The 115,343-nt window shown below is 47.1% G+C and carries 99 protein-coding genes, 3 pseudogenes and 1 riboswitch (1 of these 103 running past the window's edge); of the genes and pseudogenes, 7 read left to right on the forward strand and 95 right to left on the reverse strand.

The window, feature by feature from the left end; genetic code table 11:
- Window positions 1–30: 30 nt before the first annotated feature.
- The 23 genes from MHH48_RS19710 to MHH48_RS19820 form a co-directional block, all read right to left on the reverse strand.
- The gene (locus MHH48_RS19710; protein ID WP_076322165.1) at window positions 31–834 is read right to left on the reverse strand and encodes an ABC-2 family transporter protein; all 804 of its coding nucleotides are present in this window, start codon (window positions 832–834) and stop codon (window positions 31–33) included.
- A 12-nt stretch (window positions 835–846) separates the two neighbouring features.
- Complete coding sequence (locus MHH48_RS19715) at window positions 847–1,656, reverse strand: ABC-2 family transporter protein (RefSeq protein ID WP_076321626.1); 810 nt, start codon at window positions 1,654–1,656, stop codon at window positions 847–849.
- On the reverse strand, window positions 1,653–2,636 hold the full coding sequence (locus MHH48_RS19720; RefSeq protein WP_076321627.1) for an ABC transporter ATP-binding protein: 984 nt from the start codon (window positions 2,634–2,636) through the stop codon (window positions 1,653–1,655). The genes MHH48_RS19715 and MHH48_RS19720 overlap by 4 nt, the downstream gene beginning before the upstream one ends.
- A gap of 60 nt (window positions 2,637–2,696) precedes the next feature.
- Entirely contained in the window at window positions 2,697–3,872 is a 1,176-nt protein-coding gene (locus MHH48_RS19725) for a radical SAM protein (protein WP_076321628.1), read from the reverse strand.
- Window positions 3,844–4,950, reverse strand: a complete 1,107-nt coding sequence (locus tag MHH48_RS19730; protein WP_076321629.1) for a hypothetical protein — start codon at window positions 4,948–4,950, stop codon at window positions 3,844–3,846. Before MHH48_RS19730 ends, MHH48_RS19725 begins: the two co-directional genes overlap by 29 nt.
- 22 nt (window positions 4,951–4,972) lie before the next feature.
- A complete protein-coding gene (locus MHH48_RS19735; protein ID WP_076321630.1) occupies window positions 4,973–6,487 on the reverse strand; it encodes a hypothetical protein in 1,515 nt (504 codons plus the stop codon).
- Window positions 6,474–6,749, reverse strand: coding sequence for an acyl carrier protein (locus tag MHH48_RS19740; protein WP_076321631.1), 276 nt, complete (start codon window positions 6,747–6,749; stop codon window positions 6,474–6,476). The genes MHH48_RS19735 and MHH48_RS19740 overlap by 14 nt, the downstream gene beginning before the upstream one ends.
- A gap of 553 nt (window positions 6,750–7,302) precedes the next feature.
- Entirely contained in the window at window positions 7,303–8,562 is a 1,260-nt protein-coding gene (locus MHH48_RS19745; protein ID WP_076321632.1) for an MFS transporter, read from the reverse strand.
- A 166-nt stretch (window positions 8,563–8,728) separates the two neighbouring features.
- The gene (locus MHH48_RS19750; RefSeq protein ID WP_076321633.1) at window positions 8,729–9,946 is read right to left on the reverse strand and encodes an MFS transporter; all 1,218 of its coding nucleotides are present in this window, start codon (window positions 9,944–9,946) and stop codon (window positions 8,729–8,731) included.
- Between the two features lie 141 nt (window positions 9,947–10,087).
- Entirely contained in the window at window positions 10,088–10,672 is a 585-nt protein-coding gene (locus MHH48_RS19755) for a TetR family transcriptional regulator C-terminal domain-containing protein (RefSeq protein WP_076321634.1), read from the reverse strand.
- A 62-nt stretch (window positions 10,673–10,734) separates the two neighbouring features.
- Window positions 10,735–12,051 (reverse strand): CehA/McbA family metallohydrolase, encoded by a 1,317-nt coding sequence (locus MHH48_RS19760; RefSeq protein ID WP_076321635.1) that lies wholly within the window; start codon window positions 12,049–12,051, stop codon window positions 10,735–10,737.
- Window positions 12,052–12,073: 22 nt separating this feature from the next.
- Window positions 12,074–12,940 (reverse strand): carbohydrate ABC transporter permease, encoded by an 867-nt coding sequence (locus tag MHH48_RS19765; RefSeq protein ID WP_009592464.1) that lies wholly within the window; start codon window positions 12,938–12,940, stop codon window positions 12,074–12,076.
- 8 nt (window positions 12,941–12,948) lie between these two features.
- Window positions 12,949–13,821, reverse strand: a complete 873-nt coding sequence (locus MHH48_RS19770; protein ID WP_076321636.1) for an ABC transporter permease subunit — start codon at window positions 13,819–13,821, stop codon at window positions 12,949–12,951.
- Between the two features lie 70 nt (window positions 13,822–13,891).
- Complete coding sequence (locus tag MHH48_RS19775) at window positions 13,892–15,325, reverse strand: extracellular solute-binding protein (protein WP_076321637.1); 1,434 nt, start codon at window positions 15,323–15,325, stop codon at window positions 13,892–13,894.
- 22 nt (window positions 15,326–15,347) lie between these two features.
- Window positions 15,348–16,361, reverse strand: coding sequence for a LacI family DNA-binding transcriptional regulator (locus MHH48_RS19780; protein WP_076321638.1), 1,014 nt, complete (start codon window positions 16,359–16,361; stop codon window positions 15,348–15,350).
- 267 nt (window positions 16,362–16,628) lie between these two features.
- Window positions 16,629–17,039 carry a DUF6157 family protein gene (locus tag MHH48_RS19785; RefSeq protein ID WP_076321639.1) on the reverse strand — a complete coding sequence of 137 codons (411 nt, stop codon included), beginning with the start codon at window positions 17,037–17,039 and terminating at the stop codon, window positions 16,629–16,631.
- Window positions 17,040–18,043: 1,004 nt separating this feature from the next.
- The gene (locus tag MHH48_RS19790) at window positions 18,044–19,810 is read right to left on the reverse strand and encodes a glycoside hydrolase family 2 (protein ID WP_076321640.1); all 1,767 of its coding nucleotides are present in this window, start codon (window positions 19,808–19,810) and stop codon (window positions 18,044–18,046) included.
- A 37-nt stretch (window positions 19,811–19,847) separates the two neighbouring features.
- Window positions 19,848–22,322, reverse strand: a complete 2,475-nt coding sequence (locus MHH48_RS19795; protein WP_256720451.1) for a family 43 glycosylhydrolase — start codon at window positions 22,320–22,322, stop codon at window positions 19,848–19,850.
- Between the two features lie 5 nt (window positions 22,323–22,327).
- On the reverse strand, window positions 22,328–23,164 hold the full coding sequence (locus MHH48_RS19800) for a carbohydrate ABC transporter permease (protein WP_083659598.1): 837 nt from the start codon (window positions 23,162–23,164) through the stop codon (window positions 22,328–22,330).
- A gap of 11 nt (window positions 23,165–23,175) precedes the next feature.
- Window positions 23,176–24,069 carry a sugar ABC transporter permease gene (locus MHH48_RS19805; protein ID WP_076321643.1) on the reverse strand — a complete coding sequence of 298 codons (894 nt, stop codon included), beginning with the start codon at window positions 24,067–24,069 and terminating at the stop codon, window positions 23,176–23,178.
- 97 nt (window positions 24,070–24,166) lie between these two features.
- Window positions 24,167–25,549, reverse strand: coding sequence for a sugar ABC transporter substrate-binding protein (locus MHH48_RS19810; protein ID WP_076321644.1), 1,383 nt, complete (start codon window positions 25,547–25,549; stop codon window positions 24,167–24,169).
- 129 nt (window positions 25,550–25,678) lie between these two features.
- Window positions 25,679–26,755, reverse strand: coding sequence for a GntR family transcriptional regulator (locus tag MHH48_RS19815; RefSeq protein ID WP_076321645.1), 1,077 nt, complete (start codon window positions 26,753–26,755; stop codon window positions 25,679–25,681).
- A 774-nt stretch (window positions 26,756–27,529) separates the two neighbouring features.
- Window positions 27,530–28,585 (reverse strand): LacI family DNA-binding transcriptional regulator, encoded by a 1,056-nt coding sequence (locus MHH48_RS19820; protein WP_076321646.1) that lies wholly within the window; start codon window positions 28,583–28,585, stop codon window positions 27,530–27,532.
- 131 nt (window positions 28,586–28,716) lie between these two features.
- On the opposite strand from MHH48_RS19820, the gene MHH48_RS19825 reads away from it, so the two are divergent.
- Window positions 28,717–30,318, forward strand: coding sequence for a sialidase family protein (locus MHH48_RS19825; RefSeq protein WP_076321647.1), 1,602 nt, complete (start codon window positions 28,717–28,719; stop codon window positions 30,316–30,318).
- A 222-nt stretch (window positions 30,319–30,540) separates the two neighbouring features.
- Here MHH48_RS19825 and MHH48_RS19830 read toward each other — a convergent pair whose 3' ends face one another.
- The 5 genes from MHH48_RS19830 to MHH48_RS19850 all read right to left on the reverse strand — a co-directional run bounded on the left by MHH48_RS19830 (window position 30,541) and on the right by MHH48_RS19850 (window position 35,081).
- Window positions 30,541–31,836 carry a hypothetical protein gene (locus MHH48_RS19830; protein ID WP_076321648.1) on the reverse strand — a complete coding sequence of 432 codons (1,296 nt, stop codon included), beginning with the start codon at window positions 31,834–31,836 and terminating at the stop codon, window positions 30,541–30,543.
- The gene (locus tag MHH48_RS19835; RefSeq protein ID WP_306024385.1) at window positions 31,829–32,377 is read right to left on the reverse strand and encodes an RNA polymerase sigma factor; all 549 of its coding nucleotides are present in this window, start codon (window positions 32,375–32,377) and stop codon (window positions 31,829–31,831) included. The genes MHH48_RS19830 and MHH48_RS19835 overlap by 8 nt, the downstream gene beginning before the upstream one ends.
- 180 nt (window positions 32,378–32,557) lie before the next feature.
- The gene (locus tag MHH48_RS19840) at window positions 32,558–33,292 is read right to left on the reverse strand and encodes a class I SAM-dependent methyltransferase (protein ID WP_076321649.1); all 735 of its coding nucleotides are present in this window, start codon (window positions 33,290–33,292) and stop codon (window positions 32,558–32,560) included.
- A 126-nt stretch (window positions 33,293–33,418) separates the two neighbouring features.
- Window positions 33,419–34,060: a hypothetical protein gene (locus MHH48_RS19845; protein WP_144023426.1), complete on the reverse strand. Its 642-nt coding sequence runs from the start codon at window positions 34,058–34,060 to the stop codon at window positions 33,419–33,421.
- Window positions 34,061–34,094: 34 nt separating this feature from the next.
- Complete coding sequence (locus MHH48_RS19850) at window positions 34,095–35,081, reverse strand: phosphotransferase (protein WP_076321651.1); 987 nt, start codon at window positions 35,079–35,081, stop codon at window positions 34,095–34,097.
- Window positions 35,082–35,390: 309 nt separating this feature from the next.
- On the opposite strand from MHH48_RS19850, the gene MHH48_RS19855 reads away from it, so the two are divergent.
- Together MHH48_RS19855 and MHH48_RS19860 are read left to right on the forward strand one after the other, a co-directional pair.
- Window positions 35,391–35,561, forward strand: coding sequence for a hypothetical protein (locus MHH48_RS19855; protein ID WP_179090603.1), 171 nt, complete (start codon window positions 35,391–35,393; stop codon window positions 35,559–35,561).
- A gap of 11 nt (window positions 35,562–35,572) precedes the next feature.
- Window positions 35,573–35,752, forward strand: a complete 180-nt coding sequence (locus MHH48_RS19860; RefSeq protein WP_076321652.1) for an H-type small acid-soluble spore protein — start codon at window positions 35,573–35,575, stop codon at window positions 35,750–35,752.
- A 106-nt stretch (window positions 35,753–35,858) separates the two neighbouring features.
- Here MHH48_RS19860 and MHH48_RS19865 read toward each other — a convergent pair whose 3' ends face one another.
- The 31 genes and pseudogenes from MHH48_RS19865 to MHH48_RS20015 form a co-directional block, all read right to left on the reverse strand.
- Complete coding sequence (locus MHH48_RS19865) at window positions 35,859–37,265, reverse strand: PQQ-binding-like beta-propeller repeat protein (protein WP_076321653.1); 1,407 nt, start codon at window positions 37,263–37,265, stop codon at window positions 35,859–35,861.
- Between the two features lie 195 nt (window positions 37,266–37,460).
- Window positions 37,461–38,411, reverse strand: a complete 951-nt coding sequence (locus MHH48_RS19870; protein WP_076321654.1) for a hypothetical protein — start codon at window positions 38,409–38,411, stop codon at window positions 37,461–37,463.
- Window positions 38,371–38,964 carry a sigma-70 family RNA polymerase sigma factor gene (locus MHH48_RS19875; protein WP_076321655.1) on the reverse strand — a complete coding sequence of 198 codons (594 nt, stop codon included), beginning with the start codon at window positions 38,962–38,964 and terminating at the stop codon, window positions 38,371–38,373. Before MHH48_RS19875 ends, MHH48_RS19870 begins: the two co-directional genes overlap by 41 nt.
- Before the next feature lie 228 nt (window positions 38,965–39,192).
- Window positions 39,193–39,792, reverse strand: coding sequence for a TetR family transcriptional regulator (locus MHH48_RS19880; RefSeq protein WP_076321656.1), 600 nt, complete (start codon window positions 39,790–39,792; stop codon window positions 39,193–39,195).
- Window positions 39,793–39,984: 192 nt separating this feature from the next.
- Complete coding sequence (locus MHH48_RS19885; RefSeq protein ID WP_179090604.1) at window positions 39,985–40,512, reverse strand: ABC transporter permease subunit; 528 nt, start codon at window positions 40,510–40,512, stop codon at window positions 39,985–39,987.
- Complete coding sequence (locus MHH48_RS19890) at window positions 40,509–40,706, reverse strand: hypothetical protein (RefSeq protein WP_179090605.1); 198 nt, start codon at window positions 40,704–40,706, stop codon at window positions 40,509–40,511. The genes MHH48_RS19885 and MHH48_RS19890 overlap by 4 nt, the downstream gene beginning before the upstream one ends.
- Window positions 40,684–41,619, reverse strand: coding sequence for an ABC transporter ATP-binding protein (locus MHH48_RS19895; protein ID WP_076321658.1), 936 nt, complete (start codon window positions 41,617–41,619; stop codon window positions 40,684–40,686). Before MHH48_RS19895 ends, MHH48_RS19890 begins: the two co-directional genes overlap by 23 nt.
- Before the next feature lie 142 nt (window positions 41,620–41,761).
- The gene (locus MHH48_RS19900) at window positions 41,762–43,324 is read right to left on the reverse strand and encodes an MFS transporter (RefSeq protein WP_076321659.1); all 1,563 of its coding nucleotides are present in this window, start codon (window positions 43,322–43,324) and stop codon (window positions 41,762–41,764) included.
- A 165-nt stretch (window positions 43,325–43,489) separates the two neighbouring features.
- Window positions 43,490–45,766: a glycoside hydrolase family 3 C-terminal domain-containing protein gene (locus MHH48_RS19905; RefSeq protein ID WP_076322167.1), complete on the reverse strand. Its 2,277-nt coding sequence runs from the start codon at window positions 45,764–45,766 to the stop codon at window positions 43,490–43,492.
- 19 nt (window positions 45,767–45,785) lie between these two features.
- Window positions 45,786–47,027 carry a PTS transporter subunit EIIC gene (locus tag MHH48_RS19910; RefSeq protein ID WP_076321660.1) on the reverse strand — a complete coding sequence of 414 codons (1,242 nt, stop codon included), beginning with the start codon at window positions 47,025–47,027 and terminating at the stop codon, window positions 45,786–45,788.
- 201 nt (window positions 47,028–47,228) lie between these two features.
- Entirely contained in the window at window positions 47,229–49,724 is a 2,496-nt protein-coding gene (locus MHH48_RS19915) for a helix-turn-helix domain-containing protein (RefSeq protein WP_076321661.1), read from the reverse strand.
- 377 nt (window positions 49,725–50,101) lie between these two features.
- A complete protein-coding gene (locus MHH48_RS19920) occupies window positions 50,102–51,559 on the reverse strand; it encodes a discoidin domain-containing protein (protein ID WP_256720495.1) in 1,458 nt (485 codons plus the stop codon).
- A gap of 51 nt (window positions 51,560–51,610) precedes the next feature.
- Window positions 51,611–52,798, reverse strand: a pseudogene (locus tag MHH48_RS19925) (glycosyl hydrolase family 8); the annotation flags it as partial.
- Window positions 52,799–52,914: 116 nt separating this feature from the next.
- A complete protein-coding gene (locus tag MHH48_RS19930; protein WP_083659601.1) occupies window positions 52,915–53,244 on the reverse strand; it encodes a discoidin domain-containing protein in 330 nt (109 codons plus the stop codon).
- A gap of 268 nt (window positions 53,245–53,512) precedes the next feature.
- Complete coding sequence (locus MHH48_RS19935; RefSeq protein ID WP_076321663.1) at window positions 53,513–55,102, reverse strand: helix-turn-helix domain-containing protein; 1,590 nt, start codon at window positions 55,100–55,102, stop codon at window positions 53,513–53,515.
- Window positions 55,103–55,124: 22 nt separating this feature from the next.
- On the reverse strand, window positions 55,125–56,876 hold the full coding sequence (locus tag MHH48_RS19940; RefSeq protein WP_256720453.1) for a histidine kinase: 1,752 nt from the start codon (window positions 56,874–56,876) through the stop codon (window positions 55,125–55,127).
- Window positions 56,877–57,034: 158 nt separating this feature from the next.
- Window positions 57,035–58,555: an ABC transporter substrate-binding protein gene (locus MHH48_RS19945; protein ID WP_076321664.1), complete on the reverse strand. Its 1,521-nt coding sequence runs from the start codon at window positions 58,553–58,555 to the stop codon at window positions 57,035–57,037.
- A 104-nt stretch (window positions 58,556–58,659) separates the two neighbouring features.
- On the reverse strand, window positions 58,660–59,562 hold the full coding sequence (locus MHH48_RS19950; protein ID WP_076321665.1) for a carbohydrate ABC transporter permease: 903 nt from the start codon (window positions 59,560–59,562) through the stop codon (window positions 58,660–58,662).
- Between the two features lie 19 nt (window positions 59,563–59,581).
- Window positions 59,582–60,508: an ABC transporter permease subunit gene (locus tag MHH48_RS19955; protein ID WP_076321666.1), complete on the reverse strand. Its 927-nt coding sequence runs from the start codon at window positions 60,506–60,508 to the stop codon at window positions 59,582–59,584.
- Window positions 60,509–60,858: 350 nt separating this feature from the next.
- Complete coding sequence (gene nagA, locus MHH48_RS19960) at window positions 60,859–62,013, reverse strand: N-acetylglucosamine-6-phosphate deacetylase (RefSeq protein WP_076321667.1); 1,155 nt, start codon at window positions 62,011–62,013, stop codon at window positions 60,859–60,861.
- 2 nt (window positions 62,014–62,015) lie between these two features.
- Complete coding sequence (locus MHH48_RS19965) at window positions 62,016–62,798, reverse strand: DeoR/GlpR family DNA-binding transcription regulator (protein WP_076321668.1); 783 nt, start codon at window positions 62,796–62,798, stop codon at window positions 62,016–62,018.
- A 272-nt stretch (window positions 62,799–63,070) separates the two neighbouring features.
- Complete coding sequence (locus MHH48_RS19970) at window positions 63,071–63,544, reverse strand: heme-binding protein (RefSeq protein ID WP_076321669.1); 474 nt, start codon at window positions 63,542–63,544, stop codon at window positions 63,071–63,073.
- A 205-nt stretch (window positions 63,545–63,749) separates the two neighbouring features.
- Window positions 63,750–64,598: a hypothetical protein gene (locus MHH48_RS19975; protein WP_076321670.1), complete on the reverse strand. Its 849-nt coding sequence runs from the start codon at window positions 64,596–64,598 to the stop codon at window positions 63,750–63,752.
- Between the two features lie 18 nt (window positions 64,599–64,616).
- The gene (locus tag MHH48_RS19980; protein WP_076321671.1) at window positions 64,617–66,200 is read right to left on the reverse strand and encodes a glycosyltransferase; all 1,584 of its coding nucleotides are present in this window, start codon (window positions 66,198–66,200) and stop codon (window positions 64,617–64,619) included.
- Window positions 66,193–67,305, reverse strand: a complete 1,113-nt coding sequence (locus MHH48_RS19985) for a glycosyltransferase family 2 protein (RefSeq protein ID WP_076322169.1) — start codon at window positions 67,303–67,305, stop codon at window positions 66,193–66,195. The genes MHH48_RS19980 and MHH48_RS19985 overlap by 8 nt, the downstream gene beginning before the upstream one ends.
- A gap of 125 nt (window positions 67,306–67,430) precedes the next feature.
- Window positions 67,431–69,572: pseudogene (locus tag MHH48_RS19990) on the reverse strand (collagen-like repeat preface domain-containing protein).
- 952 nt (window positions 69,573–70,524) lie between these two features.
- Window positions 70,525–71,553, reverse strand: a complete 1,029-nt coding sequence (locus MHH48_RS19995) for an alpha/beta hydrolase (protein ID WP_076321673.1) — start codon at window positions 71,551–71,553, stop codon at window positions 70,525–70,527.
- A 214-nt stretch (window positions 71,554–71,767) separates the two neighbouring features.
- Entirely contained in the window at window positions 71,768–72,637 is an 870-nt protein-coding gene (locus tag MHH48_RS20000) for a hypothetical protein (RefSeq protein WP_076321674.1), read from the reverse strand.
- A gap of 355 nt (window positions 72,638–72,992) precedes the next feature.
- The gene (locus MHH48_RS20005; RefSeq protein WP_076321675.1) at window positions 72,993–73,592 is read right to left on the reverse strand and encodes a short chain dehydrogenase; all 600 of its coding nucleotides are present in this window, start codon (window positions 73,590–73,592) and stop codon (window positions 72,993–72,995) included.
- A 285-nt stretch (window positions 73,593–73,877) separates the two neighbouring features.
- Window positions 73,878–76,151, reverse strand: coding sequence for a hypothetical protein (locus MHH48_RS20010; RefSeq protein WP_076321676.1), 2,274 nt, complete (start codon window positions 76,149–76,151; stop codon window positions 73,878–73,880).
- 296 nt (window positions 76,152–76,447) lie between these two features.
- Window positions 76,448–77,821 (reverse strand): extracellular solute-binding protein, encoded by a 1,374-nt coding sequence (locus MHH48_RS20015; RefSeq protein ID WP_076321677.1) that lies wholly within the window; start codon window positions 77,819–77,821, stop codon window positions 76,448–76,450.
- A 245-nt stretch (window positions 77,822–78,066) separates the two neighbouring features.
- Between MHH48_RS20015 and MHH48_RS20020 the strand changes: the two genes are divergently transcribed.
- The gene (locus MHH48_RS20020; protein WP_076321678.1) at window positions 78,067–78,939 is read left to right on the forward strand and encodes an AraC family transcriptional regulator; all 873 of its coding nucleotides are present in this window, start codon (window positions 78,067–78,069) and stop codon (window positions 78,937–78,939) included.
- A 72-nt stretch (window positions 78,940–79,011) separates the two neighbouring features.
- Here MHH48_RS20020 and MHH48_RS20025 read toward each other — a convergent pair.
- The 20 genes and pseudogenes from MHH48_RS20025 to MHH48_RS20120 all read right to left on the reverse strand — a co-directional run.
- Window positions 79,012–79,179: pseudogene (locus MHH48_RS20025) on the reverse strand (MFS transporter); the annotation flags it as partial.
- A 79-nt stretch (window positions 79,180–79,258) separates the two neighbouring features.
- On the reverse strand, window positions 79,259–80,170 hold the full coding sequence (locus MHH48_RS20030; RefSeq protein ID WP_083659602.1) for a HAMP domain-containing sensor histidine kinase: 912 nt from the start codon (window positions 80,168–80,170) through the stop codon (window positions 79,259–79,261).
- Between the two features lie 23 nt (window positions 80,171–80,193).
- Window positions 80,194–80,955: an ABC transporter permease gene (locus MHH48_RS20035; protein WP_076321680.1), complete on the reverse strand. Its 762-nt coding sequence runs from the start codon at window positions 80,953–80,955 to the stop codon at window positions 80,194–80,196.
- A complete protein-coding gene (locus tag MHH48_RS20040) occupies window positions 80,948–81,871 on the reverse strand; it encodes an ABC transporter ATP-binding protein (protein WP_076321681.1) in 924 nt (307 codons plus the stop codon). Before MHH48_RS20040 ends, MHH48_RS20035 begins: the two co-directional genes overlap by 8 nt.
- A gap of 83 nt (window positions 81,872–81,954) precedes the next feature.
- Entirely contained in the window at window positions 81,955–82,647 is a 693-nt protein-coding gene (locus tag MHH48_RS20045; RefSeq protein ID WP_076321682.1) for a response regulator transcription factor, read from the reverse strand.
- Window positions 82,648–82,691: 44 nt separating this feature from the next.
- Complete coding sequence (locus MHH48_RS20050; protein WP_256720454.1) at window positions 82,692–82,958, reverse strand: hypothetical protein; 267 nt, start codon at window positions 82,956–82,958, stop codon at window positions 82,692–82,694.
- A gap of 72 nt (window positions 82,959–83,030) precedes the next feature.
- Window positions 83,031–83,861 carry a GNAT family N-acetyltransferase gene (locus MHH48_RS20055; protein WP_076321683.1) on the reverse strand — a complete coding sequence of 277 codons (831 nt, stop codon included), beginning with the start codon at window positions 83,859–83,861 and terminating at the stop codon, window positions 83,031–83,033.
- 197 nt (window positions 83,862–84,058) lie between these two features.
- Window positions 84,059–88,504, reverse strand: coding sequence for an S-layer homology domain-containing protein (locus tag MHH48_RS20060; protein WP_076321684.1), 4,446 nt, complete (start codon window positions 88,502–88,504; stop codon window positions 84,059–84,061).
- Window positions 88,505–88,660: 156 nt separating this feature from the next.
- Complete coding sequence (locus MHH48_RS20065; protein WP_340386698.1) at window positions 88,661–88,798, reverse strand: LuxR C-terminal-related transcriptional regulator; 138 nt, start codon at window positions 88,796–88,798, stop codon at window positions 88,661–88,663.
- A 111-nt stretch (window positions 88,799–88,909) separates the two neighbouring features.
- Window positions 88,910–91,255, reverse strand: a complete 2,346-nt coding sequence (locus MHH48_RS20070; RefSeq protein WP_256720456.1) for a helix-turn-helix transcriptional regulator — start codon at window positions 91,253–91,255, stop codon at window positions 88,910–88,912.
- A gap of 348 nt (window positions 91,256–91,603) precedes the next feature.
- On the reverse strand, window positions 91,604–92,242 hold the full coding sequence (locus tag MHH48_RS20075; RefSeq protein ID WP_256720497.1) for a L,D-transpeptidase family protein: 639 nt from the start codon (window positions 92,240–92,242) through the stop codon (window positions 91,604–91,606).
- A gap of 205 nt (window positions 92,243–92,447) precedes the next feature.
- Window positions 92,448–92,702: a CUE domain-containing protein gene (locus MHH48_RS20080; protein WP_076321686.1), complete on the reverse strand. Its 255-nt coding sequence runs from the start codon at window positions 92,700–92,702 to the stop codon at window positions 92,448–92,450.
- A gap of 667 nt (window positions 92,703–93,369) precedes the next feature.
- Complete coding sequence (locus MHH48_RS20085) at window positions 93,370–94,023, reverse strand: SprT family zinc-dependent metalloprotease (protein ID WP_076321687.1); 654 nt, start codon at window positions 94,021–94,023, stop codon at window positions 93,370–93,372.
- Window positions 94,024–94,154: 131 nt separating this feature from the next.
- Window positions 94,155–95,648: an arylsulfatase gene (locus tag MHH48_RS20090; RefSeq protein WP_076321688.1), complete on the reverse strand. Its 1,494-nt coding sequence runs from the start codon at window positions 95,646–95,648 to the stop codon at window positions 94,155–94,157.
- Window positions 95,649–95,940: 292 nt separating this feature from the next.
- Window positions 95,941–96,327 (reverse strand): YkvA family protein, encoded by a 387-nt coding sequence (locus MHH48_RS20095; protein WP_076321689.1) that lies wholly within the window; start codon window positions 96,325–96,327, stop codon window positions 95,941–95,943.
- Between the two features lie 276 nt (window positions 96,328–96,603).
- Window positions 96,604–97,398, reverse strand: a complete 795-nt coding sequence (locus MHH48_RS20100; RefSeq protein WP_076321690.1) for a DUF2935 domain-containing protein — start codon at window positions 97,396–97,398, stop codon at window positions 96,604–96,606.
- 157 nt (window positions 97,399–97,555) lie between these two features.
- The gene (hprK, locus tag MHH48_RS20105) at window positions 97,556–98,473 is read right to left on the reverse strand and encodes an HPr(Ser) kinase/phosphatase (RefSeq protein WP_076321691.1); all 918 of its coding nucleotides are present in this window, start codon (window positions 98,471–98,473) and stop codon (window positions 97,556–97,558) included.
- Between the two features lie 228 nt (window positions 98,474–98,701).
- Complete coding sequence (locus MHH48_RS20110; protein ID WP_256720457.1) at window positions 98,702–99,148, reverse strand: nitroreductase family protein; 447 nt, start codon at window positions 99,146–99,148, stop codon at window positions 98,702–98,704.
- Entirely contained in the window at window positions 99,148–99,819 is a 672-nt protein-coding gene (locus MHH48_RS20115) for a nitroreductase family protein (RefSeq protein ID WP_256720458.1), read from the reverse strand. Before MHH48_RS20115 ends, MHH48_RS20110 begins: the two co-directional genes overlap by 1 nt.
- Window positions 99,803–100,276 (reverse strand): MarR family transcriptional regulator, encoded by a 474-nt coding sequence (locus MHH48_RS20120; protein ID WP_076321693.1) that lies wholly within the window; start codon window positions 100,274–100,276, stop codon window positions 99,803–99,805. The genes MHH48_RS20115 and MHH48_RS20120 overlap by 17 nt, the downstream gene beginning before the upstream one ends.
- A 335-nt stretch (window positions 100,277–100,611) precedes the next feature.
- Between MHH48_RS20120 and MHH48_RS20125 the strand changes: the two genes are divergently transcribed.
- Window positions 100,612–100,794 carry a hypothetical protein gene (locus MHH48_RS20125; RefSeq protein WP_340386714.1) on the forward strand — a complete coding sequence of 61 codons (183 nt, stop codon included), beginning with the start codon at window positions 100,612–100,614 and terminating at the stop codon, window positions 100,792–100,794.
- 17 nt (window positions 100,795–100,811) lie between these two features.
- Here the strand turns inward: MHH48_RS20125 and MHH48_RS20130 are convergent, their stop codons facing one another.
- From MHH48_RS20130 to MHH48_RS20150, 5 genes are all read right to left on the reverse strand, one after another.
- On the reverse strand, window positions 100,812–101,975 hold the full coding sequence (locus MHH48_RS20130; RefSeq protein WP_076321694.1) for an MFS transporter: 1,164 nt from the start codon (window positions 101,973–101,975) through the stop codon (window positions 100,812–100,814).
- Between the two features lie 68 nt (window positions 101,976–102,043).
- Window positions 102,044–102,144, reverse strand: a riboswitch (purine riboswitch).
- Between the two features lie 32 nt (window positions 102,145–102,176).
- Window positions 102,177–102,602, reverse strand: coding sequence for a VOC family protein (locus MHH48_RS20135; RefSeq protein WP_076321695.1), 426 nt, complete (start codon window positions 102,600–102,602; stop codon window positions 102,177–102,179).
- Window positions 102,603–102,719: 117 nt separating this feature from the next.
- Window positions 102,720–103,541 carry a DUF6597 domain-containing transcriptional factor gene (locus MHH48_RS20140; protein WP_076321696.1) on the reverse strand — a complete coding sequence of 274 codons (822 nt, stop codon included), beginning with the start codon at window positions 103,539–103,541 and terminating at the stop codon, window positions 102,720–102,722.
- 60 nt (window positions 103,542–103,601) lie between these two features.
- Window positions 103,602–104,042 carry a hypothetical protein gene (locus MHH48_RS20145; RefSeq protein ID WP_076321697.1) on the reverse strand — a complete coding sequence of 147 codons (441 nt, stop codon included), beginning with the start codon at window positions 104,040–104,042 and terminating at the stop codon, window positions 103,602–103,604.
- Window positions 104,042–105,280, reverse strand: a complete 1,239-nt coding sequence (locus MHH48_RS20150) for an aminotransferase class I/II-fold pyridoxal phosphate-dependent enzyme (protein ID WP_076321698.1) — start codon at window positions 105,278–105,280, stop codon at window positions 104,042–104,044. The genes MHH48_RS20145 and MHH48_RS20150 overlap by 1 nt, the downstream gene beginning before the upstream one ends.
- Before the next feature lie 131 nt (window positions 105,281–105,411).
- Here MHH48_RS20150 and MHH48_RS20155 point away from each other — a divergent pair, with 131 nt between their 5' ends.
- Window positions 105,412–106,617, forward strand: coding sequence for an MFS transporter (locus MHH48_RS20155; protein ID WP_076321699.1), 1,206 nt, complete (start codon window positions 105,412–105,414; stop codon window positions 106,615–106,617).
- Between the two features lie 1,300 nt (window positions 106,618–107,917).
- Here the strand turns inward: MHH48_RS20155 and MHH48_RS20160 are convergent.
- From MHH48_RS20160 to MHH48_RS20210, 11 genes are all read right to left on the reverse strand, one after another.
- Window positions 107,918–108,247: a four-helix bundle copper-binding protein gene (locus tag MHH48_RS20160; RefSeq protein WP_076321700.1), complete on the reverse strand. Its 330-nt coding sequence runs from the start codon at window positions 108,245–108,247 to the stop codon at window positions 107,918–107,920.
- A gap of 227 nt (window positions 108,248–108,474) precedes the next feature.
- A complete protein-coding gene (gene catA, locus MHH48_RS20165) occupies window positions 108,475–109,125 on the reverse strand; it encodes a type A chloramphenicol O-acetyltransferase (protein WP_076321701.1) in 651 nt (216 codons plus the stop codon).
- Between the two features lie 229 nt (window positions 109,126–109,354).
- A complete protein-coding gene (locus MHH48_RS20170) occupies window positions 109,355–111,571 on the reverse strand; it encodes a stalk domain-containing protein (RefSeq protein WP_076321702.1) in 2,217 nt (738 codons plus the stop codon).
- A 180-nt stretch (window positions 111,572–111,751) separates the two neighbouring features.
- On the reverse strand, window positions 111,752–111,904 hold the full coding sequence (locus tag MHH48_RS20175; protein WP_306024389.1) for a hypothetical protein: 153 nt from the start codon (window positions 111,902–111,904) through the stop codon (window positions 111,752–111,754).
- 29 nt (window positions 111,905–111,933) lie between these two features.
- Entirely contained in the window at window positions 111,934–112,203 is a 270-nt protein-coding gene (locus tag MHH48_RS20180) for a histidine phosphatase family protein (protein WP_256720460.1), read from the reverse strand.
- A 34-nt stretch (window positions 112,204–112,237) separates the two neighbouring features.
- On the reverse strand, window positions 112,238–112,612 hold the full coding sequence (locus tag MHH48_RS20185) for a VOC family protein (protein ID WP_076321703.1): 375 nt from the start codon (window positions 112,610–112,612) through the stop codon (window positions 112,238–112,240).
- A 21-nt stretch (window positions 112,613–112,633) separates the two neighbouring features.
- Window positions 112,634–112,867, reverse strand: coding sequence for a hypothetical protein (locus tag MHH48_RS20190; protein WP_076321704.1), 234 nt, complete (start codon window positions 112,865–112,867; stop codon window positions 112,634–112,636).
- A 27-nt stretch (window positions 112,868–112,894) separates the two neighbouring features.
- Window positions 112,895–113,086 carry a hypothetical protein gene (locus MHH48_RS20195; protein WP_144023428.1) on the reverse strand — a complete coding sequence of 64 codons (192 nt, stop codon included), beginning with the start codon at window positions 113,084–113,086 and terminating at the stop codon, window positions 112,895–112,897.
- Window positions 113,087–113,091: 5 nt separating this feature from the next.
- The gene (locus tag MHH48_RS20200; RefSeq protein ID WP_076321706.1) at window positions 113,092–113,532 is read right to left on the reverse strand and encodes a hypothetical protein; all 441 of its coding nucleotides are present in this window, start codon (window positions 113,530–113,532) and stop codon (window positions 113,092–113,094) included.
- Between the two features lie 59 nt (window positions 113,533–113,591).
- Window positions 113,592–114,104: a GNAT family N-acetyltransferase gene (locus MHH48_RS20205; RefSeq protein WP_076321707.1), complete on the reverse strand. Its 513-nt coding sequence runs from the start codon at window positions 114,102–114,104 to the stop codon at window positions 113,592–113,594.
- 54 nt (window positions 114,105–114,158) lie between these two features.
- A complete protein-coding gene (locus MHH48_RS20210; RefSeq protein ID WP_076321708.1) occupies window positions 114,159–115,031 on the reverse strand; it encodes an aminoglycoside phosphotransferase family protein in 873 nt (290 codons plus the stop codon).
- 178 nt (window positions 115,032–115,209) lie between these two features.
- Between MHH48_RS20210 and MHH48_RS20215 the strand changes: the two genes are divergently transcribed.
- Window positions 115,210–115,343: the 5' portion of an S-layer homology domain-containing protein gene (locus tag MHH48_RS20215; RefSeq protein WP_076321709.1), read on the forward strand. Its footprint extends 835 nt past the window's final position; the window shows 134 of its 969 coding nt (coding positions 1–134); its start codon is at window positions 115,210–115,212; its stop codon lies beyond the right edge, outside the window.

Here is a 115,343-nt window from a genome sequence, read left to right on the forward strand (position 1 = left end):
TTGGCATTCAGTCCCACCAAACTGCCTGACTTAACTGCTAGCGCTGCTGTATCCTTTTACGGCTTGTTTCCAGAGGAGCCGTACAGCTGCGAAGAGCAGAAGTGAAGCGGCCAGCGCCAGTCCCACATGCAGCCAGTTGAGCTGCTCAAGCAGAAACATCGGTCCGAAATTGGTAATGAGGAATAGAGGAATAACAAAGGTTCCGATCCGCCGGACCCAGGTCGGGTAAATAGCCATAGGGAAATTGTTGGCGTCCCAAATGGAATGGGCGATCTCGGATACGGAGCCCGTCTGGACGAACCAGAATGACAGCAGCGCCGGGATAATCATCAGGCAGTAAGTGATGACAACAGAGACGAGCAGCAGCAGGGCAAACCCCGCGAGCTGCAGGAGCGTCAGTGGAATATCCATGGCATGCCAGCCGATACCGACCATGACGAACCCAACCAGAATATCGGGGATCGGCAGCGCCAAATCGACGTAACGCAAGGAAGCCATGAACTGAAGAGATACCGGCTTCGTCAGCATTAAATCAAGCGAACCGTCCTTAATATATTCTGGAATTTTCATGAAATTTGTAAAAAACAGGCCGACATAAATTCCGGTCACCACCGTATGCATGCCTATAAATAGAAGCAGCCCTTCGGGCGGTATGCCATCTACATGAAGATCGGTGCGGAACACGACGAGCACATATAACAGCTTGGCGAGCAGGTAGACGGATTCGACCAGCAGGCTCATCATAAAATTGCCCCGAAACTCCATTTGAGCGATGAGGCAATTTTTGATGAATAAACCGTACAGCCGCATGTATTTTCTCGCGTTTTTAAACATACGCAACGTCCGTTACCCCCCTACTGCCGAATATTTCTTCATGGAAACGCGCCAAGTCAGACGGGATAACCAGAAGAACAGCAGAATCCACCCACACTGGATTAGCAGCCCTTGGTACATAGCCGACGCTTCCGCTTTGCCGCTGAGAATATTGACCGGAAAATAAATCGTATATGGGAATGGCGTGTACTGAAGTGCCTTCACAACCGACTCCCCGAAAATCTCGAGCGGAAACATGCCTCCGCTCAAAATATTGACGAGCAGACTTGTAATGACAAAAAAATACGAGATCTCATGCAGATAAAAAGCACTCGCACAGATGCAGTAGGCGATCAGGAAATTGAGCAAAAGCGCCCCCGATAGCGTGACCGCGAACAGGATCAGGCGTATAGCCTGGAGCTCGAGCACGCCACCAGCAGATGCGAACCCAATAATCCCAATGAGCAGTAAAGCTGTAATCCCGTAATAGATCGCCTTCTGGCCGAAAAAAGATACCAGCCGATACCCGAAATAGCTGATCGGTTTGATCAAATACTTGTTAAGACCACCGTTTTTGATATCGTCGGCAATCTGGTGCTCGAACTGGGTAGCGATCAGTTTGGACACCAATCCCGCCAAGATCGTATACAATATAATTTGACCGTACGAATACGAGAACAGCGCATCCTGACCGGAATGCCGGTACACCGCCGTCCAGATGAAATACTGGACAAGAATCGGAAAAGTGGCCCCCAGAAGACCAAGAAAGAAGTGAAAACGGTATTCCATCGAATGCTGGACGCCCATTGAAAAAACAGCCCTATACAATTTGCCTCTGTTCATCCGACGGATTCCTTACGGTAGAGCATCGAAATACTCTCCTCGATCGCCACGTCCTCTATTGTCCAGTCCACGATCGGAAACGAATCGAGCACGGCACGCGACACTTCCTTCAAGCGGTACTTAGGCAGCTCCAAAACTGCGTTGTAGTCGTCTGCGCTGACTATTTTTCCGAATTTGGCCAACCGCTGCTCAGCAACGGGTTCGGAGAATTGCAGCCTTATCACTTTGTTCTCGCCAAAAAGATCGTTGATTTTATGAAGATCACCGTCATACAGAATACTGCCTTCATTAATGATGATCGTCCGCTTGCACAGATCCTCCACATCCTTCATGTAGTGGCTCGTCAGCAGAATCGTCGCGCCGAATTGTTCATTGTAGTATTTCAGGAACTCCCTGACCTTCTTCTGGGAAGGGAAATCGAGGCCGATCGTCGGCTCATCGAGATAAAGCAGCTTAGGGCGGTGGATTAGAGCGGCGATGAGCTCCATCTTCATCCGCTCCCCCAGGGACAACCGACGCACCTGCACGTCCAGAAGGTCCTGCACATCGAGCATTTCCGATAACTCGGCAAGACTCCGGCGGTAGAGATCATCGTCTACGTCGTAAATACATTTGTTCAAATAAATCGACTCGCTGGCGGGAAGGTCCCACCAAAGCTGGTTTTTCTGGCCCATCACAATGGAGAATAGCCGCTTGAACTCGTTCTTTCGCTCCCACGGGACATAGCCGAGTACATCGGCCTCCCCGCTCGTGGGATATAGAATGCCCGATAACATCTTGAGCGTCGTAGTCTTGCCCGCCCCGTTGGGCCCGAGAAAACCAACGCACTCGCCGGGACCGATATCGAAGGAAACGGATTTAACCGCTTCCTTCACCAGTGACTTGCGAGCAAACAAATTTTTTAATGAATTTTTGAGTCCTGCTTCTTTCCGGTAATACACAAACGATTTGTGCAGCTCCCGCACACGGATATAGTCCATCTCCGCTCCTCCCAAACGTTTGCCTGATCTGCCTGAATGAACGGCATAAAGTTTAAACGCTTAAACTCCATTGTTATAAAGCAGCACACATTTCGAGCAAATCGGCATCAGACCGCAGGCCAGAACCTCGCGCTGTTTGCGAAGATCTTCGCCGTGGAAAATATCCGCCACGCTGTCTTCGTACAAATTGCCGACACTGAATTCCGGGAAAAATTTGCACGGATTCACTTTGCCGTCAGGCATCACGTCCATCCGGTTCGAGATCGAGAAGCACTTCGTCCGGTTCATGGCCGGCTTCTCGCTTCCCCGGATAAACCCTTCCACCTCTTCGGGCTCCAGCGCGGGCTGATAGCGGATACGTACATTCCATACGCGCGAATTGACGCGTTTCAGCTCTTCGATCAATGTATCAAAATTATCCGGCGAGATATGAAACGTGAAGGAGTGCCAGCTGTTCTTGTGATCGTCCGCAAAGCGGGAAGCAAGGTGAGGGAAATGGGCATCAAAATAGGTATCCATTTTCTCCGCCGTACCGGAAGGGATGTACCAAGGGAAGCAGAAGTACACGGAATCTACACCCATCTCTTCAAAGTATTCCATAAAGCTGTAAAGCTTGCCGACCATCTGGTCATTTACTGTCAGAGCTACAGATACTTTGCCTTTATACAAGCCCTGCTTTTGCAGATCCAGCAGGAGCTGTATGGCGTGGATCACTTTCTTGAATGTACCTTTGCCTCTTATTGCGTCATTCTCTTTCTCGAAGCCTTCCAGGCTGACCAGCATGACCAGATTTTCCGACATTTTCAGAATAGAATCCAGCTTCTGTTCAATGAGAATCGCATTCGTACAAATGGTCGTATACCGGTCTTCTTTGGCCAGCAGCTCCGCCAGTTCATCGAACTTGGAGTAGAACAGCGGCTCCCCGCCCCACAGGAACACGCGCGATTTGCGTTCTCTTGTTTCGGCAAGTAGCTTCTCCACGACAGGAATCTCGATTTCATCGTTCTTTACTTCCTTGGCAAAGCCGTGATGGAAGCCTTCCGGATTCCATTCGAAGCAATGCTTGCAGCGCAGATTGCACCCGTTATTGAGCTTGATCCCAATCTCATAAGGCACAGGGGCCGCATAAGTCGGGTCCTCTTTGAGCTTCCTTCCCGTCTCCGCTAGCGGTACCAGGGTTCTTTTCATATTACGGAACGTCAGTTGGTCAAACGTAACTGCTGTTTTCGGCTGCATAGGTGTTCCTCCCAAAATGGTAGATTTTTGATCGCTGCTCCAGCAAACGTCTGCAAATCTCCTCTAGCATAGGTTTCGAAAAATCCTGAGCTTTCCATTCCGCAAACCGGATACCGAAACCACAGGATTCCCAATAGGCTGAATTATGAAGCTCATGGTCGCCAAACGGTTCCAGCATGACAAAAGGGATTCCGAACGCCAGCGAGTCGTTCAGGGTCGCTCCCCCCGGCTTGCTGATGATTGCAACGCAATTTCGCATGAGGTCCGTGTAAGCAGAGTAATCCCCGAGTGGAAACTCCCGGAGAACGCCGTCTTCACGGACATAACGCACCATCGGCGGAAATGTGTGCCGCCCCTGCACATCCCTGCTCCACGGATCCCAGAAGGCCTCCGTTCCGAAGTAGCGCGTAACCCCGTCGTCCTCCTCCACCTCGGAGGGATCGTAAACGATCACATCAAGGCTGTATCCGAGCTTACGAAGTTCTGAGATCGTTGCGGCATAGGTCCCGATCCCCCAGCCGCCGCCATGGATCAGAATGCGTCCGGTACGCTGCGCGTAAGGCAGAGGCTCCGCTTCGTTCGAAGCAAGGTAACTGTCCGGCGACAGCTTTGAGGGCTCGTAGAACCAGATGTTGTCGTAGCCTAAATATAATTGCTTGTGTACCTTATAAGACGGCGTATCACTCGCATCCAACCGAATCAGCCGGATGTCCAGAGGGATGTCGGCAGCTGCCTTATAACGCTCCAGGATTGGCAGCCAGAAGCCGGTAAAGACGGCAAAGCGGGAGACACCGGCCTGTCTCCAGTCGTCCAGCATTCTCCGGACCGCTTCCTCGTCCAGGGAAGAGTCAACGGGCTTGGCCAGCTTATGGCCCATACGGGCAACGGAGAAATCCGCATGGAATGCTTTTTTGGTAGAGCGTATCTTGTGCCGGACTTCCTCGTGATACAAGTTCTCCAGAACATGAACCTCTGTTCCGATACCTTTGCCTTGCAGGTACGTATGCAGATGCATAGCCGGAATGTATGCACCAAGCGAATTGCCCGACGCCAGCAAGGTGACCGAAGATGAATACATGCGCAGCCTCCGAGTTCCAGATTTAGTTGTACACTTTAACGGATAAGTCGGCGAGCATCTGACGCAGTCTTTTGACCAATTCACTGCGATGTTCGTCGTCACGCCCCAGCACGGCTGCATACATCCGTCCCTTCGGCATCCCCCGTTTGTTCTGTGTTCCTTCGGCGATACGGCGCCGTGTTAGAATCTCGTTCACCATGACGGTATTGGATGATAACGGAACGATCCCGTAATCCCCGGGTGCTGTCAACAGAAGACCGGATTCGCGCAGAGAATGCAGGAGTTTCCCGAATGTGAAGCCTTGCGGAAGACCGAGAGAGAAGAACGTAAGCCAGCCGTTAAGGCCGTATGGTTCCCACCATTTATCGAGATACGCGTTAATCAGTCCCATGGACTTGCGGGCGTTGATCTCCACAATGGATACGACTTCTCCGTCCTCCAGGATCATGGAGTCGAAGCAGACAAAGCCATGGTAGCCGTCCTCGGCCAGAGTCCGGAGCGCTTTCTCTATCACGGTAAAATAGCCAGCGTTCTCCAGCATGTCGTTAAAATCTTCATCGGCTTGGATAGACCCGCTGTAATTTTGCTGGTGATTCATCATCCGCTGAACGGAGATGAACTCCTTCTTACCGTTCTCCTGGATGAACCAGTGAGAACTGAAATCGGTCACTTTCGGCAGCAGGGGCTCTAGCAGAAACTGAACGCGCAATCCGCTTCCCTCCTGCTTATACAGGTGCTCCGCTATCCTTCGCTGCATGGCTTCGCTATCAATGAGCAGATTGCCCTTGCCCGAAACACCGAATGGATCTTTCAGCAAATACGATCCCCGCTTCAAAAACGTAGTTCCAATCGCCTCTATCTCCGCAGCGCTGTTTGCCTCCATCCCGTAGCGCTTCTCGCCGATGCTAGCCAGGAGTCTGCTCGAGTATATCTTGGAGTTGACACGTACAACCGTCTCCATGTCCGGTAAAGGATCAAACGGTCCGGCGGCACGGAGGTAAGTTTCCGTTTCTGCCGTAATAGCGTACGGCGATAGAATGTTGGTAGCGTTGGTGAACAACGCTTCATCCGGTGATTGTGTTTGGTTCAAACCGTTTACGGCATATAAGGAAGAGATCGATCCCGGCAAGAGTGCACCCTCAGAATAACCGGCACCGGCCGTCTGCAGCACCCTGTTTGCCGTTATAGGATCTTGGGCTTGTTCGGCTGCAAGGCTGAACATGCACCGCTTGAAAACGTCTGATCCTGGTAAAGGCTTATGCTCATCGTTCAAATCATAGTGATAACGGGACTGAAAAGAAAAACCCAGCCCGTTCAGGTATTCGTGCAGCGCCGGATCAATTTTGCAACGACTGTAAAGGACATCGTCCGGTCCGCAAAATGGAAATAGCAGCTCGTCCATGCAGAGGACAATCGATTCCCGGTCCTTATCGGGCATAGCGGGCAGCCGGGCCAGATCCGGATCCCTCCAACGTGTTTCGGGATCGAAGGTACCCATCACGATTTTCGGAATCACGCCGGCATCATTGCTTGACATCTTCGTATAGGGGCTGCTCCTGCGATTGGCAGCTTTTCAGAAAAGTGATAAATGAGTCGATCGACTGGAGATGTTCGTAATCGAATTGGTCATAGTCAATAACCACGTTTAACTGATCTTCGACTTTGAGCATAAACTGGATCATTTGCAGAGAATCGAGGCCTATATCGTTGTTTAGATCCGTATCGAGGGACAGGTTTTGGCGGAGTTCCGGTTGGTCTTCTTTGATAGAGCACAAAATGTCTACGATTTTACCGTACATGACTACACTCCTTTAGTGGGTTAATATACGAGGTACAACCGAATCTTTACATTTAGAAATTCCATTCGAACAAAAACTCCTAAAACATATTCCCTCCTTTTACCATAGTTACAATTATTATCTTCCTGGTGTTAAAATCTGTCAACAATAAATATAACAGGATTCGATAGAACGAAAATTGCCGAAAACTACGTCCAGATGGTAATAGAAAATTATAAGAATGGATCAGAGTCTCGATAACCGCGGCTTCATCTACGTAGATATTCTTGTTCACGACAAAAGGAGCTGTAACCTCTAAAGGTCACTAGCTCCTTGTATTCATGACTTGGTAATATGCGTGATGGTTCCTATGCGCACGAAAACCAGCCTGGGACACTTCGTATAAGCTTCCACACTTCATTCGGTATGCCGATTTTCTGTTGATCCTTTTTTCTGCTGATCCTTTAACGAATAGGGCGTTCGGATATTCATCCTCGCTTGTTATAACTGGAAAAACATCCCGTGGCAGACGGATGTACTAGATCTGAAGCCGCTGTGGTCCAGGCTTGAAGCATTAATCCGAAGTGGCTTCTTGTTCTTTTGGCAGTGGCAAACCCGCTTCAACCAATCGCTTGTTCCGAGCGAAGAATACCGTGAGTACGAGCATAAACAGTCCGGTACCGATCAGCAGCCATTCGATTTTGACCACATCAGCAAGCGGTCCGAATATCAACATCCCGATGGGCATCATGGAAGTCGAGATCATCCCGAAGACACCGAATATACGTCCCAGATAATTTTCGTCCACCTTCTCCTGCAGCATGACGGTCGTCGGCGTATTAAATATAGGCATCGCTACTCCGAACACAGCCATGATGGCTAAGTAAATCCAGAATACAGGTACAATGCCGAGCGCAAAAGTAGACGCGGCCATGATGAAGCTGGCTATAGCCATCGTGTACACTTTATTTTTGAACCCGCCCCATGACGCGATGATCCCTCCTCCTGCCATCATGCCGACGGAAAACGCGATTTCGATTGCCGTTAAGCGCCATACATCGTCACCGAAGCTGCGGGTAACCTGCAGCGGAGTCAGAAAGGCAGCAGGTGCCATCAGCACAAAGAAAAATGCGAAGAAGATAAAAAAGGATTTTAAAAAGGCATGCTGTTTTATATACACCAAGCCCTCCTTGAAGTCGTCCAGGTAGCCTGTACTTTGCGTAACAGATGCCTTTTTGTGCAGCGGAATTTTGAGAAAGACAAACAAGGTAAAGATCGCGATCGCAGCCGTAACGACGTCGATAAAAAAAATCATTTCGATCGTTGCCATGGTAAGCAAAGCCGCGCTGACAATAGGCGCTACGAACATGGTGAGTGCTTGCAGGCTGCCGTTAATACCGTTAACTTTCGTTAGCTTCTCTTGCGGCACAATTTGAGGCAATATCGCCCCGACCGCTGGTGTCTGAATGCCTGCCCCGAGTGCACGTACGGCAGAAATGACAAACAGCAGCCAAACCGCTTGGTAGCCAAGCATAAACGTGATGGCCAAAATTAGCGTAACCACCGCGATCATTGCATCCGCAATCATGATGAGCGATTTACGATTGAAGCGGTCCGCCCATACGCCCGCAAACGGCGACAGCAAAAACGTCGGAATGAATCCGCAAATAATATACAGCGTCATCATCATGCCTGACTGCGTAGTCAGCGTGATGTACCACATAATGGCATATTGCACCAAGGCAGAACCAAACAGTGAGAGTGTCTGGCTGCTTAAGAAGAGAATGATATTCCTTTTCCAATGAATTTTCTTATCATCTTCGGTTTCTGACATCATCCCACCCTTTCGTGTATTATCTCACGCGATTTACACTCATTTTAACTTAAAACATCATGTGACATTTCTTCTTAATTGCTCATTATGCGTTATCAGCGATCCATATATCCTACAGAAAATTTCTAAGTTATCCTACAACCGCTTGATGAAAACATGCATCGCTTTATTTGCTGCCGCGCTCCACCCTACGTTCCGTCAAAAAGTAGAGCAAGGCCAAGGCCGGAAAAAGAACGCCAAGCCACATCGCCGCTTTCCAGCCGCCCATAGCGTATGCCCATCCCCCGGCTGCGGAGCCTATGGCCCCGCCGGCAAAAAAGATCGCCATATACAAGCCGTTCAGCCGGCTCCGTACCTCGGCTCCCAAAGAGAAAATCGCGCGTTGTCCCAGCACCAAATTGGCGGACACGCCCATATCCAGCAGGATAGCGGCAAGCACCAGGATCACGATAGAGAGCAGAGAACCGCCAGCAAACACAATCGGCAAAAGTCCCGATAATATCACCAGCACAATCGATATTCCGGTTGCAGGCCGGATCAAGCCATTATCCGCAAAGCGGCCGGCAAGAGGCGCGGCGGCCGCGCCCGATACCCCTGCCAAAGCGAACAACGCAACGCCTGCAGAGGAAAAATGATACAGCGGACTTGTTAATACAAGCGGCACCGTTGTCCAGAACAGACTGAACATCCCGAACAGAAAAGCGTGATACAGCGCCCTGCGACGTAGAATCGGCGTCGTTTTCAGCAGCCGCAGCATGGATGAGATGATGGCCGAATAATGATCGGTCGTTTGCGGCTTCCTTGCCGGCAGTACTTTGATCAAAACCAGAGCCAATACGAAGAGAATGGCGGATGACATCATAAAGATAGCGTGCCAGCCGAAATAATTTTCCACCAAACTCGAAACCGGACGGGCCAGCATGATTCCTAACAGCAGCCCGCTCATGACATTACCGACATTACGTCCTCTCGTCTCCTCCGGAGAGAGATGCGCCGCATAAGGGACCAGGATCTGGGCCGCAACGGACCCCACACCGATAAACAAAGAGGCGGCAAGAAACAGAGCGGCGTTTCGGGCTGCGGCAGCAAAGATTAAGACGATGGCCGTCAGAATCAGCAGCGTAACCACCAGTTTGCGGTTTTCAAGCAGATCTCCCAAAGGAACGATGAACAGCAAGCCGATCCCGTAGCCGATTTGGGTCAGCGTGACGATGACCCCGGCGGCTCCTGAAGATAATCCTATAGATGAGCTTATGGACTCAACCAAAGGCTGCGTATAGTAAAGATTAGCAACGATCAAGCCGCACGCAACAGCAAGAATCAGCATAATCCAGGGCGATGCGGAAATCTCCAATTTTCCCTTTGCATGTTCATTTGCATTCATGAGAAGCACTCCTTTTATAAAAATGTTAGTGTAACAATATCGGAACGTTCGTTCCAATATGGGGGGGGGTAAGTTCCCCTCCATTCTTAGTAAGGGTGGATTCAACTGGAACGATTGTTCCAGTATGATGAAAAAAAAGCTCTACAGCGATTCGATTACGGCGTTCATCATGCCGCGGACCTTATCGCTGTCGCTTTGGATCCTGGCCATCACGTTGATGCTGTGGTTGAGATTAAGCAGCAGGAACGATAACATTTTTATGTCTTTCTCAGGGGAAATTTCGCCCGTTTCCTGGCCCTTTTTTAATTTCTCATAGAACAGCTGCTCCAGCTCCGTAAAGCTTTGGCGAATCGTATTCTGCAAGGGCTCATCCATAGCATCGAGACCCACGGAAGCGTTCGTAATCAGACATCCGTTCGGGTAAGCTTCACCGTGCGTCGCAAACGCGTTGGTGATATGCAGTTCAAAATATTGGCGGATCCCGGTGATCGCAGAAGGGGCATGGTTCATCAGGTCGCGTTTTTTTTGCGACATTTTTTTGTATTGCTGGATGGCCTCAAAGTAAAGCGTCTGTTTATCCTGAAACGTTTCGTACATGCTGGATCTGCTTAATTCCATGGATTGCAATAAATCCGGTATGCTTGCCCCCTCGTACCCTTTCTCCCAAAAAACGATCATCGCTTTGCGAAGCACCTGTTCACGGTCAAATTCTTTGGTTCGTCCCATTCCTACCTCCTCCTTCTCAAGACGAGTATAAACTAATCGGAACGAACATTCCAGTATTTTTTTCAAACCGTAATTTTCCCCGTACCTCCTTTTGAAGCAAAATAGATAGGGTTTGTCACTGCCGCCATCGACATGCCATCCGCCAGTCCGAATTGCCGCCAAACCTCTGCCCGCAAGAAGCTTCTATGCTTAGCGTCAAACGTCACTCTAGCGCCCCCTTCCGAGTCGACAGCAATTTCTTCCTCGAGACCGCGCTCGCTGTACAGGCGAATCAGATCGCCCACCTTTAAATCATCCAGTTGAATGACCACCTCGTGACCGGATTGCTCATATGGCACTTCATCTCCAATCCCGTAATCACCGCATTGAAGGTTGGCAAAAGGGCCGTCAGGAGAATTAGTAATCACGACGCGGCCTTCCTTAATACCGTTCAGGACGCCCTCCACCGTTTTTTCATCGGTCCAGACCCATACGCATGGCATCGCATGCTTCACATAGGAATCCGGTCGATGCACATCGCTTCCGCCTACGGCTACCAGGCGTCTCCCCGCGGCAAGCTGTTCCTGCCACCAAGAAAGCGCGCGTCTGTTGTGCTCTCTCCAAGGCCCGTTCCAAATTTCTACCCCGTCGTAATCCACATCGAAATCCCACTCCCACGGGCAGTTATCACAGTGCGTATGGTTCAGCACAATCTTGGCCCCCCGCTCGCGGGCGACTCGAAACTTCTCGTGAACATCGGATATGCCCGATACGCGAAAATCGTCCATGGGGCTCGTTACGCCAAGGAAATTACTATGACCATAATTCGTCGTAAACTCCGTACCCGGTATCATAAGCAACGAGGTACCGCGCGGATAGGCAAAGTTCTGGCTGCTCGTATTATGGTCGGTCATGGCGATAAAATCGCAGCCCAGGCTTTCCATAATGGCGGCATTTTCATCCAGCGTATAAGAGCCGTCGCTATGAACGCTATGCGTGTGAAGATCTCCCTTCAACCAGCGCCATGTCTTATAGGTAAACTCGATTTCTATCGTGACCAAACAACCCTGATCGGGCACCTTGTAGGCATTATGGAGAATAGCCCATTCTCCTGTGGACAACCTTCCGGGCAGATAACCCGGAGTGGCTGTATTCGGACCGATATTGAATGCCTGACGAGCCCCTCCGCTCCAGCCTCTTACTCTCTCGGCGTCCCGTATCCCTAGATCAATGACAGCTTTGGCGGAGTCGCCGCCTTGAGAATCCACCAGAAAACTTACGTGGATTTCTTCGACATCCGGAGGCATTTGGAACGGAATTTCGATGTACGAGCTTTGTTCCGAATACTCAATGAATCGTTTGAAAACCGATGTGCTGATCTTCCGCTCGAGTTGTGTCATATTGCTTCCTCCTCTTCTCTGCCTATTCTTTATTTGCGCCGACAAACATTCCTTTGACAAAATATTTTTGCACATACGGGTAGATGATGATGAGCGGGAGTAAGGCAATGACAATCCCCGCCATTCGGACATTGGTCGTGATCATGAAATTGCTCGAGGTCGAATCGGTATCGACGATGAGCGATTTCAGCGCGATTTGCAGCGTATATTTGGACGAGTCGTTAATATAGAGCACAGCCGGCGTGAATTGGTTCCAGCGACTGACAAACTCAAACAGCGTGACCGTTGCCAGTCCTGCGCTCGCAAGCGGCAAATACATCGTAAAGAAGATCCGAAGATCCCCCGCTCCATCGATCCGGGCCGATTCCGACATCTCGTAGGGAACGCTCAAAAAGAAATTTCGCATGAGCACGACGCTGAAGCCGGAGACGAAACCCGAAAGTATCAATGAGGACAGCGTGTTAAGGAGTCCTAAATCCTGATTCACGATATACAGCGGGATCATGATCGCCTCGCTTGGAATCATCATCGTCAGCAGGATCGCGGATAACATCCACTTTTTTCCGGGAAGTCCTTTCTGTATCAGGACATAGCCCGCCATGGAACTTAGGAAGACATGACCTAAGGTACCGACAACGGTCACAATGACATTGTTCGTAAAAGGCAAATAAAGCTTCATGCGGTTCCATACGGTGGAGAATCCCTCGAGGCTGAATTCCTTGGGCCAGAGTACGATCCCCGGCTGCATGGAAGCAAAATTGGATGAGAATGCAAGCGCGAGTGTATTGATAAACGGAATAACCATAGTTAAAACGAGCAAAAGGAGGAACAGAACATTGATCGTATCAAACAAACGGCCAGGCAGGCTTATTTTATTCATCGATTTCATATACCGACTCACCCTTCATCGTAGCGGATCACCGCTCTTGTTACATACGTCAGCGTGAATGTTGCCAAAATCACCAGGAAGCCGGCTGCCGTTGCAGGTCCAACGCTAAATTCCAATATCCCTTTTTGATAGGTGTACATCATAATGACGTCAACTTTCTTGGCAATGGCACCATTACTCATCACGAATATTTGATCGAATAAACGCAGGATACCCAGTACATTTAACATGATGACCACTTTCATGGTGGAGCGAAGCATCGGAATGGTGACGTAACGGACTTTCTGCCAACGACTGGAACCGTCCATGCTAGCAGCCTCATACAGCGAGGGATTAATGTTCACGATGGCCGCCAAGTACATAATGCAGGTATACCCCATCTCCTTCCAACCTGAAGTAAGGATCATGACGATGCGGGCATAACGGTCCGAAGACAGGAACCCGACCGACTGACCGCCGAAGAGCTGAATCATCTGGTTCACGATGCCTGTATCCGGAGACAACAGAAGAATCCACATCCCGCCTACGACCACCCAAGAGAATAGATGAGGTAAATAGACAATCATTTGGGTCATTTTTTTGAACCAGGCGGATGCCACTTCATTTAAGGAGAGTGCAAGAATCAGCGGCAAAAAGAAGTTGATGATAAAGCTTCCGGCGCCGATCACGACCGTATTCTGAAAAACTTCCCAAAACACCGGATCCTTCAGTACCCTCAGATAGTTATCGAAACCGATAAAGGGCCGGTCACCGATCAGCCGGTAATCTTGAAAACTGATGGCAAGTCCCCGGGCCAGCGGATAAAAGGAAAAGATGAGGAAATAGGCCAGGATGGGAAGCATCATAAAATATAGGGTTTTGTATTTGAATATGGCTTTCACGGAAATTCACCACCATGATCGAAAAATAAAGAGGGAGCGGCGTTAACACGAGCCCCCTCCTCTTCAAGCTTTAATCGATATACCCGCCGGCTTTAAGTTCTTCCCGCATTTTCTTTACGGCGTCGGCTGCCGGCTTCTCGCCCATGATCGCTTTGAAGGAATGTTCATTGATGATTTTCTCGGCATCCGCCCAATGGGAAGGCGTTAATTCCAAAGAAGCGTATTGATCGACGAGATCCTGCGCATCCTGCACGCCCGGCAGTTTACCGAAAGGCGCTTCAACGTTACGGTTGTACCAGAAAGGAACGCCATGGTCGGAGGCATGCTCTTTACCGGTTTGCGTCAGCGAATACTTACCGTTATCAACCGTGTAATCCACATCCTTGATACCTAAGCTGCCCAGGGTTATCCCTTCCTCGGAGTGCCACCATTCAATGAATTCGAAGGCCGTTTTCGGATGCTCGGCATTAACGGGAATCACCCATACGTCCGGATCGCCCCTGCGCAGCATGTGGTTGCCGTTCGCGTCGGCAGCACCAGGTAAGCCCTTCGCTTCGAATTCCGTATTCGGGTCTTGTTCATGGCGCGTGTTGTTCAGCATGCCTACCCAAGCGTCCCAATACGTAATCATGCCGACGCGGTCGGCAAGGAACAGGTCGCGCATTTTACCGGTGTCATTCGTGGTGAAGTTCGGATCCAGAATGCCTTCCTCAAACAGCTTGTTCAGCCATTCATAAACCGGGATGGCCGCATCCGTGGAATACGGAACGTCCAGCTTTCCGTCAGCGGTTTCCACATATCGTTGTTTCAGGCCTGCGGCGCTGAAGAAGCCCTGCAGTTCGTACATGCCGGCCGTGCTGAGTCCGTACGTGTCTTTTTTGCCGTTGCCGTCCGGATCTTGTTCGGTGAAAGCTTTGAGGACGTTGTAATAATCGTCCAGCGTTTCAGGCTCGGGCAGATTTAATTTGTCCAGCCAGTCCTTGCGAACGATCGGCATCGTTCCTCCTTGGTACTTGGTGAACACGCCGTAGATCTCGCCATCCTTCGTCTTGACTTGTTCCCACTCCTTGGCCGGAATGACATCGGGATCCGAAAGCACCTTGGAGCCGTTCACTTGATCGGTCAACGGTGTAAGAATTCCTTGATCAATGAAAGTGGACATTTTCTCTTTGCTGATCTGCAGCAGATCGAACTTTTCCCCGGAAGCGATGGCTGCCAGCAGCTTCTGGTCATAGTCAGCCGCTGGCTTGTTCATCGTTACCTTGATGCCGGTTAGACGCTCGATTTCCTGCTCGAACTGCGTATTCTCTTCAGGTGTTTTGCCGCCGATGACACCCGTCATGATTTTGAGCGTACGTTCTTCGGCATTCGATGCAGCTTGGGAAGCGGCATTGCCGCCTTCCTGTGTACTACTGCTGCCTGCGTTCGGGGAACAACCCGCAAGCAGCCCGCCGAACAGAGATACAGCCATGATTGCACTCATGATCTTGATTCTTTTTACCAAGCTAACCACTCCTTCATTGTCGTTAAGATAGAAATTTGCAGGATTCCCTCACAACCAGTTGCGCGGGAATGATGATTTGCCTGTGGATACGTTTATCGCTTATTTTCTCGAACAACAGCTTGGCTGCTTCAGCTCCGAGCGTCTCTGCCGACAATTCCACGGATGTCAGCTTTGGATTCATATCCTGAGCCAGAATAGCATCATTGCTGAGAGCGATGACCGATAGCTGTTCGGGCACCTCGATATCCAGCTCCCTGGCAGCCCTCAGCACGCCAAGCGCCACTCGATCCGTATCCGTAATGACTGCTGTATAGTTCATGTTCCCATAGGTGTTCATGATGGACATATATCCGTATTCCGTGCCGTTGGCATGCAGCTTGTGGTCATAGTACACCACATACTCTTCGGGCATCGGCAGGTCGTGTTGGCTATATGCTTCCGCCAAGCCATGTTTTCGATCATAGGACACGGTCATATCGGAGGATGCATTCAGGAAGAGCACGGTTTTATGTCCGCCCCGGAGCAAATAATCTCCGACCTGTTGAGCCACGTTGGTATTGTTGTTATCCACGTAACTGATCGTATCGTCATAAGGGTCCGACCGCCCTACCAGCACTAAAGGAGTGCCCATCATCAGGTACCGTTGAATTCGCAAATCATTTTTTCGCGGGTTGAGCAGAATGACGCCATCGACAGGATCCTGCGAATATAAAGTGGGATCCTCCTGCTCGGGCAAGGTGTCCAGAACTAGGCGGTACCCTTGCTTGGAGCATTCCTTGATGACCCCGTTAATCAGCTGAGTATCGAATGCCGTCATCGTCCCATCAGGCGGGAGAGGTATCTTGAGGCCGATGCTCATCGTCCTCTTGATCGCCAGGCTTCGGGCCAGGTGATTCGGGAAATATCCCAGCTCTTGGGCTACCTCTAGTACCCGTTCCGTCACTTGTTGGCTGATCGGCCTTTTTTTGCTGAACACACTGGACACGGTCCCCTTGGATACTCCAGCCATTCTGGCAACGTCGTCAATGGTAGCCATCTATCGTTGTTCCTTTCTCTAGCAGATTCTGATGGATTGCTGGATCATTAAACCGGTTTAATAACCCTACGTGATTGATTTTAAAAAAGAATAATTGAATAGAATGCAGGTTTATGTTAATTGAAAATTAAATCTTAGGAATGAAATCGTTTCTTTAGGCAAACAAAAAAAGCCGCCTATCAGGCGACTTGGTATGCACGTATATGATAGAGATGCCTTCCCAATTGAGTTCAGTTACCGTTAAAGTTTATCCTTCCGGTACATCCCCTAGGCTTTCTTTGAGCGCATCGCTTTACATTGAGCAATGCTTTTATCGTTCATGAGTTTGAGGTATTCGTCTGACTCTACGGCATAGATCGCGACTTTCCCTTCAGCGTCATGATGAATCCCCCAACCATAGCGCTTGCCTAAGGACGAGGTTCGGAGACAAGGCTGCCCTTTCGAAAAAAACTTCTCGCGTGCGGCTGCTCTTTCCGTTTCCGAGATCTGATTGCGCTCGGCAAACACTTCGAACAACACATCCTCTTGCGTGTATCGGTAAGGGTGGTTCGATAGCATCTCATACTGAATCACCGGTATGGTCTTAGACTCACCTTTAGCCTTCGGAATTATAGCCGCGCTAGCAGGGCAGTCTTCAGAAACTTGAATAAAGGTATTGTAATAATTCATATCTTTCATATTATAAGAATTACCTCCCGTTCATTTTTAGTTCTCTCTCATCCTGCCCTTTCCATATAAACATAATATCCTCATTTTCTTTGCAGAGATAGTGGTTTTCTCAGGACAACAACTTACGTCGTAACATAAAGTTCTCCCGTCTACATTGCATATTGTTCTCCTTACTAGAGATAACTTTTTGGATTGTAATATAATTTATTGTAGCGCCATTATATAAGACACATAGATGCACGACATGTTTCTTGTATCGCTATATATCCTTTCCAATTTATCTACTTTTGGAAATATTAATATAATCTGAATATTTATCGCCAGGTGCGAAAAATATTTAAATTATAGAGAAACCCATATGGGAAACCAATGATACTTTGGGGCATTTTACGAGATAGAAGCTGTTAGACTAACTCCGTGTGGACCGTGATTCCGCTATTTGTAAGCAAAGGTGCTAAATATAAGGTTAAACGGACACAGGTTCCGCTATTGCCTGCATATCACCCTAATAACAGGAAAAAGCCGAGAATAACGGATCCTGTGTCCGCGAAGTCTTGAATTTGGTACATTTATTCGGAAATAGCGGATCTCCTGTCCGCATACATCAGTGCACACCGCATACATCAGACGCACACTGCATACATCAGTACACACGCATACATCTGTTGCACCCTACATACATCAAATGCACACTGCATACTTCAGTGCACACTGCCCATCAATTGACCCGACGTTTGCATTTATTGAATAGGTATTGCCATTACCAGCTCTTTCGTGGAGTTTTTCGAGCTTATCCATTCTGTTCAGGTTGAGTTTCCGTCAAGCAACTCTTCATTATGGGCCTATATCCGGCACGTTGTATTTTCCCGTTATATGAAAAACAAACTCCAAAACGGCTGGAAGAAGCAGCAGGGACCCGTCGATTGACGAGTCCCTGTTCTGTCCATACCTATATCTCACGAGAAAACATAACCTATTCCAGAAAAAAGTATGGTTGTACGTTCTCTATTCGCTTACGCCAAGTTTATGCTTCGAATCGAGTCCATGTTCACTTTCGGTTTACGATCGATCGTCAGCAAGCCGTTCACTTCCTGCTGCACGTCCGTAATTTGTGTATAGCAGAATCCGCTCACGTAGGGTAAGTTTTTAATCGCTTGCGTAATTCCCTCGTATCGCTTCAAAAATTCCTCTTCGTTGCGAACCTGATTGCCGTAACCCCAACCCTCTTCGCTTGTGAAGGCGATGCCGCCATATTCGCTGATGATCACAGGCTGGCCTCGATAGCCATAACCCTGTGCGAATGGATAACGATGCTTGTTATGCGCAAATTCGTTGCCTAACAGCGCGTCTTTGTCCCGATATCGCTCTTCCAGCATAGCGCCTATCTCTTCATAATCGTGGAGTGTGATGATATCCGAAATCGTATGCTCCCAGCCATCGTTCACGATGACCGGCCGCATCTGGTCGAATGCCTTGGTCAAATGATAGATCGATTCGGTAAATTGCTGCTGCTTGCGGTCGGTGGCTATGTCGGTTATCCCCCAGGACTCGTTGAACGGTACCCATGCGATAATGGAAGGATGATTGTAATGCTGCCGGACAACAGCCATCCACTCATTCGTGAATCGCTCCACCGCATCGTCCCCGAATTCGTAGGTCGACGGCATTTCCGACCATACCAGCAGCCCTTTGCGGTCGCACCAATATAAGTAACGGGGATCTTCCAGCTTCTGATGCTTGCGCACGCCGTTAAAGCCGAGGGCAAGCGTTTTGTCGATGTCTTCCAGCAGCGCTTCCTCCGACGGAGGCGTCAGATGCGTATCGTTCCAATAGCCCTGGTCCAGCAGCAATCTCTGATAGATCGGCGTATGATTCAATATAATTTGATCGCCTACGATCCGGATGCTCCGCATGCCGAAATATGAATAGACCGTGTCGATGGGATTACCGTTTTGTTTCAGGATCATCTCGACATCGTATAAATTCGGATGGTTCGGATGCCATGGCTTGATCTTCCATTCCCCTACCGCTTCGTTGACGACGCTTACGTCAACCGTTAAGGTTCCTCGCTCCACACTCGTTTCCGTCGAGCGGATCAGCTTCCCGTCAAACCGGATGATCGTCTGAAGGGTTAATCCATCATAATCATGCCCGGAATTGCCGAGTTCGTAATGGAAGTTCGCTGCCCCGCGCTCAAGCTCAGGAGTTATTTTCACCCGGTTGATATGAATCGGATTCACGTACTCCATCCATACGGTCTGCCATATCCCCGTCGTCTGCACATACCAGCAGCCGAAGTTGTCCTTCATCCATCGCTGCTTGCCGCGCGGTTGGGTACAGCTGTTGCTGTCCACGGCTCGAACGGTAATCCTGTTCTCTCGGCCAAGCTCGACCGCCTCGGTAATATCGAAGGAAAAGGCTGCGTATCCTCCCTCATGCGTACCGATTTTGTTGCCGTTGACCCACAGGGTCGCCGAGTAATCGACCGCTTGAAAATGCAGCAAGACACGTTTGCCTGCTTCCTTAGCAGGTATGGCAACCATCCGCTCATACCATACGCAGGGATGGAACGATTCATCTGCTATACCGCTTGCTTTCGTCTCGAACGCGAAGGGGACCGTAATTTTGCGGTCGGCTTCAAGACGGTCGTACCACTTGCCACCTTCCCCTTCCCATGCATCGTCGAACCGGAAATCCCATTCCCCGTTCAGATTTTCCCAGTTTTCACGTACCAATTGCGGTCTGGGATAGTCTTTAATATATTTGTGCGAGCTAGACATTATGTTCCACTCTCCATCTTCTGTAAGTTTATCGTATCTATTTCGTACCTATGGATTCCACCGTCAAGTCGCCGAGCTCGATCTGCTCCGCATGTACCGATCGCAAGCCTACTCTCCCCTGCATGAATGCCTGGGGATCATCGTATGTCAGGACCGGCTCTTCCCCGTCCTGCACATATACGCGAATCGTGCCTCGGACCGCCTCAATGCGCAAGCTTACCGGCTCGTTTGGTTCCAGCGAAACCTTGACGCTATGCAGCAATTCGGAATCGTAATTATGTTTGTACAGCTCGAGTTTCGTCTCGCTGACCGCAAGAAAATATCCCATCAGCGAATCGCTCACTTGATCCCGGAAATCCGACTCGTTTGTCACTCGGAAGAGCACGCCCGCTTGACCGGACGGATCGTCCCCCAGCTTCAAGGTCGTTCGGATACGATAGTCGGTCCAAAGGGGGCTTCCTCCATATATCTTGGCATCGGAATCGGCAGCGCCGGCAAAACCACCAGTAGTTTCCATCCACTGGCCGTGGACATCCCCGGAGCTTGTTTGTTCCAGAAGATGCTCGAACTTGAACGTTTGCTCGTCGACCAGCTCGAAGTCCATCGTTTTCCATTCCATCGTATAATCGCTGTCCAATTGAACGGCAAGGCTATGTAATCCCTTTTCGAGCTTTAGGGATCCAACCCGAATTTTAACCCAAGGTTCGCTATCGGAGTAATGGCTGTCGTCCACTTTATAGTTTCCGGCTTTCTTATCGTCCACGAGCAGCTTGAAGGATGCCGGCCCCGCTCCGGCCTTGACCGTTAGGTCCAGCGCATACGTGCCGGATTCCGACACGTTCACCGCATAACGCAACCAGTCGCCTTTTTCCGTCAGCGATGCCGAGTAGCTCCCATCCTCTGCCACCTGGATCGCCGTACCGTCAGAACTACGCCATGCGCCTGCTGCCGATGGATGACGGACCGAGAATCCTCTGCCTTCGCCGCTTAAGTAATGCACCGCCTCAATGCTGCCCGGAAGCGGTTTTGCCGTTTCGAAGTCACTGCTGCCGGAAGCGTGATTCGAGAATGCCGTATACGAAAAGCTCGGCTTGCCGGTTTCGTATCGATAACCGATTTTGCCTGATCCAAACGGTTCCGCTGATTGATCGAGCTTCAGAGTGCCGTCCAGGTAAACCCGGAGCCGATCTTCTCCGCGCTCGACGCGAATCGTGTGCAGCTTGGACCAATCCGTGTCTTCGGAAATCCTCGCCGTTGCAAGCACATCGCGTGTTCCACCCTCCATCCTGCCCACGGATATCCGGTTTCGCTCGGGCTCGATTTCGGCGAATCCGTATTGATTCGCTTCCTGATACGCAAACAAAGCCGCGACGCGAGCCTTCGATGGGACCACGTTATATTCGGCCGTATACATTCGATCCGTGCTCTCCTTGCTCACGATTTGTGCCATTCCTCCAGAATTCACTGCTTCCCACCGGCTTTGATTGATGGCGGCTGCATCCAGCCTATCGGCAAAGACCGGCCCTCCCGGAACGTGCTGGTCGTAATTCGTAGGCCCCAGAATCTCCATCTTGTCTCCGTTGAAGACCAGCCTGTCGATGTTCATGCGACGGACAGGCGGGCCTTCCTGAGATCTTCCCGTCAAGTTATGATATACGAGATAATAGGAATCCAGATCGGGTCCGAGTACGGTCGAGCTGTGGCCGAGCCCGTAGAACTCCGGCTTGGTACTAATCACAAGCGGGTTGTTGACCGGAACGGTATACGGACCGAGCGGCGAATCATGGGACACGGCATAGTGAATGCGATAACCTTTGCTGAACACGTGATTGCCGGTATACGTCATGTAATAGGTTCCGTTCCGTTTGATAATCATGGACCCTTCCGTCCAATGTCCCAGATAGGGCCCTGGGATCGTCTGACCCACCCCGAATTCAGCGGGGCCGTCCATGGGAACGCCGACAATGCCTGACGAACCTGCATGCGTGAACAGCCATGAGCCGTCATCGTCGATAAACACCGAGCCGTCGATACTCATCCCGACGTTCTCGGAGATCCGTTCGAACGGGCCTGTCGGCGATTCGCTGCGAAACACATAATGCCCCTTTCCTGCCGGAGACGTATAGAGATAGAACCAGCCGTTCCAGTAAATCACTTCTGGTGCGTAGGCGCCGGTCGATACGGGATCCTCCGTCACCAGACCCGCATACCTCCAATCGACCAGATTGTCCGATATCCAAGCCTTGATGCCCGTCCGGTGATCCTTCGTGCTGACATACAGATAATAGCGGCCGTCATGCCGTAATACATAAGGGTCCCCATTGCCGTAATCCTCCCATTCTTCCTCTAGGGAAGGAAAAGGATTGGCGTACATCTTTTCGTTGTAAATGTCCAAATCGACCGCCTCCGGTTTCGTTCTTGAATCGCATCCCGACAATGCCAATCCGGCCAGTAATCCTAACGTGCCAAGACAACAAACGATCTTCGACAGGCGCGGCATACTTATCGGCACATGCCTCACCCCTTGATTCCGCTGATTGCCATCGACTCGATAAAATATCTTTGACAGAAAAAGAACACGATGATTACCGGCACCATGGCGATGATAGCGGCAGCCATGATCATCGGATAGTCCGACTGGCCGATGTACATGGCCTGCATCGAGGCGATCAGCACTTGAATCGTTTGCTTCTCGGGCGTGTGCAAGTAAATCAGCGGACCAAGAAAATCATTCCAGATGCCCATAAAGCCAAGTGCGGCCTGGGCGGCGAGCGCCGGCTTCATGATCGGCAGCGCAATTTTGAAGAATATGCCCGGAAAGCTGCACCCGTCGATCTTCGCCGCTTCGATCAATTCCGTCGGCATCGCGCTTTGCAAATATTGCCTGATAAAAAAGATGACAACGATATTGCCGAACAGGCCGGGCACGATGAGCGGCAGGAGTGTGTCCACCCAATCCAGCCTGGAAAATCCGATATACTGCGGTATCATAACGACCGAATACGGAATCATCATCGTTCCGAGCAAGCCCATGAACAGCATGCCTTTGTAAGGAAATTCGAATTTACCGAACGCATAGGCAGACATCGCGGATACCAGCATCCCAATCGTTAGGACGATCACCACGATGATCAAGCTGTTCATGAATCCGTGAAGCAAGGGCGACTCCAGCCAGACTTTTGCGTAGTTATCGAACGTAATCGGATCGGGAATCCACTGTGGCGGAATTTCAAATACGTTTCGTCGATCCTTTAATGAAGTCGAGATGGTCCATATGAACGGTGCGATCATAAAGATCGAACCGCAAAGCAACAGCAGCAGCGACCAGAGGTCCGTCATTTTTTCCCGTTTCACAGATTTCCCCCCTAGTCTTGGTAAACCCATCGATTGGAAAGCTTAAATTGAATGAGCGTAACGATAAAGATGAGAATGCCCAGTACCCAGGCCACCGCGCTGGCATAGCCCATATTGAAGTACTCGAACGCGTGCTGGAAAATATAATAGACGACCGTGGCACCGCTGTATTCCGGCCCGCCATCCACCGCAAGCACGTAAATTTGGCTGAATGACTGGAACGCGCCAATGATACCCATGACGATGACGAAAAAATGGATCGGCGTGAGCAGCGGGATCGTAATTCGCGTCAGCTTGTGCCATGCACCAGCGCCATCGATTTCCGCAGCTTCATAATACGTTGAGGAGATCGATTGCAGTCCTGCAAGGTACAGCACCATGTTCCCGCCGATGCCGCTCCACAGCCCAATCAGGATGAGCGAAGGCTTCACCCACTCCGGCTTGCCCAGCCAGTTAGGCCCGGTTATGCCGAAAGTTTCCCACAGGAAGTTGTTGAGCAATCCGTAATCTTGATTCAATATCCACTGCCACAGCAGTGATACCGCGATAATCGGCGATATGACCGGAAGATAATAAATCGTCCGCATGAACGAGATGCCGGCAAATTTGCGGTTCATTAAGATGGCCAACAGCATCGAGAGGATCATGCCGAGTGGAATGCCGATCATCAAATAGATCGTATTGTACAACGATTTGAACACTTTCTCGTCTTTCAACAGATCCTTATAGTTTCCGAGCCCCGACCACTGCGGATCGGTAAGCATATCCCATTTGTGAAAGCTGATATAGATCGAGAACAAGATCGGCACAAGGCCGAACAAAAGAAACCCGAGAACCGGCGGAGCCACGAACAGATACAACCACGCCAGTTCTCTTCTGCGATACCCGCCAAGCTTGGTACCCATACTCCATTCCACCTTCGCCTGTATTCGTTATGACAGGATGTCCGTACGGCGGGAGGCGCCGATATGGATGGCTGACGCCCCCCTGCCTTTTGCGGCATTATTTATTTCCTTTGTCGTACAGCTCCTGCATCTTCGGCTGGATCTGGGCCGTAAAGTCTTTCGCCGACATCTCACCGTTCCATACTTTGCTCGCGTTCTGTTTGAACGCATCGATCCATTGCGTATCCTTCGAGAAAGCCACCACGTCCGGGCGTCCGTAATCTTGGATAATATCAAGGAATACTTGCCGTGTTTGCGGTCCTTTGTCCATTTCCTTAAATTCGCCTTCTGCCATGTCGATCAGGTTAGGAACCGCTTGGCCAAGCTGGTAGTTTTCGCGCTGCCCTTGCTCATCCAGGGACAGGAAGGCCGCCAAGTCGAATGCTTCCTGCGGGTGTTTGGATTTAGCCGAAACGGAAAATCCCATCGAGCCGAGCCAGGTCGCCGTTTGTCCCGTATTCGGGCTTGCCGGCCATGCAGCAATGTCCCAATCGAAAGGCAGCTCCCAGAATGCAGGCTGATCCCACGGGCCCATCGCAAACATTGCCAGCTGGCCGTTAATAAAGCGGGTATATGCATTCATCGCTTGCTCGGCTTCCTGATTCGGACTGACCTTATGTTTCAGGTTCAGGTCAGCGACAAATTGCATCGCCTCATAGAATTCGGGCTCGTTTACCTTTACCGTGCCGGTGGCGTAGTCGATATATTCACCGCCGTTGCCCCATACTGCCGATTCCAAACTGTAAGCGCCTACACCATATTGATCGGGCTTTCCGTCGCCGTTAGCATCGACCGTCAGCTTTTGGGCGGCTTCCAGCATGTCGTCCCAGGTCCATTCCCCTGCCGTTGCAGAAGGGTAAGGTACACCTGCTTCGTCAAACAAATCCTTGTTATAAACAAAAGACCATGGTCCTACGTCCTTGGGCAGTCCGTACATGTCTCCGGCACCGACCTTGCTGCCGTCAAAGCGGTAGCGGTCCATTGCCTGCTTCCATACGTTATCGGGATTAAACAATGAGGTCTGGTCCAGATAGGACTGAATGTTGAGGAGCGTTCCGGCTTCTGCGAAGCGGTAAAACTCGGGACCTCCAACGTAGAATACGTCCGGAACCTTGCCGGAGCTGATCAGCGTCGTCATCTTCTGTGAGTACTCACCTGGCGGCACCGAAGTGTATTTAACGGTGACGTGCGGGTACTTCTCCTCGAAGGAAGCGATCAGCTTTTCGAAAATCTTCTTTTCGTTCGGATTGCCGTGGCCCATAAACTCAATCGTTACAGGTTCTTTTGAGTCCTGCCCGGTGGAAGCTTCATTGCCAGGTGTCGAAGTGTCCGGGTTGCTTGGAGTTGCCCCGTCCTTTGGTCCATTGCCGCCGCTGCAAGCGGTTAAGGCGAACATCAGCAGCAGCATGATCATGCCTGCGAATTTGCTCTTCGATTTCATGCGATTCCCCTCTTCTTTAAAAGATGTGGTGTAAGCGCTTTACGAAATCATGATAACTTATAATAATATAATTTTATATACTATATTTAATATAAAATAGGTGATCTCCTCTATTGTCGACCACCCGCTTTACTCTTTTACCAGCATAACTGGCACCACGATTCTTCTCGCCTCAAAAGCTCCTTCGATCTGCTCGATTAGCAGCTCTACGGTCAACCGGCACATTTCCTCCTCGTTTTGGCGAATATACGGGACATTCGGCAGATCCGGCGGATCGAATGTGATCAGCTCCACTTCGTCCGGCACCTGTCTACCGGATGCAACTGCGGCTTTATAGACATTTCTGCACAGCTCCGTATTGGCCGTGATGATGCCGGTGATATGGGGACTGCCATCTAAAAACGCCCTGATATGTTCTATGGATTGACCTGATGCGATCTCTTCCAGCGGGAGGAGACACCATAAGCTTTTGTCGATTGAATATCCATGCTCCAGAAAAGCCTGCTCAAACCCTTGGGCCCTCTCGTCCGTCACCGTATTCGTAATTTCAGGAGAGATGAACGCGATAGACGAATGGCCTTTGTTAAGTAAATACTCCACGGCTTCCCTAGTGCCATTAACGTTATCCGAGCTTACACTGTATGTCTTGACCTCCTTCAAGAACCGGTCGATCAGAACGAAGGGGAAACGGTCGAGCGAGAGCCTCAGAATCGAATCGTTGTACGTCTCGTTTTCAACCGGAAAAATGATCATGCCGTCCACCCCCTGCTTCAGAAAGGACGAGATGACCTTGGACTCTTCAATCTGGGATTCGCGTGTAATTCTCAGCATCACTTCATAACCTGCGGCAGAGGCGTACTTCTCGATGTTATCTAAAAAGCGCTGGTCCACTTTCGTTTTCATCGTCGGCAGCACTAATCCGATACGCCCGCTCTTGCCCGGACCTGCTGTCCATTCTCCCAACTGATCAAGCGCCGTGGCGTTCTCCGGCCTGCTCATGACGAAGGTGCCCTTGCCTTGGATCCTGACAAGCAAACCTTCCTCCATCAGTCCGACCAGCGCATTTTTGCTTGTAATTTGACTGACGCGGTAACGTTCGGATAATTCTCTCTCCGAAGGGACCCGGTCCCCTTCCCGCAGCTTGCCGATGGCGATCAGCCGCTTGATATCTTCCTGAATTTTTTTGTATAGCGGCAGAGATTTCAATGCCCATCACAACCTTTATGATTTAAATAGTATATTTAGTATATTATTATAATATAACTTGGTGTTTGTAAATGACTAAACACACCTATCGAGAGGATTCCAAAGGAAACAGACTGCTCTTAATGGAGAATTTTCAGACGATATCAACAGCAGGAGCTTTGAGATGCAAAGTTTCTTATCAATTAAGCGGCTGACCCAAAAGGTCTTAGATCTTGCGGAAGGCCCCCTTCTTGCTGTTAGAAGAAACTCCATGTACGAATCATTCCTCCCAACGCTGTTGCCCCACATTTCTTGGAATGGTTCTGAGCAAGGAAGAAACCGTTCTTTGGTAAAATGGAGGTTCAACCCAAACCATTTACGAAAGGAACGGTTTCTTTTGTAAATTCAATATACCATGGGGCAATACTAAGATATCCCTCAACACCATCTGGTTCGCGTTGTCAATGAAGCCATCAACCGTTTGGACGACCGAATCTTTGTGAGTGCCAAACCCGGCGGCGGTCGGGATTCAGGCGATTTCTGCTTCGGGCTTGCATAAAGTGAGCCTGGAGGTTGGGTGGCTTTGGCTTGCCCATAATTTGCTCAAGAAGGCGGCCAATGATCAAAAAAGAAGCCATAGCGGTGTGGGAATAATATCCTGAGCACCGCCATGGCTTTATTTGACACACTTTCTGTTTATGTGAACCGTACGTCAAGCAACTAAATCTACTTTAAGGACGACCCCTTGATGGGTTATTTCATTGTATTCTTAGATCGAACTTCGTGAAGTCCGATTCATTCCGGCCAAATCCAATGGACCTGTACGACTTCACGCCTTGGCTCGTGCGTACCGGACAGCTGTTCCGACAGCAAATCGACGGCACGCCGGCTTACTTCATCCAATTGCTGACGGACGAAAGGAATGCCTTCGATATCCGGATCGTCAAAAGCGGCTAGTTGCGGTTCGTTCCCTGTTCCCGTCCTCATTTCCCGAATGGCATAATGGGTATAGCGGGCCAATTCCGCATTAACGGCAAAGACGGCCGTGATATCGCTCCGATCACGCAGAAAACGAACGACATCTCGTTGTCCGTGACCCTCTGCTATAGTTTCCAAATCCAGCATGCACCACAGTGTCTTGTCTATAGGCAAGCCCTGTTCCATAAAAGCGGCCTCGAAGCCTTTGGCTCTTTCGTCCGTAACCGAATTTGTAATTTCCGGTGACAGGAAGGCTATGCGCCTGTGTCCCACCGCCAGCAAAGTGGATATAGCTTCGCGAACGCCTCCGTAATTGTCAGAGCTAACGCTGTACGCTTTGATCTCTTTCAAGAAACGGTCGACAAGCACCAATGGAACCCGATCGAGCGACAAGCGTAGAATTGCGTTATTGTAGCTTTCCTGCTCGACCGGGAAAATGATAAACCCATCGACGCCTCGTTCTTGGAACTGCTTGATCGCTCGGTATTCTTCCTCTTGCGACTCGCGTGTAATGCGGATCAACAGGTCATACTCCCGCTCCGCACAATAACGTTCCAGACCATCCAGCAGCTGCTGGTCGATCTTGGTTTTCATCGTTGGCAAAATAATCGCGATCGTCTTTTTTGTGCCCGACTTAAGATGTAGCTCTTCCAGAATGACCTGCTCCCGAACGAAGGTGCCCTTTCCCCGATATCGCACTAACAAGCCTTCCTCTACCAAACCGTTGAGCGCGTTTTTGGTTGTAATCTGGCTCACACCGTACCGCTGAGCCAAGTCCTTCTCCGACGCTACCAAGGCGCCTGCCTGCAGCTCCCCGCTCTGAATGCGCTGGCGTATGTCGTTCTGAATTCGTTTATATAACGGATGCTCCATGTCTGACCTCGCTTTTTACGTCAGTCCCCACTGAAAAATAATATATATTTAGTATATCTTAAATGATATTAATTGCGATACAATCCCTTTTAGAAAGCGCTTTCTAATTCGGGTTGGGAGGTTAATTGCATATGATTCGAAACAAAGGCTTCTGGAAGAAACCACTTGCTTTCGTCGTCATGCTTGCGCTTGCTTTAACGGCAATTCCATTGTCACCGGTTCATGCCGCTTCATCAGGCATGGCGTGGGCTTCGCAGCAGATTGCCATCTATACGCCGCCATCGGGAGGCGTATGGTATCCTCGGCTGCTCAAGCTTACGCCGAGCGAGTGGCTCGTATCCTTCGATACCAACGCTGGCGGAGGCAACACGCGCATTGTGGTCTCCCGAACGCAGGACGGCGGCTATACATGGAGCGCTCCGATCACAGCTGTCTCAAGCAGCGCCGGCAATGTGGGGAACGGTCAAATGTTAAGGCTGCCAAGCGGGGAAATTTGGTTAGCCTATCGGCAGGTCGTACAGAACGGCTCGACCTATGACATCCAGCTTAACGTCAAGCGGAGCGTCGACGGTGGTTACACCTGGAGCGATTTGCCTGGCGGATTGGTCGGGAGTTCAACCGCCTCCAGCTTTAAAGGTTTGTGGGAGCCGCATCTAGACATGATCAACGGCACAATCGCGGTGCTTTATGCGGACGACAGTCCGGCTGCGGTCGGAACGACCGGGCTGCAAAATTTGTATATGAAGACCTGGAACGGAAGCGGCTGGGGCAACCGCATCACGGTTAGCGACGGAGTGGCAGCCAGCTCCCGCGACGGTATGCCGGTCATCACGCGAATGAACGACGGGCGGTATATAACCGTATTCGAAGCCTCGGACGTTGCCGGCCACCCTTTTGTCATCAAGTATAAAATATCGCCGGACGGCTTTAATTGGTCGGTTCCCCGCCAAACGATGTACGTGCCCAGCGGCAATGGCAAAAAGGCGGGTGCTCCGTTCGTCGTGAAGCTTGACGACGGCCGTCTTATGGCCGCATTCCAGACCGATGAAAGCAGCGCCAACACGGGGGATCCTTACACCTCGATGTTTACGATGATCAGCTCCGATAACGGCGCGTCATGGCAGTACAAAACCAACGTTTTTCCGGTATCCGATACGAAATCCTCCAACTGGAATGCCCTGATGACCATTGATTCGACCCGTGTCGCAGCCGTCACCAGCGCGACTTATCCGTCAAACGGCATCTATCTGCGCTTCGGGCATGCCGTGACACCGCCGCAAACGAATGTCGTTAACAATCCCGGTTTTGAAACAGCCAATGTAGCGGGCTGGACGACGTACGGCGATGATTACCCGAAACGGATTCTTATTCATGGAGCTAATGACGGCGTTGGGCTTCCCGCTGCCGAAGGCTCTTACTTTGTCGGTCTCGCGGGCACAAGCGGACCTTCGACCGCGTATGTCGGACAGACGATTAACGGTCTCGATAACGGCACGTATACGATGCGCGCCCGCATGCGCAGCAGCGGAGGCCAGAACAGCTGTGTCATGGAAGTGAAGGACTATGGAGGCAGCATGCTTCAAACCGGGTGTCCGGTGACAACAGCGTGGACGTCTGTCACGATATCCAATATTCAAGTGACGAGCGGCAAGGCGACGATCGGATTTTACGTATCCAATTCGTCCTCTTCCCAATGGGCGGATATCGATCAGGTCGAGTTCTTCCGGAACTAGTAGGAGTATAACCGCCGGCTAAACCAATCGTCTAAATGAGGCCTCTCCACGATAGAAGTAGGTTAAAATGCATTAACATTGTTGAAACTACTTTATTCCAAGGCCGTCCAAAAGTCATCATAGATGGCAGTGGACGGCCCCTTTCATTTTAGTCAGCAAAAAGATTACTTCTTGCCTTTGATTATGGTCGTTGTATGCAAGATCATCACTTGATCGCTTTCCTCACATCTCTTCAAACAAGACCTCCGATACAAGAAACGCTGTACCGTCGTATTCATACCGCAACCGGACCGCGACCGGGAATTCGCCAGGCGAAACCTGAATCGGCACCGATGCGTATAAGGTGCCTCCCTCAACGTAATAACTAACTATGTTGCCAAGCGCGGGCTGATCCAGCCAAAAACCGGCGTCTTCCTCCTTATATTCAAATGTGCGAGTTACCCCGTCCAGCATGAATTGAAAAATTCGTTTTCCCGCTTCTGCTGTCGCCTTGTAGCTTAGTTTGGACTTTACCGAAAGCACCGGATCGGCTGACATCACCTCTCTAAAACTTTCTGTTAGAAGTTTCAACTCCGATTCTCTAATGCCAGTACCGTAACCGGTTGTCAAAATGATTGCAAGTACATCCTCCTTGTTATTCTTTGCAGGCAGCAATGCAACGTCTGGATAGTAGGTTTCGTTGCTCACATTCTTCCAATCATGAAAGGTATGTTCCGTGTCGCCATACTGAACGTGGATGGATCGGATCATCCCTTCTTTTTGGATTAGAGTTCCGATCATCTTCAGGCCAATCTCCGTATCCTCTCTTAATATCACGGTATTCCCCTGCTCGTCTCCAACCTTGATTCCATCCAAAGGTGCTCCCGTTTCGTCTATGTCGATTTGCTCAATAAGCGAGATCCTGTGTGAATCGTTACAAATAGTAACGTCTATCGTTTCCTCATACTTCATCGGAATCGAATCACGCAGCAGCAGACGAAGTCGATATACGGTTTGCGCTTCTTCTGCGTTTATCTCCTTCACGTGCACTTCATATACCCAAGGGCTGGACACATCATAGCGGTCAAGCGGCCATTTCACCTCAGGATGCTCCCATATATCCGGCGATGGGCCGCCCCAGATGCCAAGCTCTCGCAGCAAGAGAGCTTCGGTCAGTGTCACGATCGTGCGGTCGTTAGCCTGTTTGATCTCATTTTTCGCAAGGTTCCACCAGTCGAAGTCGCCTCCTGTTCCAAGCAGGATGCTTGAAAACGTTCCTCCCCCCTGTGTGCCTGGACCTGGAGCTACCGGATGGGGAATAGATGGGGTCTGGTTTCCGAACCAGATCCCACCCCCTAACAGAAGCAGAATCGCGGGAATGATGGCTACAGCAGGTCGTCTCCATCCACGGCTGGTTCGTTTCATTTCAACCACCGTAAGTCTTTTTTCCACATCCTCCATCATGTCAGCTTTAAATCGCCGCTCCTTAAAGGGCGGTCCAGCCAGTCTCTTATTCCAATCCGGCTTCCATTCATTCATCGTCGTTCGCTCCTTCCCATCTGGCGGCAACCTTCTTTTTAGCTCTGTAAATTCTAGACTTTACCGTCCCTGGCGAAAGACCGGTAATGCCGGATATTTCCTCTATGGTTAGCTGAAGATGTACACTCAGCACGAGGGGGTCTCGAAATTTACCGGGCAGCTTTAGAACCTCCTGCCACAGCTCATCCGCCTCCTCCCGTTTCAAATACTCCGACTCGGCAGATGGCGAAGACATCGTCCCGTTCAGCCCATCACCCGGCGATCGCCCGCCGATCAGCACCACTCTACGCAAAAACGCTCGTTTCAGATAGGAAAGCGCCGTGTTTCGGGTGATTTTGAGCAGCCAAGTTTTGATGGAAGCCTCCCCGCGAAAGAAGGAAACATTTTGATAAGCTTTAATAAACACATCCTGCGCGATATCATCCGCTGTATGTGAATTTCTGGTGATCACGTAAGCATAATTCCAGACATCCTCACCGTAGGATTCCATTAGCATCCGGATGTCCGAAATATTCAGTTCCGCAGAATGCTGCATCTGCATCTCCCTCAAGCTGTTCGCCCCCCTTACCAAAACAGACTCCATACGGTCGATGAAAGTTCCCGAAATCAAATAATATTATCCGGCAGTTTAATATGTAATGGTCGTCACCTTGTCCGATTCTCCTCATGAACTAAAAAGGACACCTGTTTAGGTGTCCCTCTTTTATTTTGTCCAAGCGGGTCAGACCTGCTTATCTGCGGCGATCAATAAGAAAATGGGGCGTCTGAATGCATCATGCCATTCTGGATCCTGAAGCTGCTCGTGTTCTGGCTTAAGCTCAGACATTTCCCTAAACTGGAATCCTGCTTTCACTAACGCATTCATCTGTGTGGCTATATTCCGATGGTACTTGGTGACTTCATTGTCAAGAAATCTAGTTTGGCGTGCGCCTTCCTCATGATAGTGATCGATAGGCCAAAATAACTTTTCCCCGTCCGAGCCATAATACCAATCTTGTTCGGGAACAGCAGTAAATACGGGGTGTTCAACTGAAAAAACAAACGAACCTCCAACCGTTAGACTCTGATATACCTTTTTACAGATATCCTCGAAATCACGAATGTAATGAAGTGCAAGCGAACTAATCACGACATCGAACTCGTTAGCAGGGTAGTCAAAATCCTCTATTGCGGCCTGCACATATTCTATATTCGTGTCATCGGTCATCAACCTTGCCCTCTCCAGCATGTTCTTTGAGATATCCACTCCGACCACAGACCGAGCATGCTGTTCTCTTGCGTACCTGCAGTGCCACCCGAATCCGCAGCCGAGATCAAGCACCTTTTTGTCCCTAAGTTCCGGAAACATCGATCGAAAGGCACCCCATTCTCCTGCTCCCTCTAATCCTTTGATTGAACGGGGAAGTTGATTGTAATTCTCGAAAAATCCTAGATCATCATACTTGTTTTGCTTCACTACAATCTCCCCTTAACGTTATTTTATAATTCCACCCCATTATATTTGACCTGTTTTCATTCCTCAACGCCAGTCTTGTTTCTGCTTTAATTGTGATCATGGATCGAGCACTGTAACTCAAAGCGTTTATTCCCTATCTTCTTCATCAAGAAGCAAGGTGAACACAAGTGCCCACTCCGTTTTTCTCAACGATTCCGTTGAAAGATCCGCTGTATGTATTTTATTGGTACTTGTAGCATGCATACCAAATACATGCACGGGCTGGTCTATCGTAAACGAACGTGGACGCATATCCTGAATCAAACCGTGTGCTGTCAACTTTTTGTCCCACGGAATAGTAATGGTAGAAAGGCTTGATCCCGAGTGAGAAGTGGTGTTGACTTTAATCTTGCTGAACTCCTTTTGACCCTCTATGGATTCCGTGTCGACGGATATGATTAGTTCTACTTCGTTGCTGCCCTTTTGCTCGTTCGAACTGTAAAACAAATCTCCGATCGACCCTGCCGAATCTACCTTCTGCCCGTTCTTCCAAATATCGATGTCCAAGCTGACGTTAGGTTTATTTCCCTCATACTTTAATTTAAATGCACCCGTCATCGGACCGAGGAATAGCTTAAACTTCGCTGCGTCCCCTTGGAACAAATCCACCGGTGTAAATTCGATCTTGGAAGATGTCGAATCGGTCTCAGGTGAGATCTGTTCCTTAGTTCCTGCAAAGCAACCCGTTAGAATCATGAAGACGATTAATATACACGCTTTTAACCTCAATTTACTACCTCCATTAAAATAAGCTATCATGTTGCTAAAGTTGAATATCACAGCCATCAAAAGGCAAGCCTCTTTCAATCAGCATAACAGCATGGTTGATTGCATTCTGTTGGTTCTCTGTAAGGCAGCTCTCATGCCCATTCCATTCACTAAGCCACCAGAAGAAAGAACAAATATTTCTATACTCCATAAACATGGGGATTGTTTGTTTCCAGTACTCGGTGAGATGGTGTTCCTTCTCGTAACCCATGAGGAATTCACGCAAGAACAGTTGGGCAAACCTGCTTTTTGTGACACGATCTTCTGCATGCACTCCCCACCAAACGGCATGAGTGGCCGCTATTGCAATGTCTAATGAAAACCAGCCATAGATACTATCATCAAAATCAAAAACCGTTATTTCACTGTTGTCGATAAAAAAATTATAAGGATGGAAGTCATGATGTATGAGTCCAAACGAATCGCAACACCTAGGCAGTGAATCAATCGTACTCTCCATAGAGATCAATTTTTCAAGAAGTACATTGAAACTGCCTTGCTCCAGATGAGGATTATTGATGCTTCTTCTGCTCCAGCTGTCTCTCTTCACAAGGATGTCTGATACTTCATATGATTTCGATAGCCTATGCATCCTACCCATGGTTTCTCCCCAATTTCTGAATATCTTTGGGCCCCATAACTGTTCATTGTGCTTATCAAAAAAGCGACCTGCAGCCTCATGAAAAGCAGTTGCTATATACCACTTATCTTCATCGCAGAATATGGCCGTTAACTCATTATTACATGTTTGAATCGGTAATGAAGCACGGACTCCGTTCTTCACCAAGTAATAAACCCAATCTACCTCCGCACTTATCTTCGGTACATATTCGTGTGATTTCTGAGATAACCGCAAGATATAGGACTGATTGTCCTTCAAAAACCGATATACTTCATTGGTTGAGTTACTCAGGAAGACTAACGTTCCTACATGAAATTCGAAAGATTCTGCGGCTTTAAGCAATAGCTTCGAGCTTGCCATTCAGGATGCCTCCATCTTTTTAAGAGTCCTATAGACCTATAATTATAAAAGCCGCTCAAGCGAGCGACTTTGTATTGATTACTGTAATCTCGATCACGATCATGTTTTCATTCGAAGAGTATTCGTTAAGAAGTTTGTACGACTCCTATTTTGGAATTATTAGCCAATCAATATGATACCACTCTTCTTATGATTTCGGAAGATATCCCTTCGCGAATGCACGTGAACAACTGCATAAGTTCGATCCGTTTGGTGCATTGTAGTAATGCAGAGATTACAAAGGTCTTACTAGAAAATGGAGAGATCGTTTTGGCGAAGAGCAAGCAGCATCAAGAAGCGCATGGGATTGGACAAATAGAACAACAGCTGAATGATCAAATGGAAGCTGCCGAAGAAATTCAAGGACCATCGAAGCTGGATCAAGACATACAAAAAGCCTCCCACCGTCAGGCTGATCCATTGAAAGATCTTTCGAAATAAGGAGAACTGTCATGAACAAACAAAGAGCGATTGAAATTTCGGAATCGGCCATTATGAAAAATGTCACTTATCAGGATACCCCTATCTTTATACAGCATGTCAATGAGGATGAAACCGCTCGGGTCTATCCGATCGGAAACTCGGAGCAGGAAATGACCGTCCCTTTATCCAGTCTCACCGAGCATCCATAAGATAGAAACCCTCACCCAACCTTAAACATAAAATCCCATCCAATTTCGTTGGTGGGATTTTTTATTGTTAAAACGAAATATGATTCAAGTAGCACAAGCTATTCCCTTATTTCAGCGTTGCCGGTACCTTTACCCCAAGGAGCTTATCCTCCGCTTGGATTATGATCATACCGTTCGTCTTTAGCGTCGACTCGTGTAAATCTGCACCCGTCGTTACTCTAAAAACCGGCAACTTCGTCAACATATTGATACCGAGTAATGTTCCATTACGCTGTGCCCGATATAAGCCTTTCCCATACACGTCAATCTGCGCAACAGGTGCATCGCCTCTCCAATCGACATGTTGTCCGCTCGCCAGCTTGGTGCCGGCCAGTTCACCCGTCATTCGGTCTTTGAAAATCAACCGTTCCTGAACCAGTCCGATCAACTCCCAGTCGCCCCCATAAGGACGAGGAAAAGTTCGCAGAGGAACCTCACCTTTCTTATAGGTGTCAAAATTGTATTCGGCCACCTTATTGCCCTGATCCATGTATAACTTCCCTTGGTTTATAAATAAGCCGCCTCCGCCGTACTCATATGGCGGCTCCCCCGACATTTTCCAGCTATATTCTCGGCTGCTCTTCTTTACGCCGGTCTTAAGGTTATACACATTTACGATCCATTTGCGGTCCGGCAGCGACTGATAATCAGTCAGCAGTGGAGAATAATAATCAACCGAATACACCAGACCATTTTTGATTTGAAGATCTTCTCCCTGACCAAAATGGTCCCATAACTTCTTGCCCGTCCTCTTATCATAGGCAGTCAATTGGATGGACGTGAGCGCTCCTTGCACAAAGAACGTCCGAAGTATGACTCCATCCGCCTCCTGAAGATAATCAGTGCCATGTCCTTCTCCTGACGGCTCGTTCGTTTTCCACCGTAACTTTCCTGTGGCTGCATCAAACGCGAAGGTACTGCTCCCTTTTATCGCATACAGCGTATCGACAGTTGGAACCAGCACTTCCGTACGAAGCCGAGTATCCATGTAAATGGATGTGTTCGACTGCCATTTCAATTTGCCTGTCTTTGCGTTCAAAGCGTATGGCATCTGATCTCCCGATAGGCCATAAATAACGCCATTATGAAATACAACGTAAGGCTTCAGGTCCTTACCGTAACTCCATAACCGCTTGCCTGTACTCGCATCGATGGCAATCAGCTTTTTCCCGGTGAATGCGAACACCTTCCCATCTTCAGCAATCGCCTGGCGACCTAGATAATTCTCGTCTTCCATATCCAGATAGTTGTCCACCTTCACCGTCCAAGAAGGTTTTACTTCAGGAACTTCGAAGACTGAGGAAGGATACCAGTTGCGTACCGAAACATCGGCAGGTTCTGCATTCACATGCGTAGGTGGTACTGCCAACACGCCATGGACTGTAAGTAAGCCTGCTGCAATACTTGCAATGATAAGCCGACGTAATTGACCTTTGAGATGTTTAATCCATCGTTTCATTTCAATTCTAAGCATGAATAGCCCTCCCATTTGTTATGGCTTCTTGCTTCACGACAAATACAACGCTCAGAGAAGGCATAAAGTTCCAAGCGAACTATAAATAATCTTTAAGTTCCCTTAAGTAATTGCCTACATAAAAACTGTTTATCATCCCAAAACGGGAATCAACCCCAATTCGCATTGGAGAAGATTCCCGTTGATTAAAATTTATTATTTCAAATAGCTTTCGGCAATTTTCATCAAGGTTTCTTTGCTTACTTTATTCATGTCTCCACCTATAGTGTAGACGTATTTTACCTTTTTGTCTGGGCTCTCGTGTACCCATTTCAGCTCGTGCCACTGCGAAGGACCAAATTCTGTATGCAGCATTTCTATTCCCTTCACTTGAACCTTCTCCTGCTTAAATTCAACTTTCTCCTCAATATACATTGTAGGGTCGCTCTTTCCAGTCAGATTAGTGATATTAACCCCGATTTTATCCTCTCCATTTTGATACGTAGCATTGAGAATGAAAAACTGATCTGTCATTTCAACAGGCATCATGGCATATCCCTTATTGGACTCTTCCGCCTGCTTTCTCAGCTTTTCTGCCATTTTCTTATTTTCTTCCGAAGAAGGAGGATTCACTTCCTGAGCATTTTTAAAGATTACGTCCGCCTTTTGGAATGTATAATTTCCATTGACTTTGTCTGCAATCTTAATGGATTTATCCGTAATCTTATCGCGCAATTGAGATAGATCTTGGAAGATAGTCACCTTCGTTCCAAGAATTGTTTCATGATTCGGGTTATTGGCAACCATATAGAACAGCCCAGCTTCCCCGTTCTTTAGCATCTTATCCTTAAGTTCATAAAATGCCTTGTAACGCTCTATCTCATCTTTCGATTCTGTTTTTCCGTAATCTTTCGTCGATTTAGTCTCATATACGACTTCGCCATCCTTGTTGTTCAAAGAATGATATTGAACTGCCGCATAACCCGTGGAGGCCATTAACATCATTCCTACAAACGCAGTCAAAGCAACTTTATATTTCACAAAAAACCTCTCCTTTTCTTTTGGCTGAGCATATAGTGTATTCATTACTTTTCCTGTCAGGTCGACGTCGGGAATGCGCGGGTCATCAAACAGTTTTTTCAAATCCCGTTCCCTGTCCATATTCATACATTCCCACTCCCTTTACTTGAGCATAATACTTTCGAAATTTTGCAGATGTACGTTCGTATTTTTTACGAAGGCTTGCGCTGTTCTTGCCGAGAATCAAACCAATCTCCTGGTAGCTCTTATCCTCGACACAACGTAAGATTAACAAATTACGCTCTTCCGCCGATAATTTCGCCATGGCCTGATGTACGGATTCATCAAAATAGTTGGCTTCAATATGCATATCGACATCATTATTTTCTTTATCATCCTGGTAAAAGAAAGGTAAATATTTCACCAGTTTTCGCTTACGGATGATGTCAATACATTGATGATAGGCTATCTTGTATAACCATGCGCCAAAATCCATCTCATATTGAGTATATTTCCGCAAGCTGCGGAATGTTTTCAAAAATACTTCCTGTGCGTTATCTTCGGCCTCGGCATGATTACCCAGCATATGATAACAGTAGAGAAAAATCGGTTTTTGATAAACCTTCATGATTTTCTCGAATTGTTCTGTCCCCCCATCCAACACATCTGCAATGATCTGACTTATCTCCGCGTCATTCAAGCCCTCTCCCCCCCTTCACTCTATACAACGAACAACTTGACCCATAATGTGACAGCACAATAAATCACTACGTTCAGTGGATTCCGTAAACCATATCCGTAAGGATGTGCTGATTGCTCCACAGACTTGCCCATAATCCCGATCCCATCCTGATAAAACATAGAAAAACCCATAGGAGCACACTCTTTTCAAAGTGTACATCCTACGGGTCACAGTTTTATAATAAATTTATAGCTGCAATCCTTCTTCAAGTTGGGTTAAAGACTCATCCAGCAATTTTGTGAAATCAACATCGGGATGCTCAGCGTAATAAAGCATCGCCGAGATATTAACTCCAATGATGGCGCCGGCTAATGTGCGAATAGCCAAATCATCCTCCTCCCGACCCATTTTTTTCGCAACAATTTTAGCAAGCATTTGCATAGTTTGAGCCAAATTATTTATTGCTGCTGCTCGAAGTTCAGGCACAGTCATGATCAGCTGATGTCGTTCATTCACCGTCTTAAATTCATCATCAGACATCTGAGTCATCGCTAATTTCACTGCATTACGAACAGCTTGAAGTGGGTTAAAATCGGAAGGTTGATCCTCGAAAGCTGAGATTAGAAGGGAATCATAATTATCAGTAATCAATACGTCTTCTTTATTTGCAAAATAACGAAAAAAAGTACTTGGAGAAATTTCCGAAGCCTCTGCAATTTGCTCCACAGTAGTTTCGTGATAGCCAAATTCTTTAAAGAGACGCAATGCATGCATCTGGATTGCGGCCATGGTTTTAGCTTTTTTACGTTCTCGCAACCCAATGGGTTTTTGGTTACTTGATGACATTCTGCTCACTCCCCAAAGGTATTTTGCTCGAACTCGTTTTCGATTCGACTACGTGTACTCTTAAAACAACGAATCTAGACGCCGACCATCTCATGCCTTTAATTCATCGTCAATCCAACAAAGGAACCTAAAAGAATCGAGACTTCAGATCATTTTATCACGCTATTGAAATGGTAAGCAAGTTAACATAACTTACATGTCCCTTTGAACAATACCTGCCCATCCTGCACAACTTCCTGCAGCAAGTAACCCTAGAGCGCCGATCACGGATGCGATAGGCAGCCCATCCCCCCTACTAATGGCTGCCGCATCAAACAAATGAAACAAGTTAGCCTTACCCATCCACATAAAACTATCATTCAGTCCAGCGATTATATGTAATAAAAACATAATGGATACGATTCCAATCCCAATCGACAAAGCTCCGCGTTCAGAGTTCAGCCATGGCGATAAGGCAAATCCAATTCCCATAAATGCTAGTGAGGTCAATAATCCTGCCAACATAACGTCCGTTACTGCCCAAGGTGCATTCAGCATGCCGTTAAATCTACCTATCAACAAGACAATTCCTGTCGATACAACAGCAATGACCATCACTTGACAAATATGTGCGAGCCATTTAGCCCAATAAATAGATGTTCGGCTATACGGAAGCGTAAATAAGAACTCCGATGTATGACGATCTCGCTCTTTGGCTATGGAGCCAATTGCCCAACTCATGGAGAAAAAGCCAAGGAGAAGTAAAAAAACGTAAATGGTTGTCCGGATACCCATTCTTCAAAAGTTGAAAGGCTTTCGGAGTAGTTTAACTGGGAGGCTGCTGCGGGGATGGCTTGGAGAAGTCCTACGACTAATAAGGCAATCCAGAAGCTTCTTTTATTTTGATTAAACTCATAACGCATCATTATATTCATATCGGAGCCCCCCATCTGATTCCGAAACATACTCGCTCATAAATTTTTCCTCAAGCGACGTTCTTCGCACGCTCAAATCCTTAACTGGCATTTTGGACAGCACAGCAAGAATAGAACGAAGTTCCTTATCTTGAATGCGAAACCGGTAAATCCCGTTTTCACATCTGGTATTTCGATCAACTTCATACAGTTCCTGCAGTTGACCGAGCTCATCTATTTCAGAAAAAGAAACCTCGATAAAATGTTCGCCCGCAGCGGAAACTTCTGATAGCGTTGATACTTGTATTAAGCACCCGTCTCGGATAATAGCAACCTGGTTGCATAATTTTTCAACTTCTGTAAGGATGTGAGTCGAGAAGAACACCGTTGTTCCCTTTAATTCATTCCATTCACGGAGGATTTGGAAAAATTGCTGCTGTACGAGTGGATCCAATCCCGAGGTGGGTTCATCTAGAACAAGCAATTCGGGATTATGAATAAGCGCAAGAAGAATGCCGAGTTTCTTTCGATTTCCGAGTGAATAGGACTTAACTTTCTGATTCCCATTCCATTGAAGTCTTTCTGCATAGTCATGAATCGGCGACTTTTTTAAGTTTATTCCGTATACGTTTGCAGTGAAGTTCAGAATTTGATTCCCTGTCATATCTGGATAAAGCCGAACCTCGCCGGGGAGATAACCTATTTTTTTGCGCAGTTGAGGGTCGTCGCCGTTGACACGATGTCCCAATACGAAGATCTCTCCTGATGTAGGAGCAATCAATTGCATAAGCAGTCGTATCGTCGTTGATTTTCCAGCCCCGTTAGGCCCGATAAATCCAAAGATTTCGCCTCGGTCTACCTTTAAATTCAGATCAATCACACCACGCTTGCCGTTATAGGTTTTATTTAGATTTCGAAAAAGAATGGCAGACATAGTACACCGCCTTAATTATTATTTTACTTTACATAATTCTGAGGAAAGATACGTGATATTATCGTTGCATCCCCTCCTCAATTTCGCAAACAAAAGTATAAGCCTCCGCCTTTCGTAGTAGAGCAGAATCGAAACAGACTGCTTATTCCCCAGTCACATTTTGATTAATCTCAGGTGCTCTGTTGGAGCTTGTTTTCTTTTGTATAAAAATGACGGTTAACAGGAGTCCTAGAACCGTCACTCCGCCGCATACCCACAACATCGCCTCCATTCCAGCAACGAACGAAGCATGTACTGAGTTCAATAAAGATGTCGAGTCAATTTTTTGTGCCACGGCTGCTCCAGCGGAAACATTGCGCTGCACGACTTCTGCAACATCTCCCGGCAAATCGATCAAGTCCAGATTATTCCGATAGTTCGTGCTGAGAACGGTCCCTAGTATAGCAACTCCCATCGTCCCCCCCACTTGCCGCAATGACATAATGAATGCCGAACCTACGCCGCTTCGTTCCGCCGATAACGGCGACATCGCAACGTCCATTGCCACGGGCAAAGCCAAGCCAATACCCAAACCGACTACTGTAACCCATATTGAGGCAAAACCGTAACCGCTATCTACACCCGTATTGGCTCCAATCGCTAATCCAGCAGACATTATTAAGAAACCAAGTGCCAACGTAGCCCGAGTGCCAAACTTCGATTGCAGTTTATCGGATATAGGGGCTCCAATCAGAAGACCAAAAACTAAAGGCAATAAACGCAATCCGGAATCTAACGCATCAACCCCCTGAACCGCATGGAAATATTGCGGTGTAACGAATAATACTCCAAACATGGCAAAAGAGATGACTGTTGCCAATATCGAGCCCCATGTAAATTTGGATGAACGAAATAAAAAGGGATCAATAAGCGGATGCTTGACCCGTTTTTCCCAAAACATGAAAAATACTAAACAAAATATCCCGCCAATCATAGTAGTTAATGCTGCAACGTCCCCCCAGCCCTTCTCGCCTACTTCAATTACTCCGTATGTCAAGCCGACCAACCCAAGGCTCGAAGCTAGGATCCCTATCGCATCCACTTTGTGCTTATCTTCGCTGCGCGTTTCAGGCAACAAGATAGAAACGACGATTAAGGCAATGATGACTAGTGGGATATTGATAAGGAAAACGGATCCCCACTCATAGTTATTCAGCAACCAGCCCCCAACAATCGGCCCCAACGGTATGCCGATCGCGTTCGCCATCATCCATACACCTATTGCTTTAGGACGTTCTTCCTCAGAGAACAACACCGGTATAATCGACATTGACAATGGTACCAATAAGGCGGCACCAAGTCCCAAAAAGGCGCGTCCGGTAATCAGCTCCCAGGATGAACTAGCGTAAGCACATCCTGCAGAGGCCACCCCAAACACAAGCAAGCCCATAAGAAGCATCCGCTTTCTTCCCAATCGATCACCTAACAAGCCTGCGGGCAAGAGCATAGCAGCAAATATTAGGTTATACGCATCTGCAAACCACTGCAGATCTCCATTTGTTGCATGCAAATCCGTAGCAAGAACGGGCAGGGCGAGGTTAAGAATTGTCATATCCAGTCCGACTGCAAGGATTCCTACTGCAAGAGCGCCCAGCACCCACCATCTTCGATTCCTTTGATCAATAATGTCAGTTACCACCTTTCGATATTGAATATATATTGACATCCTATATCATTTTATAGTCAATGTCAAAATTTTAATTTAAATGATGGTTTGCAGAGAATGAAAGGAGAAACCTTGTCTCCTCACCTTTTTATGGTTTTTTGAATACTAAAAAAGCTTGGAATCCTTTTTCAGATCCCAAGCTATTATAAGGAATATTATCTTGTCTTACATGTTACCGCGTCGCTGATAGACTCGACTTATAAGCTCTTCAATGATTTCATCCGGTGACCGGTCAACCATCCAGGTTTGGCCATACATTTGCAAAATCTTAATGACTGGACAGTCTTCCCAAAATCCGATGAACTCTTCATTGAGGTAAATCTTCTCTACGACATGCTGATTCATCTCGTTCAGACACTCTTCCAATACGGATTTCGCAGTGGGGTCGTTGATCCAATCGCTAACCAAGCTGAATTTATGAAATGATACTTCTTCCTTGCCAAAATCACAATACAGTCGCTCCGTAATTCTGATATCACGAGAAGAGCAGCCAAGTGCAATTTGGAAATAACCACTCTCCGCTACCCAGCGGTTATATTTGGTGTTGTAATAAGCAAAGTCTCTCTCTTCAAGTTCAAAGACAATCTGCTGTTTCTCCCCAGGAGCCAACTCGATTTTAGAAAATGCCTTCAATTCTTTCTCTGGACGTGTCCATGTGCATTCTTCGTCGTGGACGTAAAGCTGAACGACCTCTTTCCCTGTTCGGTTTCCGATATTCTCCAGCCAGAAAGAGACTGTGATCCCTGTCTCCGTTTGAGCTACCTTCATATCCTTATAGGCAAATGAAGTGTAGGATAAGCCATGACCAAACGGAAACTGTGGAGCGAGTTCCTTCCGATCGTAGTATCGATAGCCGACGAACAGCCCTTCACGATAATACAGCTTGCCGTTTTCACCACGGATCCTCATATGTGAAGGATTGTCAGAAAGTTTAACCGGAAACGTCTCGGACAGTTTACCGGAAGGACTCACCTGTCCAAACAAGATTTCAGCAATTGCTTTACCCATGCCTTGTCCGGACAGCCATGAGTGAATGACAGCGGGAACATGCTGAACCCATGGACGCATTGCCAAGGCTGAACCGCTGCTGGTCACCACAATACATTTAGGTTGTACGGCTGCAATCGCTTGAATGAGCAGAATCTGCTGTTCTGGCAAATCAATGCCCTTCAGATCACGCATCTCGGATTCGGCGTACTCAGGCTGGCCAACGAATATAACTGCCACATCCGATTTTGCCGCCAATGCGACACTTTCCTTGATCATCTCCACATGAATGGAGTCATCTTCAGGGTAGCCCTGAGCATAACTCATCTCAACGGAAGCTCCAGCCAACGCCTTCATTTCTTCAAATGGAATATCAACGCGCGTCGGCGTTACTTTTGCGCTGCCGGCTCCTTGAATTCTAGGTTTTTTGGCGAAACGGCCGATAACTGCAATCGAATGGGTTGACTCCGCATGGATCGGAAGAATGCCATTCTCATTCTTTAGGAGCACAATGCTTTCTGCTGCAGCTTTTCTCGCAAGATTGTGGTACTCCATATCAGATACCGGAGCCGATTCTTCAATACCAGTTACACGTTCTACGAGTTTTAGAATACGGGCAACGCTTTTGTCGAGCTGCTCTTCTGCAAGATTTCCGCTCTCCACGGCTTTGATAATCGCATTCGTGTTATAACCGGCTGGCCCCGGCATTTCGAGATCAAGTCCTGCTTTCAGCCCACGGATCCGATCATTCACAGCTGTCCAGTCTGAGATCACGACGCCCTCGTATCCCCATTCTTCTCTCAAGATATCATTTAATAAATGCTCGTTCTCACTAGTATACGAGCCATTAAGCAAATTATAGGAGCACATGACGGTCCAAGGATCCGATTTTTTAATAATTCGCTCAAAGGCGCTTAAATAAATTTCGCGCAGCGTCCGTTCGTCCACTTCTGAACTCGTCACCATTTTCTCGAATTCCTGATTGTTGCAAGCAAAGTGTTTAAGCGAAGCGCCAACTCCTTTGCTTTGGAGACCATTGATGAAAGCAGCGCCCAGTTCGCCTGTCAGACAGGGATCCTCGGAGTAATATTCGAAATTTCTTCCCCCAAGCGGAGTCCGCTTCATGTTGATTCCTGGGCCGAGCAGCAATTCGACTCCCATCTCTTTGGATTCATTACCGAGTGCCTCCCCAACTTCGTGCAGCAGTTCAGTATTCCACGAAGAACCGATAGCGGAGCCCGTAGGATAACAAGTTGCGGGAACATTCTCTGTCGTGATCCCCATTTCATCGTCACTGTTCGTTTTGCGAATCCCATTCGTTCCGTCATACATATGAACTGGCGGAACGTCGAGTCTCTCGATCCCTTTGGTCATCCACATATTTAATCCCGCGCACAGGGATGCTTTTTCAGTAAGTGTCATTTCCTTTATCAATGCGTTAATAGATGCTTTCATTTGTATCCACCCTTTCATATCAAGCTTCTTCTTGTAACTCCCGCTCTTTCTTCAACTCCTGCGCATCGTACAGTTTGAAAAACGGAAACCATACGGCGAACACAATCAGCAAGACGACGGCGAGCAGAATAAGTCCATTGAATCCGGACATGAGGTAAGTCGATACACCGATCGGCGTATACCATAGCTGAAAGATTTTACTTGGGATTTGCGCAAAACCCATATCAAGAGCTAAGTAGACAATAATGGGCGTAATGAGACCGTTAATCCACATAGGCACCATCAATAGCGGATTGAAGGCAACCGGTGCTCCATACACAACAGGCTCGTTAATATTAAACAGGGAAGGAATTAATGTTGCTTTACCAATGGTTTTCAGCTTTTTGGATCTGGCAAACAGGAACCAGATAACAAGCGGCAATGTTGCACCCATTCCTCCGATTCCAAGCCATCCGGAGAAAAATGTTTCAAATGTATTAATGTTGACAGGATCCAGTCCCTGCGCAACCAATGCGGCATTTTCCTCAATCGCCGGAATCCATATGGCATACCATATTGGCATCAGAACCCACGGGCTAACTCCGAAGGAATATAGTACAACCCCAATAAAGTTAAATAGAATAAACCCGAACAAGCTTTGCCCCATAGCATTAATAGGTTCAAACACGCTCACAATCAGTCCAAAGATGTCAAAGTGGAGCTGATATACTAGAACCCAGCCTATGCCCATGATCACAGCAATCGGTACCAAGAAGTCAAACCATTCCATAATAAACTCTGGCATGGAAGACCCTTTTTTAAAGAAAGAAAACTTAGCGCAGACATTCATGATTACGGCGATGAAGACGCCTACAATGAGTGCCGTAACCATACCCGCAGGACCGAAACGCTCAAGAATGAACTGAACGGTTCCGTCTTCGTTTACGACGGGATTAAGCAGCATGAGGAATAAGGATATGCCGGTCATTCCTGCGAGCAGCTTGATTTTGTGCCTCTCCTTTTTCTCCATAACGGTATACGGCGTCAGAAATGCAATAAACAAACCGAGAAGACCAAAACTGAATGTTGTGATTGGCGTCAAATCCGGCATGCCAGGAATGAAGTCTTGCAAAATTGAGATCAAAGTAATAATAGAACCAATAAAAATCATCGGGATGGCAACCATAATGGCTTCTTGTATTGATGCTATCCAAATGTTATTTGTAATCGCATCCAATCTTGGCGCAAATGATTCCGTCATCCATTTCATAAAACGCTTCATCTGTTGATTCCCCTCCTGTAATTCTGTTGTGCACATAGCTATAGTATAGGTACTTTTGTTAACGCTTACTCGTTGTAAATTGCCTCGCCTATGGGCGTTTTTTGTTCAATTCTTATCCTTAGATCCGGCTAATCGCATCTACTTGGAATCGACAGCAAAAAACACCCCCTCTCATGGAGGAGGTGTTCTTGAAGATTGTGTTTAAAACTGTTTCTCTAATGTGAGCAATAACACACCATGCGGTGGAAGATTGATTTCTTTCTGCCAACCTTGATCCTGTAATATCTCTGTCCGGATGGCCGGGCCGCTTCTTCCGTGAAGATACGCAAGTTCCTCCTCCGTCAAGATTTCGGGTGCTCCCATGCGAACCCACTCATCAAAAACGGAGCCATGATCCCGGTCCATCTGATAGGTTGTGCATTTATAGGTTCCCGGTAGATGAGGAATATTGATTTGAAACACCTTGCTGCCTTTCTCTTCGAACACGCTGTAACGGTTATGATTGGACATCTCCGACCAGTCCCCGCTTGAAAACATATGATCTAAATGGACGTAATGATACAGCAGAAGTTGTATGCTCCCGTCTTTATTCTGAGTACCTACATAACCATCACCCTTAACGATTATCTCTTCACCCAGTTTCTGTAGAAGCTCAAAGGCGTAATAGCTCGGCTTCTTAAGTCCATCCCGATTCATTAAACCAAAGCCTCCATAAAACGGAGAGGATGGAACAAGACTTTCCTCAAACACATCAGTGAAGCACCAAAAAGCCATGGCCTGCACATCTCCCAGTGTATTCATCGCATGATACATCACGAATGGGGCCATAAACATGGTATCGTGCAACAGATGCCGGTCATAGAGGGAAAAGTTCCATTCGGTAATATGTAGCTCCAAATCACGGAAAGCGGCAAGCTCCATTTTTTCCTGCAGTCGATGGATGCTCTCTTTATAAAAAGTTGGAGGCATCATTTTCGTTAACATATTCTGCTCCGCTTTGAGCTGAGGATACTCCGAATAGATATGAAAAGAAAAGAAATCGATCGCTGCATGATGCCTCTTGCAATATTCCATAAACTCCTCGGCCCATGTGTCGTTCCAAAGTGAACCATAACCTAAAGCAGGTCCGCCTGTTTTTAGTTCAGGAAGAACCGACTTGATCACTCGAACGGTAGATTCATAAAAGGAGAAGTATTCCTCTTTGCTTCCTGCCCAGCAAACGCCTGATAAATCCGGTTCGTTCCATACTTCAAAGTACCACTGTTTTACTTCCTCGGCCCCGTAGCGATTTAAGCAATGCCGAACGAACTCACGAACAAGCGCCTCCCATTTTGCCTGATCAGCTGGAGGGGAAATATTCCCTTTCCACCAGAATACCGTTTCGTTGGAACGGCTGAGCAAGGTCGGCATAAAGCCTAGCTCCACAAACGGCCTGATTCCCAGCTCAATAAGAAAGTCATAAAGCTTGTCAACATAAACCCAATTATAGACCGGAGTACCGTCATCCTCTTCGTTGTATACCATCATCTCATCATTAAAGATGCCATGAAAACGTATATATTCAAAAGGAATTCGTGCTTTAAGCTCGGAAAGCTGCCGACGCCAGTCATCGCGCAGCCCTTCAACTGCCCTGCCCGCTGTTGTGGTAACATTCCAGTGTTTTTTGTACCCTGTTGACAACATTCCCGGCTGAATCCGAATTTGCTCCTGATCCGTAACAACCGACGTTAGTGGGTTCGCCCTCTCCTGTTCTTGATCCGACTTCACTTCCAGATATCGATATAACGACCCCATCGCATTGATCGTATCTAACTCATAATAGTCCCCACTAGAGGACTCTTCATATGTAAGCGGTTTTCGATTAGGCTTATCCTGAAGCGAAGCAGCGGCTTCACGATACGAGCTTGGTGTACACCCGTACTTTTCTTTGAAATACTTATTGAATAGCTTTACGTTCGCAAAACCGCAATCCATTGCAATTTCGGTAATGCTCTTTTCACTTCCGGAAAGCTCCGACTGGGCCTTCTCCAATCGGATCAGCGTTAAATACTTTTGGAAAGGAATACCGATTTTATCGGTGAAAAAGTGAGAAAAATAATGCAAACTTAAGTGCTCTTGTTCCGCCATCGTCTGCAATGTTATCTTCTCTTTATAATTTTGATCGATATAGGTAAGAACCCGATTCAACCTTTTATAGTCATAACTCTTGCTACCATCTTCAGCTTCCGGATTGATTCCTTCCGAAAAATATCGCAATAAATGCCCACATAAGGTTTGCAGCCTTCCCATCGTGTAGCTTCGATAGCCTGGAGACTTCTTGTTCATCTCCCACACCATCTTTGCAAGCTCTTGCTTGATTGTGTCAAATCGGAAGCTGATCGGCTCAGCCTCTGTCGTAGAATTACAGGATATAAAAACATTATTATGCAGCCACTCCGGGCCAAATTGAAGCGTTAATAAAATATTGTCGGGGCTATTCTGTTCAAACTTATGGATCGACATGCTGTTCACCACAATGACATCGTCCTGAAGCAGGGTATACTGCTTCTGGTCAAGATGCATGATAACAGAACCTTGGAGAACATAGACAATCTCCACCTCTTTATGCCAGTGAAATGGAACCTGCTTCACACTGTTGACAAACAGCTTAAAAGGCATATCATCTTGATGCTCGATAAATTCATAAAGGTAACGCATATTGGGCCCTCATTTCTTATTAACTGAAAACGATATATCTTTATTGTACATATCGAACGGATGATAAAGTGACTCATAGATTGCAAATATCATCATAAATTATGGAACCTTATCATGATAGCATGTATAGTTTACGACTTTTACATACATTAGAACACAGGCTATCCGGAGCACTAAATGTTATTATACTAGTTTAGTTTCATTGTAAAGAAAGCTGATGCCGATTAGATAAAAACCTAATCGGCATCATGGTGTTCAGTTTCTTGAAAGGATTCGATAATCCTATGGTTCATGACCAACAAAGTGAAAGGCTGCCCAAATGGCAGCCCTTCTGTCTTAATCCAAAATTTCACTTGAACGTGGTTTTAATGTAGTCATTAATCTCCGTTAATGATAAGAACAGGATGAATGGCCGTATCCGAATGTTCCTTGGTCGCATAATCTGCGCCCATATCTTCATCTAGTCCGACGATGCGGAAGCTTACGACTCCATCCGATTGACTGTTCACAAATGAAGTGACATCAAAGCTCACATAGGCACCTTTTTGACTTACCGTCACGGTCCCCAATGCAGACCCGGCTTCTGTCGGCTGGTTAGTTGCGTTGATCGACGTTTCAGACCATGCATCATTGTTGATACCCCTGGCTTCCACTGTATAGGAGCTCGTATTGCTATGAATACTGGTTACATAGATTTTGAGAATAGCAGAGCTTACGGACCCGCTTAATGAGGTAGTATCAAATTTCAAGTATCCTGCTCGATCGTAAGAGGCATTGGAGGCGCGCAGCTTTACAGTCATCGTATTCTGGGAGCCATATTGATCCCCGGCATACGTACCGCCACGAACGAAGCTGTCCTCGATCGCTGTAAGTTTGACAGGGTTCACCGTATCCCCGCTAGTGGTCGCACTGATTTCGTTGCTTGCAGCCGAGACGTTGCCGGCTGCATCTTTCGCTTTAACCGTAAATGTATAGGTCGCGTTGGCGTTTAGCCCGCTAACCGTCGCTGTCGTGTCGGTAACGGTGGCAGCCAACGTGGCGCCCTCATAAACATCGTAACCGGTAACGCCTACGTTGTCCGTTGCAGCACCCCATGAAAGCGTAACGCTGGAGGAGGTCGTGTTGGTTACTGCCAAATTCGTTGGAACCGTTGGTGTCTCCGTATCCGAGCTGCCCATAGAATCTGTTCCGTACACTTCAAACTCATATAAGGAATATCCGTAAGGGGTGCCTCTGGCCGTGCCGTACATTCTCACGTATCTCGCATTTCGGTTCGAAATGGCAATATCATCTATGGCGCCATTCCCGATTGTTGTGGAGAATACATCCGTCCAATTGGTAGGTGTCCCGTTATCGACAGATATTTGAATCTTGTAACTCTTCGCATAGGCTTCTTCCCAATTTAATTGGATTCGGTTGATGTTCTTCACTGCGCCGAGATCGACATAAATCCATTGCGGGTCAACGCCTTCTGCGCTTGCCCATCGCGTTGCCAGGCTGCCGTCAAAAGCTTTAGCAGGCTCAAAGCCCGAGGCTTCGCTTGAGCTTGCAACGGCCGTCTTGTTCAAGGCAAGATTCGGGGACGATGTATCGTTATTTGTTGTGGCTGTCACTGCATTGCTTGCGCCCGATATATTCCCGGCGGCATCTTTGGCTTTGACCGTAAAGGTGTAGGCCGTGTTGGCGCTCAAGCCGCTGATGGTCGCATTCGTTCCTGTAACGGAAGCCGCTGGTGCTGAGCCGTTATAAATCTCATAACCTGTAACCCCTACATTATCCGTAGAAGCATTCCATGAAAGAGAGATACTGGACGAAGTCTTTGCAGTAACCGCCAAATTCGACGGAACCGTTGGTGCTTGCGTATCTGCTGGGTTGCCTCCCCCTCCTGGCTTCCACCAGTTACCTGAAATGAACAGCATGTTTAAGAGGGTGAAGCTGTCGCTGTAATAACCGGATTTATGACTTTTCATCCAGTCCCAGCCGCTATTGATCCAGGCCTGGTTTCCGCTATTCGGGGTTCCTGCCGAAATAAACGGAGCCACAAAAACACCTTCCGCCCCGCTTGCCGATGGAGACACCGTTCCGTTCAATTTATACCCGTCTTTAATATTGTTAGGGTTGCCGCTCGTCTTTCCTTTAATCCAGGAAGCCAGTTTATCGGTGATCGATTTGGCTCTCGTTTCACCATAATGCGCATAATCCATCACAATCCTGAGTGGTACCCGAGCGGCATTATAATTGTATTCGTCCGTTTCCGGGAACTCTTCCAAATAATTTCGTGGAGCGGGCTTTGGAGGATTGTCAACGACAAAATCCGAAATCAACCCCGTGTTCGGCGAATAGGAGGCGCTGAATGAACTATAGACGTTGTACAGGTTATTGATGACATTCAACCACGTTGAATCACCGGTAACCTCGTAAAAGGCTCTTAAATGGCTGAGCATCCAATCCGAAGGTCTCGTGTTCAGTGCGCTTTTGCTATCCCAATCGCCCAGATTTAACCGGTTGTTGGTCGTGACATTGCTTTTCTTGATTCCATCCGTAATCATTTTTTTGGCTTCCGCCAAATAATTGATTGTACCGGATGAACCCCATTGATCATGAGCAAGAATGAGCGAGTAAGCGATGTCCAGATCCCCGTCGGTCGCCGAGTAGAAATCTCCCTGCGCGCTTTTGGAGTCCGCTACGACCCAGCCCATCAGGTTAGGATTTCCCTTGCTTTTATAAGCTCTGGCCGTTTTGAACAGGCCGTCGTAAATGGTTTTGGCATTCGGATCATAACCAGCCATTAACACCGTAATGAGCATGCCGTATCCTTGACCTTCGGAAGAGCCCAACGCCTTATACCCGCCAGGTTCTCCTGTAATTTCGCCTTTCACATAATATCCGCCGGGCAAGGAGGACAAGTTGTTCTTCAAATAGCTGGATTTCCATGAATTATAGTAAGCGATAACGTCTGCATTCAATTGCGACTGCGAGAGATGATTGGGCTTCGTAATTCCAGCAAAACTCGCTTGCTGGGGAAATGGCTTTTGCTCGCCTGCTGCATGGGCTTTTTGTACAAACACCGGTGAGAGAAAAGTCGACATCAAAAGGACGAGGCAAAGTACGTGAATTGACCATTTTTTATACATTCCTATTCCTCCTATTGGATTGGTTTCGGGCATCTTGCCTGTGACCATGGTTACTTCTAAAAGATAATCCCTGCGTCATTGCTGATCATATCGCCGGGATCCGTATCGCTGCTTGAAGCAGCGGAACCGTACACCTCAAACTCGTCCAAAGAGTACCCGTAGGATGTTCCTCTTGCCGTGCCATACATCCTTACATATCTGGCATCCCGTGCTGCGAATGAGATTTCGTCCATCCCTCTGTCACCGGTTGAAGTGGAGTATACCTCCGTCCAATTTACAGGCGCTGCCGTATCCGTCGACACTTGAATTTTGTAGCTTTTCCCATAGGCGTCTTCCCATATGAGTTTGACTTTATTAATGCTTTTTGAACACTCGGTATAAGCAATCCCCCTTTCACGGAGTTATAAAAACCACATTCTGGGATGTATACAAATTATTGTATGGTATCTTAGTTCTAATCCCATTTCTCAAATTCGGAAAGGGACTAAATTAAGGTGTATTGTTGTTTTTTTAAGGTTGTCATGTAATCGGCTATGAGTTTAGCTCAAGTAGGAGGGACACTAGTGTACCCGATTCGGTAAATACACATAGAAGCCTGTATTCCCTCGAGTAGGAAACACAGGCTTTTTTCGTTGAATAGAACCCCCGTTGAGATTATGATTGCTGTCTAAACTCCTGCGGAGAAACTCGATATACTTTTCTGAACATTTTGGAAAAATGGGAGAAGTTATGATAGCCAAAGGTTTTGGCTACTTCGGATATAGGGATGGTCGAGTTCGAGATTAAATCTTTGGCCTGTGCCATCCGGGCATGCAATATGTAATCTGTAATCGATTCGCCTACCTCGCGTTTGAACAGACGGGACAGATAAGCAGGATTGAGATGTACGTAACTGGACAGCTGTTCTCTTGTGATCGGCTCGTGCAAATGCTCCTTTATATAGGATTGTACACGTTGAATCACGGAGCAGTTCGGGTGCAGCTGATCATGGATGACCTGAACGGCTTGAAGCACCGAAGCTTTCAATTGTTCAAGATTACGCGGCTGAGCATACAGATGAATTCCTGCCTGATCCTGAAACAACTCAAACGCAGACAGTCCATTTTTATGAAGAATATAATGGACCATTTGCATAAATTCTTGTCGGAATCCTTCAAGCTCACTAACCGAAAGCTCTGGCTTTCGGCTCAATTCCTCGATACGTCCATGAATCTCTCTCTGTATTTCTTCTTGCTGTCCATGCTCCATAAGTAGGGTCCAGGTCGATATTCGCGGAATCATCGTCTTAATGGAATAGTTGCCTAATGAAGCCAGCCTATACACTTGGTTGGATTTATTCAGGTTGTTGTACTCCATCTCCAGCAGCTGTCTGTACGTATCGGCAATTTCATACATATTGGAACGATTGCCGATATAACAGGAAATATTACAACCAAAGTAGGTATAACAGTCCTGAATGTATTTTTCACAGCGCAAGTTTAATTCATGAGTGGCATCCCCCTCCGCCCCCTCCTCTCCAACAATAAGGACGACATTCACCCCTTGCTTGGTCTGAATGACCTCTCCATTGCCGGCAGGCAGCAGCATTTCAGATGCACCTTTGCGGATGGCGTATTCCATGATCTCTTCATCCTTTGTGCTGAGCTCCCGCAGCCAGGATTCCACGCTCACCAGAACAGGCATGAATACAGCATCTTGCAGTCCGCTAAGCTCATGTTCTTCAAGAACATCCGTAACATTAGCCGGAGTGCAGACGATTCTTCCCGAAAACACATCATTCCAGAACTTATCCGTGATCAGGCTTTTTTTCTTCCGCCACAGCTCATAATATGGTTTGTAATGCTCGCGTATATGACGGAGTTCTCGCTCCTGTTTAATCGAATGCAGCGCTTTGGCTATGGTTGCCTGAAGCACATCAAATTCGATCGGTTTTAACAAATAATCGAAGCCATCCAGCTGAATCGCTCTTTTCATAAAGTCAAAGGCGGAGTGGGCAGTTAGAAAAATGGTCTCTGTATCGGGAGAAATATCATTCACTCGCTCGAGCAGTTCAATCCCTGTCCCTTTGGGCATTTCAATATCACAGATCATAATATCAATCGGCGTGCGTTCAAAAACCTGTAATGCATCGCGCATATTATAAGCCTCATACACTTCAGACACCTGCAGATCCTGCCAATTCACGCCGCTCTTAATTCCCATTACCGCATAGATCTCATCATCTACAATAAGTGCCTTAAACATGCGACTACCCCCATACAGATCATCAATATGAAGTAAACTGCTCTACCGTCCGGAAAGGAAGTACCATTCTTATCCTAGCCCCGGAATCCGGAGCGTTATCAAACTCAAGGCGAGTCATATCCCCAAAGATATGCTTAAGGCGGTACTGTACATTGGTGATTCCTAAATGCTCCCCTGTCTGATTCTCCATGTAACCGCCCGATTGTAATTGCTCCAGCACTTCCTGGGAGAAGCCACTCCCGTTATCAGAGATCACAATCTCCAATTGATCATGCCTGGAAAGGCTGATATGAATGGCAATATGAAAAGGATGATCCATGAAATCAAATCCGTATTTGATTGCATTTTCAATAAAAGGCTGAATTAATAGCGGCGGGATTGCCGCTTGGTCTGCACCATCCGATATTTGTATTTCATAGGTGACTCTCTCTGGAAACCGGACCTGCTGTATTTTAATATAGCTCTCCATATGCTCCATTTCTTCCGCAATCGTCACCGCGATTTGATTCGTCTTCGTTGTAAAACGGAAGTACTTAACGAGGTTCATGCACATGAGCTGGATCACGCTATAATTCTTAATTTCAGCCAAATTGTAAACGATATTGATGGAGTTCAATAAAAAATGGGGATTGATTTGGAGTTGTAAATGCTTAAGTTCGGCTTTATGCGCCTTGATCTGTTCCTCGTAAACGCTGATCTTCAGCTCATGGATCTCGGAGGCCATGCTGTTGAAGGTTTCGTTGATCATGTTGAACTCCTTCGCTTTAGAAGCATGAAGCCGCGTATTCCAGTCCCCCTGCTTGATCCTGCGCATTCCGCGGACAAGATTGTTCATGGGCTTCAGGATAATCTCATTGAGATAGACCAAATAGATAATCAGAATGATTAAAGCCACGATGGATATGATGATAATCCCTCTCCGAAAGTGATACAGATTCTTCAGCATCTGGGACTCGGGTACAAAAGCGCTTAGTATGACGTTGGTGCCCTGAATCTGATTCATGACTACGATATATTTTTGATCGTCCTTCTTCACGATTTGATACACTTCGTTGGATTCAGAAGCAAGAGAGATATTCAGCCGGTTCCTTCCGATCGCTGACGTGTTGGTCAACAATTCACCCTGCTCATTCACAAAGCTGGCAAAGCCATATTCCAGATGAATCAAATCCAGCGGTATCATCAGGTTCTCCAGTTCTACAAATGCCCCGAGGTAAAAATCATCTCCCGTATCCACCAGCCTGATCAATGCGTATTTATGTTGGCTGTACTCAATGGCCTTCCATTCGCGGAAATAGGCGCTGTCCGGTTGAACCTCCTTGACCAGTTGTTCAATAGTCGTTTTGATGGACAACAGCTCATCGTAGGATTGGGCCTTGATCGGTGTAGTAAATAAATCCTGCTTCTGCACGGAGTAGATAAATTGAAGATCGACGCTGTTGTCAAACCGGTGATAACGCGTAAGCGTATTCAAGATTCTGGCCTTGGCAAGATAGTACTCATCGGGATCATTCAGAAGCTGTGAGAGTGCAGCAATGTTCGGATCTTCAACGGCAATATTGTACAAAAAATTCGTCTCCTTGTTCAGGGCTGCCTCGATCTGGTGGGAATAGAGGATCATCGAATTTTTATTCGAGTCCGCCACCTGCTCCCTTATCGTATTGGATGCATAGTAGTTGTTGTAGAGAAGCAAGGTCACAAGAGGTACCGCGATCGTAAAGAAACCGATGATTAGCTTAAAACGAAGCGAGTCTTTAATATTCAACATAGGCATACACTACCCCGGCTCCATGGAAAGGTTTGCAGAATGTGCTTCCGCAGTATAGCAGGTCATCTACACTCTGAGTATAGTCACATACAGGAAAAAAGGGAATCCCTTATAGGACACACAACGATAGTCCCGGTTCGGTATCCCCCTATTCCTTATCTTTGCTACTTCTGAGTTTCTGCCCACGCCGCCAGCTGCTTTTCAACTTCGGCTTTAACTTTGTCAAAACCGGCAGATTTCCGTTTTTCTTTCCACTTGGCTATGATTTTCTCCGGATCCACCGCTCCGGACCTTAACGAAGCTCCAAACTCTTTCTCGACATTCGCAATGGATGCCATCTCCGATTTGACAGGCTCTTGATTAAAGGCAAATCCGAGCGCGATGGAATGCTCCGCCCTTTCATTAAACTTCTTGAACTCTTCCCACTTATTCGGATCCTCGTTTGCCCATAGATAAGAGTTGAACTGATTCCCGAACATCCAGCCTCCCGGATTCGGATAGGTTTGGGTGTCCGCGTTCACACCTTCAGGAAAATCAATCATAATATCAGATTTCTTAACATAGTGAATCCCTTCGATACCCCAATCCAGCATATTGAGTAGCTTCGGATCGCTGTACAGCAGATTAAGGAACATCATGGCTCTTGCAGGATCCTTGGACGTGCGCGAAATTCCCAGCATTGCGCCCTGTGCATCTCCTGTCGTCGTAAACGGCTCCGCCGTTTCGACTTGCACCACCTCAACGCCTGAGCTTAAAGACATCTCCTTGTCTTTCCCTGGCTTCAAGGATTGGGCAACCGCAAAGGCCTTGCCCGCCTTAATCATATTCATGCCTTGATCCGCGTCTGATGTCAGGATATCCTTATCAAACCAACCGTTCTGATTCCACTGAAACATGCGTTTATAAAATTCGATGAACTTCGGATCCTCCAGGGTATCCACCGCTTTCAACTCTTTACTTCCCCGGGGAATCGAGAGATTGGCAACGATGCCATCATAATTGGCGGCTTCCCAGATGTTCGTGAATTTGCTTGAAACGATGGGAGTTACACTAGGTTCATTGTCCTTAATCGTTTGGAACATGGCTTCCAAATCTTCCAGCGTCTTGACGCCATTCGTATCAAACTTGTATTTATCCACCAACTTCTTGTCGAGCAAGAATCCGAAACCTTGGCCGAATTCTTTCTTGGTAGGAAGCGCGTACAGCTTGCCGCCAATTCTGGATCCCTTAATGAATTCCTCACCCAGGATACCCGGAATATCCTTTCCGTGTTGCGCCATCAAATCATCAAGTTCCAGATACTGGCCTTTCGCGGCATCCTTCGGATACGAGAACCAACTGGCCGTGAACATCAGATCAAACGGCTCATTGGAGATTTTCATCAAGTTGGTCTTATCATCCCAAGAAGCCCACTCTAAAGGCTTGAGCTCGATGGTTGCATTTATCTTTTCCGTTAGATATTTGCTCATCTCTTCCTGAACAAGCTGCAAGTCTTTTGGAGCGGTTGCCGGATATACGAGCGTTATTTTATAAGGTTTGAGTGAAGAATTTGAATGTTGTCCTGTTCCATCGGTTTGTTTGCCCCCGGTATCCGAAGTGTTTTCGGTTCCCCCCTTACCGCAGCCTGTTAATGCCAGCATTCCGCAAAGCATGATCATAAGCACCAGATGATGCGCTTTTTTCATATCCCTGAGTTCTCCTCTCAACAATTAGCTTTAATCTAAGGCATGAATTGGAGTGCGAATCGCCTAACCTGCCCCACCTCCTCTAATGAACGATCGCATGGCTGCTAACCTTTTACGGCACCGGTTGTGATCCCACTAATGTAATACTTCTGGAAGAACGGGTAGGCGAACATCAACGGGGCAATGCCGACAATCGCAAGTGCCATTCGGACGGTTTCCCTCGGCATCTTGGCGAGCAGGTCCCCAACCTGAGCCGAGCTGTTCGACTTCATTAGAAGATACTGAATGTTCGTGAGTGTCTTTGTCATCAGATACTGGATGTTATACAGCTCGGGTTTATCGATAAACAGCATACAGTTGTACCAGTCATTCCAGTAGGATAACGTGTTAAACAGTCCAATCGTGGCCATAATCGGCAAAGAAAGCGGAACGACGATTTTAAAGAAAATCTTCAGTTCGCTTGCACCGTCAATCGTCGCGGATTCAACCACGGATTCGGGTATGGTCGAGGCGAAAAAGCTCCGCATGAGCAGCACATTGAAGGCACTTAACAGCAAGTTGGGGATGATCATGGCAAAAATCGTATTTTTCAGATCAAACATATTCACATAAGTGATATACCAAGGTACCATTCCTCCGCCAAACAGCATGGTGAAAAAAATATAAAAGGAAATGGTGCGGCGAAACGGCAGCTCGGGTCTGGATAACGGATAAGCAAAAAGCGCTGTTATCAAAAGGCTTACGACGGTTCCAACCAGCGTGGTCAAGATCGTGACTCCGTAAGCTTTCGCTATTTCCGAAAAATCATTGAATAAAAATTGATAGGCCGCAAAGCTGATTTGACTGGGAAACAATGAATATCCGTTCTGTAGAATGGAATCTTCACTGGATATCGACACCATAAAGACCAGGATGAACGGAATTAACGAGGCGACTGTAAATGCCCAGAAAAACAGGTGAATCGAAGATGCTCCGATCCATTTTTTAGGGCTCCATTCCTTCACCATTTCTATCTCTCCCCCTCTGTTAAAATAAAGCGTCACGTTTATTAATGCGTCTTACTGCCGTATTTGCTACTAGGATGAGCACTAAACAAACGACGGATTGATAGAATCCAGCTGCTGTCGACATGCCGATATCCCCCGATTGAATCATGGCACGATAGACAAAGGTATCGATGGTATTCGTTGTCGGGATCAGAGCGCCTGTATTCATAGGAACCTGATAGAATAATCCGAAATCCGACCGGAGAATGCCGCTGACCGCAAGCAGGGTCATGGTGGTGATGACAGGCAAAATAAGCGGGATGGTGATCCGAGTCATCTGCTTCCACTTGGTTGCACCGTCAATCGTGGCGGCTTCATAATATTCTTTGTCTATTCCGATAATGGAAGCGAAATAGATGATGGATAGATAACCAACGTTCTTCCATGCATTTACGATGACCAGGATGTAAGGCCAATACTTGGGTTCTCCATACCAAGACACCGCCTCCGAACCAAACCAATTGATTAATAACCTGTTCACAAGACCGCTATCCACATTCAAAAAGCTGTAGACCAGATAGGCGACCACGACCATCGAGATGATATGCGGCAGCAGGAATGTGCTTTGATAGAACCGGCTGATCGCTTTATCCTTAATTTCATTAATCAGCAGTGCTACCAGAACAGCTAAAACCAGGTTCAGCACAATAAAAACGAAATTGTAAAGGAAGGTATTGCGGGTAATAATGTACGCATCCTGTGAGTTGAACAAGAATTTAAAGTTATCGAACCCGGCCCACGCACTTCCCCATATGCCATCGACATAATTATAGTTTTTAAATGCTAGAATCACGCCGTACATGGGGACATAGTTGTTGATGAACAAGTAGACGATCCCCGGCAATGTCATTAGCAGCAGCCACTTATACTTCTTCAGCCTCTTCCTTAAATGAGACGAACCCCTCATGTTCCAGCCCCTTCTTGTCACGTCATGTAAACCCTTACATCCTCATTCTATAACCAATGATTCTGGTCAACCACTATCCTTATGACTTTCTGATACCACAATGATGACTTCTTTTCTTCCGACTTCAAAATGGCGATTGTCAGTTTTAACCAGACCCATTATGCAAGGGGCGTAATCGCGGGTTGTTGAACAGCTTGCAGCCATTCCAAAACGCACGAAAAAGCTGTTTAAGTTTTTTAAACGCAAAAAAGGGGGTCCCAAAAGGTCCTTTGACCTGGGACGCCCCCGCTGTCTGTTGTTTGACGCTGCGCGTATGAATAAGAAGCGGTGGAAAATCTTCTACGTCTGCTTCATCGGTACAATTTACCCTCAATCATCGTCCACTGCACTTGATACCTTTCGTCCATCAGGACGAGATCCGCATCGTATCCTACCTCGATTTTTCCTTTGTGAGATAAACCCAGAATACGGGCCGGCGTTGTTGATGCCATGTGCACCGCATCCTCCATTGAAATTTCGTTAGCCACGGTCAGACGTAACGCTTCATTCATAGTCACCGTGCTTGATGCTAAAGTGCCATCCGCAAGCCTTGCAATCCCCTCGGAAACGGTAACGTGATGACCACCAAACATATAATTGCCATCACCTAATCCCATCGCCTGAAGTGCATCTGTAATCAGCACCATGCCTTCAGGCCCTTTGAGACGATGCATTAATCGGACAATGGCTGGATGAAGATGGACTTGATCGACAATCGCTTGCAGGCTTACATGCGGTTCTTCGAACGCGGCTACAATCAGTCCGGGATCTCGATGGTGAATCGGTCTCATGCCGTTAAAACAATGGGTTACATGACTCGCACCGGCTGCGAAAGCCAGCTTCGCTTCCTCGTATGTGGCATCGGAATGGGCTACGGCAATCACAACACCCTGCTCTTTCAGAAAAGTTATGAGCTCCATACCTCCAGGCAATTCTGGTGCGATCGTTACCATTTTAATGAGCGAACCCGCTTCCTGAAAAATCAACTTCATTTCTTCCAGATTCGGGTGGCGAAGATATTTCTCGTTTTGCATCCCTTTACGTCTCGGATTCAAGTAGGGTCCTTCCAAGTGAATGCCAGCGATTCTTGCCCCCTGTTCTCGTCCGATTACAGATTTTACGCTGCGAATCATCTTCAGCAGGTCCTCTATCGTCGAACTCACGGAAGTCGCCAGAAACGAAGTGCATCCGGTTGCAGCACAAGCGCGTGATACTTCTTGAATGCTGTCCTCGGTTCCGTCCATCATGTCATAGCCATTGGCCCCATGAATATGAACATCTATCATCCCCGGTATGAGCCACATTCCTTTGCCATCAATTAGTTCAGCATCAGCTTCGATTGTTTCCAGTTCTTGCGTCGCTTCTATTCGCTTCAACTCCCCATTCGCAATCCAGACCGTTGCAGAAGGAATTATTTGATGAGGCAGGTGGACTTTGACATGTTGAATGATTTTGTTGTTGTTCATTACTACTCAACTCCATCCTGTTGGTTATGTGCCTGACATTCTATTAGCGTAATATTTTTGTTGTCTAATATTTCTTGTATTTCAATGGGAATCGATCGATCGGTTACAATAATATCCACGTGATCAAAGTCCAACTTGAACCTCGATTTCACCGCGAATTTGGTATGATCCGCAACAAGTATGACCTGATCCGAGCGCCGGGCCATTTCTCTCTTCACCCGGACATCTTCTTCATATGGATAATAGAGTCCGTCTGGCTGGATTGCCGTCGCACCGATGAACGCTTTATCGGCACGGATTTCACTGATTTTATCAATGACGGAAGGACCGTATAATAATCGATTTTGGGTATGCAGATAACCGCCAAGCAGGTAGATGCTCAGATCTTCCCGTTTGGAGAGTATCCCTACATTATCGATGGAATGCGTAACCGCTGTTATCTCTCTCGCTTGAATATGCTCCGCAACAAATTGAACGGTCGTAGATACGTCCAAAAATACCGTTTCGTGGTCCCGAATCAGATTAGCGCCATGCTCGCCGATCACGTTCTTGCTCGTCGGCTCATCAATCAGTCGTTCCTGGTAAGAAGTAAGTTCCTTTTGAAGTTCAGGCAAGGCTACCCCTCCGTGCGTTCGAACGACCACGCCTTCTTGAACTAGTCTGACAATATCTCTGCGTGCGGTATCCCGCGACACTTGAAAGAACGAGCATATCTCACCAACACTCATCGTTTTATGCTGTTTTAAGTAATCCAGGATTTTTACTAAACGTTCCTCTTGGAACACATCTTATCCCTCCCTGCTTAAGTATTTACGTTCTTATTATAAGTATATATAAGCAATTATAAATAATCAATAAGTATATGCAAGTTGATTGCTGTTATTGTGAAAACTAAAAAACCACGTTCTTCGTGGTTTTTAAAGTGAATATATTCAGCCCTTCGACATTTTCCATCCCGACTATCGTACCGTGAGGCCATATCACCTCTTAAATAGAAGACAGGCAGGCCGCTTCTTGCATAGAAGCAGCCTGCCCTTACAATCGAATAGGAGAGCCGTTAATAAGTAAATGATTGTTTTACCGTGCCAATCCGTGCGTTTGCATATTGGATATCATTACATCTCATATTTTCAAACACCTGCACTGCGGCATTGGCTACATCGATATCCTGAGCGCTCGTTCCTCCACTTACACCAATGCCGCCCACAACCCTACCTTCGTGAACTAGCGGAATTCCCCCGCCAAGTATAACGACTCTTCCCTGATTCGTCGTGTTAATGCCAAATGTAGCTCCGCCCGGAAGCGCAGATTGAGCTAAATTCGCCGTCGGCATTTGCATCGCTACGCTGGTCCATGCTTTGCCTATGGCAATATCGATGCCTGCTATTCTGGCATTATCCATCCGATGAAAGGCAATGAGGTTCCCCCCTTCATCGACGATCGCTACATCAGAATTAAGACCCATTTGTCGTGCTTGGTGTTCAGCAGTTTCCAATAACTTCTTAGCCGCAGTTAAAGTGAGTTTGTACATGATAGCTCTCCTTTACTTAAAAGAAATACTACATTATATGTCATTTGCCTATAGTGGTGAATTGGATTGTTTTCTCTACAGAGAATTTCATTCCGCACTTTGCCGTCATTCAAAGAATCCAGTCAGCAATCGTTAAAACGAAAAAGCCGGCTGCTTGGCGACTTCTTATGCTTGCATGTTCGTGTCCTCCGACACCCCCTAACAGCTATTGTTGTATAATTTTTTGAAGAAGATTATCGAAGGCAGAAGGATTTCGATGGATATTCGATAATCTCATCAAGCCATATGCTCCATATTGGCGGATTAACCCTTCCTCGTTTAAAGCAAATTCCTTATGTTTATCTGGAAGGGTCATTCGCTGCGCCATCGTGGCATGATACACCCATGATTTCAGATAGCACTTGGGCCTCCAGTTCGTTCGTGTCCCCATATAATAGTAGTAACTCAAGAGCAAGCTATCGTCTTCGTAACCTTGTTTCCCTCGTAAAAATTGGGTATCGTATCCCCCTATTTCGCGTAAGATCCTTGCTTTATGAACTACAGGATGAACGAATCCTTCTACGACTTCATCTCGCTTCAATTCGCCCAATAAAGTAATTAAGTCCGCCTCGGTATCATCAGGAGTCACTACATCAAGGCCGCTTGGTTGTAGTTCACCATACATGGTCACAATGCCAGGGGAGATCATGGGTTCATCGGAATTGGCTAAAAAATCAAGCAGAGGTACATACCAGTTTCGAGGAAATACCATATCAACATGAATTTCTGAGATGTATTCAACATCCCTGTGATGCTTCCAAATGTACTCAAAACAGGTTTGTCTTGCTCGGGCGATGCCTATATTCTCCCCATGGCCAAGAATTACCGCGGATAAGCCGCAAGAAGTTAGCAACGCCCTCAAATTATCATTACTTAGACACCCTTGATTATATAAAACAACAAGATGATCCTCCGATGACCGTAAGCTTTCGAAGCATGCTCTTGCCATGCTTAGATCATCATCACGGAAACATTCGCTTCGGATCATTACAGGCAGGGTATGAATAATTTTCATAAAACCGCCCCTTTTTCCCTATTCGATCCATGGGATCAGATTCGGATTTTCATCCAATATAGATAAATACTGCTCCATCCAACCAAATTTCGCTTCCGGGTCAAGTAACATATATCTTTGGAATTTTTCAATGCGGTATTCGGATTTTGCCCATCCGTAGTGCTTCAAGCGGAGATCGGACAGTTGGTGGGGCAGTTCAAATATGTTTTCTGGGAAACGCCCGCAATGCTGCGGAGTTTCCTTCCAATTGTATACAAAATCATGCCGGTAACGGATCAAGAAAGGGCGGTAAGTGAAGTGTGATCGCCAAAGATGGTCCTCTCTGTAATGGGTTTGATTCCAAAAATCATAGAGCCGAAAGCAAACCACGTCGACTTCCGATTGCTTTAACAGTAGATGGATTTCCTCAGAAAAACGACTCTCAAATATTTCGTCTGCATCGAGATTCAGAATCCAATCGGGTTCGGTTTTTAATGTTTCCTCCCATTGTTGCTTTCGTAAATCGACCTCGTTGTTAAACTTTGAAATGTCATTCCTCACTATCCGAACCGGTATCCCTTGTAGCGTGTCAAGGCAAACATCTACCGTGTTATCTACGCTTGCGTCATCGATGATCACTGCCTCGTCGATATATTTCCGATGTTCTTCTAGTACTTGCCTTAAGTAGCGATTCCCCTCGTTTTTCAAAACCATGGTCAACGTCAATTTTTTTTGTCCTCGGTTTACCGCAGGACCTATTTTTTTACAAACATCATTTGGGAATAAGACCCTGTTCGATGGAGTGATTTCTTCCCCATGCTCTCGTTTGAATTTCTCTACCCCCTCTAGGTCAGATTCGCGATAAATATGATATGCCGGAAAAAAAGTGTCCACATATAACGGAAATCCAATCGCGGCGGCACGAACACAGAAATGACGATCCTCCCCCCAAAAGGAAAGGTTTTTAATGGGCTTGAAATTGACCCCGGCGACCATCGCATGACGGCTAATAAGAGTACAGGCCCCTAATCCCCCTACCTCATATACCCCCGGAACTTTCAATTGAGTAATAAATTGGTCATAACGGACGGCAATTTCCTCCTTACTCAAATCCTCTCCCCGTTGTTGTTCCCATTGTGTATATTCGTCACGAAGCCATACTTGAGGCTGGGGTGCAGAATCCGGCTGCCATGATGTCCAAAAAACCTCCGACACAATATCTCTTCCCGAAGCGACTAGCTGTTCAACTGTTTCGGGATGCAATAGCAAATCCGAATCGACTAAAAACAAAAAGTCATACTGTTCATCAATGGCATGTCGGATCATGGTATTCTTAAATTCTGCTACTTTCCAAATAAGATGCTCGTTCCAAAAATGCGTATTTTCGTCCCGACAATATTCGTCCCCTTGTCCGGATGCCAGTACCGTAACAGGAGCCATAACTTTGGCGAAATCTCGAAGCATATCACTGGCCTGTTTATCTTGGTTGTCGTCAATGAATAAATATCCGAATTCCACATCATCCTGCCTTAAACAATGCAGAGAAACTAAAAACTCTTTTAGTATGGCCGGCTTTTGATGGATGGGGCTTCCGATTAATATGCGCTTTTTGTTCTCATTCATGAAGATCACCGCCGTCGACCTTTATTCCTTCATACATCCCTAAGACAGATTCCAAATACCGTTTATTCTGAGTGACTCTTGGGTCAGTCGGTCGATAGCTACGGGCTATCTCATTATGATTGTAGGCAAGCCTGTATTCGCCAATTCGGTCGTAACATACGCATAGCTGAAGGTGGGGCAACCACGTCGAACATACAGGGTTAATAAATCCCCAGTTATCCCCTGTCTGTTTGCGTTGTGTGGCCAGCTTATACCAGAATATCGCTGTCCGAATATCGCCATGGTTCAAGAAATGATATCCGATACGACAACAAAATTCAGCACGTGGGCTGCTGTATTGTAAGGAATGTAAAGAGGATTCCAATTCTCTTTCCCGATTACCAAGCTCGTGGTAGCAATCCGCTAATTTCCCGCAGGAAGAAATGTTATCTTCGACCCACCCTTTACCTGTGTCCAGAAATTTTTCATAATAACAAATCGCTTGTTCGTACATCCGGTGATCAACGAGTTCATTTGCAAAGTAATATAGGTCCCTCGGTGAAAACTCCTCGTCGCTTAGTAAGCGTGATTCATAAATTCTAAGATTTCTGTCGCTATCATGGTGGAGTCTGTTATGTGTGACGGCAACGTCACTATTCAAAATGTTCCCCCACACTTCAAGGTACTCATGGACTGCACCGATCCATTGGAACTTGTTCTCCCTCTTTACGAGACGATTACGACTAACACTCAAAGTGACATTTCCAAATTCGTCGAATGCCAAATGGTAATCCATTGTAACGAAATCAACGGATGGGTCGAGAATCCCTTTAAGATGAATAAACTTCTTACGATCTTCATCCTTTAAAACGTCGTCCGCGTCCATCCAAAAGATGTAGTCCTTCGTAGCGAGACGAAAGGCATAATTCCGGGCCGCTGCAAAGTCATCCATCCATTCGAAGTCGAAAATCTGGTCCGTATATTGAAGTGCAATTTCTTTAGTCTTGTCAGTTGACCCTGTGTCTACAATCATGATTTCATCAACGATATCCTGAACAGACTTCAAGCAACGATCGATACTATCCTCTTCGTTTTTTACAATCATACAAAGGCTAATGGAAATCAAATCGCTCACCCCATTACAGTTATATTCCGGGGAATATAACCATGTGATCCTAGATTCCCTAATTTGGAAAAACACCTTCAAAAGGTAAAAGCGGCCATCCCTCAAGGATTAGCCACCTCTTTAGCCTAAGGCTGTATTAAAGCTCCTATAAAGGTAATTGCTCCAATAGCGCTTGCTGTACCGACAGTAGTTAGTGCAGCTAACGAATACGTAACATTCCCTGTTCCAGGAGTTAGATCAACGTGGTCAACACTTGTTGCTTCAAATGTGTTATTTCCAACTGCATGTTGATTAATGCTAAATACAATTGTTGCTCCACGGAGAATTTGTAACTGGAGCACTGTAGTACCCGCAGTAGATTGCCAACCGACGATTCCCGTTAACCAAATTCTACTTCCAGCTGGAACTCCTGTTATTGTGATGGTTTTTAATGTTGTCGCGGCGGCAGCTATCGGGATTGCTGAACTTCCCGTCGTATTTGGTGAATTCTCCGACACCTGAAACTGTTGGAAAGACCCCGTCGGGCCAGTCGAGCCAGTCACTCCTGTTGCTCCTGTTGCACCTGTTACTCCAGTGGCTCCGGTTGTTCCAGTTGCCCCAGTCGCACCAGTGACTCCGGTCACTCCTGTTGCACCTGTGGCTCCGGTCGCTCCAGTGGCTCCGGTTGCTCCAGTGGCTCCGGTCGCTCCGGTCACTCCAGTAGCTCCAGTGGTCCCAGTCGCTCCGGTCGCTCCAGTGGCTCCGGTGGCTCCAGTCGCTCCGGTCGCTCCAGTTACTCCTGTTGCTCCAGTCGCTCCAGTCGCTCCAGTCACTCCAGACGCTCCGGTTGCTCCAGTTACTCCAGTAGCTCCAGTTGCACCAATCGCTCCGGTTACTCCAGTCACTCCGGTTGCTCCAGTGACTCCGGTGGCTCCAGTTGCACCGATGGCTCCAGTTGCTCCTGTTTCACCAGTGGCTCCTGTTTCACCAGTAGCTCCGGTTGCTCCAGTCACTCCGGTTGCCCCAGTTGCTCCAGTTGCTCCAGTGGCCCCAGTCTCACCAGCAGCTCCGGTTGCTCCAGTGCCCCCAGTCTCACCAGTAGCTCCGATGGCTCCAGTTGCACCGATGGCTCCGATGGCTCCAGTTGCTCCTGTTTCACCAGTAGCTCCGGTGGCTCCTGTCACTCCAGTTGCTCCGGTTGCTCCAGTCGATCCGGTGGCTCCTGTCACTCCGGTTGCCCCAGTTGCTCCTGTTGTTCCGGTTGCACCCGTCACTCCAGTGGCTCCAGTCACTCCAGTGGCGCCGGTGGCTCCAGTTGCTCCGGTCGCTCCTGTCACACCCGTCACTCCAGTAGCTCCAGTCATTCCAATCGATCCAGTTTCACCGGTTGCCCCAGTTGCTCCAGTCGCTCCGCTTGCTCCGGTTGCACCCGTCACTCCAGTAGCTCCAGTCATTCCAGTCGCTCCAGTTTCACCGGTGGCGCCGGTTGCTCCAGTTTCACCTGTTTCTCCAGTGGCTCCAGTCACTCCGGTCGCACCGGTTGCTCCAGTTTCACCCGTTACTCCAGTTACTCCAGTTGCTCCAGTTGCTCCAGTGCCTCCGCTTGCTCCGGTTGCCCCAGTCACTCCAGTGGCTCCGGTGACTCCAGTTACTCCACTCGCTCCGGTTGCTCCAGTGACCCCAGTTTCTCCAGTCACTCCAGTGGCTCCGGTTGCTCCAATTTCACCAGTTGCTCCAGTTGCACCAGTCACTCCAGTAGCTCCAGTAGTCCCAGTTTCACCAGTTGCTCCAGTCACACCGGTTGCACCGGCTGCTCCAGTTTCTCCAGTAGCTCCAGTAGCTCCAGTTGCACCCGTCACTCCAGTAGCTCCGGTTGCCCCAGTCACTCCAGTGGCTCCGGTGACTCCAGTTACTCCAGTTACTCCAGTTACTCCACTCGCTCCGGTTGCTCCGGTTGCTCCAGTAGTCCCAGTTTCACCAGTTGCTCCAGTCACTCCAGTTGCTCCAGTAGTCCTAGTTTCACCAGTTGCTCCAGTAACTCCAGTCGCTCCGGTTGCCCCGGTTGCCCCAGTTTCACCAGTAGCTCCAGTTGCACCAATAGCTCCAGCTGCATCAGTCGCTCCAGAAAATTCCGGTGGATCCGTTAGCTCCAGTAGCGCCATTGACTCCGGTCGCTCCAGTATCTCTAGCGTATCCAGTTCACCAGTGTATCCAGTTACTTCAGTTGCACCCATTGTTCCGTATGGACCCTTTGTTTTAGAATTTTTAAGTTTTCTGATACATCTCAATACTTGATTAAGGTGAAGTAGGGAGTTTGCAATTTCTTTCTTAGCACGAATTGTTTTTCTTTGTTTCACAAAATTCTTGGCTTCTCGCAATTCTCTCATTGCCGTATTTACTTTTCTTACACACCTTTTTCGTGACCTTTCCCGTATATTTGTTTTTGGCTCCCCCCCCACCTTTCCAAGGATGTTTGGTTTTTTTATAACTATTTAAACACCCGAACACTCCAATCATAATGACTATTGTGGCCTCAATCTCATTTACTGCACGTTCAGTTCTTTCCTGGACTAAAGAGTGTTTTGCCCTCCGCAGTCGCCTTTCTGCAACATTCAACATACGTATTCGATTCCGATAGGTCACTTATCGTTCTCCTTTCGGAAGTTGTTGTTCTTACTTGACCACGATCTTCCGGGTATCACAACAACATTCTACGGATGGGAGACTAATATCAACACGGTATTCGCCTATTTAATGTATTTTCTATTGTGCTGATTCCCAGTCAAGCACTTTCCATGTGCTGTAAACACCCGTTGAAATGGTTTTTCTAACATGAATAAAAGAAAAAAGCACCTCAAAAAGAGATGCTTTTCAAATCACTCAGTCAACTTTCTGCTGAGTAATCATTTCAGCCACTGTTCTGCCATCTGTTATGAAGCGATAATTGACGCTGCGATAACTCAAAAGATGAAAGTATGGATGTATTATCGGCTAAGTCGGGCAATCAGGGGGGCGCTTAAGCAGGAAAAACTATCTTATCGGCTAACGAGTTTTAACGGTTCACTCCCATTTATCACAGGCTGCGTGCAGATTGATTTCGGAGTCCTTTTTGCAACAATGGGTTTGACTCGATACACCGGAACTTACTTATGAGGCTCCCCTTTACTAAAAGAAATATCTCATTATATTGTCATATGCCTATAGTGTGAATTGCCCAATACCAGTAATCCAGAATGAATGCTAAAGAAATGTCTCGCACACCCATTCAAAAAATTTTTCCTTCTCTTCAAATTGCGGATAATGCGCAGATTGATCAAACGCGATAAACTCCTTCTGATCGGCTCCAAGCATATCGAAATATTCTTTTGCTGCATGAGAGGATGTCATATAGTCATAATCGCCCATGATAAAGTAGCACGGTATTTCAAGTTTCGTTACAAGCGTTGGCAACGGATGTTCTATAACCTCCACCAACAAAACCTTTTGAGAAAAAGATATCCCGACGTTATATCGAATGACGTCCATTAAGTTATACTCGCTGATTAATAGCATTCCAAGGCTATTGCCGTCGGGGCTGTCAATAAGTCTGGAAGCTCCGCCATATTGAACGACATAATTTCGGGGAGTGAACATTTCGCCCTTTTTGATTTTATCGGTTAGGCCTTGCAGATATAAGACGTCTTCCGCGTTGCCGGCCTGATGAGCTTGGCTGATTAAGTAGGTCAAACTGTCCATCTCGCTTGTTAAGGTATCCCCCATCTGACCAATCCCGACATAAGCCTCATATTTTTCGGGAGCCTTTTGGGCCGCCTGTGCAGCAATATACGTACCATAAGAATGTCCAATGAGAATTATCTTTTCTTTGCCCAGACGTTCCGAAACGTGATCCGTTAAAGCCAATAAGTCATTTACCAGCAATTCCGATGAAAGATTAGCGTAATCCTCAAAAAAATGATAGGATTTTCCGCTGGCTCTTTGGTCGTAATGAACAACCGTAAACCGGGTTTCCAACAAGTCTTGATATGCCGCGGCATATGGGATTTCCGGGGCTCCAGGTCCTCCGTGGACAAATAAAATAACGGGATTGTTCTTGTCATCGCCGCGTATCATCAGTTCTTGCTTGCTTCCATTGATCTCTACTTGTTCTAAAATGCTAATACTATTTTCGCCTTTGATGGACGATGTCCATGTAGGAAAAATTAGGGCTGTTATGAGTAGCGCTATTAGTGTTATCCCGATAATTCTTAATATTTTTTTCAATTTTCTCATGGTCTTGGGACACCTTTCAGCTTAAAGCTTGAAGTAAATTGCGGAAGATCCAATGTAGATTTCATTACATCTCATTGTACCTTAGGCTCGTTTACTCCAAATCCTTCCTGAGACTGAATTGGACCTAGACCCTAGTCGAAGAAATCAGCGGCATTAGAACATAGCTAATAACAAAAAAAGCCGCTGATCTTGATACAGATCAGCGGCGCAGAAACTACCAGGAGGATAGTTCGGTCCTTTTCCAATTGTTTTGGGCAACGCAAACATATACATATTGGTCGTCCCAAGAGATCTGTCCTTGGCTGCATGCAGCAGTGGAGGAAGCGGGCGTATACTTTTCGCGAAGACGCAGCATATCCCCGTTTACATCGAGCTTGGTGTCGGGTTCATTCGTGCCAATTCCGATATTGCCGTCACTGCGCTGCACGGTGAGCGGGGAATCGAGCACTTTGCCGTCATCTCCATAACGGACGAACTGCAGGTTGGCTCCCGCATTGTCACCCGATTCCTCTAAACTGTCGGCCCGTACGGCCCATCTCGGTGTCGTCTCATTATCCTTGCCGGCTGCACTTAACTGGATATCCCGGTTCGTCCCGCTTTCGCCGGCTACCCGCAAGATACCACTCATGACATTGAAATTGGACGAATGCGTACGGATCTCGCTTACGTCGGTGTCAAACGGAATTTCAAGCCGGGTAAACAACTGGTTGGGGTATTGACCAGTCGGCGACATAGTCGTCTCGAACGAGATATGCTTATGATCCTGCTGCTCCGGATTGTTTGCCTTGTCATGGGAAATGATCGCCGTCTTGTCCTTGCCATTCTCGTCAACCCAGACAATCGCCGGCTTGGCCCTTTCCGCCGTCCATTGCAATCGAATCAGATCGGACTGATGCCCTTCTTCCTCGATCCATTTCTTATCGGTGGATAAATGAAGCCGCTCATTGTGCGGTATGCGTATATCGTCGCCGTTTTGCTCGGATTGTCCAAGTGTCGTTTCCACTTCCTTTTCCTGATCCGTACAACCCATGCCGAGCAAGAAGATGCTCACCATTATAATCATAATCGTCCCTAATAATTTCACAGTGTTTCCCTCCATTTATCGGTATGATTCGATTTCGTTCGTGTTCATGAACAAAAACACTTTGTCTGATCGTATTATATCCAACCCCCAGCGTACACCCATTTCATCAAACTTCCCGAAAAAATGATTCTTTTCGTCTATAAAGTTTTGTCGGAATTCGTCCGAAAGGTGTGCTTCGGTTGGTCATACAAAACAGCCCAAACTTTCATTCTTTTGTAGGCCCAGCAAGAGGGACTTTTGGGTCATTTTGTAGTAACTGGTTCGAGCTTAAAACATGAAGTCCTAGTCTTCCAAGATTATTCGATATCGTTAAAACAAAAAAAACCGCGATTTCCGCGGCTTTCAATATATGTGATTAATAAACTTCATAATTTTGTCCGGTTTGTGCTCCTTCTACGCTTTTTTTGAAAGCAAGGGCTACGCGACTAGCAGGAACTGCTTCAAAGCCCGGAAAAAACTCGCCATATTTTCCAAGTGATTCTTGTAAGACATTAGGGCTAACACTATTTATACGGATTCCCCTAGGCATTTCAATCGAGGCGGATTTAACGAACGCTTTAACACCACCATTGGCCATGGCCGCTGATGCACCTTGAGGAATGGGATCATCCATCATGATGCCCGTTGTTAGAGTAAAGCTTCCGCTGTCATTAATGAAGTCCATTCCCAAAAGGACTAAATTGATTTGCCCTTTAAGTTTACTTTCAATCCCTATTTCGTTTAACTCAGGCGTTAATTCGGTAATAGAAGCAAAATGAGCACCGCCTGTTGCACTAATGACTGCATCCACTTTCCCAACTTGCTCATACATGCTTTTGATGCTATCAACCGATGTAATATCAACCATTACGTCTGTTCCGTTTCTTCCAGCGCGAATGATTTCATGATGTTGTCCTAGTTCTTTGGCGACTGCTTGTCCAATCGTACCGCTTGCCCCAACCATGATTATTTTCATGTTTGCTCTCCTTTCCATCTACAAAAACCCTTGCACCATGTTTGATTTAGGGAATTTCCCTTGGAGATAAGAATCCCATAGCTGATGAATAAATTCAATATTGATTGGGTCCCTGAGAAAATCGCTGAATATCCTTTTGAAAATATCCATTCAGCGCATCTTAAAAACCATGTTTATATTAACACATCATCGGTAAGACATAAAAAGTCGCCTCAATGGGCGACTTTCTATTCGTAGATGTTTTTCCTGCAAAGAATATCTACTTAAACCGATTCTCTGCTAAAATCAAGACCATTCACCAATGACCGCTTGTATGCGCTGCTCCACTTCCGAACGCTTTTCTTCCGTAATACTTCCCGCTTTGGCTTTATTCAGATGCTTGAGCGCATCATTCAGATGCTTCACGGCCTGATCCTTCTTGCCCTGTTTATGCTTTAGCTCTGCTTGTTTCAGAGCATTGCCGATCTGCTGGCTAAGCGGATGGCTGATATCACCCTGCAACTTCCAGGACTGAATATCGTCCATCAGGGAGCCCAGCATATCCGGTGCCGCCGCATCAGACACTTCAATCTTCATCAGCTGCGTATCGTTCGTGTAGTAAATGTTGCCGTCGTGTCCCAAATTCACGTGCTGGGATTCCGCCAGCGTCTGGTAATCCATCGTTTCCGGATTGACCACGGTGACATGACCGGCAAGCGTCAGATACATAAGGCCGTCCTCGCTCCAGCGAATATATACCGGACGCCAATTGCCGTATTTCTCAACACCTTCGTAAATCGTTTTGCTTTTTACAATTTCCTGGGTGTTCGGGTCTACAGCGAATAACGTTCCGTCAAAAGCCGCCCACAGCAGCCCGTCCGGACCAAAACTCGTACCGCTGATGATATGAGGCGTGGGAGAAGCGCCTTCAATGGAAGGTACCCATTCCTTCTCCACTTTGCCGGTCGCGATGTCCCAGATAAACAATTTGGCCGCCGGTTCTGAAGGAGTGATGCCCAGTCCACCAGCGACGGTGGTGGAACCGTAAACCTTACCGTCTTTCACCGCAATGCCGACAATCGACTGATTGTTGATGACGTTCTTGTATTCGGTATAATTGCTGCCGTTGGCCGGATCATAAATGGTTAGGGATCCACCGAGTTTGCCGTAATCCGGAATGGTACCGATAAACAGCTTGCCGTCCGCGGCTCTCATGATGAACGGTCGATCCTGGCCGGTAATTTTGAACAGGCTCTTACGCTGTGTCGGATTTTCCGTATTGTATTCAAAGATATCCGCCCCAGGATAAACGCCCATATACATCTTGCCGTTCATGGGCACCATCCCTTCCGACTGACCCATAGGGAAGTTCTCGAAGGTTCCTGTCTCAATCGAATACGCAGACCCTGTTCCTCCAGGGTATCCGCTAATGAACAGACGTCCATCCGGACCGTTCTCCATCGTCTGGACAGGAATCGGGTTGCCTTTCACCGGATATGGAATCGCCTTGACCTGTTTGGTCGTAAGATTCATGCAGGCTACGCTGCCGCCGAATTGAACGGTTGCAAGAGAAACACCTGGAAGATCCGGATCGTTCGGCACCTCAACCCAGGCCGTATTGCGCAGGAACGTTCCGTACACCACACCGGTGTCAACAGCAGCAAGGGTATTCAAATCCACTTCCATCAGATGGTTATTCTGCACGAAATAGATTTTATTGCTGCCTTCCGGTCCGTAAGAGAGACGAATGCCTTTATTGTTCAAGTGGTATGTCTCGCTCCACTTTTGCAGATCCAGATCATAGAACAAAAGCGCGTTGTTTCCTTTGCTGATGCCGGCAACCAAATATTTGCCCGCGACATCCAGCTGGTTCACCATGCCGATGTCAACCGCTCCGTTGTAGCTCGGAATCTGGATGGTCTCCTTCTCGCCAGACTCCACATTGACCTTCACAATGCTGCCTTCTATCCCGATGCCGACATACAGGTATCCATCATGATACGCAGTGGAACGACTGTAGCTTTGGCCCGTGCCTACAATGCCGTAGTCCTTCATCTCCCCTGTAGCGGGATCGTAGCGGCCCGCTTTCGCATGGGGATAAGAACCGAAGTAGACCCGGCCCTGCTCATCGTGAGACAAGCCATATACGACCTGCTCACCGATGCCGCCCAGAACTTTCAATTGTTTAGTCACCGGAGAGTAGGAGTACAGTGTGCCGTTCCCCCCGATATACACCGTCCCGTCAGGGGTCGTAATATGCGTCCAAGAGCTTTCGGATCCCGTTAACGGGTGCGTGCTCAGCACTTCTTTGGTTTTCAGATCAATGACATGAAAGATAGCCGGCTTGCCGGATACCGTTGTATACATAACCTCGCGCCCGTCCTGAATTCCAAATGCCCCGTCATAAATCGCAACGCTTTGCATCGGAGATCCCAAATCGATAGGATTACTGTAAGTTTTCCCAATGTCCGCCGAGGCACTTGTGGGGAAGAAAACCGCAGTCAGTAACGTGACACAAATCGCGAAACACAGGCGTTGGAGTGCCTTCTTCACGTGAAGCCTGCTGTGGGTTATGTTCATTAATTCATCCTCATTTCTATTATGGAATGTACTGTAAATCAAATAACTGTCCGACCTGTGCAGGTAAACTTGATCGTTTTACCAAGTAAGGATCGCGGCATCCCTCCCCGACTAAGAATGTTGAATCATGAAGTTCTGGTATTTATGTAGTTCATATACTCGCAAAGAATTTAGCATATACCCTATATAGTGTCAACTGGTTCTTATCTGGTCATTATCTTAGAATGATAGAATCGTTCAGCCTCACTGAAAACTTGTAAATTCGAGAAAGTAAAAAAAAGCCGTGACCACGGTGGTCACAGCTTATGAATCCATTTGTCTCTTGTTGTTTTACTTCCCAGCCCGGACATCAACTCTTCCTCATCGATCAGATAAGAGAAGTATTGCTTCAACTGCTCGCGGAACAGCAGCATCTCATCCAGGCTTAGTCGTATATCTTTGCAGGTCTTATATAGATGAGCCATTTCTCGGTGCAGGTTGAGGCGGGACGGCCGTCCTTCCATCTCCGGATCTACGTTCTCGGTGATGTAACGGTTCGCCGGAATGCTGTAAGTGTGCCTGCGAATGTGTTCCTGCACTTCGTCAGAGACAAGGAAATCGGCAAAGCTCTGGGCCAGTTCCCGCTCCTTGGAGCACGTGTTGACCCCGATTCCGGTGCCCAATAGCAGGGTTGTCCCATGATCAAAATGCGGCAGCGGCGCTACGTCATACTCAAAGGTCGCTCCCTTCAACTGATTGAGCAGATAATAGGTCGTCAGAATGACAGAGACCTTTTGCTCGCGGAACAGCTTCTCTGCTTCAAAAGCGCCTTGGGCCAAGGCCAGCGGGAACATGCCGTCCTCGTGAATCAGTCCGCGAAGCCAGGACAAACCCTCGATCCCCCGGCTCCATGACGAATCAATCTCCGTATCGCCTCTATTCTGCATGAGGAAAATGGGCCATCGGTTCAGTGAATACAATTGCAGGGCCAGACTGTAACGTCCGGGGCTTTTCAGCTCCCTCAGCATTCGCTGAAGATCGTCCCAGCTCCAACCACTGTCCGGCTCAAACTGTCGTTTTTCCCGCAGATGCTCTTTATTGTAGGCCAAGAGCACGGGAGAATGAATGAACGGCTGCGCCGCCAGCCGGCTTTCGCCATCCATGAACGGGCCGTGCAAAAAAGTATAAGTAGACGCGCGCGGCTCCTGACGGTGAAACAGACCGGTACTGTCGTTCTCCTGAAAATGCATCATATCCTGGATGTTGACGGACAGCACATCTACAATGCCAAGCCTCATCAGATTGGCGATGCTTTCCGGATGTTCGTAGGGAAGGTCCACAATCTCCACTGCTACCTCCGGATGCCGCTCCTGAAATAAGGCGAGCACATATTCCATTTCGGCCTCTGCATATAGGGAAGGATACAAACCGAACCGAATCTTACGGGTTTGCCGGGAAGCTGCAACCACTTGGGTGCCTACCCGGGGTACTTTCACGATCAATTCTTCCTGAACCAGCTGATCCAGCGCCTGCCGGACTGAATTTTTGCTCAGTCCATACAGCTCGATCAGGGTCATCTCCGATGGTAGATATTCGCCTTGAGCGTAAGTGCCGCGTTTAATTTGTTGGCGTAGGTCGGTGACCATGTGCTTCATTTTATTTTGATACGTATACCGGTCGGATTTAGCCATATGAGACCACCTTTATTTACCATAACTGGTTCACTACATCAATCCATTCTTATAGTATACTCACTCTTCAACTCGTTTGGCAAAATTAAATCCCATGAAAACTGTACCTGGGCAGATAATCGTTGAATTAACAATCAACAAAAAAGGATTTATTCATATCATCTCGAACATGATATTTCGGTGCATGGATTGCTAGGTTACATTGGTTACCATCCCCTATACTCAATCTTGAAAGGATGGTCTGTATGGATTGGCTGGGTCGTATGAACAACGCAATGGAATATGTAGAAACACACCTGTCTGATACGATTGATTACGATATCGTGGCTAGAATTGCCTGTTGCTCAACATACCATTTTCAACGAATGTTTCCGTTCATAACAAATGTGTCGCTTTCAGAGTATATTAGGCGCAGGCGGCTGACCCTTGCCGCATTTGAACTGCAGCAGAGCGGTACAAAGGTCATCGACATCGCTTTAAAGTATGGTTACGAATCGCCTGAGGCATTTTCTAGAGCGTTTAAAAAAAAGCACGGTGTGATGCCAATGTCAGCGCGCGACAAAGGCGTTACCCTGAAGGCCTATCCTCGGTTATCCTTTCATATTTCGATTCGAGGAGATGTTGAGATGAATTACAGAATGGAAGAAAAACAGGCTTTTGAGATGTTCGGTGTAACGACAGTTGTTAATAGCGATGACGATCATCCTTTTATTGATATACCTGCTTTTTGGACTACGTGTGTAACCGACGGTACCGTTGATCGAATTCGTACAGCTGCGGGTTTGGGGGAAAATGGTCAGATCCATGGGATGCTATACAACAAGCAAGGTGGGGAATTTTCCTACATGATCGGTTACTTTATGCCCCAGAGTGGCATGCCAGAAGGGTTTGAAAGACTCCCGATCCCACCTCAAACCTACGCGATATTCTCAACTGGCCTCTACCCCGACGGGCAAAGCGGTATACATGATTTATGGAAGCGCATTTGGGCAGAGTGGTTTCCAACCTGCAATTACGAACCGGCAAATGGGCCTGAGTTTGAGATGACTTACGATAGAGGCAACAGCATGTATGAAATGGAAGTTTGGATCCCTGTCGTTAAGAAGCCTGGATCTTAGGACGGAATAGCAGCACGAGTGATTATCACTCATGCTGCTTTCTGTATTACTTTGAGTTATCAGCTTGTTAAATTATTCGACTGCTTTATTCGGCTGATCCCTGACCCACAAGTTCATGATGAACAAGGATGTGGCTAGTATTGTAAGGGTGACTCCGAGCCATTGAAATCCTAAAGCACTGAAAGTCTCTCCCATGACGATTCCTATCAACAATGACGATAAAATGGTCCCCAGGTATCTCAGGCCGCATGCAGAGTCATCTAATCGAAGTGCAAATGTTATCGGTTATGAGACCTGTTTCTCGGGAAATCCGACACCGTCATCTATCAGTGGATCTCAACTTCCACCGGCAGGTCATCGTCAAGTTACCTCCATGTAGCTCCGCTGTCAATGAGCCATTCATCTTGTCCATTAAACTTTTGGCAATGGAAAGACCAAGTCCCGATCCTTGGGCGGATCGGGTACGGTCGACCGTATAAAAGCGATCGAATAGGAACCTCACATCGCTTTCGGATAACCCCTTTGCTTCGTTAACAATCGTAAAGTCGGCAGTCTTATGAAGTTTCTCAAAGCGAATGAACACAAGACCGGTAGCATGTTCAACCGTATTGGCGAGCAAATTCTCGAGGACCCTTCGTACAGCAGATTCGTCGGCATATACAGCCACCTCTTCCTTCGGCAATCGGATCTCTGGCGTGATATCTCTTTCGTTGAACCGATCATAGAAACCAACGAGAGTGTCTGTCAGGAGGGTGGTCATTCCGATACGCTCGGTTTTAAGTCGATAATCCGAAGACTCGATTAACGACAGCTCGAAGAAATCGTTCAATAGCGCTTGAAGCCGTCTCGTACGATTTTTAACGATTGTGACGTATTCAAGCTTCTCCTCAGGCGTAATAGATTCTGCTTCCAGTAGTTGAATAAAACCCATTATGGATGTCAGAGGAGTCCGAATATCATGGGAAATGTTCGCAATCGCCTGCCTTAACTCATTCTCGGTTCGTCTTCTGAGGGCCTCCGCGTCGACGATGAGATCGGACTGGCGATTAATTTGTACCGCAAGCGCTTCGAGCCTCCTGTCGAATAGAGTTAAGTTGATTTTTTTGCCGGTTGTCCGTTTATTGTAACGGCACAGTTGCTCTGTCATCCTCCCCAACTCCCGCCTCAACAGCAGCAGACGGGCTAGCAGGAGAGCCACCACCGTAGCCAATATAAGCGTTATGATAAGCAAGACTCTCCCGCCTCTCTCGTCCTTTATTTAATTTCCTTTCTACGGTACACGAGAATACCAAGCAGACCGGATATGACGATCGTCAGCAATGGCACGAGCAGAAGTGCTGGCAGATCACCGTTGTCGATATTGGTCTTACTGATATTGCCTAGTAGCTTGAAGATAGAATAATCGTATAGCGTAGTAAACAATGGGACATATTCACCCAAACCGGTCATAATTGAATCAATCATTAGGAAGAAAATCATCGAGAAGCCGATCGTTTTGCCGCTATCGGTCAATACGGTTGTGAACATGGCCCCAACCGCCGCATAGCCCGAAGCGTACAACAGTGTTAGTCCGAGGACTCTCGGTATGAAGAACGTGTCGAGCCCCTCCGGCAGTTGACCGAAACCTGCAAGCACTGAAACTTCGATCGTGCTGACGATTGGAAATACAAGAGAGATAGCCATCGCACCGACTGCGAATCCGATCACTTTGGCGGCAAACAGCCGCCCTCTATCATTGCCCGACGATGCAATAGTTTTCATAACACCTGTCGAATATTCGTTAGAGATGAAGAATCCCGCCAGAGCGGCTACCCCGAATTTGATAACATAGGCATTGCCCGTAATAAAGTTTAGTAGAAATTCGGCACCGGTGATCTGCGGATCTCCATTGGACATATTGTCAAAATAATAGAGCAGCGGATACGCTAGTGAAAGAGCAGCGATTGCGAGCAGTAGCACACGGAACGATCTGTCCTTGCGCAGCTTGAATAGCTCGGCTCTGATTAAATTATACATGCAGGGCACCCCCGATCCGCTTCGTGAAATAGCTCTCCAAGTCTTCGCCCATCGGCATAAACTGCTCAATCTCCAGGCCCGCGGTGAATAGTGCCGAAGATACTTTACCTGGGTGCTCGATGCTGCTATACAGCTTGATGGCGCCATCGGGCATCACTTCGAAATCGGTTGTGCCAAGCTCATTCTGAATTACAGTTGCCGCTTTGTCCGGATTATCCGCTTTAATAAACACGTACTGCTGGCATTTGCCGTTCAATTCTTGGGCAGTGAGCTGCTCCAGCAACTGGCCGTGATGAATGATGCCGAAGTGGCTCGCCAGTAAATACAACTCACTCAGAATATGACTAGAGATCAGAATCGTAATCCCTCGCTCGCGGTTGAGCCGCTTGAGCAGCTCGCGCATTTCAATGACCCCCATCGGATCGAGCCCGTTGGTCGGCTCGTCCAGGATGAGAAATTCCGGCTCACCTAGTAAGGCGATTGCGAGTCCGAGTCTCTGCTTCATTCCAAGTGAGAAATTTTTCGCTTTCTTCCTGCCCGTTCCCTGTAGTCCGACCAGTTCAAGCATGCTTGGGACGCAATCTTGGCCGGGGATGCCACGGAGAATCCGGTTCGCCTCCAAATTCTCAGCGGCGGTCATATGAGGAAACAACGCCGGGCTCTCGATAATCGACCCTATCCGCTTACGAGCTTGAATCAACGCCCGCTCATCGCTGGCGCCGAACAGTTCGATCGTTCCTTCGGTTGGAAAAGCAAGCCCTGTCACGATGCGTATAAGCGTCGATTTTCCTGCTCCGTTCTGCCCAATAAAGCCATAAATGGAGCCCTTGCGGATGGATAAATTCACTTTGTCCAACGCTAGGCTACCTTTGAATTTCTTGGATAACTGGTTCGTTTGCAATACATATTCGCTCATCGTCGTCTTGGCCTCCCTTATGTGATAGACCAAGTATAGAAACAAAAAATTAAGAGGGTCTAAAGCCAAATCTTAAGAATGTCTTAAGGCATGAGCCGATAACCTATGCCCCATACCGTTTCGATAAATTCGCTGCCCGGCGCGGCCTTTGCCAGCTTGCTGCGCAAATTGCTCATATGTACATTGACCGTGTTGACGTCTCCATAGAATGGCTCGTTCCATACGCTTTCATATAGATCGGCTTTCGTGAATACCTTTTTAGGCGCTGACATTAACAACGCGAGAATCTCATACTCCCGGGCGGTCAGTGCAAGCTCTATCCCATCCGTCGTTACGGACTTAGCGTCGCGGTCGAGCACAAGTCCATTATGCTGCAGAACGTTGGGTACAATCGGCAGCGCTATCTGCGCAAACCGACGCAGATGGGAATCGATTCGCGCCGACACTTCCTCGATATCGAACGGTTTCGTAATGAAGTCGTCCGCCCCCCCTCGCAGTGCCGATACCTTGGTATGCTGTTCGCCCTTGGCTGAAATAATAATAACTGGACCATTTCTCCGTCCGTCGATCCGTTTCAGCAGTTCCTCACCTGTCATTCCCGGTAACATCAGATCGAGCAGTACCATGCTCCATTGGCGCTGCTCCAGATAGAGAAGCGCTTCTGTGCCGGAGAACGCGGGCTGTGGAACGTAGCCGCTTTTTCTTATAATGCTGCATAGCAGCTGGCTAATATCACTATCGTCCTCGGCTACGAGAATATGTATCGAATTATCCATCGTATCTCCTTAATATTATGTAGTAGCATGTAGTAGCTTATTACTTAGATATCCTTTAGCAATAAAAGATATGAGTCGAAAGGTTCCCAGTTCACAGGTTCGGTAAGCAAGGACGCGTACGTAACATGACCCCCGAATCGAACTCGCACGACGTCAACGCCACGGGTTAGGAAGCTGTCCAGTAGAGTCGGTAGTTTCTCGAACGCAGTACGGCTAACCGTTGGTTTGGACAAAGCCTCGAGGCGTTCCGGCAGAGTCTCGTCGGGAAAGAAGCCGCGTGTAAAGAGCATGAGTTCAGCGCCCGTTACCATGACAACCTCCACCCCCGTAATTCGGATGTGTTCGGCACGTTCTGCACAGTCCTCAAGCAAGGGGTGAGAACCTTAGTGTTTTCGTTTGCATTCATATTTATAATAATCTTGTACATGCACTGCCTCAAATCCAACCGACTCATATAACCTCAAAGCATGGTCGTTTCTCGTTTCGACTTCTAAGTGTACCGTAAATCCGGCAGAGCTTTGCTCTTTAACGACTTGACGAAGCGCTTTTCTGCCTATACCTCTGCCCTGATATTCCGGCAAGATGGAGAAACCATAAATCCATGCCTGCCCGTCTTCACGACTCACCCGAAGTTTTCCAACCGTTTCTTCGTTCACGTCAATCATGAGCATATCCGTGTTATCCGCGAAGTGATGGCTTTCCATCGCTCTGGCGTCATCTTCTTCCAATCCGAACGCCGTCACGGACAAACGAACACTCATTTCGTAATCTTCTTCGGTTGCCTGTCTCAGAAGCACATCGTTCGGCTCCTCCAGCGGCGTTTCGCTCCACTCCATTTGATGCTCCGAGAATGCATATTCAGCACCTTGTGTATTCAAAAAGAATTTTGCCGCATCTGATCCCGCAGGCGCGTTCAACAAGATTTTCTTGTATCCATTTGAGTTTACTTTTTCCATTGCCAGGTGAAACAACCGCCCGAAATGCCCCTTTCGACGTTCACTTGGTTTTACCATGCCGCATACCTCGACAGTAGAACCAAAAGCATACAGACCTAAAAACGCTATAAGTTCGCCGTTTTCATAATGAAAAAAATCAAGCGGCTCCGTTTGGCGATCTCTTAGCATTTCCCAGTTAAGCTTCAGTTGTACATGATCATGAATTTCACACTCTTTTTGCAATTGTTCAATGTCTTGTAGTTGCTGTGTCGTTAACATATTTTTCTCCTTTTAACTGTCGCATCAATAAAACTAAAGCTATAAAAATTCCAAACACCTAGCCGGGAGACGAACATCATCTGTCCGTTAAGTTCTACTTTACCATACTCACATGATGTGAGGGCGTTGATTTGACTACACAAAGAAAAAAGGACTTTTGGCTAAATGCCGCAAGTCCTTCCCTTCTTAGACACTCGTTAATCCAAGCCTTTTATCTCCATGGCGCGCCAAATCACGGTTATCGCTTCTGCACGGCTAGCATGAGACTTGGGTTTTATCATGTCGTTTGGATAACCCTTCATGATTCCATGATCTACTGCAATCATCATCGCTTTCCGTGCCCAAGCCGCAATCTTATCCTGATCGGTAAAGATTTTGTTGGTACGCGCATGGTCCAATTGAAAAGCTTGAACCACCATTTGTGCCATTTCTTCGCGCGTAATGAAATCGTCGGGGCCAAAGGTAACCGAATCGTATCCTTGAATGATTCCGTAATAATACGCTGTTGTAATAGCTTCCCTCGCCCAATGATTCGTTGTATCGTCGAACTCCTTATTACCTTTACTAGTGAGCCCCAATGCATGAACCAGGATTGCTGCTAATTCTGCTCGGCTAATCGTACGATCAGGTCTGAAACTTCCATCTGTATAACCGTTCACAACGCCTTTTCCTGTGATTTTCTCAATATTCTTTTGTGCCCAATGACCCTTCACATCGGTAAACGTAACACCGATTTCAGCTGGCACCATCGTTCTCGCGAAAATCGCAAATGAAGTAAAGTGGTCGGTTGTACCACTTATAATCCCCTCATCCCAGTCAATGTTGACGTTATCCAGCGCTACCCATTCCTTCGTATCTTCGTTAAACTGACGGAGTTGGAGCACATGAAGGCCTTTTTGTATGGCGTTTGCGTCAAATTTCAAGCGGATGGTTACCTCTGTATCGAATTTTCCGGATACATCTTTCTTGAACTCCACGATTTTACTAGCTAATTGTTCTCCTGCGGATAAGGGAAATTCTTCATCATCTAGAAGTTTTAGATTTATGGATAAATAAAATGGCCTCTTCAGTGCTTTAGCAGGAATGAGAATCTGCCCACCCTCAAAAGCAATGGTTCTCCCTTCCAAGCCTACAAGAAAGGTGTTGCTCGGCAGTGAATATATATGGCTATCGTTAGTGAGATTTGCATCGCTTGCTTCACTCGTCGTCTGGGTTATCAAACGATATCGGCTGGACGTGACGTTAACTGCATTACCTGTTTGGTCCTGTGCTCTTACATGCAAGTACCAATCACCGTCAACACCACTTTTCATAAGCGTAGCCTCGTTCACAAATGGTCTCCAGCCTGTAGCTGGCATGGACGAATCGGTCGTCCAATGAAACTCCAGCGAGGCTTTATCTATGCTGCTTCCTGAATCAATGACCGTTACCCTCGGTGTTGCCGATGTTGCCTGCATTTCACTTCCATTAGGGTGAATCGTAATCGATGGCGGCATATTGTCGATCTTCACCGTGATGTCCAAGAATAACGTATTGCCCGCTTGATTGGACGCCTCAAAACGAATGTTATTTTCGCCTTCGCTCGATATTTCAATGAGGGCCTTGTTCTCGTAGGCTTGTGAAGGCCCCCCATTCAGGGTGTAGGTCAGATTAGCGAACTCGCTGACTCCCGATTCGGCATAGACGCTCAAGGTTACGCTCGACCTAGCCCATTCGCCGCTCGTATATTCACTTCCGTCCGCCTTCACTAGTGTAGGCGTCAAAGTTATACCCGTTGTGCTGATGCAGACTGTACGTCGTTCAATCGATTCATTGCCCGCTGTATCGACGGCCTTGAACGAAATTGTATGAACACCTTCATCACGAAGGACGATATCTGATAAATAAGAACTCCACGACACTCCGTCATTTAGCGAATACGTAAATGAAGTGACACCAGACTCGTCAGATGCTTCTGCACTTACGTTAACCGTTTGATTGCTCCACGTGCGATCAACATATTCCATTCCATCCGCCGTGGTCATCGTAATGGAGATGGATGGCGGTGTATGGTCAACGGGAAGAGTCAGGTTGTCGATGATTCGATCCGTTAAACTGAGCAACGCATTGTTTGCGTGGTCGGAAATATTTCCGGATTGCTTATCGTAGGATAGGAGAACCTGTTGATCTTCTTCAAATGCTTTATCTACATTAAAGACAAGCGTATGAGTTCCCGATCCGCTCACCCGAGTAATAGTAGAAGGCCTCCCGTCCGCTGTAATTGTAATACCTCCGGCGTCAGTGAGGGTGACTTCTTCATCAAAGGTCACGATGACGTTATTCGGATGCTCACGTTTGATCTTCGCACTGGTGACGGTTGGTGGAGCAGCGTCCCATTCCAGGTTCGCTGCAATTCCTTGTAGAACAGGAAACATCGCTCCCTCCTGTAACACCCATATTCCGCTGAAGTCCCACTCGGTACCGAAGAGTGCATGCTGTTTCATTTCCGACGTCACCCGCGGTTCACCTCTGCCAGTATCAGATTGTCCGGTCGTTTCCTTATTATAGAAGCTCGCTGTAACCGTGCCGAATTCCCGTCCGACCAACCCGCCGACTTCGCCGCTGCCGGTTACACCGCCGACGGCATAAGTGGTCCTGATGTCACCGATATTCCTTCCCACGAGTCCGCCAACATCGGAACGACCGGAAGCGGAACCGATTGCGTACGAATCATTGACCTTACCACTCTCATTCCGCCCCACGAGACCTCCGACAAAATCCATTCCGGTAACAGTCCCAGCGGCGAAGGACAGGTTAACTTGGCTATTCATATCAAGGAGTCCGACCACCCCGCCGACATTGAATTGACCATCAACTTGACCCGTTGCGTACGCCTTATTTGCCAGACCCGCATTCAAGCCGATCAATCCACCGATATGGCTGTTTCCGCTAACGCTCCCGGTAGCATACACAGCCTCAGTAACACTCCCTATGCTGTTCCTTCCGACCAGTCCACCGACTTCGTTCATTCCATTGACCATCGCAGTCGAACTAGAACTGCCGATCATTCCGTCGTTATTCCCGATCAGACCACCCGTCTTGTCTGCTCCGGTAACATTCCCTGAAACATGGACCTTCATAATCTGACTGCTGGGGCCGTTCTGTCCCGACAGCATGCCTGTCTGAAGGCCGCCGGTGACATCCCCGTTCTTTAAATGAACGTCTCGAACCTCACCGCCAGAAATATGACCGAACATACCGACACTCAACAAACTGCTCCTGTTGATATAAAGGCCCGTAATATCATATCCTTGGCCGTCGAGCGTACCTGTGAACGGAGTGCTGTCATTACCGATTGGTTCAAAGCCGAAACCGTTCCCTATACTCGTCGCCCACATATCGGAGCGACTGTTGTCAGTGAACGTTGTGTCGAAATCAATACCCTGCGTCAGTGTGTAATTCGCTGACAGATCCATGGCCATCAGTTGCAGTTGATGCGAGTTCCCAATTGCGGCCGACCATTCGGAGCGAAGGAATGGTCGCGTCGAGTCCTCGACCATAAACCAGTCATTGTTGAAATCCCAGCCCGAATAGCTCGATTGGGTTAGAGCCTGTGCAGTAGTAAGACTGCTCGCGGTACAGGATCCGTATGTATCGTATCCACAGGCGTTACCCAAGCCTACCGTTTCGGCATCCCAGAAACTGTCGCTAAAAGTTCCGCTATTACTCCCAACCAGACCACCCACAATATGATCGCGCCCGCTGACGCTGCCAGTGGCGTATGACTGAATGATCGATCCGTGGTCCGTGCTGCCCACAAGACCGCCGACAGCACTCCCGCCATAGACAGTTCCCGTGGCGTATGACTGACTAATGAGCGCAGAAATATTATAACCGACCAGTCCGCCGACGTGCTCAGCGCTCCCGCTGACGGCACCCGTGGCGTATGACCGGAGTATTTCCCCACCTTCATTATCCCCTACTAACCCTCCGACTATAGAGGTGCCACTGATCGTACCGGCAGCATAGGAGTCACTCACCGTCCCGTCATTACGCCCTGCCAAACCACCGACATAATCGGTACCGATGACGGGACTCGTAGAGTAAGAGGAGGTTATTTTACCGTGAATGCCATTGTATCCGACCAACCCTCCGACGGTGGCCATCTGGCTTCTAACCGTTCCGGTAACGTAGGACTGCTCAATCGTTCCAGTGTTACGCCCTGCAAGCCCGCCTACATGGTTGTTTCCGATGATCGAACCTCCTTCGAGAGCGATATGGTCTATCACCCCGTTGGAGCCTACCATCCCGAATAGGCCGACAATGTCAATCTTGGGCTGATGAATGGTCAGATTGCGGATGACATGTCCAGCTCCATCAAAGACACCGGTGAACGGGCTATTCCCGTTTCCGTCGTTGCCTATAGGCATAAAGCCAGCCCCGTTACTCCAATTTGCTGTCTCCGAAGCATCGATATCCGCTCCGAGCTTGTAATGAGCATTCAAATCATTACGCACGGCGTTTAATTGATTTAACGTTGTAATGACGTAAGGATTGTTCGCCGTCCCGTCACCGGACATTGCATCATTCGAAGCGAATGCTTGAAACGGGATGATGCCTATCACGAGAAATAATGCCATCGAAATACAGAAGATGCGTCTCATCTGATCTTTTCTTCCTTTCGTTATTCAGTTGTCACGATGAACATTATATTGGATTTTTCGATAGTTCGAATCTAACCCCGGTTATAGACCCGGTTATAGTTCACACATTAAAAAGAGACCCGCCATCCGGCGAGCCTGCTGTTGAAACTTCTGTGTTTAACCCTGAAACTCTTTACCTCTTTTAATCGCCTCGACTCGGTTTTTCACCTGCAGCTTGCTGTAAATGCGATTGATATGTGCCTTCAAGGTCCCCATTCCGATGCCAAGCGTTTCAACGATTGCCGGATTGTCCATCCCTTCCTCCATATAACGAAATATCGTATATTCTCGCGGTGTCAGAAGCTTTTCTAATGTTGCTTTGCCTTGTACCGGAGATTCGGTTGTTCCTCCGAAAGCGGACAATATTCACCGCACATAGGCAAGTGAAGGCGCATTTTTATCTCGAATATTCCCTTTTTGACGATGTTGGACATATTCCGCTAGCAGCACTGCTACCAGATGGCCTTTATCAACAAACACACGGATATAATCATCGGGCTTCGCAAATGTAAGCGCCTCTTCCAGCTTGAGCAGTGCTTGTTGCGGCTTATCCCTCACCTGCAGCATCATCGCCTGGAGCACTTGGATCTCCAAAGCGTCCATCGGACGATGGCCTTTTACCGCAATTTGCAGCAATCTCTCAGATAACGCCCATGCCTCCTGAGTGTTGCCGGTCTCCACCAATACTCTAACAAGGAAGATATAGACGAAAAGCTGATATACGGATACCGGATCATCCGACGAGACCTTGTAGCGATCCTTCCATTCAATAGCTGCAGATAAGTCTCCAGAATCCACTCGCAGACGAGCCATTTCGACATCCAGCAAGATGGGGGCTTCCTTAGCGCCATCCTCAATCGCCCTTCTATAGGCTTCCTCCAACCATTTTTCGGCTTGACTGATGTCCTGCCTGGATTTGCTGATACGTGACATGAAAAGACTCGCGGGAACGTATACCTTCTCTGGTTGATAATGCGCCTGACCCGTGCCTTGTAAGCCCAGCTTCAAGTAAACCTCCGCCTGCTCCAGCTCGTTGCGTTCGTAGAGTAATTCTCCATAACAAACAACGACCGAATCCTGCAGGCCCATTGGCTTCATGAACTCGATCATGCTCAAAAAGAAGGTATCCGAAAGGCCCCGAGGCAAATGTTGGCCGCGCTTGCCATTGTATGACCTGTAGATAGAAGGAGAAAGTGGCATATGAGGAGATGCAAAGATCAGATCCGTTCCTTTAGGACTATGCTGAAGTGACAGATGGATATACTCCAGTCCTTTTATCATATCCATGTCATATTGGGTCGCTTTAAAATTCCTTACATAATACAAATATCCCAAATAGCGATTATTCTCTTCCGGGCTCCAGCTTGCTGAGGAAGCAGCATAATGCTTTTCTGCTAGCTGTAAATACCGTTCCGACAGCTCCAGCTCCTGGGACCACAATAACGAAAAAATGTACGAAAAATAAAGGTACGGATACTGCATAAGCAGTTCCTCGGGAATCGCCGACAACCACACCTTCATGGTCGAAAATTCCCTGCGGACCATCAAACTTCTCATCTGTTCTAGCAGACGTATCGCTTCCGAATGATAGGCTCCGGCCAAGTAGTAATCTATCGCTTCTTCGAGCAGTCCCTGCGATTCACACCAGGCTGCAGCCGATTGGAAGAGCACATTTGTCCTCGCAGGATCAAGGTGTCGCTGCTGCTTCAGCAAAAACTCGCCGAATACATGGTGAAATCGGAACCAGTCCCTGTTCTCATCCAGCGGGATGAGGAACATGCTGCGTTTATCCAGCTCCGCTAGCATCTGTGCACCATGTTCGCCAGCTACAACCTTACATAGCTGACCGTTCATTCGCTGTAAAATCGAGACGTTCAACAGAAATTGCCTTGTTGGCTCGTCCAACGATTCAAACACTTCCTCGAATAAATATAGCTCGACGCGTTCCGGGTTGGAATGTACGTACTTGAAAGCTCCCATCCTCTCATCATCATGAATAGACAACGAGATCAGCCTAAGTCCTGTCACCCAGCCCTCGGTTTGAAATTGGATTCGTTCAATCTGCTCTCTCTGCAGCTCCCTCTTCTCAACGTTTTGGAAGAAATTTACTGTCTCCTGCAAATTGAAACACAGCTGCTGAGTATGGATTTCCTGGATCCAGTCCCGACTAATCCATCTCGACTTCAGAAAACCATGGATGCTTCGACTTGAGAAACACAGATGCACATGGGAAGGCAAATACTCCAGAAAATAAGAAACGGACGCCTGGATATCCGTATTATGTATGACATGCCAGTCATCCAATATCAGAATAGTCGGCTCATTCAGGCTGTTCAATTCATTTAACAGAGCAACCATAAATGGCTCGTATTGGCCCGGGCTTAGCATTGCGTTCGAGGCACGAACGGAGTCTGACAACCTACCGATTGCCTGTTCGATCGCTTTCATGAAGTAGTTCCAAAATCGGATGAGGTCATTATCCTTGTCATCCAGCGATAACCACCCGACGGGTAGGTCCAGTTGTCTGGCCCAATCACTGACCAGTGTCGTTTTACCGTATCCGGCAGGAGCCGTCACGAATGTCGCCCTGCGGTTTAGTCCCGCATTCAATCGCGCAAGCAGCCGGGGACGCGGGACCGATTGATAAAGGGGCTGGGGCAGTTTCAATTTAGTTGAAAGCAAGAAATGGCTTTCCTCTCTCTCTTGTATCATGCAGCCTCTTTTCGTTAGCCTCTATGGGCCAAACCTTAAGTTTTGTCAATGATAGTTTCCGGAATCTGGGGATAACCAGCAGATGTGTGACATGTTTTATAAAATGAAGGATATCTAAAATTCAGATTATCTTAGTATAAGAACTTTTGCACCTGTATTTTGGGAACAACTCGTTTTCTTAATAGAGTCGATACTTGGAAATCACTCAATATGCCATCTGAGTAAAGCAGCATGGACGATTATGAATGGGTTGATCTTTGTGATGGTCGCGTGAATCCGTTTCTGCCGCCAACAAACAGCCCCCATTTTGCTTAAGCAGAATGAGGGCTGTTTGCCTTGGTTTCTCATCTATTCAATCAAACCAAACTCTTCATATACCATTCGAGAAACAACACCATTTGGAATAAGCTGATGATCCCTCTGATATTTCTTAAGTGACTCGGTTGTATTGAAGCGGAACTTCCCGTCACATTCCCCATTGTAATATCCTGCACTTTTTAGCCGGGATTGAATAAGCTGCACATCTCCACCAACATCCCCTTCAGCTAAATCCCTCGGATTTTGATTTGTGTCTCCAAGTACATGACCGTATATCGTTACTTTGGTTCCAATCGGAATTAATTCGTACAGTTCAATAACATCCTTGTTATGCATCCGGATACAACCATGGCTAAGGTGTTGACCAATTGAATAGGGCTTATTCGTACCGTGAATTCCAAAATTTCCCCACGGTACATTTAATCCTATCCAACGTGGGCCAAATGAGGGTCCCCAATTCGTTCCTTTATATTCAACTCTAAAATCTCCCACTGGAGTCGGAGTTGACGGATTGCCAACAGCTACAGAATAGGTCTTAATTACTTGCCCATGTTCTCGTACAAGTAATTTGTGACGTTCGGGGTAAATTGCAATCTCAAGATTGCTTTGATCATGTATAATCGGCAAGACAGGAGTAGTTAAATGAAATACTCCTAGGATTACCAACATGATTAGAATTAATTTTTGATTAGTTGGTATCATGTATTTTCACCAAGTTAAGTTATTCTCATATTGATCAAACATCTTTAATATTTAATCAATCACGTCATTTTATACAGTTCATTCTTATTGATTCTCCTCCTTCGATGACAAAACAAAAAATATCTAAACAAAAAAAAGACTGTGCATAGACAGTCTTTTTTGCTGGTTCAAATCAATTATAAATTGAGCCTGAATTTACTGTTGGCATCATAGAGTTATTTTGCATCATGCCTTGGGTGTTCGAGTTTCCGTGACAATTATTGTACATTTGCTCTAAATCGGAATCGCTGAGATTGGGATGCATTTCTTTCATGAATGGAATCATGTCTTTAAAGGTACTTGGAGCTACCTCCGAAGCATAGACCGCAGTTCCGATGCCAAGTGTCAAAACAGCAGCACCTACTATCGCGATGAACTTGGAGTTCATGATGTTCACCTCCTTTCAAGACCTTCATGCCCAGTAAGATTCAATCTTGCTTAGGATGACATGTTCCTACTGATATTCGGGTCAGTAATGACTCTTCCTTTATCATACATATTAAATGTGTTGAAGCTGTGAAGATATCATAAACGTCACTCTCCCTTATGATTTCTTCACAAGCCACCTGATCCAGGAATTGGTCAGGAACAACTGAGAGCGTTTCTGGTTCAGGCCTATAAGGGTGCCTTCGATTCATAACCAACCTAAGTTCGGTTCTTTTTTGGCACTCAAGTTTCTCCAGTGTGCGGGATGCATAACGTTCTCCTTTAGTTTAACGAAGTAAGTGAGTTATGTTGGCAAAATCGACTAATGTAAAACGCCCATGACAACACCTAATATGCGTTATAGAACATTCTGGGACCAGATCGCTTTGTGCAATTATAAAATTCGGGTGTGTACCGTTCAACTCTTCCTCGGTAAATTCGCTTACCATAAAGTCTGTAATCAAACCGCCCACGCTTCGATATTGGATAAGAAAAAAAGCCACCCAATTGGCGGCTTAAGCATGCATATGTGTTTATTTTCGATCATGATTCGTACCGGTTTGGGAATATTCTCAGTTACTTGTTTACGTTCATGCTAACTGCTTCTGTTCACATTCTTCTCCAGCGCATTATAATGTCATGGCGTGTCCATACTTCGCAAGGAACGCTTCCTTCGCTTTGTAATCCTTCATCATGCTGCCAACGAGTCGCCAGAAGGAGCGATCATGATTCATGTGAATGAGATGACAGAGCTCATGAATCACCACATAGTCAATGACCTCAAGAGGCGCCATCGCGAGACGGTAATTGAAGGTAAGATGCTTAGTCGAGCTGCAGCTGCCCCACTTCGTTCGCGATTCTTCAACGGTGAAGGATTTAGGCGTAACTTTCAACTGCTTCTGATAGATCTTTATCCGTTCCCCGATCACCTTCTTACAGCTGGCGAAGTAAAACTTCTTCAGTTCATGCTGGAGCGCTTCTTCCGTAAGCCCATGCGTTTCGATTAACTCATCAAGCGAATAATATTTGCCAAGATGAAGGAATTTGCCACTCTCTTCGTATGCTCTGACCTTCGGAGCAGTTCGAGCTTCCTCAATCGCTTGCAGCTGTTTCAAAATTTTATCCCCATACTGCCTCACAGCGTTCAGCACCACATCATCACCTGTATGATTTGGTGCCTTCACCGTAACAAGCCCTGAGGGATCAATTTGGATTGAGATCTTTTTGCGTGGGCCATACTCTACATGACATTCTATTTGTTGTTGTTCTAGTTCAATTTTCATATTCAACTTCGTTTCTAAAAGATTTTATCTTCATTGTAACAGAATGGAACCGAATCCTCCTCTATTTGTGGTAAGATTCAACCTGTTGCGTGTTTTATGGGTTCGAATAAAGCACACTCAAAAAAATGCAGCTATATTTTAATATGGGATAATATTGCGGATGGTTTCCGGCCTGTGATCAGTTGTTGCCCATCCGTATAGCCCTCCTCACGACCATCAAGCTCCTGTATGAGAACAGAGCGCCAATATCGGATACGTTCTTGGCGTTCTTCATCCGCAATTGCATTATACAGTTCTTGCGGGTCATCAATCAGGTCAAAGAATTGCTCCTCACCCGTTTGGGAGAACCAGATGTACTTCTCCTTCCCATCAGTCACCCAGTGATTCGACTGCATTCCTTGTGCGTGCTCGCCATGCAGATGGTTGCGCCAAGACCGAACGCTTTGCCCTTCTTTCTCTTCTGCTGAGGCAAGTCTCCAGATGCTTTCTCCTTCGACTGTATCCGGTATTGGCACGCCAGCCGCTTCCAGCAGCGAAGGCATGATATCCCGCATCTCCACCACTTCATCCGACACCATGCCGCGCTGCAAGCCTAATCGGTTGCCCGGATCATTGACGATAAACGGTACATGGGTGCTTCCTTCATACGGAAGAGACTTTCGGAATAAGTGATGGTCTCCAAGCAGCTCGCCGTGGTCCGATGTAAACAGGATGACTGTGTTCTGCAGCTCGCCATATTCATTCAACGATTGCAAGAAGCGGCCAATTTGGTGATCGATATGCGTGATCAGGGCGTAATAGGCAGCCACCGCTTTACGCAAGCGGCGTTTCGGTACCAGTCCCCTCCCTGTGGTAGGAGAGTACCCAGCCAGATCGGGGTCTTCCGTCTGCGCCCAATCACCCACCGGCGGCTCCGGAATATCGGCATCCTCATACAGATCCAGATACGCCTGCGGGGGGTCGAACGGCGGATGGGGCCTGACGAAAGACATCCACAGGAAGAATGGCTTCCCGGGATCTCGGCGACGTAGAAAATCAATAGACTGCGTGACCACCCAATTCGTCGGATGCAGCATTTCCGCCAAATGCCAAGGACGGGCGACGGCCGATGCGTTGCAATCTAGACCGAGATCGATCATATCCGCGCCGGGTACCCTCTCACGGAGCCATTGCAAGTAATCGTCGACTTGATCGTAATGCTCCTGCATCGGAATGCTGTGGTAATTGCGGTTGTGATGCAAGTAACCGTCGTGAAGCATGACGTTGTGGAATCCCATCAGATTCCGTGCGGGATAGACGTGCATTTTTCCGATACACTGTGTGTGATAACCGGCATTGGCCAATTCCCCCGGCAGCGTTCTTTTATAATCCCATGGCACGCAGTCTTGATAGCCGACACGGCCATGAGCCCGCTGTGATTGGCCGGTGAATATGGCTGCCCTTGCAGGTACGCAAGTCGGTGTGGCAGAATAGGCACGGCTAAACCGTACACCAGTCCTCGCAAGCTCGTCCAGATTGGGCGTCTCAACGACAGGATGACCCGCTATGCTGAGACAATCAAAACGCATCTGATCGACTGTAATGAGTAGAACATTTGGCCTTCCTTGGTTTTGACTTGAATTCATCACGTTCCCCCTCCCAACTACACCCCGCGAATTCTTCAAAATTTGGTAAACTCCACTTTTATCGGGACGGCACCCACTGACTAATAAGTCATCGCAGTTTCCCAAAAACGAGATGTTCTATTGAAAGTATTCGTCCGAAATCATTAATATCCTTTTGTTGAAATCCTAACGTCCCTGTTGAAGAAACCGTTGATGAGATACCTGAAAAAAAGTAGAAAGGAGCCGCAATCGTACGACTCCTATCATTTCGTTGCTAGCAAACTACTCCTTGATCCATTGAAGCTTTCGCATCCTATTGATTCAACACATGCCGATATGCAATAAGTGAAATCCATAGCACAGCCGCTATCCATATTACAATAATCATACTACCTGCAAACCAATTTTTCGGTTTACCGCGCTTCATCCGTTCCTCGGCTTGTAGTTCATGCTCTTGGACCACGGCTTCCGGAATCATCTTCAATGTGATCGCAATTCCAAGAGGGACTAATATCACATCATCCAGATAGCCTAGTACAGGGATAAAATCTGGAATCAAATCAATTGGACTAAAGGCATAAGCGACAACACATATGGCGAATATTTTGGCGTACCAGGGAGTCCGACTATCTTTATAAGCAAAATAAAGTAAAAAGACCTTTCTTTTTAGCATCTCAGCCCATTTCTTTATCCGATCCATCGTATTCGTTCTCCTACGTTGCATTTTACTTCATATTACCACGCTATCCTGTCCAGCAGCTAACTGATTTCTACTGGTTAGTTAGGCGGCTATCGTTACGAACTCCTAGCCCTTTTGGATATAACAAAAAAAGTCGCCAACATGACGACTTCGTAGGAGACCTTGCTTATTCGAGGCAACCTTGGTCAGTTCTAGATGCACCGCCATCTTTTTATTGATCAGCATACATCGAGTGACAGGCTTTCGATCAAATGCAAGGCATGCGGGCACCACTCTTCAACCAGTGACTCTCGGCTTTGTCGGATCGCAGTTCGGGTTCTGTACTTCACCCAAAGCAGCCAACTTGGACAAATAGTAGCACTCTTCACGATACATATGATCCGGCATCAGCGGATTAATCCGGTCCAACACCTCTCCGCGCAGTTCAAATTCTTCGAGTTCCGCCAGAAAGTGCATGAACACCCTCATTTCCATATCGACATCAGCATGGAATTTGCGCAGGGCAGGGAAATCTTTTATATGGGTCCTTAAATAACCCGTCATTTCTACTGCCTTTAGATAAAAACCTTCAAAATCTTTCTGAAACGCCATGCTTTTTGCAATTAACGGCTTTTCAGCAAAATCCAGATCGGCCGCTAGGCTTGCTGCATGACCATATGCATCCTGCAGCCACACCATATCATAATGCAAGGGATGGAACAGAGGTACGCCCTTACCTTCTTGTAACGCCTGTAGTATCCGAAGGTATTCCTCCAATTCATTGACCATATGGTTGACAAAGGAAGGTGTCAGGAGAAAGTCAATTTTGCCTGCAAGCTGTCGTTCCAGCAAATTCAGCTTGAATTCGCGCAGTTCATAAGAGACTTTATAGGCATCATTCGTCAGTTTCTCGATGAATGTGGAGGCATCGGGTCGCCGCGACTCTCCAAGCAGCATATCAAATTTAGCCATTAAGGACTCGGCTGTGGCGATATCCCCTTTTTCCTTGGGTGAAAGCGCAGTAAAAATAAAACGACAGTGGTCGCCAAGAATCTGTAACCAAAACCGGTGTTCATACAAGGGATCACTCATTGATCTTGACCCTCCCAACGTTATTCTCAGAAAATATATGCTGCTGACAGCGGAGTAGAACGCGGAAGGGATAATCGTAAGACAATATTCGCGACTCGAGCATCATCCATAACATAAAACAGGACAAGAAAAATTCTGTTGTTTGTCTAAGGCCGGCTCACGACTGCATCTCGTTTTCGATCCGTTTCATAAAGTCTTCAGCCGCGCTGTATCCGAGTTGTTTAAGATACCAATTGTTGGCCGCCGCCTCGATCAGACTGGCGACGTCGCGTCCCGGCTGAAGCTGAACCTCGATATGCGGAATTTGAATCCCTAAATACTCTGTAAACTGAGGTACCGCCTCGAGCTCGTTGTTTAGGGAATTTTCCCGCCAAGGCGACAGCTCAATATCGAGCACAATTCGTGTTTCGTCCTGGAACGCCGTGCGTCCGTATTGACGAACGACATTAATTAAGCCGATGCTGCGCAGCGCCAGAAACTCGCGTGTTGTCTCATTATGTGTGCCAAGAAGTGTCGAAGGGCCCAGCTTTTTAAGCACCACAATGTCGTCAGCCACAAACCGGTGACCACGTCTGATCAAGGTGTGGGCTGTCTCACTTTTGCCAATCCCGGATTTACCCCGAAGCAGGATTCCTATGCCCGATACATTCACACATACCGCATGGATCGACATCTCCGGTGCCAGTGTCTTCACCAAATAGCTGTCTAACTTAGCGATAAATTCCGTTGTTGTCTCTGTCGTCCGCAATAATGGTATGCCCTCCTGATTACAGAATAACGTCAGATAAGGAATCTCCTGCTGTCCTGACGTAACAATAAAGCACGGCGGATGATATTTGACGATATTCCCGATATGTAACTTGCGTTCTTCTATGCTAAGCGTCAATAAATAGTTGATTTCTTTGCGACCAAGCACCTGCACTCGCTCCATAGGAAAAAAATCGAAATACCCGACAAACTCCAGACCCGGTCGGTGCGTCTGTGGACGGGTAATCATACGATCCATGCGATTGGCTCCTGCAAGTACTTCCAAATGAAAAATTTCCGTAAGACTTTGAACGGTGATCGACTTCATGTTGTTCTCCTCCTGCGGTTGCAGTATGTATTCGGATATATTCAACGAACAACAGGTATTTTCCTGCCTCTTTGTCTCCATTTACGAGACACCCACCCTTCCGGCTAATTAGATCCAGGACGACCATGACTGCCTCCAAACATGAGTTTACATCAAAAAAAGTCGCCTATTTGGCGACTCTTGTGAGTATATAATGTGATCATTATCGTAGGCTTGCATGGCATCCATCTACAACAACTCAAAGGTAAGGTCCGGTGTGCTCTCCACCTTCACAGGCTCCATGGATTGTTCATGATATCCCATTTCCAGCACGGCAACAATCCGTTCGTCATCATGAACACCAAAACGACGGGTGCAAGCCCTCTCATAAATCCAGTCATTCATCGTCATTCGCACATGGAGCATGCTTTCCTGAGCGAGCAGACGGAAATTCTGCATAAGGCAGCTTGCAGCTCCGTAATCTTCTTCTATCTTATGAGGATCATGATCTTCCTTAATAACCAATATCAGATAGGCCGAAGCCTGGTCCTGCAATTCAGATAGCATGTCTGTATTGCCGGAGCCGATAAATATAAACCGCCAAGGTTCCCGCATTCCGTCATTAGGAGCCCATACAGCAACATTTAATAATTCCAGTATATGATTCTCGGAAACGGGTCTAGCGCTATAGCTCATCAAATGACCCCTCCTCCACTTGATAAAACCGACCATTTCTTTTCTGCCTGTGTTCGTGCTCTGGCTCTTGGTGCCTTATCGAAGTATCCGAGATGAAAAATACCAACCAGCCTCTCATTAGGCTGCAGCTTCAACAGCTCGAATAATTCTTTGCTCTGCATCATCGGTTCTGTATCCCACAGCGTACCGAGCCGACGTTGCCAGGCAAGAAGCTGAAAATTTTGCATGATCCCGCAGACCGCTGCATAATTCATATCACTTTTCCTTCTGTCCGCATCCGTAGAGGCAATGATGATGAGATGGCCAGGTATATCGGTGACCCTCTTCCGAACGAAATCCCGAACCTTTTCCGGCAGCCATTTGACCAGTCTGTTCTTCACCAGCGGTTCCAACATACTAACAGCCAAACGTTCCTTCGAATCCGCCGTCCCCGCATACACGCTTCGGAAGGCCACTTCCTCTGTGGACGGATAAAGCTGCCGCGCAGCGTAGAGTAATTCGATCACCAGCTCCTGGTCCACGGGAATGGAGTTAAACTTGCGGATGCTTCTTCGTTCTCTGATCGTCTTCACGAAATTCATGCATTCAACCCCCAGCCATTGCTCGCTTGAATAACCCTTCAAGATTTCAAGTATCGCATCGGCGAACATATTCTTAATGATAAAAGTCAACCAAATCTCCAAATAATCGCTTCATAAGATCAAGCTCGGATTCGCTATATCTGTCCAAAAAATCGATCATCCTCTGCTGCTCCTTGATATGGAGCTCATCATGAATAGCAAAAAGCCTTTTCCCGGCCGCTGTTAGTCGGAAGTACACTTCTTTTTTGTTATCATTGAGCTGGGCCCTGCGAACCCAACCCGCCTTCAATAATTTATTGGTTATCTTGGAGGTGTTCCCTTTGCTCAGGTTCATCGTTTCGGCAATGGAAGTAACATTAATCGGTTCTTGCTCACCAATACACGCAATGGTATGTAGTTCCGTTATGTTTAGTGTGGATTCTATCTCTATTAGTTTCCGGAGCTCTTCGATAAAAGCGCTGCTTAACCGGTTCTCATATTGTTCTTTTTGCTGCAGAAATTGAATGAAATTTTCATGGATTGCGTTTTTTATTTTGCTCGTACTCATGATTATGCAAGCTCCTCGACTCATTGTTTTTTTCATTATAACCAAAATTAGTTTCGCAAGAAACAATATGAGCATACCAGGGAAGTTACACCTCGGAAAGTTATGATGATTTCAGTTGTCCAGTCCATATCACCCCCCTTCAAATCAGAATATTGTTTCCATTGAATAAATAACTAATCAGTAAAATGGGAAACAAATCGAAATAACACAGAAAAATTTATTCACATGAAACAATTCTATTTTAAGGTTATTTTGATCCGATGTCAATTCCGTCCGTTCTTCATATCAGCCTTTAACGCAGCAGTAACTTCACCAGCAGAACGCGTTTATGCCTTGTGCTTCTAGCGGAGCTTCTAGCGGAGCTTCTAGCGGAGCTTCTAGCGGAGCTTCTAGCGGAGCTTCTAGCGGAGCTTCTAGCGGAGCTTCTAGCGGAGCTTCTAGCGGAGCTTCTAGCGGAGCTTCTAGCGGAGCTTCTAGCGGAGAAAAAAGACAGCTGCGTCATCGCAGCTGTCTTTTGATAATGAGCAATAATGGACTATTTGCTTGTCTTCAATGCAAGCGCAGGTCTCGTTAAGGAATAAACGGCGCAGATTAGCGACACCATGACAATTCCTCCGCCTACCCAAGACGTACTGGATACGGTACCTCCCTGCTCTAACACAAGGCCGCCGATAGCGGATCCCAGGGCAATTCCGATCTGCAGCGCGGAATTGTTGAAACTCTGCTGGATATCGGACGAGCCCGGATCCACTTGAATCAAGTAATTCTGCAGCGGAGGGGCCAGACTCCAGCTTAATGCACCCCATATCATCATCACGACCAAAAATACGCCGATCGAAAATGTGGAGAACGGCAATAGGAACAGGACCAACATGAATGATGTAATGATGATTACAATGCTCTTATGCGACCCCAGCCGGTCGGCGAGTGCGCCTCCAAAGGCCCCACCGCCGACTGCGGATAGTCCGAACAGGAAGTAACAGATGCTGATCCAGTATGGACTCAGCCCAAGTTCGGATTCAAGAAACGGCGTGAAGTATGCATAAATCGTGTAGTGCCCTGCAAGCATGAATAAGGTAGCGAGATGCGCTCCGGCGATTTTCGATTTGCCGAGCGCCTTGATCTGAACGGATAACGGCGTGACATTTTCAGGCTTGATCCGATCCAGAAACATATAAATCAAGATCATGGAGCCAATCGACAAAATGCCGATGCCGAGGAACAGTACCCTCCATCCAAAAGCTTCACTAATCAAAATACCGAGCGGCACGCCAAGCACCAACGATGAGCTGATTCCCATATAAATAACGCCTAATGCTTTCGCCCGATGTTCAGGTTCAACCACCTTGGCGGTAATGGTCAACGATAACACGATAATCAGCGCTGTGCTCATGGCAGTTAATATTCTAGCAGCCAATAGCATCGTAAAATTGGGGCTTACATAAGCCAGCAAGTTACCATTAAAAAAAACAAATAAGGAAATCATATAAAGCCGTTTCCGCTCCACTCTTGCCGTAAGCGCAAGGAGAACCGGTCCTGCTACCGCATAAACTAGGGCGAACACGGTAATCAGCTGCCCAGCCGTGCCGAGTGAAATATGCAAGTCGTCGGCGATGAGCGGCAGTATTCCGCCAACAATAAGTTCAACCAGCCCGACGGATATCGTCGAAATCGCTAGAATTAATACTTTCAGATTCATCTGTAATGGAATCCCCTTTCTTCGAGGTCATATTTGCCTAAAATCAACAAAAAAAACCCTGATTACAAAAAATGAGAAACATTTTCTGTAATCAGGATTTTTACGGTTCCTGGTAGAGACCCTCAGACCATATTAATGAGGTTATACATTCAAATATTTTATTCAGTTGCAAAACAATCGTTGTTTAATTTATCACATCCGTTACGAAATATCAAGCTCCCAAGCAGGATTCCAGCAAATCTCCCACAAATGTCCATCCGGATCGAGAAAATGGCCGGAGTAGCCCCCCCAAAATGTGTCTTGTGCTGGCACGGTTACCGTTGCACCCGCCATTCCGGCTAGCTCCATCACCTCATCCACTTCTTCCTTACTGCCGACGTTGTGACCGATGGTAAACTCCGAGGAGCTCGTAGGGGACAGAGGAACATTCGCCTCAACTGACAGATCTTTGCGATTCCATATCGCCAGCTTCACCCCCGCTTGTAATTCAAAGAATGCTACAGCCCCATGCTCAAATTCCGTCCCAATGATCCCTTCGGTCGGGAGTCCGAGTCCATCGCGGTAAAACTTCAATGACCGCTCCAGATCATCGACGCCGATTGTAAGTACGGATATACGTGCTTTCATTATGGCATTACCTCCTATGCATCATCGTTACCTCATACTTATTTTCGTCGATGACTCTATTGAATGATTGTAAAAAACGGACAACGTGCTTCTATACATCAACAATTCCATCATTGATCACTTCAAAGCCTGTACGGGTGACATGCCATATAAACGCCTGAAGTTGTTAATAAAATGAGGCTGATCATAGTAGCCGTATTGGGCAGCAATATCAGGAAATCGGATCGGCTTGGCCTGATGCAACTCCTGCAGCAAATTTTGAAAACGAATGATCTCCGACATTTCCTTCGGACTGACGCCGAGTTCCTTCTGAAATGCTCTTCTTATGGTTCTCTCGCTATAATTAAGTTTTTCGGCCAAGGCACGAACCGTTATTCTTCCTTTAGCAGCGTACAAATACTGCATGCCATGCTCTAGCAGCGGCTCGGAACAGACGTTATTCTGTCCAAAGACGCCCAATAAAAACCTTTCAACCACATCCATTCGGTTGGCGGAATCCAGTGCTGTGACCATTTCCTCGTTCAACTGATTCACATCCAGCCCCCATGCTTCCTCCAAGAATACAGGACCCTCACGGAAATCGGAAGCTGGATAACGTATGAATGGGCGGACGGACTCCGCAAAAAAGCGGACACCGAACAATGACTGATCCTGCGTCAATCTCAAGGCTTCATAAGATGACATCAGTCCGGTAATAAAGCCGGAGGTTGCAGCATCCCGTACCTTCAGATTAAATATAATATCGACGCAACCGTCAGGAAGAATGCGATGAAGCGGCTGCTGAAGTGGCGAAGCTGTATAATCCAAGGTCCAATAACAGGCCACATAAGGACTTAATGCAGGGCTTGGCAGATATTCGTGATAGGTGTAAGAAGAGTCCGGAGACGGATTCTCTATCGTTGGAGCTTGTATAGGGACATAGTTCCGCAATGTGTTCACCCTTTATTAACGTTGGATAGCGAATGACTCAAGTAACTAATAACTGAATTACAGCATTGATTAATGCTGCCCTGCTTGAACCTGGAGGTTCATCACATGACCGTCACGTGTCGTAGTGTAAACCTTCCAATCCCCCGTTACTCCGCTCCCATCATTCATGACAAATGTTCGGATGCCCTCCCTGCCGGCTTTGACATCCATATATCCGAATTCCTCCGTTCCTCGGTAGACATTCAAAATTACTGTACCCGAGCTGTTCCTATTACGAACCTTAACGGTTAATTTATTTCCATTATCTGATACGGTGGTAAACGTATTCTCGTATGCACCGATACTTTGGTACTTATCTAAGTCTATGAATTGTACCTTATATGGAGCATTGCTTGTATCGCCCTCAACTTCCTCTATGTACGATACAGGATGTTGAATGTGTTCGCCCGCACTCTGTGGGAACAGCGCCAGCCCCAGGAACATGACAAAGGAAACTCCAAGCCATTTCATTACGACTTAAGCCCCAGAATAAACTTCCCTATACGATGTGCCGCTTCGTGCAAAGCTGGCTCTTCCTGGACCAACGCGATTCGCACATAGCCCTCTCCTTCGGAACCGAAAGCATCTCCAGGAATAACCGCTACGCCGGTTTCAAGCAGTAATTCGCGGGCGAAACGGCGCGACCTCCATTGAACATCACGAAAAGCTTCAGGGAGCCGGGCCCATAGAAACATCGTGGCCTGAGGCTTAGGTACAACCCATCCTGCTTCGGCAAGTGATGCGACGAGGACATCACGCCGAAGCTCATATAGTGAAGCGACACCCTGTTCCTCATGGCCAGATGCCATGGCTTGACGCAGTGCATGGACAGCCGCAATTTGTACAGGCTTGAATACACCAAAATCAATATTGCTTTTGTACTCCCGCAGCGCGCCCACTGCTTCCTCATGACCGGCAAGAAAGCCGATGCGACAGCCTGCCATGTTAAAGCTCTTCGAGAAGGAGTGAAATTCTACTGCGATGTCGATCGCGCCGGGAACCTGCAGAATACTCATGGGGCGATAGCCGTCAAAACCCATTTCGGAATATGCAAGATCATGAACGATCAGTACGTCCCATTGTTTTGCCAACCCGACCAATTTTTCGAAAAAAGCATAATCAACCCGGACCGCAATCGGATTCCCCGGAAAATTCAACAGAATGAATGTCGCTTTCGCCCAAACCTCCTCCGGAATGCTGTCCAGATCAGGCACAAATCCAAACTCTTCCTTCAGCGGAAGATACCAAGGCCTAACGCCTGCAATCGCAAGCGCTCCGGCATAGATTGGGTAACCCGGATTCGGTACAATGGCCACATCTCCCGGATTACATATGGCCTGAGCCAGATGCGATAATCCATCCTGAGATCCCATCAAGGCGAGTATTTCGGTATCGGGATTGACATTTACACCAAAGCGGTATTCCATCCAAGCCGCTGACTGTTCTCGAAACTCCGCGATTCCTCTAGTACCTGGATATGTATAGTTATCTTCTTTCAGCGCTTCTTGGCTAAGCACCTCACGGATATCCGCAGAAGGACCACGGTCAGGGCTGCCGATGCTCAAGTCGATAATATCTCTTCCCGCTTGAAGAGCCTCTTGTTTCCACTCGCTGACCTCGGCGAATATGGAAGAACCAATCTGCGATAGTTTGTCTGCACGCCATGTGCGTTTTGAAGTTTGATTCGGCAAGATATCCACCCACTCCACTTTTTCCCTACATTATAGCATGAAGCTGGAGGTGCATCGCCTTAAAATCCTCATCTCAGGCTTGACTTGAAAAGCCTTTCATAACGTAAGATCGAAGCATACAAAAAGAGAATTCAGGAGAAGAGACAACCATGACCAGAACACGAGAGACCATCTTTATTATCGCCTTTACTTTTGCAGCCTTTGTACTTGGTACTACCGAATACGTCATTGTTGGATTATTAAAAGACATCAGCGTAAGTCTGAGTATTTCGCTTGCTGCAGCCGGTGTCCTCGTATCCAGCTTCGCCATTGCATACGCCATCGGAACGCCGTTTGCGGTCACGCTGCTCGGACGTATTCCTCGGCATGTTACCATTCTGACAGCGTATATTGCGGTGTTAGTGTTTAATTATTTGACCATCTTTGCCACCACGTACCCCGTCATGTTATTCATTCGCATCGTCACCGCGATTTTGTGCGGATTAACTTTATCGCTGGCCATTGCCGCAACAAGCGAGCATATGAGCGCTTCCCGCAGGGCTGGTGCGGTTGCCTGGATCATCGGAGGTTTCTCGATTGCCAATGTCCTTGGCGTTCCTGTCGGAACGCAAATCGGCCAGATGGCCGGATGGCAAACGGCTTTCATTGTTACATCATTGGTCGGGATCATCCCGCTAGCTTTGATGGTGGCTGTTATGCCCAAGAGCAATACCATTAGCGTAAGCTCCATGAAACAGCAATTTGCTTTGTTCAAGAACAAGCGGATACGACTTGCCTTCTTCATTCCGGTCCTTGGCGTAGGTTCTGTATTTATCGTATACACGTACATAACGCCGCTTTTAGAGAATGTAATGGGAATTCCGCAGCAATGGATCAGTACCGTTCTGCTGGCCTATGGCGCCTTCACCATTCTTAGTAATTGGCTCGGGGCCAAGGTAGCGCAAGGCAATTCAAGGGTGAAATTGAAAGTGATTTTCATCATCCAAGCGATGATTATGATGGCGCTTGCTCTTACCCTATCACTCCCGTGGATGGCCTTAGTGTCGTTAATGCTGGTCGCCTGCTTCTCCTTTGCGCTCAGTACCGCCGTTCAGTTATACCTGATTGACCTGGCGGATGAATCCTCAGCCGGCTCCAAGGACTTCGCTTCTACACTTATGCCCGTCGCATCCAATCTGGGCATCGCCGTTGGTTCTCTACTGGGCAGCCTTGTCGTGGATAACGTTGGTCTCGAATATCTGCCTTGGGCTGCTGTTGTGTTCGCAATCGGAGCATTTGCCGTTACCTCCCGCTGCCATCAGCTGGATCAAGAGCATATGGGTTTAACGCCTCTGGCATCGGCAAAGGCTTCGTAGAACGCCCTTTTTTCAATCCTTCTCATTCTTTTCTATGGTCGACAACCAGACCATCGTATCGGGATGGGAAACATTCCAGATCAGCGTTCATTAATCGTTAAATTCAAAAAGCTTACCCGTTATGTAACGGCGTAAGCTTTTTGTTTTACTGTTATTCAGTTTATCAGGCATGCTTGAATGACTGTCGACTATATGCCGGTTAGCCGTGTACAGATTTCCTTATTACGATTCCGCCATCCAGCATTGTTAAAGTCCATGGATTTGCGATATTTGAGGACACTGATTCCGCTATTTCTTTGGTTTTACGCTTTTCGTAGCAATATGTGGACAAGAGATCCGTTATTGCGGGATCTTTGGGGGCTGAATCCGTTATTATGGTGCAATAACGGATCCTGTGTCCGCGTGATCTCCATAATGGGCTGATTTCGGCAGATTAGCGGATTCTCTGTCCTCATGATCTCCTAATGGGCGAATTCCAGTATATAGCGGAGTTTACTCTGTCTGCATGTGCCCCAAAGTAAGCCGATTTCTGCAATATAACAGATCCTCTGTCCCCATGATCTCCATAATGAGCGAGTTTCAGCATATAGCGGAGACTACTCTGTCTGCATGTGCCCCAAAGTAAGCCGATTTCCGCAATATAACAGATCCTCTGTCCCCATGATCTCCATATTGGGCGAATTTGAGCATATGACAGGACTCTTCTGTCCGCATGTGCCCCAAAGTATGCCGATTTCCGCAATATAACAGATCCTCTGTCCCCATGATCTCCATATTGGGCGAATTTGAGCATATGACGGGACTCTTCTGTCCGCATGTGCCCCAAAGTAAGCTGAATTCGCCGAAATATCGGATCCTCTGTCTGCATCTGCCCAATTTGTCCGATTTCTGCTTATAATTGTTATTCAGTTCAGCAGCGATAGCCGTGTACCGAATCCCTCATTATGATCCGCCACCCAGCTTTGTTAAGTCTATGGATTTACGATATTTGAGGACACTGGTTCCGCTATTTCCTTGTTATCACCCATTCGCAGTAATATGCGGACATGAAATCCGCTATTACGAGATAATTGGGGGATTAACCCGTGATTATGGTGCAATACCAGATCTCCTTCTGTCAGCATGTACCCCAAAATAGGCCGATTCCCGCATATAACGAATCCTCTGGCCTCATGTTCTCCATAACGGGCGAATTCCAGTATATACCGGAGCCCCTTCTGTCAGCATGTACCCATAACGGGCCAATTCCCGCATATAGCGGTTCTTCCCGCGTCGTCCTACTGTTCGATGGATGCCTTACTTAGGCAACCATCCCCCGGCATACTTTCGCACATCGGAAGCATGCTTCAGCACATTCCTGGCAGTGCTTCATGTCATGCTTCTTACACTCGTTGCCGCATGCTTCACAGACATCGGCGCAGATCCTGCATATTTCTGTGGCATACATACTGTTCGTGGACATCGCTTGAGCAGCAAATACGCAAATATCCGCACACTGCCGGTCCAAGCGAATGCATTCTTTCATCATCGCCACATCATGTTCGTCCAAGCATGCGGTGTAACAATGGTTACAGGCTATCATACAGCGCAAGCATTCCTCGATACATTGTTGAACTTGTTCATGTGACATCATCCATTCTCCTTTCGGTCTTAGCGTTCATAGGATACCTTTTGTCAAGGTTGTATGTAATTAACCAAAACTTGTGAAGATAATATGAGGATATTTTATAGAGTCGAGATCATTGGTGCGAATAGAAAAGACGACTGCGCAGCAGTTGTCTCTTATTTTTCATGATTGCCATGAATGGAACATTACCCGTAAATATAATGTCGAGTTGAACAATTATAGGAGATGAATTAAGTTAACCAATCTTCACTTGAATCCGTCAAACTCTGCAAGTCTTGAAAGAACATGCCGGCATGGTAACCATCACACACAGCATGGTGCACCTGCAATGAGACTGGGAGCAGAATACGGCCACCCTGCTCGATATATTTTCCTCCGGTTATGATAGGAAGAAGATAGTCTGCTTCATTGACAATGTTTAGATTAAATCCGCTAAAGCTTGCCCAGGGTATCATGGATATGGGAAACGTGTTCAGCGGTGGATTCTCTTTAACGAAAATCCCTTTTGCATCCCGATAACGCTCCATGTCCTGCTCGTAATGATCGTGAAATCGATAGAAATCATTCGAACATGCTGTCCATAAACAGGAGAAGGTATGGTCATCGTTATGGAAAAAAGTATAGCTTGGCGTCATCCGATCCCAGTAACCCAATTCCCCTTCGGGACTATAGGACGTCTTGAATTCGACCCGGTTATTGACAACCCTGGTAACCATATAAATAAAAGCAGGATAAAGCTTGAATCCATTAGCTTTTAACGAATACAGCAAGCGAGTAATGTCGATATCCACGGTAATGCTAAAGGTACATTTATTCGATCGATAATGCTCGTAATAAGGTTTTCTCGTCCACTGTTCAACATCTATAATATGAAATTTCATCGTTTATGCCCTCCTAAAATAAAATCGTTCTATTTCAGGAGGGAATATCCACTGATCTAATCACACGCCATCACTCCAAAGTTTCCGTATTAGCAGATTTCTGTTACATCTTCGAGTTTAACTGATTCTGCCCAGTTTCATTATTATAAATGATACAGCAAGAGGCTTCACTCCTCAAGCAGCTGCTTAAGTCGTAAAGCCTCTATGTCATCCAATCTTAATGAAGAATTTAAGGCATTTGGGTAAACAGCAGGTTTACTGGCAAATTGCTTCCCGGCGCAGCCGTCAGCATGATTTCAACCTTCTGTTCGTAATCGCCTGTACGGTAGAGGACTGCTTGCTCGCCGGGAGCTACCTGTCCAAGGGAATAGATCGGTACAATCGTTCCATTTATCATGGCATATCCCGAGTACTTACCGCCCCGTGGGTTAAACGAGATCAGGGTATCCGGCGCTACGCGATCCAAAGTAATTTTATACAAGACACCAAAGTTACCCGTGTTGTGCGTAATGTCTCCAACCATAGGGTCCATACCTTCCAGGTTAGGGTCATCCTGATTGTCTCCAAGTACAAGACGTTCGGAATCTGCACCTACCAGTTCGGAATAACGGATGACCCGCGTCGAATCCGGATAGGTTCCGCGGTTGTGAACACCATCGCGATTCAGGATCGGCAGCGTGCTCAGAACCTTCAATGGATCGGATTTCTCATCAATCATCACAACATCGAACTGAATCGGCAGGTCGCTGTACATATCCGAGTATAGGGAGATGACATGTCCTTGCTTCATTCTAACATCGCTCAGTTCCGTCATGACCAGCTTCTGTTCACCTGGTGCAAGCGTTACTGAAGTTCGCTTCGAATCGTCCTGCATGGATTGGAAGTAGTTCAGCACAGACTTCTTGCCTGCTGCCGTTGCGATCGGCGACGGGCCTGCAAATCCCAAGTAATCTTGTCTGAGCGTTACCGGAGTGCTGTTCTTGTTTGTTGCAATAACGTACATTTTCACATTTTTATTCAAATTGTTCACATGGTGAATCATAAAGCGCATATCGCCAACTGCCGTCTCTCGGTACACAATGCCTTCGGTGTTGACGGTTTCGGGACTGTTACTACGAATCAAGGTGCTTGGCTCGTCGTAAAAATCATAATTGATCTTCGCACGTGAAGTCACATTACCGAGGAACGTGAATTTCTCCCCTTCCGGGATAAAGAGCATATTGAAATCCTCTTCTTTATATAACGTTTCGTTCGTCACGTTAATCGTCGTCTCGTAGGTGGAACTAAGTCCCTTCTTATCGGTGGCCGTTAACTTGATCGTATAAACACCCGGTGTGAAGAAAGCATACTGTTTATTCTCCCACTTGTACGTCAGATCCTCAGGCTTGTCCTGGTCATCAGTACTTAGGTTCGTATAGGTAATCAACTCACCCATTTTATACTCGGACTTATCGGTCTCGAACATGGCAACGGGAGGTAGATTCGGCTGAATGACCGTAATCTTTTGGCTATAAGGCTCACTCCACGCTCCTGTAGAATCCTGAACCGAGTAAGTGACTATGTATTCGCCTGGCGCATCGAAAATATCCTGTTTGCCTTCCCAGCGCTCGTCGATGATCTCACCTTGTACATTCTCCAGCTGCGGTGTATAAGTCACTGTTGTTTCTCCTGCAAAAATCTCTTTAGGTCCCACCGTAAACTTGGCTACGGGCTTGGTTTCCAGATTCATGATGACACGTTTGCCTACATTATCCGCTTTATATTTAATATCCAGCGCTTGGGTTATAGCTGTCAGCGGAACCATGAAGGTGCTATTCGTCTGGTAGGAGGTTCCCTTCATCTCTTTCGTCACGCCATTCACGGTATACTTGCTGCTGTCTGTTTTGAAGCGAAGCTCAGTGGTTCCTTTGGTAATGACGGTTTCTTTGGTCTTCTTATCGTAAGTGACCTTGAAGCCTACACGGTCCACAAGGGCACGAATGGGAACATAGGATACTCCCTTTTTGACTTGCATCGGCTGTGGTGCATTGTAGGTAACGCCGTCTTGTACCATTTTTGTACTATTAAAATATAGAATAAGTTCTTTACCTGTTACGGTTTGTTGGTTATTCTGGTTGCTCGGCTCTTCCGTAGTTGTTGCCGGATCTTTCACTTCGCCAGTTTCCTCAACCGGTACTTCGGTTGTTCCTTCTTCATTCGGCACTTGAGACCCTTCAGTCACTGTCTCTGTCTGAGTGGTTGTCTCTGTAGTATCGGTTGTTTCTTGAGCAGCGTCTGTACCCCCGGATTTTAATGCTTTGGTTGCCGCAGCGTTTTGCTCGTACACTTCTTGGGTGACTGACTGTTGTGGCTTGTCTGCGGTATTTGCATCCGCGCTCGCCGGATAAGCTGCAGCTAATTGGGCAACAGCCAATACGGTTAGCAATGATCGTTTCTTCAGTTTCATTCCATAACTCCTTCTAATCCTTTTTTGATATTTATTGAGGTCATACTATTAGACGCAAATTTTGGTAAAAAAGTTTCTCTGATCTGTTAATAATATTTACGATGATATAGAACATTGTAAAACCTATGAAAACTCCCGCAACAGCACGATGGCCATAGCGGGAGTTAAATATATATTATTTCACGATAGATGCTCCTGCAAATTCGTGGCCGCAATCATCTTTTTCCCGCTCCGATCATATCTCCTTAGATGAACACCTGTGTCGCCAGTCGGGATATGAATGTCCGTATGATAAGGAAGATTCAAGAAGCTTCGGAATAACATCGAGATCATCCCGCCATGGGAGACAATGCATACTCTTTTCAAGTCAGGCCATTATTTTGCTCCATTAAATCATCGTCATAGGTAACGGGGACTTTTGTCGTTTCAGCTATTGCTGCCGCAGTCTGCTTGGCCCGGTTTAACGTGCTGGAGAAAATGGCATCCACGGTGTATTCACGATGAATCCACTCCGCTAGGAGCCGCGCCTGCTGCTGGCCAAGATCCGTTAGTGCATAGTCAGCCCGTCCTTCACACCGATTCAAAATATCCGCTTCCGATTGTCCATGCCTGACGACCAGAATCTCAACCATGTCATATCCCCCCCCTTTTTTCACGCTTACGGCTCTATAGCTTATTACCAACCGCAATCCAGCGCCCGTCCACATCCTCAAATACAAACTCATGATTGTTATAATCCGTCGTCGATAAGGCTCTGACAATCTTCACGTCCAAATCGATAAGCTCTTGCTGGATTTCCCGTTGTCCATAAGTAATAAAATAAGCATCATACCCATATCCGTAACGGATTCGATTCGGAACAACCTCAATATCAGTCTTCGTTAATACAATCTCAACAGCGTCCTTGTAGAGGCACATATGCGGTTCTGTTGCATCAAAATAGTTCACGGCACGGAACCCGATTCGCTCATAAAACTCGCTGGTTTTCTCGAAGTTAGACGTCGGGAAAATTTGCAAGCAGTGGGAAAACCCTTTATTCATCCTTCGATCTCCTGTTCGAGCTTATTTATGATCCTTCTCATTTCCACGCTTAAAATTCCCGGTCACTTTAGCCATCATCAGTTGGGCTTCTTTGAAATCTGCACCGGTTACCCTGGACAGAAATTTATCACTATCTTTACCCGACAGTATCTTGACTTGTTTCCCCATCCAATAAATGAATACTTTTTGATTTTTGGTTACTGAATAGGTAAATACTTCTTCATCGAGTCGATTGCGTTTATCCACATTGCCCATGTTTACTACCTCCTCAGGATAGTAACTCTATTGCTTGTTCTTAATGTCCCGTATATCTTTGATCATGAGATCGAGTCTCTCAATGATTCTCTCATCATTAGCCAACTTCTTTTTGAGTCTTACCTCAATTACAATGAGTTCAATAATGAGCACCACGATAAGAATACCGATGATCATAACCCGCTCCTCTCTAAACCTGATCCATTCACTAGTTAACATGAAGTTCATGTCACCTGATCTTCCTCCATCCTCTCGGTAATCGTATTAGTTCCAAACAGATGAAGGATAGCCAGATAGAATGGGTACAACGCCAAAATTGCGATGGCCATGAGTCCTGTTACAGGATTCGGTTTGTCTGCTGGATTAATGATTGGAAACCATGCAGCCACCATATAGGTCAGTATCATGAAATAGGGGATCCACAATACAAGCGAAAAGAAAGACGCTTTACGGCCGCCCAACCAATGTCTGATCAGCTTAGGAAATCCGAAACCCGATAGAAGCAGGCCAACAAAGAAGAAAACCAAGATCATAACATTCACGTGATCCAGTCCCCACTCTGTCACTCGACTGAGTCGGTAAACGTTGGCCATAAGTTCAATCCCGGCAAAAGGGAACCATGCATACAAAAAACTCGATATATTTAATCGAATGAGGAAGCTCATGTTCACTCTCCTGAAACTTATATAACTGAAGCAAATTGTTGGCATGGTGCTTTAATGTTTTATTTAACCAGCTCTTTAATCAGATACAGATTCAAATCGTCATCCGCACATACCATGTCACCGGGCACCACAGGTTCATTGCTGTACATAATCCCGTTGCCATCAGGAATATAACCGCGACGGACATAGATTCTTTGTGCCGCGCCATAGTCTCTGTACAATCCCACGCCGATACCGATACGCGGCATTTTTTGGCGGACGATGTTCTCGAATTCTTCTAGGATGCTGTTAGCTATGCCGTTTCTCTGGTACGCTGGGAACACATTCAGATCATTGATTTCCGGAATATTCTGATCTCGAAAATATGGATAACTCGATTCGTATTTCAAGTGGGAAACACCAGTCAGCTCCTCATGAACAAAAGCCAACAAGGTGACACGCTTGCCGATTTGGTTCTCATATTCGCAATAATCATAATACTCATCCGGGCGCTTTATATTTTGCTGTTGAAACGCTTCTTTCCAGATGCTTTTCAGCTCCGTGTTATCTAACACCTTTAATGTAACGTCCATTGGTTTACCTCGCTGTTATGTATTTTAATGGTAGGATTCAACTCTGATATTGTCTCATCTAAAATCTCGCATGCCTGCCTCAAACGCCTCAGCGTCTTGATGAATGACTCCATGCAGCGCCTCTTGCAAGGCAAATGTGCTTCTATAAAAATGTACACGCTCCGCGATTTGGTCTCCATCCGGATACATGGCGATGCACTTTTCGAAGAACTCTTGACCGTACCCCGACAGAATTCCCGCTAGATCATAAGCCGGATCTCCAATCCCTGAGCCTCCAAAATCTATAATACCCGTAATTCGGCCTTTCTCCGGACTCCAGAGGATGTTGGACGTGCCAAAATCACCATGAATGCAGGTTGGACGAATGTCATGATTCGCAGGGTTGTTCAGAAACCTGGTGAAGTTGCTTGAGATTTCCTCTTGTGCATCAGGCCTGATATAACGAAACAACTGGTCTTGAATTTGAGTGTACAATTCGGACATCTCTTCGTGGACATTTACGATATTCGTATCGTCAGCGATCCATTCATTGATCTCCACAGCATGAAGTTGAACGAGAAATTCGACCAACTGTTCCGCTACCCTATCCTCGATGTTCGAATTCCGGTGTGGAAGCAGATCTTCTGTCCATAACGGTTGACCTTCGATTAACGGATAGCCCATGAACATTTTGCCCACCTGCATATCGTCAAATGAAACATACATCGGATTCGGTATAGGCAGCGTTACCTTGGTCTTGATCCCATTCAATAACTGTGTTTCTCTGATCATGGCTTTGAGACTTGCTGCGTACTTAGGAAATCTGAAGACAAGCGTTTGATTCACAATCAACACATCGTTGTTCTGACCGATGCTGTCAATCTCAACGTCTTGAATATGTAAATGTGGATAAACGTCTTGTATGCGCTGGGTATATGATGGATTCATATATAAACTCCTTCTACTTGCGAATGTCATTAACCTCTATTTTAATGCTTTTCCTTAACTTGGTAAATCATTACAGAGCAATTTTGCAATTTCGTTGGAATTACTCTTGCATGACAAGCCCAAAGATGACATTATATTCCACGTAAGAAATCTGTCGCGATGAGGAGAGAATCCGGAAATGAAAAATTTAGGGAAAGTGCTGGCTTTAACTCTGCTTACGATCTGTTACATAGGGACGAATAGTGGAGTTGCGCTTGCAGATGAGACTCCGTTCAAGGATGTACCATTGAATCATTGGGGTTACTCTCACAT

This window comes from Paenibacillus sp. FSL F4-0100 (assembly GCF_037993005.1).
GTDB lineage: Bacteria > Bacillota > Bacilli > Paenibacillales > Paenibacillaceae > Paenibacillus_AQ.

Coding starts and splice junctions, on each gene's coding strand:
- MHH48_RS20070 (WP_256720456.1), bottom strand. CDS start 91,255: ATGATACAAGAGAGAGAGGAAAGCCATTTCTTGCTTTCAACTAAATTG.
- MHH48_RS20120 (WP_076321693.1), bottom strand. CDS start 100,276: ATGAGTACGAGCAAAATAAAAAACGCAATCCATGAAAATTTCATTCAA.
- MHH48_RS19715 (WP_076321626.1), bottom strand. CDS start 1,656: ATGAACAGAGGCAAATTGTATAGGGCTGTTTTTTCAATGGGCGTCCAG.
- MHH48_RS20190 (WP_076321704.1), bottom strand. CDS start 112,867: ATGGGCAATGTGGATAAACGCAATCGACTCGATGAAGAAGTATTTACC.
- MHH48_RS20050 (WP_256720454.1), bottom strand. CDS start 82,958: ATGGTAACGGGCGCTGAACTCATGCTCTTTACACGCGGCTTCTTTCCC.
- MHH48_RS19720 (WP_076321627.1), bottom strand. CDS start 2,636: ATGGACTATATCCGTGTGCGGGAGCTGCACAAATCGTTTGTGTATTAC.
- MHH48_RS20175 (WP_306024389.1), bottom strand. CDS start 111,904: ATGATCTCGATGTTATTCCGAAGCTTCTTGAATCTTCCTTATCATACG.
- MHH48_RS20180 (WP_256720460.1), bottom strand. CDS start 112,203: ATGGTTGAGATTCTGGTCGTCAGGCATGGACAATCGGAAGCGGATATT.
- MHH48_RS20160 (WP_076321700.1), bottom strand. CDS start 108,247: ATGTCACATGAACAAGTTCAACAATGTATCGAGGAATGCTTGCGCTGT.
- catA (WP_076321701.1), bottom strand. CDS start 109,125: ATGAAATTTCATATTATAGATGTTGAACAGTGGACGAGAAAACCTTAT.
- nagA (WP_076321667.1), bottom strand. CDS start 62,013: ATGAACAACAACAAAATCATTCAACATGTCAAAGTCCACCTGCCTCAT.
- MHH48_RS19890 (WP_179090605.1), bottom strand. CDS start 40,706: ATGAATATAATGATGCGTTATGAGTTTAATCAAAATAAAAGAAGCTTC.
- MHH48_RS19940 (WP_256720453.1), bottom strand. CDS start 56,876: ATGCCTATGTTGAATATTAAAGACTCGCTTCGTTTTAAGCTAATCATC.
- MHH48_RS19735 (WP_076321630.1), bottom strand. CDS start 6,487: ATGTCAAGCAATGATGCCGGCGTGATTCCGAAAATCGTGATGGGTACC.
- MHH48_RS19830 (WP_076321648.1), bottom strand. CDS start 31,836: ATGAATGAATGGAAGCCGGATTGGAATAAGAGACTGGCTGGACCGCCC.
- MHH48_RS19790 (WP_076321640.1), bottom strand. CDS start 19,810: ATGTCTAGCTCGCACAAATATATTAAAGACTATCCCAGACCGCAATTG.
- MHH48_RS19905 (WP_076322167.1), bottom strand. CDS start 45,766: ATGAAAGCATCTATTAACGCATTGATAAAGGAAATGACACTTACTGAA.
- MHH48_RS19950 (WP_076321665.1), bottom strand. CDS start 59,562: ATGGTGAAGGAATGGAGCCCTAAAAAATGGATCGGAGCATCTTCGATT.
- MHH48_RS19975 (WP_076321670.1), bottom strand. CDS start 64,598: ATGAAAATTATTCATACCCTGCCTGTAATGATCCGAAGCGAATGTTTC.
- MHH48_RS19995 (WP_076321673.1), bottom strand. CDS start 71,553: ATGAGAAAATTGAAAAAAATATTAAGAATTATCGGGATAACACTAATA.
- MHH48_RS19885 (WP_179090604.1), bottom strand. CDS start 40,512: ATGAGTTGGGCAATTGGCTCCATAGCCAAAGAGCGAGATCGTCATACA.
- MHH48_RS19785 (WP_076321639.1), bottom strand. CDS start 17,039: ATGAAAGATATGAATTATTACAATACCTTTATTCAAGTTTCTGAAGAC.
- MHH48_RS19980 (WP_076321671.1), bottom strand. CDS start 66,200: ATGAATGAGAACAAAAAGCGCATATTAATCGGAAGCCCCATCCATCAA.
- MHH48_RS19805 (WP_076321643.1), bottom strand. CDS start 24,069: ATGGGTACCAAGCTTGGCGGGTATCGCAGAAGAGAACTGGCGTGGTTG.
- MHH48_RS20015 (WP_076321677.1), bottom strand. CDS start 77,821: ATGGCTAAATCCGACCGGTATACGTATCAAAATAAAATGAAGCACATG.
- MHH48_RS19820 (WP_076321646.1), bottom strand. CDS start 28,585: ATGGAGCATCCGTTATATAAACGAATTCAGAACGACATACGCCAGCGC.
- MHH48_RS20155 (WP_076321699.1), top strand. CDS start 105,412: ATGACCAGAACACGAGAGACCATCTTTATTATCGCCTTTACTTTTGCA.
- MHH48_RS20075 (WP_256720497.1), bottom strand. CDS start 92,242: ATGTTGGTAATCCTAGGAGTATTTCATTTAACTACTCCTGTCTTGCCG.
- MHH48_RS19865 (WP_076321653.1), bottom strand. CDS start 37,265: ATGCTTAGAATTGAAATGAAACGATGGATTAAACATCTCAAAGGTCAA.
- MHH48_RS20100 (WP_076321690.1), bottom strand. CDS start 97,398: ATGAGTGATCCCTTGTATGAACACCGGTTTTGGTTACAGATTCTTGGC.
- MHH48_RS20185 (WP_076321703.1), bottom strand. CDS start 112,612: ATGAATAAAGGGTTTTCCCACTGCTTGCAAATTTTCCCGACGTCTAAC.
- MHH48_RS19970 (WP_076321669.1), bottom strand. CDS start 63,544: ATGTACAAACTCACTTTAACTGCGGCTAAGAAGTTATTGGAAACTGCT.
- MHH48_RS20045 (WP_076321682.1), bottom strand. CDS start 82,647: ATGGATAATTCGATACATATTCTCGTAGCCGAGGACGATAGTGATATT.
- MHH48_RS20085 (WP_076321687.1), bottom strand. CDS start 94,023: ATGAAAATTGAACTAGAACAACAACAAATAGAATGTCATGTAGAGTAT.
- MHH48_RS19935 (WP_076321663.1), bottom strand. CDS start 55,102: ATGTTTAAGGCACTTATTGTAGATGATGAGATCTATGCGGTAATGGGA.
- MHH48_RS20010 (WP_076321676.1), bottom strand. CDS start 76,151: ATGAACATAACCCACAGCAGGCTTCACGTGAAGAAGGCACTCCAACGC.
- MHH48_RS19870 (WP_076321654.1), bottom strand. CDS start 38,411: ATGAATATGGACAGGGAACGGGATTTGAAAAAACTGTTTGATGACCCG.
- MHH48_RS20200 (WP_076321706.1), bottom strand. CDS start 113,532: ATGAGCTTCCTCATTCGATTAAATATATCGAGTTTTTTGTATGCATGG.
- MHH48_RS20135 (WP_076321695.1), bottom strand. CDS start 102,602: ATGAAAGCACGTATATCCGTACTTACAATCGGCGTCGATGATCTGGAG.
- hprK (WP_076321691.1), bottom strand. CDS start 98,473: ATGAAGTCGATCACCGTTCAAAGTCTTACGGAAATTTTTCATTTGGAA.
- MHH48_RS20055 (WP_076321683.1), bottom strand. CDS start 83,861: ATGTTAACGACACAGCAACTACAAGACATTGAACAATTGCAAAAAGAG.
- MHH48_RS20005 (WP_076321675.1), bottom strand. CDS start 73,592: ATGAAAATAATCATGGTTGGGGCAAGCGGTACGATTGGACAAGCAGTC.
- MHH48_RS20040 (WP_076321681.1), bottom strand. CDS start 81,871: ATGAGCGAATATGTATTGCAAACGAACCAGTTATCCAAGAAATTCAAA.
- MHH48_RS19850 (WP_076321651.1), bottom strand. CDS start 35,081: ATGGCAAGCTCGAAGCTATTGCTTAAAGCCGCAGAATCTTTCGAATTT.
- MHH48_RS19955 (WP_076321666.1), bottom strand. CDS start 60,508: ATGAGGGGTTCGTCTCATTTAAGGAAGAGGCTGAAGAAGTATAAGTGG.
- MHH48_RS19910 (WP_076321660.1), bottom strand. CDS start 47,027: ATGAAGCGTTTTATGAAATGGATGACGGAATCATTTGCGCCAAGATTG.
- MHH48_RS19895 (WP_076321658.1), bottom strand. CDS start 41,619: ATGTCTGCCATTCTTTTTCGAAATCTAAATAAAACCTATAACGGCAAG.
- MHH48_RS20035 (WP_076321680.1), bottom strand. CDS start 80,955: ATGTATAATTTAATCAGAGCCGAGCTATTCAAGCTGCGCAAGGACAGA.
- MHH48_RS19710 (WP_076322165.1), bottom strand. CDS start 834: ATGTTTAAAAACGCGAGAAAATACATGCGGCTGTACGGTTTATTCATC.
- MHH48_RS19880 (WP_076321656.1), bottom strand. CDS start 39,792: ATGTCATCAAGTAACCAAAAACCCATTGGGTTGCGAGAACGTAAAAAA.
- MHH48_RS20145 (WP_076321697.1), bottom strand. CDS start 104,042: ATGAAATGGCTTGGAGTTTCCTTTGTCATGTTCCTGGGGCTGGCGCTG.
- MHH48_RS20170 (WP_076321702.1), bottom strand. CDS start 111,571: ATGAAACTGAAGAAACGATCATTGCTAACCGTATTGGCTGTTGCCCAA.
- MHH48_RS19810 (WP_076321644.1), bottom strand. CDS start 25,549: ATGAAATCGAAGAGCAAATTCGCAGGCATGATCATGCTGCTGCTGATG.
- MHH48_RS19825 (WP_076321647.1), top strand. CDS start 28,717: ATGATTCGAAACAAAGGCTTCTGGAAGAAACCACTTGCTTTCGTCGTC.
- MHH48_RS20205 (WP_076321707.1), bottom strand. CDS start 114,104: ATGGACGTTACATTAAAGGTGTTAGATAACACGGAGCTGAAAAGCATC.
- MHH48_RS20080 (WP_076321686.1), bottom strand. CDS start 92,702: ATGAACTCCAAGTTCATCGCGATAGTAGGTGCTGCTGTTTTGACACTT.
- MHH48_RS20195 (WP_144023428.1), bottom strand. CDS start 113,086: ATGTTAACTAGTGAATGGATCAGGTTTAGAGAGGAGCGGGTTATGATC.
- MHH48_RS19755 (WP_076321634.1), bottom strand. CDS start 10,672: ATGGGACGAACCAAAGAATTTGACCGTGAACAGGTGCTTCGCAAAGCG.
- MHH48_RS19835 (WP_306024385.1), bottom strand. CDS start 32,377: ATGCAGATGCAGCATTCTGCGGAACTGAATATTTCGGACATCCGGATG.
- MHH48_RS20095 (WP_076321689.1), bottom strand. CDS start 96,327: ATGGATCGGATAAAGAAATGGGCTGAGATGCTAAAAAGAAAGGTCTTT.
- MHH48_RS20110 (WP_256720457.1), bottom strand. CDS start 99,148: ATGAGCTATAGCGCTAGACCCGTTTCCGAGAATCATATACTGGAATTA.
- MHH48_RS20065 (WP_340386698.1), bottom strand. CDS start 88,798: ATGGACAATCCGGCAATCGTTGAAACGCTTGGCATCGGAATGGGGACC.
- MHH48_RS19915 (WP_076321661.1), bottom strand. CDS start 49,724: ATGCGTTACCTTTATGAATTTATCGAGCATCAAGATGATATGCCTTTT.
- MHH48_RS20060 (WP_076321684.1), bottom strand. CDS start 88,504: ATGAGACGCATCTTCTGTATTTCGATGGCATTATTTCTCGTGATAGGC.
- MHH48_RS19725 (WP_076321628.1), bottom strand. CDS start 3,872: ATGCAGCCGAAAACAGCAGTTACGTTTGACCAACTGACGTTCCGTAAT.
- MHH48_RS19780 (WP_076321638.1), bottom strand. CDS start 16,361: ATGGCTACCATTGACGACGTTGCCAGAATGGCTGGAGTATCCAAGGGG.
- MHH48_RS19750 (WP_076321633.1), bottom strand. CDS start 9,946: ATGAATGCAAATGAACATGCAAAGGGAAAATTGGAGATTTCCGCATCG.
- MHH48_RS20090 (WP_076321688.1), bottom strand. CDS start 95,648: ATGAATTCAAGTCAAAACCAAGGAAGGCCAAATGTTCTACTCATTACA.
- MHH48_RS19730 (WP_076321629.1), bottom strand. CDS start 4,950: ATGTATTCATCTTCGGTCACCTTGCTGGCGTCGGGCAATTCGCTTGGT.
- MHH48_RS19860 (WP_076321652.1), top strand. CDS start 35,573: ATGAACAAACAAAGAGCGATTGAAATTTCGGAATCGGCCATTATGAAA.
- MHH48_RS19765 (WP_009592464.1), bottom strand. CDS start 12,940: ATGAAATCGATGAATAAAATAAGCCTGCCTGGCCGTTTGTTTGATACG.
- MHH48_RS19745 (WP_076321632.1), bottom strand. CDS start 8,562: ATGTCAGAAACCGAAGATGATAAGAAAATTCATTGGAAAAGGAATATC.
- MHH48_RS19740 (WP_076321631.1), bottom strand. CDS start 6,749: ATGTACGGTAAAATCGTAGACATTTTGTGCTCTATCAAAGAAGACCAA.
- MHH48_RS20130 (WP_076321694.1), bottom strand. CDS start 101,975: ATGAATCTGAAAGTATTAATTCTAGCGATTTCGACGATATCCGTCGGG.
- MHH48_RS19760 (WP_076321635.1), bottom strand. CDS start 12,051: ATGACACAACTCGAGCGGAAGATCAGCACATCGGTTTTCAAACGATTC.
- MHH48_RS20020 (WP_076321678.1), top strand. CDS start 78,067: ATGGATTGGCTGGGTCGTATGAACAACGCAATGGAATATGTAGAAACA.
- MHH48_RS20210 (WP_076321708.1), bottom strand. CDS start 115,031: ATGAATCCATCATATACCCAGCGCATACAAGACGTTTATCCACATTTA.
- MHH48_RS19900 (WP_076321659.1), bottom strand. CDS start 43,324: ATGTCAATATATATTCAATATCGAAAGGTGGTAACTGACATTATTGAT.
- MHH48_RS19945 (WP_076321664.1), bottom strand. CDS start 58,555: ATGAAAAAAGCGCATCATCTGGTGCTTATGATCATGCTTTGCGGAATG.